Genomic DNA, 115,343 nt, shown 5'->3' with positions numbered 1-115,343 from the left:
GCTTACGCCAGTGTGGAGTTCTTGCAGACGAAGGTGGCATTCGGCCAAATCGTCCGCGGCATGCACCACTGGGGAGCAAGTTTGGTCATCGTAATGATGTTCCTACATACAATGCGTGTATTCTTCACAGGTTCGTATAAGGCGCCTCGTGAAATGAACTGGGTTGTTGGTATGCTGATCTTCTTCGTCATGTTGGGGCTTGGTCTTACAGGCTACCTCCTTCCTTGGGATAACAAAGCATACTTTGCCACCAAGGTTACATTGGAGATCGCGAACTCCGTCCCTTGGCTCGGACCGATTATTAAAGAACTGCTGCAGGGCGGTACCATTGTAGGTGCCGAAACGTTAACCCGTTTCTTCGCCATTCACGTGTTCTTCCTTCCGGCTGTACTGCTCACCCTATTGGTAGGGCACTTTATCATGATCCGCAAACAGGGTATTTCCGGACCACTATAAGAAGAAGGGAGGCATAATTATGGCACACGGTCACAAATCTGATGAAAAAGTAGTATATGTAGGCGATTCTCGAGTGCGCAAAGGTAACGGTTTTATCATACCGCCCGACTATACGGCATATCCGGGAAAGTCGGAAGCGTTCATTCCGAACTTCCTTTTGAAAGAATGGATGGTAGGGGTCGTAGTTCTGGTAGGATTTCTAGTGCTGACCATATCGGAGCCTGCGCCACTTGGCTATCCGGCTGATCCGAGCGCATCCGTTATCCCGATGCCGGACTGGTACTTCCTGTTCTTGTATGAGTACCTGAAGCTTCCGTATGCATCCGGTGATTATGTGGTTCTCGGTACACTGGGTGTTACCGGAGTAGCCTTTGGAGCTCTCCTGCTGGTACCTTTCCTGGATACAGGAAAAGAACGCCGCTTTTACAGACGTCCGATCACGTCGTCTTTGATGTTCCTTTCGATCCTCGCGATTATTTACCTGACCAACACGGCATGGACACATTACACGCACGAGCTGGAAGCTGCCGGACAAAAACCGGAACATATTCAGCGTGAAGAGGAAGCAAAAGAGAAGCATGCACAGGGACTTCCTACATCCAATGCGAAGCAGCCTGAATCCCAAGAGGTTGCTATCGTGGACAAGGATAATCCGGCTATGGAAACTTACAAGAAAGCAACGTGTATCACATGTCACGCTGCTGATATGAAAGGTCAAGGCAATGCACCTGCACTACGTGGTGTAGGTGATACTCTTGATAAAGAGGCGATCGCCGGTATTATCAAGAACGGTAAAGGTGGCATGCCTCCAATGCATGACAAGGCAATTGCTGCCGACGTTACTGAGCAAGAACTCGATCAATTGGCCGAGTGGCTTGCCAGCCAGAAAACTGCAGAGTAAAATAATGAATGAAACCTGATCGTAACCTACGGTCAGGTTTTTTGATGAAGAGATTGAAAATCTTTAACTCATCTTATTATAGAACAAACTGAATAGGAGGGCGCAGGTTGTCTGTTACATATTTGTGGAGTCGAGAGTTTTTATCGAAGAGACTTATCTTATGGATTTTATTGATCAGCAACGCTTTGGGAACGTTTTACGGTTATATCTGGTATGGGGGACAGCTCTATAACACAGCCATGGAGCATCCTTGGTGGCAGCTCGTCTTCGTGCCTGACAGCCCGACAGCGAGTCTGTTTTTCAGTCTTGCATTGATTATGCTGCTATATCCTCCCAAACAGTTAGCGGGAATGTTCTTTCAACAACTGATTGAAGCATTGGCTGTCGTTACATCGGTGAAATACGGAATATGGGCCGTTGCCATGATTTTTGCAGGGGCATCGCAAGGAAGTGAATTAGTATGGCAGGACTGGATGCTTGTTGCTTCACATACCGCCATGGCTGTTGAAGCACTGATCTTTGTGAAGTTGTTCCATATCCGCTGGACAGCTTTAACGGTAGCGATTGCATGGACGCTACTGAATGATACCGTTGATTATACGTATGGTGTATTTCCGTATCTTCCGGGTCCACTCTACGACCACCTGGGGGCGGTTGAAGGCTTTACGTATGGATTGACCTTATTTAGTGGGTTTCTGGCGTGGATTGCTGTCAAACGATCTCTTGTCAAACCTCTAGGTTAGACAAGTTGTTCTATGGTCATCCCTTCTGCCATACATTATGGGTAGGAGGGATGTCCCATGTTGCGGAGATTATTTCAATGGTCAGCGGGTGTGTCCGCTTTCTTCTTATTGTTCGGATTATGTTATGGAACAACAGCTTGGGGAAGTCCGGATCAAACCCAAGGCAAAACCTCTCCGGCTGCTTCCATTCAAGCGAAGGCGTTAAACCGTGAGGTGGAGACGTTATACAGGCTAGTGGAAGAAGGGAATTTGCAAGGTACTAACGAGTCCTTGAGGCGTGTGCAGAGCTTGTTCGAGTCCTCTTCATTTCAGGGATTGGTAAGTATAGAAGGGATTCATGTACTTGCGGAAAGTATTGTGGAAATGAAAGAGACAACGGCCATGGCGAAGCTGGAGCCGAAGCAGTGGATGATGTCTGCCGGCAAGCTTCGGCTTGCAGTCGATAGTCTCACGCATCCCAAAGATGGCATTTGGCTTCAATATTATAAGGTCATCCGTGAAGATCTTCAGATGATGGAGCAGAGTGCTGCCAAGTTGGACCGTGAGGGGATCAAAAAAGCATATGCCAGCCTGCAGGATCATTATGAGTTGATTCGTCCTTCGCTCGTTATTCAGCGCAAACCGGAGGAAGTATCGATGATTGAATCGTGGTTGTCCCATGCCGGAGGGGTGGTATCCACAGCAGATTCAGCGGAGGTAAGAAGGATCATACCTCAAGGCGAAGTGGTCGTAAATATGCTGTTCGGTAAGAAAAAAGACGAGCCGGCACTGGCACAATTGGGTGAAGTACAGGGGCCTTGGTTCGGACAACTGCTCGTTGCTGCTTTTATTCTTTCAGCACTGACCTTTGCTGCTTATCGTAAGTACAGAGGACAGAAGAACGGATATCATCCGTTGTTCCCCAAAAAATTATAAGGAATAGCCCGGGAAACCGGGCTATTCTTCTTTGAATCCTTCTCCGTGAACATCGCTGACATCATTAATAATGATGAAAGCGCGTGGATCCACGGATTTTGCTATTTCGCTCAATCGGCGTATTTCCTGCCTTGAGACGACGCAGTAGATCATATGTTTTGCCTGTTTGGAATAGACGCCGATTGCAGGTATCAGCGTAACGCCGCGTTCAAGCTCCACGGTGATGCGATCAGCCATTTCGGGTGCCATGTCGCTTATAATGGTAAACGCTTTGGCAGCATACGCACCTTCTTGAACGAAATCAATGACCTTGGAAGCGATGAATACAGCGACAAGCGTGTACAATATTTTCTCAAGAGGGATAAACAGCAACGATAGACCGAGAATAATGATGTCCAGCGCCAAAATTACCTGACCCATGCTGTAACCGAGTTTGCGGTTGAATATTCGTGCGATGATATCCGAACCACCGGTCGTCCCTCCGAATCGGAATACGATGCCTAAACCTGCTCCCAAGGTTACCCCTGCGTACAGTGAGGCGAGGATGTAATCATGCTCAGTCTGGAACGGAATAATCCAGCCCTGTTCAATAAGTTTCTCAAGGAGCCACAGAAATAAGGTTAAAGATCCGATTCCAATGCCCGTATAGATCGATTGGCGACCACCTAATATTTTTAATCCAATTAAAAACAATGGAATATTGATTATTAAGGTCGACAAAGACGGAGAAATATTAAATGCATAATTAAGCAGCACCGTAATACCAGTAACGCCGCCTTCCATCAGCTGGTTCGGAATAATGAAGTAAAGCAATCCGAAGGCATAAATAGCCGTGCCGATGATGATGGGGATGACCGTTTTAAGTTGGTTTATCAGTTTGGATGTTTTCATGATATCCCTCACTGTTATATCAAAATAGTTCTCTGACCATAAGGTTCGGTTCTTTTGCGAAGTATATACCTTTTTTTATAGGTAATAAAAAATATTTGTTTTCAAATCGGCTTTACGATAACATAGTTGTAAAACGTTACCGGTTAATTTTTAAAGAAATAATCGGTAGACTGTACAAGGGAAGGAGTGCCAATTATGGAAAAATCAATGGCCGAAATGCAACGTGAAGTCGACCGTTACATATCGCAATTTAAAGAAGGTTATTTCAGCCCGTTGTCCATGATGGCGCGGATGTCGGAGGAGGTGGGTGAGCTAGCCCGAGAAGTAAACCACCAGTTCGGAGAGAAGCCCAAGAAGCCGGATGAAGCCGATAATTCCATTGAGATGGAGCTTGGGGATATATTGTTTATTGCTATATGTTTCGCTAATTCGCTGGGGATTGATCTGGCGGAAGCTCATGATAAGGTCATGCTTAAATTCAACACAAGAGATGCAGATCGTTGGACGAAAGTAAACACGGAATAGGCTGTAAATACATATGCTGTACCAAAACCCGCTGCGGGGGAGGGACAGCCAGTGAAACCAAACGATAATATACAAAAAGCATATCATTGCATTTTGCAAAATGATTTTGAAGAAGCGCTTCGTTGGTTTGAGGCGGCAATAGCTGCTAGTCCGGGAGATGCAGAGGTGCATTACCGCTGCTCCATCACGTATGGCCGCAGCGGCAGGTTGGAACAAGCGATCCTTCATGCGGAGGAAGCCGTGCGTCTTCTGCCTGAGAAACCGGAATATCATCTGCATTTGCAGCATGTAAAGGCTTTGCAGCTCGTACAACAAGCCAAGAAGATGGTTGAGGGAAAGACTGGCGTTGTACCTGCTGAATTATATCAGGCAGTATCGCTTTTGAAATCTGCCATAGCCCTGGACCCATTATATCCGGAAGCTTACGTATGGCTCGCGCTGGTTTACAGTGAATTAAACGAGCATCCGCTGGCGATAGCCACTTTAAAGGAGGTTATCGGCTTATATCCTCAGGAGAGCGGACTTCAACATATAATGGAGGAATTGAAAAAGCGGTTGAAATCATACATGCTGGATGAAGCAACAGAATGAGAGTGGAGGAATGTTGAAATGTCGAAAGCTATTCGAGTTGCGGTCGTTGGAGCAGGTGGCCGCATGGGCAAAGAAGTAGTGAAGTTGGTATTGGAGGATCCTGATCTGGAACTGGTGGCTGCCGTAGGTCTCCAGGATAGTGGTATCGATGCAGGTACGCTTGTATCACTTCCGGCTTGTGGAATAACGGTAACTTCAGATCTCGAAATGGCACTCGTTGAACACAAGCCTGACGTGATGGTTGATTTTACAACGCCGCAATCGGCATACACGAATACTTCATTAGCCGTTAAACATGGGGTTCGTCCAGTCATCGGAACAACAGGCTTCACTCTCGAACAAATCGAAGAGTTGGACAAGCAGTGTCAGATGCGCGCTATTGGCGGCCTGATTGCCCCTAACTTTTCGATCGGCGCGATCTTAATGATGAAATTTGCTGCACAGGCCGCGAAGTACTTGCCTCATGTAGAAATTATCGAGACACATGGAGAGCAGAAACTGGACGCTCCATCGGGGACGGCGATTAAGACAGCCGAAATGATTGCTGCCAACCGTGAAGAGCTTCGCCAAGGGAATCCGAAGGAAGAAGAGCTGATTGAAGGAGCCCGGGGCGCTTACTATAACGGATTCCGGATTCACAGCGTTCGTCTTCCGGGGGTATTTGCACAGCAGGAAGTTATCTTTGGCGGTTATGGGCAAAGTTTAAAGATTCGACACGACTCCCATGAGCGGGCTGCGTATATGCCTGGTGTGAAAATGGCAGTCGAAAAAGTAATGGGTTATACAGGTATGATTTACGGCTTCGATCACTTCATCGACTAGAGAGAAAGAGGAGACGACATGATGAAAATTGCATTTATAGCACATGACCGCAAGAAAGAAGAGATGGTTAACTTTGTAATTGCTTATGAGCAGGTTTTTGAGGGATATGATCTTTACTCAACTGGAACGACAGGAACCCGGATCATGGATCAGACTGATCTACATATTCACCGTTTTATGTCTGGTCCGCTTGGGGGAGACCAGCAGATCGGTGCGCTTGTTGCTCAAAATGAAATGGATCTTATCATTTTTCTACGTGACCCGTTGATGGCTCAGCCTCACGAGCCGGATATTAACGCACTTCTCCGTCTTTGTGATGTTCAAGGGATACCACTTGCAACAAACATTGCTACAGCTGAAATTTTGGTTAAAGCGCTCGACAGAGGTGACTTGGGCTGGAGAGAACTTGTTGATAAATATAAACCTGGTACGGATCTATGAGCCAGAAGCTTGATATATTAATCTTTGGTGCACATGCGGATGATGCTGAGATCGGCATGGCAGGCACAATATATAAGCATACTTCAGCAGGCGCTTCGGTGGGGATATGTGATCTGACCGCAGCAGAAATGTCGTCCAACGGCACGGTTGAGCTGAGAAAGCAGGAAGCCGATAAAGCCGCTCAGGTTCTAGGGCTGTCGGTTCGCAGTAATCTGGGTCTACCTGACCGGGGGTTGTTTGTGACACCGGAAAATATTGAGAAAATAACGGAAGAGATACGAAAGTATTCTCCATCTATCGTGTTCGCTCCATATTGGGAAGACCGCCATCCTGATCATATTGCCTGCAGCAAGCTGGTCGAGGAAGCTGTCTTTAATGCGAAACTTCGACGCTATATGCCGGATCAACCAGCGGTAAAAGTGGACGAGCTCTATTATTATTTTATTAATGATCTTGGACAAACAGATCTCGTGGTTGATGTTTCAGCTAACTATGAGAAGAAGGAAGAGGCGCTTTCCTGTTATCGGTCTCAATTTGTAAAAACTGACCATAATTCAGTCTCAACTCCGTTAACAGAAGGGTACATCGAACGTGTGCGTGCCAGGGATTCGCTGCTTGGTCAGCGCAAGCTCATTTCCTATGCGGAAGGGTTTGCGACTAAAACTCCGTACATGGTTCATCTATTTATCTCTAAAGAGGCATAATATTAGACATAAGCAATCGTAAGGAGGCCTTATATGAAAAAACAGCATCCGCTAAAAATAGGCATTACCTGCTATCCCTCTCTGGGCGGCTCGGGCGTAGTCGCTACCGAACTCGGAAAGCTGCTTGCTGAACAAGGCCACCAGGTGCATTTTATAGCACATAGTATTCCATTTCGCTTAGGAAGCTTTCATAAAAACATTTATTATCATGAAGTCGAAGTAAACGATTATTATGTGTTCCGATATCCGCCGTATGATCTTTCACTCGCTACTAAAATGGCTCAGGTTGCCAAGATGCAGCAACTGGACGTCCTGCATGTCCATTATGCGGTTCCTCATGCCGTGTGTGCCTTTCTGGCGAAACAAATGGTAGGAGATCAATTGAAAGTGGTGACCACCTTGCATGGTACGGATATTACCGTACTGGCACAGGATGAATCTTTGAAAGATTTGATCAGGCTTGCAATTAACGAAAGTGATGCTGTGACAGCTGTATCACAGGATCTGATCCGGGAAACACGGGAAGTGCTCGATATCAGCCGTGATATCGATTTAACTTATAATTTCGTAGACCACCGTGTTTATTATCCGAGGGATTCCGCTTCACTTCGGCGTGATTTTGCGGATCCCGATGAACGGATCATCATGCATATATCTAATTTCCGGCCGGTCAAACGGGTAGGCGATGTTGTTGATATTTTCGCTCAGGTGAACAGCCATGTCCCTTCCAAGCTGCTGCTTGTAGGTGAAGGGCCTGAGCTTCCGAAGATCCAATGCCGCATCAATGAGTTGGGACTCAGCGAAAGGGTTCATTTCCTTGGAAAGCAGGATGAAATTGCGCATGTGATCTCAATGGCTGATGTCCTTCTGCTTCCTTCGGAGAAGGAAAGCTTCGGGCTTGTGGCTCTAGAGGCGATGGCTTGCGGAGTCCCTACCGTTGGTTCCATTGCCGGTGGTATTCCGGAGCTCGTTACCCATGGGGAAACAGGTTTCCTCGCACCTATTGGCGACAGTGGGCAGATGGCTGAGTACGTCATCGATATTTTTAAGGATGATAAGCTGAACGCCAACCTGAAGGAAGCATGTCTTCACAGATCAAGGACGCTCTTCTGTAACGAACGGATTCGCAGTAAATATGAAGAAATTTATTACCGAGTATTGGGGCGGGAGGTAAGTGAGCTGAATCCGGTTTGCGGATAGGCTCGCCTCACGTCCGTTTTTCGGATAGAAGGAACGGGAGATTGATGGCTGAACAGCACCAAAGTATTGTGTGGCAGTATGCCGACTCCGACATGGCAGTCGGTAGTGCTAAAGTGATTCGTACGCTAAATGATCATGGATATAAGGCGTATTGGGTCGGAGGCTGTGTTCGGGATGAGTATATGGGTCGGAAGGTAAGCGACATGGATATTACAACCTCCGCTCTCCCCGAGACGACAAGTGCGCTATTCCCCCGGGTAGTGCCTACCGGAATAAAACACGGAACGGTTACCGTTATTGAGAAGGGACAGTCCTTCGAGGTGACAACCTATCGTATTGAAAGCGGTTATGAAGACCATCGCCGACCTACCCAGGTTGTTTTTGTAAGTGAGGTAGAGGAGGATTTAAGGCGGCGAGATTTTACCATGAATGCGATGGCTCTTGGAATCGACGGGATATGGGTTGATCCGTTTGGCGGAAGAAAAGATATTGATCTGCGGATGATCCGCTGTGTCGGCGACGCGAGAGTTCGTTTTCGTGAAGATGCTTTGCGGATGATTCGCTGTATCCGTTTTGCGTCTGTTTTTGGTTTCTCCATAGCGAAGGATACTTGGAAGGGAATCTTGGCAGACCGGGAAACATTATCATGGATCGCAATGGAACGAATCCGCAGCGAGCTGGATAAAATGATGTCAGGGCCGGACCCTTTAAGGGGATTGGAACTGATCAAACAAAGCGGCCTATATACTTCAATGAAGGTTCCTTTTCCTTTTGAAAAGCATGACCCGAGTATAATAGATGCCATCCCTGAAGTTCAATCTTCCCACCTGGATATTCGCTGGGCGCTGCTTATTCACGGTTGCGGAATCTTGGCTAGTGAGGCGGACAAGCTGTTGCGAGAATGGACCTTTTCTAATAGACGGAGGGAAACGATTGTTGGATTGGTTAATTTTCAGGAACGCTGGGTTAATGATTTCAGAGGTGAACCAGATTCGGACCGCCTGTTATGGATAAATCTGGTACTCGAACTTGGTGTGGAAATCGCCGAGCAGTGGCTCTGTATGCAGGCGGCTGTACAAAGTGCCGGGCAACAGATCAACGCAGATGTATCTGTTGAACAAGCCCGCCATTGGCTGAATGTGATGAATGTTAGAAGCCTAAAGGATCTGCAAGTGACGGGTAGTGAGCTTCTCCAAGCATTAGAGCGTCGCGGTGGTCCATGGATGGGGATGGTGTTGCAGCAGCTGCTTGTAAAGACAGCTGCCGGTTTTCTTCCCAATGACAAAGACAATTTGATTGAAGAGGCAAAGCGGGTGATGAACCATGAAGAAGAATGAGACGTTGACGCTGCTTGATATATTTCTGGAGCAGCCCGGACAGTTTCTATCCGGTGAGGAAATCAGCAGGCGCTTAAACATCAGCCGGACAGCTGTGTGGAAACAGATTAATAAGCTCCGAAGTGCTGGTTATGAATTTGAGGCGTTGCCGCGTCTGGGATATCGAATGACAGAGAAGCCAGAACCACTTGATCCGGCTGTGTTGTCAGCATGTTTAAGCAACCGTTCATTTGGTCAACAAATCGAAGTTCTTCGGTCAAGTATGTCTACTCAAGAGGATGCGCGCCAATTGGCCGAAGAGGGTGCACCTGAGGGAACGCTGGTCATTGCTGAAGAACAGACCGGTGGACGAGGACGTATGGGGAAAAAGTTTTATTCACCATTCGGTAAAGGAATATGGATGAGCTTAATCTTGCGTCCGACACAGCCGCTCCATCTGACGCAGCAATTGACGCTACTGGCGGGTGTTGCTGTCCGTAGAGCGATCCAGAAGACAACCGGTGTGGAAGCAGGGATCAAGTGGCCGAATGACCTGCTCATTGACGGCAAGAAGATATGCGGAATTCTGCTGGAGTCCGCCACCGAGGATGACGTTGTCAGATACTGTATTGCAGGAATTGGCATCAGCGTAAATCTCAAGGAAGAGGATTACCCGGATGAGTTGAAGACGATTGCGACGTCGCTTCGTATGGTTTGTGGTCACAATATTAACCGAAATGAATTGATCTGTTCGATTCTGAATGAAATGGAGTCTCTATACGGATTATATAACGAGCAAGGCTTTGAGCCCATCGCATCGCTGTGGGAAGCATCTTCGGTTACGATGAACCGTGAAGTCAGCGTCCAATCTCCAAGGGGCGTAATGAATGGAACGGCTGTCGGTTTACATCCTTCTGGAGCTTTGCTCGTAAGAAATGGGGATGGAGAGCTTATTCCTGTTTTTTCAGGTGATATTACACTGCAACGGTAAATCGTACGTAAGAAAATTGTGCTTAGTTACTCGCGATGAAACAAGGTGAAAAAAATAAAAAGATTTGTTATACTGTGTTCAGAGGCGGTATCTTCTTATGGAAGAACTGCACTCTGGGGACAGAATTGAACTTTAAGGAACACCTTCATAACTGCTTTTGCCGGTTACGTTGGATTCTGCTCTGAGCCGAAAGGACCGAGACAGAAGGGACGATCGCGAGTGACTCTTTTTTGCCTTTCGGACTTTTTAGCGTATTTTTGCTAAAAGGTTTTTTTGTCGTTTTATACATTAAGTGAAAGGGGCTTGTGTCACATGCCAGGCAAACAACCATTAAACATTGTTAAAATGAAAAAAATGAAAAGTGAAGGTGTACCAATCAGTATGCTAACCGCATACGATTACCCTTCCGCTCAGCTCGCTGAAGAAGCTGGAGTTGATATGATTTTGGTCGGTGATTCCTTAGGCAATGTCGTCTTGGGATTTAACTCAACCATTCCCGTTACGATCGATGATATGGTCTATCATACTCGTGCGGTTGCACGCGGAGCAGAACATACGTTTATCGTTGCGGATCTGCCGTTTATGACCTACCATGGCAGTCTGGACGAGACACTTCGAAATGTTCGCCGATTAATGCAAGAGGGCCACGCCCATGCGGTTAAGATGGAAGGCGGTGCCGAGATTGCTGATACTGTCAAACGGATCGTACAGGCCGGTGTACCTGTTCTAGGACATATTGGACTTACCCCGCAGTCAGTAAATCAAATCGGGGGGTACCGGGTTCAGGGCAAGGACACTGCTGATGCCGAACGACTGATGAATGATGCCAAGGCGCTGGAAGCTGCTGGAGCTTTTGCCATAGTGCTCGAGTTGGTAACTGAAGAAGCGACTGCTGATATTAGTAAGGCGTTATCCATTCCAACTATAGGTATCGGAGCAGGGCGTTATTGTGATGGTCAGGTGCTTGTATACCATGATGTGCTTAAATATACTTCTTCCTATAGAGAAAAAAGATTTGTCAAAACATATGCAGATGTCGGCACACTGATTCGTGAAGGCATTTCTCAATATGTAAAGGAAGTGAAGGAGCGCTCTTTTCCTGCTGAGGAGCATGTTTTTTCAGCTCAGGGCACGCATAAGCCCTCCTCATCCCTTTATGGAAACGAAAAAGAAAAGGTGAGTTCAAGATGAAAGTAATTCGGACGATTGAGGAGCTGCGTGCAGAAATTGGACATCGCCGCAGCACGGTTTCAGGCCCGGTGGGGCTTGTTCCGACCATGGGATTTCTTCACGAGGGCCATGGCAGTCTGATGCAGCGGGCTCGTGAAATGACGGGTACCGTTGTGCTGAGTATTTTTGTTAACCCAATTCAGTTCGGGCCGGGGGAAGACTTTGAAACGTACCCGAGAGATGAGAAGAGAGATCTCGCTGTCGCGGAATCTAAAGGGGTAGATATCGTCTTTATTCCTGAGGTACAAGAAATGTACCCTCAGCCGACAAAAACGAAAGTGGCGGTATCTGAACTAACTTCTCTCTTGTGCGGGGCATCTCGCCCTGGACATTTTGATGGTGTTACAACCGTTGTGAATAAGCTATTTAATATCGTGAAACCTGATTTTTCCTTTTTCGGGATGAAGGATGCACAGCAGGTTGCAGTGCTTGAACAGATGGTCCGTGACTTGAATATGGACGTCACCATCGTACCGTGTCCGATAGTTCGGGAGGAGGATGGCCTCGCTCTCAGTTCCCGCAACGTGTATCTAAATGCAGAAGAAAGGGAACAGGCGCTGGTTTTATCCAGATCACTGAATATGGCTTTGGAACAACTGAAGAACGGAGTCACAGCTACTGCTGGTGAGGTACGCAGATTGCTTACGGAAGTTATTTCCGGTGCGCCGATGGCGAAGATCGATTATGCTGAGGTGCTTACATTTCCTGAACTGATGCCGATTGATAATGAGGTAAGGCTTGCTGAAACAGGTAATGACTGTATACTGGCGCTTGCTGTTCGTTTTGGCAAGACACGCTTAATCGATAATGCACTATTCCAAACGAAAGAGGGTAATCCTCATGTTTAGAACAATGATGAAATCTAAAATTCACCGTGCGACGGTAACTGAAGCTAATCTTAATTATGTTGGCAGCATTACCATTGACGAGGATTTAATGGAAGCCGCTGATCTGCTTGAGAATGAAAAAGTACAGATTGTGAACAATAATAATGGTGCGCGTCTTGAAACGTATGTTATTACAGGCCAACGCGGAAGTGGTGTGATCTGCCTAAACGGTGCGGCTGCCCGTCTGGTTCAACCAGGTGACAATGTCATTATTATTTCTTATGCGATGATGTCTAAAGAGGAATATGAGAACCATAAACCGACAGTTGTTATTGTAGACGGCTGCAACAAGCCGATTATAACCGAGCACCGTGAGATTCATGCAACGATTCGGTAAAGATGTTCACTCCAAAATGTAACGCTTGTTTCGGGAATGAAAACATCAGCTTTAACAAAAAATGAACTCAGGTCGACGCACTGATCTCATTTTTTCACTAAGGGTGGGATGCACTCCATGTTTCAACATGTATTCGACGAAATGAACGACATGTTAGATGAAATTGTGAAGCATTACCCTTCCGCACACGGTCCCAAGAAACAGGCGCTGATTCATAACTGGAATATGTTGAAGAGTATGAGCGAAGGTATCATTGATGAATGGCTTCGGTTTGAAGAGAAGATGGCTATTTTCCGTGAGAGTGCAGTTTCATCACCGGTTTTTCCGCCGACCGAATCACCGGAAATGCAGCTGGATGCTTTCATACGCGGCCAAGGATACTACAAACTCCTTATGTTCAGACCTGCTCTAGCCCAATTTTTGGCTGCTGCTGCCATATATCCGGAGAGCTTGCTGATTCGGCTCTATACGGCCATGGCTCATCTGCATTTGGGTGAGACGGTGGAGGCTTCAGGTTATCTGCTGTCGATTTTGCCGCTGGCGGACGACAAGAGATTGCAGGCCATGATTTATAACGCTCTAGGCTGCATACAGGTGATTAACGGACGGACAGACCAAGCTCGGGATTATTTCACGCTTGCGATACAGAGTGACCCGACTCTTCCGGATCCGCTGATTAATCTGGAGGTTTGCCACAAGAATCGCGGGGAACTGCAGTATGGAAGTCAATTGATTTCATTGTTATGAATAACAGTCTGTAGAAGCGATGCCCGCTCGAAGCGCCGAGTCTGTGGCATCGTCTTTTTTATGTCCATAATGTTCAAACAGCGTTACATCTGTTATGCTGTTATTTAGACTGGAATGAAAGGGATTTATACGAACATGAAATTTGCCGTATTGGATTTTGAAACTACGGGCAACCAGTCAGCCGATGAAATCATTCAAGTGGGGCTGGCCATCATCGATGAAGATCGCAGCATTTCCCGAGTGTACGGCTCTTATGTCAATCCCGGGATTCCGATTCCACCGTTTATTACAGGTTTGACAGGTATTTCGGATCAAGATGTAGCTGTTGCACCTTCCCTTGAGGAGATGATGATGGAACTGGTACCTATGCTCGACGATGTTGTACTTGTGGGGCATAATGTAGCCTTTGATTTTAATTTTTTGCAAAATGCACTCGACCGTTGTGGTTATTTACCTTTCAGCGGGCGGATACTCGATACGATACATTTTTTGAAAATATGCTTTCCATCACTGACATCGTATCAGCTGGGGATGGTGTCGTCTTATTTCGGCTTAGAGCATGACCGTCCGCACCAAGCGGACAGCGATGCGCTTGCTACCGCCTATGTGCTTCTGAAATGTCTGGAAGAGCTTGATCAGCTTCCACTGCTTACGATACAGCGTTTGAGCGACCTTTTTGCGGATGAGGACAGTGATTTGAGCTGGTTCTTCGATGGAATGCGGGCTGATAAGGAAAATCAGGCCATTCAGGATCCAGACAACTACACGTATTTCCGTCAATTTGCTCTGGCGATCGAGGACTGGACCGATATGGCACCTGCGCGAGATGAGGAAGAGGATAATCCGCTAGCCGAGCTATCCTTTGAGCAGTATATGAACCAGGTACGTAATAATTTACGTGAGACACTTCCTCAATATGAAAGTCGGGACGCTCAGGACATTATGTTTGAGGAAGTCATGAAGGCACTAGATGATGATAAGCATCTCCTGATTGAGGCTGGAACCGGTACGGGGAAATCACTTGGATATTTGCTTCCTTCCATATACCAAAGTGTAAAACAGGAGCAGAAGGTAATGGTTAGCACGCATACAATCAACCTTCAGGAACAGCTTCGTGAACGGGATATCCCGCTACTCACCAAGGTAGTCCCGTTTCCATTTAAAGCCGCCGTCTTCAAAGGGAGACAGCATTATTTGTGTTTGAGAAAATTTGAACATAAAATAAATAGAAGAGATTTCAACACACCTAAAGAGGATATTATCATTGCAGCCCAAATGATCATATGGCTGACCCAGACTGAAACCGGAGATGATGAGGAACTGAACCTTGGTGGTCGTGGTGGGGACTTCTGGGAAAGTGTATCTAGCGATTCTGATTCTTGTTTGGGACGGGCTTGCCCATGGTTCCGAAAGTGTTTCTACCACCGTGCGAAGCATGAAGCGGGTATTGCGGATGTGGTTATTACGAACCATTCCAAATTGTTTACCGATGTAAAAGCAAATCATCAGCTACTGCCGTCGTATGAGCGGTTGGTCATTGACGAGGCTCATCACTTGGAAGATGTGGCGGGTAAACATCTCGGGCTCCATATGAAATATTTTACGGTGGTACACACCCTTACACGTCTCTATAAGGATAGCCGCAATGGACAGTTGCCAGCACTCCGTCAACTGCTTCAAACGTCGGCGCACGAAAAGGCGGGGGAATGGACGGGCGTCATTGATCGGCTATACCCTGATCTAATTACTGTCAAGGAGAGCTGGGACCGGCTTAACGACCTTCTGTTCGGACTTCTTCCTGAACGCGGAGATGCTTCTGCGGGGGATGCAGGACAATTTACACTCCGACTGTCACCAACCAAGAAGCCAAAAGACTGGGAAAGCTTGACGGAGTTAGAGAATCAGATTCACGTCACCTTGGGAGACGTCGTTCGCAAAGGAGACATGCTAACATCTGAGGTTCGGGAAGAACTGAATGATTATGGTGCAGACAGTTTGATTACCGATATTAATGGCCTCTTTAAGGACTTGGCTGCGCACCGGGAGAATCTGAAATTTTTCATGACTCTGAACGATGAAGGCGTGGTCTATTGGATGGAGGCGAACGGTAATTTCCGTAGTAAATCGCTGCAGATGTTTGCCGTGCCAGTTGATGTGAGCGCGCAGTTGAAAGAGCTGTTCTTCGATAAAAAAAGTAGTATCATCCTCACTTCTGCAACTCTATCTGTAGATAAATCGTTTCAGTATATGATCGATAATCTTGGGCTGCAGGATGCTTCAGATCAGGGACAGCTGAATACCGTGCAGCTTCCGTCACCGTTTAATTACCGTGAGCAGGCACTGTTATTAATTCCAAGGGATTTCCCAAGTGTTAAGGGGTCCGTGGGGGATCAGAACTTTGTGAGTACACTCGTTCAATCACTTGCAGATGCCGCTAAGGCGACTCATGGACGGATGCTGGTATTGTTTACCTCGTACCGTATGCTGCGCCAGGTGTATGATCCGCTTAAGGAAGTTCTGTCATCCAGTGATATATCCGTACTCGGACAAGGGATGGATGGATCAAGCCGAACCAAGCTGATCCGAAGGTTTCAGGACAGCGGCGCATCGGTGCTGCTTGGGACAAGCTCATTCTGGGAAGGGGTCGATATTCCGGGTGAGGCGTTGACATGCCTGGCTATCGTAAGGCTACCGTTTCAACCGCCGAACCATCCCCTTGTTGAAGCGAAGAGCGAGCTACTGCAGCAGCAAAAGAAAAATCCGTTCATGAAACTATCCGTACCTCAGGCGGTTATTCGCTTTAAGCAGGGTTTCGGGCGTCTTGTGCGAACAGCTCAAGACAAAGGTATTGTAATTGTTTATGATACCCGTGTGATTGAATCTTATTATGGAAAATACTTTTTATATTCACTGCCTGGCCCGAAAATGGAACATATGCGGACTGAGCAGATGGTTCCCCGCATTGCGGAATGGCTTCATGGGGACGAGGCAATACAATAAGAATTGAAAATAATTACTTTGAGTTTATGATTAGGGGGAGCATGCATGAAATCGGATAAAATTTCGGAGGCCGTGGTTCGCAGACTGCCCGTATATTTGCGCTACCTGAACGAACTTCATCTTCGTGAGGTTGCAACGGTGTCCTCACAGGAGCTTGGACAGAAGCTCGACCTAAACCCGGCGCAAATCCGCAAGGATCTTGCCTATTTTGGCGATTTTGGCAGAAAAGGGATTGGTTATGACGTCTCATATTTGATCGAGAAAATCCGTCATATTCTTAAGCTGGACCAGCAGATTAATGTAGTGTTGGTGGGTGCTGGTAATCTTGGACACGCTCTGTCCAACTACAACGCTTTTTTGAAAGACAATATGAAGATTGTAGCTATATTCGATGCTTATACTCCAAAAGTCGGCACTAAAATCAACAATTTAGTCGTTCAGTCGATGGAAGAATTGACGGCAACTATTAAGGAGTTCGGAATCCGGATCGGGATTATTACCGTTCCTGATGTCGAAGCACAAGATGTAGCGGATAAACTGATCTCATCCGGTATTGAAGCGATTCTGAATTTTGCGCCAACGATCTTGAAAGCTCCTCCGCACATCCGGATTCATACAGCTGATTTCACGACGGATTTGCAGAGTCTGGCTTATTATTTAGATAACGGAAAGGAAGATGGCGATCATGACGAAGCGTAAATGGATGATTAAAAACGGTACCTTTGCTGTACTTCAGAATGAAAAGCCGGTTCTGCGCGGATATATGGTCATCGAAGACGATCTCATTACCTATATCGGTGAAGAACAGCCGAAGGTTGAGGAAGATACGGAGATTATCGACGGCACATATCTGTTTTTCATGCCTGGTCTAATGAATACGCATGGTCATACGGCGATGTCGCTTCTTCGTGGATACGGGGATGATCTGGCTCTTCAGGTATGGCTTCAGGAGAAAATGTGGCCGATGGAAGCGAAGTTTACGGCTGATGATGTATATTGGGGTACCTCGCTGTCTGTGATCGAAATGCTGAAAGGCGGTACAACGACCTTCCTTGATATGTATGATCATATGGATCAGGTAGCAGTCGTAACTGAGCAATCCGGTATGCGTGGTGTACTTACTCGCGGTGTAATCGGTTTGTGTCCTCCAGATGTTCAGAATCACAAGCTGGGGGAGGCTACAGCATTTGCTAAGGACTGGCACGGTAAAGCTGATGGACGTATCACGACGATGATTTCGCCGCATGCGCCTTACACATGTCCTCCGGATTACATCGAAAAATTTGTGCAGATTGCTCACGATCTGGACTTGCCGATTCACACCCATATGTCGGAAACAGTTACTGAAGTCGAGCAGAATGTTCGGGATTATGGGGTACGGCCAGTAGCCCATCTTCAAAAGCTCGGCGTCTTCTCACGTCCGGCGCTTGTTGCGCATGCAGTTCATTTAACGGATGAAGAGATTGAGATTTTGGCGGCTCATAAGGTAGCGATATCCCACAATCCGGGAAGCAACCTGAAGCTGGCAAGCGGTGTCGCCCGGGTACCGGAGCTGCTTAAAGCGGGAATTACCGTATCACTGGGAACGGATGGTCCTGCGAGCAACAACAATTTGGATATGTTTGAGGAAATGAGACTGGCTGCTCTTATTCATAAGGGTGTTAGTGGTGATCCGACAGCAGTTCCTGCTGTGGAAGCACTGCGTATGGGAACAGAATACGGAGCGAAATCATTATTCTTAGACGGTGTTGGGACGTTGGCTCCCGGCATGAAAGCGGACTTTATCGCGTTAAATACCGATCAGGCACATTTTCTGCCTCATACGGACTTTATCTCGCATGCGGTTTATTCAGCTAGTGCCAAGGACGTGGAGCATGTCTGGGTAGATGGTAAACAGGTCGTCAAAAACGGAGTTTGCCTTACATTGGATGAAGAAAAGATTCGCCGTGAAGCCCAAAGTGCGTTCGAGCGGCTGTTGACCCTCTAGGGAATAACAAGGGAGCGAGGAACGCAGATTGAAGAAAAAAACGAAGTGGATACTTCTTGGCATTTCCGGTTTTCTGCTCATATTGCTGTCTATTCAGATTTATTATTCAAATGTAATGTCTGGTAAATGGTCGGAAGAGAACGCGGCTATCAAGGCGGCTCAGCAATATGGCGGTTTGATGAAGAAAGACAAAACTTATAAATCGGTATGGGATAAAGAGAGCATTTACTGGGTTGTTACCGGTAAGGATACGGAAAACCAGGATATCGTCGTATGGGTGAAGTTTACGGAAGAGAAAAAACCACTGGATGGAGCCAAAGCTGTACACAGCGAACCTCTGAGCGGTGGAATGTCGGAAGCTCAAATGCGTAATCAGATTAAGAATGACCTGCCTGGTTCGGTAATTGAAAGGCTTGTTCTAGGTATGTATGAAGGAGAATACGCATGGCAACTGTTATACCAGCTGAACAATGAGACGAAATATAGGTTTTATCGGTTTCAGGATGGAAATCAGATCGGTGAAGACATTATTCTACCAAATCAATAGCAAAATTTAACACTCCATCAAAAGGCGGAGTGTTAAATAACAAGATTTTATGTAAGCGTTTACGTAAAATTTGGATAAAATAGTTTTAAATATTTTCACAGACTTAAATGAAAAAGGTATATAAGATGTGATATACTCTTATTTGTATTCCACAGGCAGGTTGAAAGTAGTGTTACTATACGCATAATTGTTATATCAAATATGATATACGAATTATACACATCATATAACAAGGAGGAAACTTCATTGAAATTACGCATTGTTCCTATCGTTCTGACGGTCGTAATATCGGCATCGGTGCTTTTTGGCGGTTGGTTTCTGTATCGACAAATGGCTCTTCAGAATCCACTGGCCAATGTGGTATCACAGTATGATGGAGTGAAAAACTCTCAAATAGATATTACACAGGATACAGTCACTTTTAAGCTTGATTTAGCACCCGAAACGAATTTACGGGGTCTAGTCGAACATATAAACAAGGAAGGCAAGTCGGTTGTCGGTAAACGCACATTGAAGCTTGAGGTGGAAGATCACTCGTCCGAGCAGCTGGACCAATGGTGGGAGAAGGCTATGCTGTCAGTAGCCCAAGCGATGGATAACAAGCAGTACACCGATATACAGATATCTTTGGATGAACTGGCAAAAAACTCACCTAATTTGAAAGCAAATGCTCAAATTGATGACCAGAACGTATATGTAAGTTTATCCGACGGCAAGTCAGGCAAGTTCATAATTTTGCCACGCCAACCCGGCAAAATGGAGGTGTGGAACCATGCCTAAGTGGTCCAAGGAAGTATTGATTGGCTTCATCCCTGTGCTGTTCGTATTCCTTGCATTCATTGGTATGAATGTTGTTCCAATCCTCATTGCAGCTATGCTTGTAGGATCTCTTTTCTTTATTGCCAAGATGAAGGGCGGAATAGCTGTAGGTGCAGGTAGTGAACGCAAACGGAAAAAGGGCAGTATGGCAAAGCTGACCTTTGAAGAAATCGGAGGGCAAGATAACGCGAAGCAGGAGCTGCGTGAGGCGCTTGATTTTCTAATTCGTCATGAAGAGATCAAAAAATTCGGAATTCGCCCATTGAAAGGCATTTTGCTGACAGGGCCTCCGGGGACAGGTAAGACACTGATGGCTAAAGCGGCAGCACATTACACAAACTCGGTATTTGCTGCTGCATCGGGCAGTGAATTTGTTGAAATGTATGTAGGTGTCGGTGCTGGCCGTATCAGGGACCTGTTTAAAGAGGCTCGCACCCGTGCAGCCAAGGAAAACAAGCAGAGCGCGATTATTTTTATCGATGAGATTGATGTGATCGGCGGCAAGCGTGAAGGCGGGCAGCAGCGGGAGTATGATCAGACACTGAACCAATTGTTAACTGAAATGGACGGTATCTTTACAACGGATGCACCGCGTATTCTCGTTATCGCAGCAACGAACCGGAAAGAGATGCTTGATAGCGCGCTTCTTCGCCCTGGACGGTTTGACCGCCATATTCAAGTCGATCTTCCGGACAAAAAAGGACGTGCACACATCTTAAATCTGCATGCGGGTAATAAACCACTAGATGCGGACGTTGATTTGGAGAAAATTGCGGAGGAAGCATACGGTTTTTCAGGTGCCCAGCTTGAAAGTGTCATGAATGAAGCTGCCATTTACACCATGCGTGAAAATGAGGAATTAATCTCTCAGCGGCACTTGTCTATGGCAATCGATAAAGTAATGATGGGTGAGCGTTCTGACCGTGAGTCCAACATCGAGGAGAAAAAGAGAGTGGCGATTCACGAGCTTGGACATGCCATTATGGCTGAGCGTGTTCGTCCTGGAAGTGTGAAGCAGGTTGCTCTCAGTCCGCGGGGGAAAGCGCTCGGTTATGTCCGCCACAACCCTCAGCAGGAGCAATATCTGTACACCAAATCGTTCCTAGAAGAGCAGATCATGATTGCTCTTGGAGGAGCAGCGGCCGAAGAAATTTATTACGGCGGACGCAGTACAGGCTCCAGTAATGACTTTGAGCAGTCTCTCAATATTGTTGAGACGATGATGAAGTCAGGATTGACATCTTTGGGTATTATTAACATGAATATGGTTACCACTGAAGAGCTGATGAGAGAGAATAATCTGATTTTGGAAGACTTAATGAACCGAACGAAACATCTGTTAGAACAAAGTCGTGCTATATTCGATAACTCTCTTGATATCCTGATGAGAGAGGAAATACTATCAGGCGAGCAATTCAGATGTCAATTTCGTGAAAATACCCTTTTACCAGCATAAATTGTTATGCTGGTTATTTTTTTTTACTTTTTCGTCGTGCTAAGATATTATTATACTTTGTGCCTTTCTAAATGTATTTTTCAACAAAGACGGGTACAATAGAGTATAGAGATAAGGAAAGGGTGGAGCACAACTATGTACTTCAAAAAAATCGGCGTCGTTGGCGGCGGGACGATGGGACAAGGCATTGCCGAAATGCTGGCAGCCAAAGGACTCGACGTTATGCTGGTAGAGAAAACCCCCGAGAAACTGGAATATTCATACGGAATGATTGAGACAAGTCTCGACAAGCAGCTCGAGAGATGGGGGATTACGAAAGCGGAGAAGAAACTTATTCTAGGCCGTATTCAAAAAGTAACTCATTTTGCTGAACTAAGTGCCTGCGATATGGTGATAGAGACAATTACGGAGGACTTGGAAGCCAAGAAGCAGGTGTTCGCGCAGCTTGACCAAGTATGTCCTAGCAATATTATATTAGCAAGTAACACCTCCTCGCTTAGCTTGACGGAGCTTGCAAGTTCCACGATGTACCCTGAGCGGGTTATTGGTATGCACTTTATTCATCCAGTTTCAAAAGTTGATCTGGTAGAAATTATCCGTGGTCTGAAAACTTCTGACAACACATTCAATGAGACAAAGCGTTTTGTAGAGGAAATTTCGGATAAAAAAGGAATCATGGTTTACGAATCTCCAGGTTTTGTATCAAGTCGTATGATTTGTCTTATGATCAACGAAGCGCTGCACCTCCTTCAAGAGGGTGTTGCTTCCGCAGAGGATATCGACGATGCAATGAGAATCGGATACAGCTTCCAGTATGGCCCGCTTGAAATGGCTGACCGTTTCGGACTTGATTCTGTATTGGCAGCTTTGGAGCGTATGTTCCGTGAATTTGGCGAGCTTAAATACCGTCCATCCATCGTGCTTAAAAAGATGGTTCGTGCCGGTCATCTCGGCGTGAAGACGGAAGAAGGCTTTTTCAAGTACGACAAGGATGGTGACCGGATATGAATATTCTCGTAATCAACGCGGGCAGTTCCTCGCTTAAATATCAGTTATATAACATGACGGATGAATCCGTTTTGGCAAAAGGTCTTGTAGAACGTATTGGTATGGATTCCTCCATACTGACTCACAAACCGACTGGCAAGCAGGAAGTGACGGAAGTGAGTGAAATTCTGGAGCACACAACGGCAATCCGGAAAGTGCTTGGTATGCTGACTCATAAGGAGCACGGTGTTGTTACATCGATTGACGAAATTCAGGCTGTAGGCCATCGCGTTGTACACGGTGGTGAAATCTTCAAGGAGTCGGCACTAGTTGACGGTCCGGCTAAGGCGGAAATTCGCCGCTTGTTCGATCTTGCACCACTTCATAACCCTGCATCCATGATGGGGATCAAAGCGGCTGAATCGAATATGCCAGGTGTTCCGCAAGTTGTCGTATTTGATACAGCATTCCATCAGACCATGCCCGAAAAATCTTATCTGTACCCTATTCCAAGAGTACTTTATAATAAATATAAAGTTCGCCGTTATGGCGCTCACGGAACGTCCCATGAGTACGTGAGCCATGCGGCTGCCGAGTTCCTGAACACTCCGATTGAAGATATGAAAATCATCACTTGCCATATTGGTAACGGTGCTTCCATCACTGCAGTTCAGAACGGCGAATCCTTGGATACATCGATGGGGATGACACCGCTTGAAGGATTGATGATGGGTACGCGTAGTGGTGACTTGGACCCTGCTATCGTGCCTTATGTGATGAATAAGGAAGAACTGACAGTCAATGAAGTGAATTCGATGCTGAATAAGCACAGTGGACTGCTTGCAATTTCCGGCATTAGCAGCGACATGCGGGAAATTACGGAAGGCATGGAAAAAGGCGAGCCGAACTCTACACTCGCTTTTGAGATGTATGAATACCGTGTGCGCAAGTATATTGGTTCTTACGCGGCAGCCATGAACGGAGTGGACGTCATTGTGTTTACTGCCGGTGTGGGTGAAAATTCTGCAGTGCTGCGCCAAAAAGTATTGGAACAGCTGACTTTCCTCGGTGTGGAGCTGGATGAGGAATTAAACAAGGTGCGTTCTGGAGATCCGCGCCGTATTTCCACGAAAAATTCTAAAGTGGAAGTACTCGTTATCCCAACCAACGAGGAATTAGTAATTGCACGGGATACTCACCGCATCGTACAAGCGGCAAACAGTAAAGAGTAGCTAAGGGAGAGATTAATGCATGACCACGAAATGTGTGATTCGTCAAGTCAGCCAGCACGTCGGGGAGACGGTAACCATTGGCGGCTGGATTAACAACAAACGTTCTAGCGGGAAAATTCAGTTTCTTCAGCTTCGCGACGGGACAGGCTATATTCAGGGCGTCGTGGTAAAAAGCGAAGTACCGGAGCAGGTATGGGATGATGCAAAGAGTCTGACGCAAGAAAGTTCTTTGTATGTAACGGGTATTATCCGTGAAGAGCCCCGTAGCCAATCCGGTTATGAAATGACGGTTACAGGTGTTGAAATCATCCATCTGACTGAAAATTATCCGATTACACCGAAAGAGCATGGTGTCGATTATTTGATGGATCACCGCCATTTATGGCTACGTACGCAGAAACAGCGTGCTATTATGGTCATTCGTGCGGAAATTATCCGGGCGATTCAGGATTTCTTCGACATGAACGGATTCACACTGGTTGATCCGCCGATTCTGACACCGACGTCTGCGGAAGGGACAACAAACCTTTTCCATACGAAATATTTCGAGGAGGACGCCTACCTGACCCAAAGCGGACAGCTTTACATGGAGGCTGCTGCTATGGCGCTCGGTAAGGTTTACTCTTTTGGACCGACCTTCCGTGCAGAAAAATCCAAAACCCGTCGTCACCTGATCGAGTTCTGGATGATTGAGCCGGAAATGGCGTTTACGGATCACGAGGAGAGTCTTCGTGTTCAAGAGCAGTTCATTAGCCATGTAGTGCAATCTGTCGTGAAGAACTGCCGTCAGGAGCTGGAAGCGGTGGGACGCGATATTTCCAAGCTGGAGGCTATTCAGGCGCCGTTCCCACGCATTACGTATGATGAGGCGATTGAATTCTTGCAATCCGAGGGCCATGATATCCCTTGGGGCGAAGATTTTGGTGCACCACATGAGACGGCCATCGCAGAGAAATACGAAAAACCTGTGTTTATTACACATTATCCTGCCAGCATTAAGGCATTTTACATGAAGCCGGATCCGAATCGTCCGGATGTGGTTCTATGTGCTGACATGATCGCACCTGAAGGCTATGGTGAGATTATTGGTGGCTCGCAGCGTATCGATGATCCACAGCTTCTGGAAGAACGCTTTAAAGAGCATAGTCTGTCCATGGATACGTATCAATGGTACATGGATCTCCGTAAATACGGAACGGTTCCTCATTCTGGCTTTGGTCTTGGACTGGAGCGTACGGTGGCTTGGATCTGCGGTCTGGATCATGTACGTGAAACCATTCCATTCCCTCGTACATTGTACCGGTTGTATCCGTAAGTGGTGAGAAAACCGATGAATCAAGCGAACGGTACCGGAGATTTTGTGTCCTGGGCAGCCGGTGCATCTGCAGGTATGAACCAGGGGATGACTGTAATCCCTTATGCACTACTTCGATATTACCGTACGATCGGCTTGAACAGCAGTGAATGCATGCTGCTGATCCATTTGCTCGGATTCCAGCAGGTGGAGCACAAAGGTTTCCCTTCTCTTGAAGAGCTGCAGCAGGTGACAGGGGCTACAACTGAAATGATAGCCATGATCTTGCAGAAGCTGATGAAAGAAGGACTGCTCGGTATAGATGAGCATGTCGACGAAGAACGGGGAATACAATACGAACGTTATAACCTGAGTGGTTTATACGCGAAGCTCGGTCATTACCTTGCCGAAGAGTGCAAAGGGGAGTCAGAAGGAGCGAAAGCTGCCGACAATTCCCGTAAAGGAAATAGCTCAGCGAGCTTGGACACCTTCCGTTTCAACAAACCTGCTCCTTCCAAGACTACTCCAGTGGAGGAAGAGCGAAATCTTTTTAGCATTTTTGAAAAAGAATTCGGCAGGCCGCTATCCCCAATGGAGCTGGAAACGATCTCCGGTTGGGTAGATCAGGACCGCTATCCTGATGAGCTCATTCTGTTGGCTCTGAAAGAGGCTGTGTTTGCGGGGAAGGTGCACTTCCGATACATTGACCGTATTCTGCTGGAATGGAGCAGAAACCGGGTACGTACTGCGCAGGACGCTAAAGCATATACACAGAAATTCAGGAATATTGGCAGATAATTCAAAGCACGTCCTTAATGGGCGTGCTTTTTTGTATGCAGTCAGTATGCTCGCTGTTAGAATGAAAAATATGAGTTAATGTCCCTTGGATAAGGATTAGATGCCTTTAGGTCTTTTTGCTATATATTGTTCCAAACTAATGAATTTGATATTATCAAAATTTCCTATGGAGACGAAGAATCAGTTAGGTTATGATTTGTTGAGGAAGGAGATGGTTACGGATGGATTATAAGGCAATTATTTTTGACTTGGACAACACACTGCTGGATTACGATCAGAGCGAGCGTATCTGCATGAAACAAGCGCTTGCTGATCATGGGCTGAATGATGACTTGGAGTGGGATGAGTTCTGGACCGTCTTTGGACCGATCAACTTTAAATACTGGATGGATCGAAATTTGAACAATCATAAGATTCATCAGGTGCTGGAACATTCCTTTACGGATACGTTTCAAGCGTTGAAGCGGAAAAATACCGAGCCAAAGGCTATTTCAAAAACATATTGGAATTCATTTTCCAGCACATGTCATTTGGAACCGAATGCAGATACAATTTTGGAGTCTCTCCACGGGCAGTATAAATTAGGTGTGATTTCAAACGGAATAGGGGACGCGCAGAGACAGCGGCTGAAAGTAGGGGAGCTTTATCAATATTTTGATGCGCTTACTATTTCGGACGAGGTCAACTTCTGGAAGCCGGATCACCGTATTTTTGAACATGCTCTTAAAGCGTTGGACGTCCGTGAGAACGAGGTATTATATATTGGTGATTCTTTGACCGACGATTATATGGGTGCGACCAATGCGGGAATAGATTTCTGTTTCTATAATGGACGGGGACTGACACTTCAAGGGGATCAGAACCCCAAGTACATGATTAACGATCTCATGGAAATTATGAAACTGCTGGAGAGTGGTATGAAAGTATGATGAGATATCAAAATGTATTGTTCGATCTCGATGGAACCCTGACCGACCCCAAGATCGGAATTACAAAATCCGTTCAGTATGCTCTTGCCAAGTTCGGTATTCTTGAACCTGACCTAGCCAAATTGGAGTTTTTTATTGGACCACCACTGCAGAACACTTTTATGGAGGCCTATTCCTTCTCTTCGGACAAAGCATGGGAAGCCGTAAAGTATTACAGGGAATATTTCAAGGATCATGGAATTTATGAAAATAAATTGTATGATGGAATGCTCGAAGTGCTTGAGCTTCTACGTTCCCAAGGTAGAACACTGTTTGTTGCTACGTCCAAGCCATCGGTATTTGCGAATAAGATTCTGTCTCACTTTCAAATGGATTCATTCTTTACCTATGTCAGCGGAGCTGAATTGGATGGAACACGTTCAGATAAGTCCGAGATCATTAAATACATAATAGATCATTATCGATTAGAGCCATCGGATACCGTAATGATTGGGGATCGGAAGCATGATTTAATCGGAGCTCACAATAACAACGTACATTCCATCGCCGTCGGCTTCGGATATGGATCGGAAGAAGAGCTTATTGCCGCTGATCCAACCTATCTTATACATACCGTGCAGGAACTTTTACAGTCATTTACCATGGTTGAGGTATAGTGAGATGAATAAAATTCCTGTTCGCATCATTACCAATACTGTGTACAAGTCGCCTGAGGAGTTGATCTAAAGTGTATTCATTATTTTTATACAATTGGCAGGTAAGGGATGAGTGGATTGACGTTCTACAGACACGATCCCATGAAGAGTTGACAGCGGAGCGGATCGGAGGAGTAGGATCTATCCTAAAAACATTGTTTCATATCGTGGATGTTGAGTACAGCTGGCTGCGTGGAATTGAAGGTTATAACGACCCAGAGCCTGTTTATGAGGAATATCCAACCTTGCAGTCTGTTAAGCTCCTATCGGATAAATATAGGGAAGATCTGAAGATCATCTTACAATCTTTTACTGATGAAAAGGAACAAAAAGTGGTTAAAGTACCTTGGGATGACGAATCCTTTTTGTATGGTGAAATATTACGCCATGCTGCAGCCCACGAAATTCATCATATGGGACAGCTCTCTGTTTGGGCGAAAGAGCTCGGTATGGAGCGAGTGTCAGCTAATTTTATTGGCAGAGGATTAGGGGCAAGTATATAAGGAAACTGAAAAATCAACAGCCATTCCTTCATTCTCGTTCGGAACACTGATATGATCGAAAATATGGTCCATGCGGGGCTTTTTGTTTTTTGTTACTATGAATGGTAAAGTGAAAGTTAGAGATTACAATTAAATGGAGGTCACACCATGTCAGGAATAGCCAAAAATCTAACGGATCTTATTGGAAATACTCCGTTACTTGAACTTTCCAACTTTAATGAAAGTCATCATCTTCAGGGCAAGGTGATTGCTAAATTAGAATATTTTAACCCGGCTGGTAGCGTGAAAGACCGGATTGGATACGCGATGATCAAGGATGCCGAGGAGAAGGGCTTATTGAAACCTGGTTCCGTCATTGTTGAACCGACGAGTGGAAATACGGGTGTCGGTCTCGCATTTGCCGCGGCTGCACTCGGATATAAGTTGATTATCACGCTTCCAGAAAGCTTTAGCATGGAACGCAGAAAATTGCTGGCTGCTCTTGGAGCAGAGCTCGTGTTAACCCCCGCTAATGAGGGAATGGCAGGTGCCATTAGCCGCGCGGAGGAGATTGCTGCTTCCACACCAGGCTCATTTATTCCCCAGCAGTTTAATAATCCGGCTAACCCAGCCGTTCACAGGAAGACTACAGCCGAAGAAATCTGGCGGGATACGAACGGCGAGGTGGATATTTTCGTAGCGGGGGTAGGTACTGGCGGAACGATATCAGGCGTAGGCGAAGTGCTGAAGCAAAAGAACAGCAATGTAAAGATTATTGCTGTAGAGCCAGCTGATTCACCGGTACTGTCCGGAGGACAGCGCGGTGCTCACCAGATTCAGGGCATAGGCGCGGGCTTTATCCCTGGTAACTTCAACAAGGAATTTGTTGATGAGATTGTAACGGTAAGTAACAACCACGCGATTGAAACGGCAAGAGAACTTGCTAAATCCGAAGGATTGCTCGTTGGAATATCGTCCGGGGCAGCTGCTTATGCGGCCATGCAGCTCGCGAGCAAACCTGAGAACAAAGATAAGAACATTGTTGTCCTCCTGCCAGACAGCGGAGAGCGTTACTTATCGACGAATCTTTATGAGGAAATATAGTTCATTACCACATGTTCTTAAGTTGAACAGAACGAGCAGCTTCCGGCAGTGAAGCTGTTCTTTATTTTTGTCTAGTCATCTGAACAATTCTGTCCGCAGTTATGTTATTCTAAGAAATATATTTATGGTCAAGAGAGGGAAACATTGATGGAAGCAATCATTAGGTCTACTTGCTTATAAATTATTGGACGGATTGCGGTAAATTTTTATAGTTACAAGTACAGACTTTCATTTATGCAGAACGTCGGAAGACGTTCTTTTTTCATTTTTTAATAATTATTTTTGAAAAAATGCAGGGGGCGGGCATGTGTCTTGCGTCTATTCATTACGGGAAGGAGGAGAGAGCTATTGAGACAGAAAGATTAATCACACGCATACTGCAGGGCGAGCAGGAAGCCTTTCGGGAGCTGGTAAACCTGTACAGCCAGCACGTGTTCCATACGGCATATTCGGTCCTGCGGGATGCCAAGGAAGCAGAAGATGCGTCACAGGAAGTGTTTATCCAGGTGTTCAAAGCTCTCCCCCAGTACCGTTCTGAAGGATTTAAGACATGGATCACCCGCATAACGCTTAACAAATCGATTGATTTGAAACGTAAAGTTACGCGCCGGTCCCCTGAACAGCAGGGAGAAGATGGTGAAGCACTTGAACGGATTCCTTCCCGGGACCCAGATACACTTGCATATTTGATAAACAAGGAAAAGAAAGAAGAGTTGAGACAAAAAGTAAACAGTCTTCCGAATAATCATCGTGAGGTTGTCACCGCTTTTTACCTGGAGGAAAAAAATTACGAACAAATTTCCGTTGAGCTCGGAGTCACCATTAAAACGGTTGAGTCTAAGCTTTACAGGGCCAGACAGTGGATCCGAAACACATGGAAGGAGGATGACTGGAAATGAATATGCAGAATTCCAATTGGAGATTACAGGCAGCCAGCTACATAAAGGGAGAATGCTCTCCCGAAGAAGCATCTTCATGGGAAGCATTAATACTTTCTGATGATGCTGCTTTGGATGTATATATGCAAATCATGTCTGAAATCGACAGTGAGCTTCCTGCGTTGGAGAATCCTGAAGGCTTTGCTGACGGAGTGTTGTCTAACAAGGAGATCATTCCTTACCAGAACCGGGTATCTACGATTTCATCCGACCGGCCGCGTCGATGGTATGAGCGTCCTTTGTTTCATTATACGGTGGCTGCTTCCATTACGCTGGTGTTGATGTTCTCAGGTGCGTTTGACCGATTGTTTCCAGAAGATACACACCATACAGCTCCTAAACTATCCCAATCTACATCTTATAGTAAACAATTGATGGAGAAAACGACAAGCTGGCTTGACCGGCTGAAACCTTAATAAAGTTGAGAATGACAAAATGTGAAAGGATGATGCATTGTGCAACCACAACGCAATAAAGGGCTGGCCTTTATCATGAATGTGATTCCCGGGTTGGGCCACTACTACTGGGGCAGAAGAGGACGGGCTCTTTTGTATCCGCTAATGTTTTTCGGTATTCTGATGGGCGGATTTATTCTGGCCGTCGGAACGGGTAGCGATAGTCCATTAATTCTCGGCATACTCGTTGCGTTATTGATATGGGGGATCAGCATGATCGATTTGTTGGTGGCCTTGTTGAGATATACACCGACCATAATCATTCACGATGAATATGGCCGTCCGATGACAGTACCTCTGGATAAAAGCGAAGACAGCGAACGTTTCTATACAATTTTGCTGTCGTTTATTCCTGGATTAGGGCATTTCCAGCTGGGCCTCATGCAGCGGGGATTATCCTTCCTCATCTCCTTTTTTGGTTTGGCAACGATCCTAATGTTTCTTACGGGGCTAACGAACGAATCCGTGTTTCTAGTGTTTTTCGGTATGCTGCCAATCATTTGGTTGTATTGCATGTTTGATGTCGTTCAGCTTGTTCATCGCAAGCAGGCAGGCGAATTGATCCAAGATCGGACATTGTTCGAGGAACTGGAATCAGGACGTGATGAAAGCCGGCGCAGTAAAATGTTCGCTACATTACTCTCTGCTTTTCCTGGAGCAGGCCAGATGTATCTTGGGCTTCAAAAACGTGGATTTCAGATGATGGTTATGTTTTTGGGCAGCATTTATGTAATGGACGTGTTAAGATTGTCGCTGTTTATGTTTCTTATCCCTTTGATCTGGTTTTATTGCTTCTTTGACGGGCTACAGCAGGTAAGCCGTTACGGTCGTGAACCTCTCCGTGATAAACCAGTAATTGAAGGTTTTTCCCATCAACAGAGATGGTTGGGATTAGGTTTGCTCGTGCTCGGTCTGTATTTTATCTTTTCAAGTGCTGTTCTACCTTATCTTGAGAGCATGTTCCCAGAATTGGAGATCGGCTACCATATTCGTAACTATGTGAAGACTGGGCTGGTAGCTCTTCTGCTCATCGGCGGCGGGATCAAACTGATGTACGGTTCGAAAACAGAAAAACTGAGAAAGGAGTATCCTTTCCGTGAATCAGATCATTAATCTGTCAGGAAATGAACCGGTGACGGTATCAGCTCCTTCTTCGTTAAAAGTTATAGTGCGTGACCGAAGCTGGAGTGTGCGATAGCACCAAACAAAAGCATACAAGGGAGAAATAAAAAAATGTAAAACGAGGCTTTGAGCCCGCTTTACATTTTTTTTAGTTTATTTTCGATCAAAATATTGATCAATACGAAGGAGATGATAGTACTAACGGCAGTTGTCGCAAAATGACCAGTTATTGCAGCAATACTCATAAGAATAATGCCAAATATCATCATCAATTGACTGAAGTATCGGTTCGCAGTTTTCCAACTCCATTCATTTTTCATCGAGGAGTGGGTCCGGTAGCCGTAAAAAGCATTTATCTCTTTAGGTGGGAATAAAAACAACACAGCGCCTGTAATGAATAAAATAGCGCCCAAGGTAAGACTTAAAAGCATAATTTCAAACCCTTTCTTGAACCGAAAGACAAGGCGTCAATTATGAAGGTAAGTTTCAATATTGACTGCCTTGAATGTTCTGGTTCTATAGGTGCAATAGTTATTACAATGTTGAAGGTGCAGCTTGAGCCCCATTCAGAAGCAGACGCCGATACGTGTACTCAAAAATAAATTCAAAGGCTTCCAGATGGCGTTTGGCTTCAAATGCATTTTGTCCCCACGCGTAAATGCCGTGATTCCGGAGCAGGATGCCAGGAATGGCAGGATCAAGCGCTTCGGGAACAAGCTCAGCGATTTTAGGAATATCCGCATAGTTCGGGAGGATTGGAATACGGATGGCCGCATCTTCTTCCCAAATATTAAAAGCTTTAATCAATTCGATCCCTTGAGCGGGGACGTAACCCTGCTCACCATACCAATCGCTGATCAAGTTATTATCGACCGTATGTACATGGAAAATAGCTCCGCATCCGGTTTTACGATAGATCTCACAGTGAATGAGTGTCTCAGCGCTCGGTTTCAAACCGGTTGTCTCACAAGGACGTCCGTCTTGATCAACGAACAGGTAATCCTCTGGTGTATGTATGGACTTGTCCTTGCCACTAGCTGTTACAGCAAAATGAAACTGTTCTGGTAAGTAATCCCCAACTCGAACGGAAAGATTGCCGCTTGTGCCAGGGAACCAGCCGCGAGACGCGAACAGCCCTTTAACGTCGCGAAGCTCGCTTAGCGCTGCTTGTTTTTGTTCTAATGTAATCTCTGAAAAGTTCATTTACAGCACCCCCTGGTCTTTTTTGAGCTTCATATCCTCAATGATTTCGGTGAAGGTTTCGAAAGGAACGTGTTTCACACCAAGCTCTTTACACCGCTCCGTTAGGGTTGATCTGGAGTATACAAGGTCAGCTTGCTTAGCTCCTTCAAAATCTGTAATGCTGTCCCCGATTAATATCCGGTTATATGTCTCGGCAGGGAAGTCGTTCATCACGGTCACCTTGCACATACCACAGTCATTAGTACAAGGCTCCTGACAAGGATGAGGCCATGTTATCTCGATATGCTCACCTTCAAAATCAGCGCCATTGCAATAGATATTCTCCTCTGGAATACCGAACGGCTCAAGCAGTGGATCAACAAAAAAATCGATGCCGCCGCTGGTAACATAAAACGGAATGTTCTCTGATTTCAGGTATTCTAGAAATTCGCTAAACCCTTCCCGAATGATCGCTTGTTCCAGTGCGTATGAGATAATTTCAGCTTTTCTAGAGGAGGGGAATAGAGCGAACATACGGCCAACGCCTTCCCGGATGGAAATACTCCGGTCCAGTACGGCTTCCATGACTGCTTCGTAGCCCTCAGGCTTAAAATACTTCATGATCGCAACGATATTGTCGTTGGCCGTTATCGTTCCGTCAAAATCGCAAAAAATGATCGGTTTTTTTCCTGATGTCATGCTTCTCCTCCCCATAATTCAAGTGCAGCTTTCAATTCTGGATGTGCTGCAGCATAATCGGTAAGCGGTGTCCGGTCTATTGCTGCTTGAATAGCTTGTACAAAAGCGCGGCCACCCGCCTCAGTCCCCATCGGATGACCGTGGATCCCTCCACCAGCGTTGACCACCACATCCAGACCGAAGTCACGGATGATCTTGGGAACAAGACCAGGGTGAATTCCGGCAGATGGGACTGGCATACTGCGTTTGACTCCCATATCAGCCTTGTGGAGCTCATTCCGGATTGCGAGGTTCTCATCACGGGGCATCGTCACAGATCCGTAAGGGGATGGGAAGAGTACCAAATCTGCTCCCGCAAGACGCATCAATTGGCCAAGCAATACGGGTGCGGATATTCCGTAGTGTGGTGATGGATAAAGGGCACCAGCCAGTGCAGGGTGAGCGGCGATCGGTACGTTGATCTCCGGATTTGAGCTGAGCTCCTGAAGAACATCGTAACCATAGGAGAGCACATTGAAGAGCAGTGCATTCGCACCTGCGTCAATCGCCCGCAGTGCCTGATCCCGGAGGCCGGAAGTGCGTCCGGTCAGATTGGCTGCATACAGAAGTTTCTTGCCAGTCTCCAGTTCTGTTTCGGCTGCAGCCTGCATACAGAGCTTCACGCGGGTGGTAATCGGCGTGAGTTCATTTTCAAACAAAATCTCATCGTCTTTGATCAGGTCTACGCCTCCGCGCGCTTGGCGAATAAACTGTTCTCTCAGCTCGTCCGCATTTAGTCCAATGACGGATTTAAAAATACTCATAAGCAGTGGGCGGTCAAATACACCGAGCTGTTGACGAATACCTTCGATACCGAACTTTGGACCCGGGAAGCCGGTAAGGAAATCGTCGGACAGATCAAGAGACATGAGCTTAATTCGCCCATCCATCGATATTTTGCCGAACACCGTTACCAATAGAGCGGGAATATCCCGGCTAAAGTTGATGTCAGGGTAAGCGATTCGGATATCAGCATATCTGCCTCCAGGCTGGCCGTCTGGAGATTCATGAATCTCAACCGTATAAACTTCGCCCAGATGTTTTTTCAGAGACTCTCGTTTGGCTTGTGGTAGCTCCGTCCAGCTGCCGACGGTCATACCGACGGCAATCGACTCGGCTTTTTTGCGGAAATCGGCATGGTCGTCATGGATACGGTAAGTTGCTATACATCGGCTCATGAGATTTGTCCTTTCAGCACAGCACCCATTTCGCGGGAGCGTTCGGCACAACGGTTAACAGCAGAGATGACCGTTTCGAAAAAGTCTCCTTGATCTAGTCTTTCAAGGGCTGCTTGCGTTGATCCGTTCGGTGATGTTATCTTGGCCCGCAAGGCAGAAGGATGTTCTCCGGTAACCTGCACCATGCGGGCAGCACCCATAATGGTCTGTAGCGTGAGCTCTCTGCTCTGATCGGCCGTGAGCCCACCCCGGATACCGGCGGCAGTCATCGCTTCCATCAAATAGTAGAAGTAAGCTGGACCGCTTCCGGAAATGCCGGTCAGAATATCCATCTTCTCCTCTTCAATAACCGTGACATCTCCGACTGCTTCGAACAAGGTCAATACAAGCTGCCGCATATGATCGTCCATTTCCTTGGAGAAGGAAATACCGGTAGAACCCATCCCAATGGAACTGGAGGTGTTCGGCATGGTACGTGCAATCGGCTGCTTTTTGCCGAGAAGATTTTGAGTGGTCTGAATGGATAGTCCTGCAATGACGGAGACGAGTAGTTGGTCGTCGGATAGAATTGGTCCGAGTTCTTTCAAAGCCTTACCTGCGTCTTTGGGTTTCATAGCAAGCACGATAACCGGGGAAGTTCTCAGTATCTCCAATTTCTCCTGATCATCATTGCTGATTTTCACACTATATCGATCCTGCAGCTCCTGCAAGCGTAAAGAGTTGCTTCGATTCAGCATGGTCATGTCCTCTGGACGCATCACTGAACGACTCACGAGACCGCGCACAATAGCTTCAGCCATGGAGCCTGCACCGTAGAAGGTGATTGCCTTTTCAATCAAAGGCCGATTCTGGGGAGATTGACACATAAGTTGTTCCTCCTTCTTGGATTTTATTGTCGGATTTGACCATTGCCATGAATGACATATTTGGTGGACGTGAGAGATGGGAGCCCCATAGGACCGCGGGCGTGAAGTTTTTGCGTGCTAATGCCGATTTCAGCTCCGAAACCGAATTCGAAACCGTCAGTAAAACGGGTTGAGGCATTGTGATACACGGCGGCAGCATCCACTTCCTGCAAAAAGCGCTCAGCATTGTCCTGTAACTCGGTAACGATACATTCCGAATGTTTCGTCCCGTAGGCAGCGATATGATCCATGGCATCATCCAGATCGTTTACAACCTTGACGTTAAGTATATAATCATTGTACTCCGTTGCATAATCCGCTGCCGAAGCCTGTATCACCCATGAAACTAGCTTTTTAGTTTCTTCACAGCCTCTAAGCTCCACACCCGATTCCCGGAGCTTCTCCGCAAGCTCTTCCAAATGTAATTCGGCATAAGTTTGATGGAGAAGCAATGTTTCCATCGAATTGCATACGGAAGGACGCTGTACTTTGGCGTTGATACAGATGGCTTCTGCCATAGCAGGATCAGCGGATGCATCGATAAACGTATGACAGATGCCTGCTCCTGTTTCAATGACCGGTACAGTCGCATTCATGACGACATTTTGAATGAGCGAGCTGCCACCACGAGGGATAATGACATCGAGCAATCCGTTCAATTTAAGCATCTCGTCAACGGAAGATCGGTTCGGATCCTCAATGAGCTGCAATGCATCTTTGGGAAGAGCGGTATGTGTCATAGCTTCATGAAGCACCTCAACGATTTTGCGGTTGGAGGAGAGGGCGGAGGAACCGCCGCGTAGAACAACGGCATTACCTGTTTTGAGGCACAAGCCAGCCGCATCAACGGTTACGTTGGGACGTGCTTCATATATGATACCAATTACACCGAGCGGGACGCGAATTTTGGTAATGTTTAATCCGTTTGGGCGTTCAATGACTTCAAGTGTATCTCCGACCGGGTCAGGCAGTTGAACGATCTGACGAAGCCCTTCGGCTATGTCCTCAATCCGGGATTCATTCAAGGCCAGACGGTCTAGCAGGGAAGGGGAAGTTCCTTGCTCTTTACCGCGACGGAGATCATCAGCGTTGGCTTCAATGATATCTGCCGATCGGCTAACAAGCGCATCAGCCATAGCTAACAAAGCCTCGTTCTTCTGGGTTGTGTTCAGTTTATTCAGTATGGAGGACACACTTTTGGCAAGTCCTGCTTTACTTCTTACTTCACTCATGGTTTCTTCCTCCTTCAATATTTCTATTTTAACGTAATCCATTCATCACGGTGAATAACCTCAAGCCGTTGTACCTCACCGATTGCGGAAATAACGGCTCCGCTTGGCAGACCGAGAATGGTCTGCAGCTGATCTTCGTCATAATTGACGATTCCTCGTCCAAGCCTTTCATTGCTGCTGTTAATGACTTCAACAACGTCTCCGGCATGGAAGCTGCCTTCCACACGCTTGACGCCAACGGGCAGCAGACTGTGGCCGCCGTGGAGCAGCGCCTCTTGTGCACCGTCGTCCACGACAATCCGTCCTATCGGGGACGACATAAATCCGAGCCATTGCTTCTTCATCGGCAGGGAAGAGAGGTGGGTGGAAAAATACGTGCCTTTACCTTTGCCATCTAATGCGGACATCAAATCTCCGGTATCGTTTGCTTTACCGATAAACACAGGAACTCCGCCTCGTGTGGCGATTTTGGCTGCATCAATCTTGGATCTCATGCCCCCTGTTCCCACACTTGATCCAGCACCACCAGCAAGAGCGTATATTTCATCTGTAATTTCCTCTACCTCTTCAAAACGCACGGCTTCAGGTGACTTACGCGGGTCGGCTGTGTACAGCCCATCCATGTCGGTCAAAATAATCAACTGACGCGCCCGGACTAGATTCGCAACAAGGGCAGACAGCGTATCGTTGTCGCCGAACTTGAGTTCGTCGATAGAAACGGTGTCGTTCTCGTTGATTACGGGAATGACACCTTGCTTCAGCAGTTCATCAATCGTCATGCTGGCATTATTCATCCGTTTTCGGTTGGCAAAATCGGTCCGGGTCAATAAGATTTGTGCTGCGATCAACCCCCGGGCTCCAAAAGCATTCTGATATGAACGCATAAGCAGGGACTGGCCGACAGCGGCAGCGGCTTGCTTCTCATGCAGCAACCGCGGGCGGAGCGAATAACCGATCTTACTGAAACCTGCGGCAACCGCTCCAGAAGTTACGAGCAGTACTTCGTGCCCTGCTTCGTGGAGGGCGGCTAGCTCCCCGGCAAAAAAGTTGATGGCTTCCAGATTTAAACCACCCTCGTCACTCGTCAATGAGCTGCTTCCGATTTTTACGACGATGCGTGACTGCATCGCTATCACTTCCTCTGTATTATGTTATAGATAAGTAGAAACGACTTCGGCGTCCTATTCAAAGGGCGATCGCTTTAAATAAAAAAACTTTCATCCTTTAATGTAAAGGACGAAAGTTTACTTCCGCGGTACCACCTTTATTGATGAAAAAATCTCATCCGGCTTAAGCCTTGTAACAGAAGGCGCTGTCCAGCCTGTTAGGGCAAGCCGCTCGGGGGTAGGATTCGGAAAGGTGCCACGGCAAATTCTCACAGCCTACGGAATTCGCTCTCTTATCGCGTCATTATCTTTCTTACTGGTCCCGTCATCACGTTTGTTTATCGAGTTCTTATACTACTTGCAAGAATACCACAAGCATCCATTGATTTCAAAGAAAAACCCTACCGGAACAATCCTAGCTTTCCGATTCGTTCCGCAGCTTCACGTAAGCGGTCTTCGCTGCTCAAGAGTCCGATCCGAACGTAACCTTCTCCATGCGTACCGAACCCGATTCCGGGGGCAACGGCGACATGCGCTTTTTCCAGCAGCAGATTGGAGAAAGAAACGGAAGTGAATCCTTCAGGTACGGGAAGCCAGCTGAAAAAGGAGCCCGCGGGTTTCTCTGCGTTCCAACCGATGCCAGAAAGAGCATCAAAGAATGCGTCCCGCCGTGACTGGTATTGATGAACTAGATCATCCACACAATTTTGAGGTGCTGTCAGTGCTTCCGCTGCCGCAGCTTGAATTCCGCCAAACAGACTTACGTAAATATGGTCCTGCAGCTGGTTAATCAGGGATATAAGCTTCGCGTTGCCGAGAGCAAACCCAACACGCCATCCAGCCATATTATACGTCTTGGACAAGGTATAGAATTCAAGACCAACTTCCTTCGCTCCGGGAGTTTGGAGGAAGCTGATCGGCCGCTTTCCGTCAAAGCCGATTGCACCATAGGCGAAGTCGCTTGCCACTACAATTCCATGCTCAGCCGCGAATTGAACGGTTTCTTCATAGAAAGAGAGTGGGGCTGTTGCCGAAGTAGGGTTATTCGGATAGTTTAGGAACATCAGCTTCGCTTTTTCCCTGTCTGACGGTGAGATTGAGTCGAAATCAGGCAAAAAGTTATTCTCTGCGGTAAGCGGCATAAAGCTCATTTTGGCTTGGGCCAGTGCGACGCCTGACCAATAATCCGGATATCCCGGGTCTGGAACGAGACAGAGATCACCGGGGTTAAGTAATATTTGAGGAAGCTGGACAAGACCGGTCTTCCCGCCGAATAAGATCGCAACTTCACTTTCCGGGTCTAGGTCCACGTTATAATCCTCTTTATACCGTTTAGCTATGGCTTCTTTCAAAAAAGAATAGCCGGTGAACGGAGAATATTTATGATACAGTGGATTTTCAGCGGATTCCTTCAATTTGTTGACGATATGAGAAGGTGTCGGCAGATCGGGGTTGCCTTGGCCCAAATTAATAACATCGTGGCCTAGTGCGACCTGCCGGTTGACGTTCGATACAAGGGTGGCGAAAAATTGTGTTGGCAGCTTGGACATAATAGAAGCAGGTTGTATTTGAAAAGGCTCTTTCGTCTTGGCCATGGTTAGATCACTCCGGTTCTGAAGATGTATGTGCTGGATGTGCATGAATAATAATCCGTTAGAATTTAGAAATAATTTAACATGATTTATCCGGGCTGTATAGAGGGAATTCGGCCTTTGATATTGAAATTGATAGCGCCCGAGGCTATGATGACTACAAATCGCAATGACAGCAGCAGTATAACATCATCTGAAAGGGGAAAAGTCATTATGAATATTGCGCTTATTCAGTCTTATATTGAATTGGGTGATCCCGCAGGTAACCAGAAACGGATATTTGATCTAATGGAAACAGCGGTGAGGGCTAATCCGAAACCTGACATTATCGTTCTTCCGGAAATGTGGAATACGGGTTATGCTCTCGATCGGATTCATGAGCTTGCCGATGAGGACGGGCGTGAAACGAAGGATAGTCTGAGCGCTTTTGCCCGTGAATATCAGGTTCAGATTGTCGGCGGTTCAGTTGCTGAAAAAATCGGTGAACGTATCTATAACACGATGTACATATTCAATCGCGAAGGGAAGCAAGTTGCGAGCTACTCCAAAATGCATCTGTTCCGTCTAATGGATGAAGAGAAGCATTTCCATGCAGGGGATCAGGCCGTTACGTTTGAACTGGAAGAGGGATTGATGGCGGGAGCTTCTATTTGCTATGATATCCGCTTTCCGGAGCTTGCCCGAGGTCTTGCCTTGGCGGGAGCTAAGGTGTTGTTCGTTCCAGCAGAGTGGCCACATCCACGTTTAAATCATTGGAGAACCCTTCTGACGGCCAGAGCTATTGAAAACCAGATGTATGTGGTTGCATGTAACCGAGTAGGCATTAGCGGAGATACATCCTTTTTCGGTCATTCGATGATTATCGATCCTTGGGGAGAGATTGTTGCCGAAGGAGGGGAAGAAGAAGCTATTATTACTGGAGCTCTCGACAGCTCACTTACGGATACAGTGCGGCAGCGGATTCCTGTTTTCGAAGATCGGAGACCCAATTTGTACGTAAAAAAATGATAAAATTTCGGTTTCATCTCCTGATGAGCGGGTATACTACTGGTAATTCCTTTAAAGGAGGTTGAAATATGGCAGATAATAACGAAACCAACAACAGAGACCAAGATCATTTGAAAGAGCAAAAAGATCAGTTTCGTAATTTTGTAGAGAGTGTGACGGGTGAAAACAACAAGTTTGATGCTGTGAATCAGGATACATCCTATAATACGGATCAGCAGAATCGGTTGATCGATCAGCATAACTTACGTAAATAATCGGTGTACGAAAAGGAGGCTGCTCCGCATGGGATATGCGAAGCAGCCTCCTTTGTTATGGTCAAATATGGTTCTTAATTGTTCACGTTAGAGCTTGTCTTTTGCTCCTTCAGATGCAAGCACATCCATAACCTCTTTGAAGGTTTGGATGAAGGCTTCGGCGGCTTTGGACAAATAACGTCCGTTGCGGTAGGCAACAACCAAAGTACGGCTCGGAACCGGCTCCGCAAGGGGCAAAAACACAGGAATAAACTCGCTTCGCTTTGCCCGCGCGATAAAGTGCGGAACAAGAGTAACACCCATGCCTGTCGCTACCAGAGATTGGATCGTTTCGATGTTGCTGCTCTCAAAAACAACGTTTGGTTCAAAACCGGCTTCCCGGCACAGGTCGAATGTAAGCTTGCGAAATCCTTGTCCTTTTTTCAAAACGATAAATGCCTCATCTCTCAGTTCCTGCAGAGAAATAGGTTCAGCAGGATGGTGTTGTGCGCGAAGTGCAAGGTGGTGCTGTGGAGGCACAGCCAAATCGATCCTCTCCTCACCCAAGGGAACCCAGGAAAGAGATGGTTCGACAAGCGGAAGGGACAACAGACTGAGATCGGCTTTACCGCTGGCCGTTAACTTCTCCAAATTTAAAGATGAATCTTCCATTAATGTAATCTCAATATCAGGATATGATTCTTTAAATGCCGGAAGGACCCTGGGTAGCAGGTGAGAACCGGTAATCGGCATACTGCCAACAACAACTTTACCTTTACGGAGCTGTGAAATATCGGACATCTCCTGACGGAGCTGCTCAACGGCATCCATAATTTTTTGTGCGTGCTCCACAAAGCTTGCACCTGCATGGGTGAGCTCGACCGTGCTTGTATTGCGCTGAAACAGCAGGACACCGAGCTCTTTTTCCAGCTTGGATAACTGTTGGCTGAGTGAGGGCTGGGCAATGTGCAGCTTCTCGGCGGCCCTTGAAAAGTTTTTATCTGCAGCGATCTGCAAAGTGTATTGTAGCTGTCTTAATTCCATTCGTATCACTCCATTTATAGGCGTTACCTATTATTATTACTGTATTATATAGGTTCACTCCCTTTTTTGAAAGATTAAGCACTTATAGTTGATACCTATTGCTTTTATAGATTTTATATCTTGGAACAATGAAGCGGGAGATGATATAGTACTATCAATCGAAAGGGAAGGTACTATCTTTCTTTTCACTTTGACCGAATGAATTAATGGGGTGATTATGATGAGTAAAAAGACGATGTTCGAAAAAATTTGGGATAACCACGTCATTCATCAGGAAGAGGGTAAGCCCGGTATATTGTATATCGACCTGCATTTGGTTCACGAAGTGACCTCGCCGCAGGCTTTTGAAGGGCTTCGTCTCAGTGGACGCAAGGTACGTCGTCCTGAATTGACGTTTGCGACGATGGACCATAACGTTCCGACGAAAGACCGTTACAACATTACTGATCCGATCTCCAAACAGCAGATTGATACACTGACACAGAACTGCCGTGATTTTGGTGTGACGTTGTATGATCTGGATACGATTGATCAAGGTGTAGTTCACGTAATGGGTCCTGAACTCGGCTTGACCCATCCTGGTAAAACGATTGTGTGCGGTGACAGCCATACCTCTACACACGGCGCGTTTGGCGCTCTCGCATTCGGTATTGGTACAAGTGAGGTTGAGCACGTCATGGCTACACAATGTTTACAGCAGGCCAAGGCGAAGACGATGGAAGTACGCTTTGTAGGCAAACGCAATCCTGGTGTCACGGCGAAGGATATGATTCTCGGTGTTATTGCTAAATATGGTACAGATTTCGCTACAGGATATGTAATTGAGTATACAGGTGAAGCAATTCGTGATTTAACGATGGAAGAACGTATGACGGTATGCAACATGTCTATCGAGGGCGGTGCTCGAGCGGGTATGATCGCACCGGACGAGACGACTTTTGATTATCTCAGTGGTCGTCAGCACGTGCCGCAGGGAGAAGACTTTGACCGCAGAGTGGAAGCATGGAAAGATCTTGTAACTGACGAAGGCGCTCAATTTGATACCGTTTTGGAATTTGATGTGGAATCTTTGATTCCGCAGGTAACTTGGGGAACGAGTCCGGGAATGGGTACGGACATTTCGTCTTCTGTACCAAACCCTGCTGATTTTGCAACAGAAAATGAACGTAAAGCTGCTGAAAAAGCACTTGAATATATGGCTCTCGTACCTGGAACGCCTATTTCAGAAATTCCAATCGATTACGTCTTTATCGGCTCCTGTACGAACGGACGTATTGAAGATCTTCGTGCAGCAGCGGCTGTAGCGAAAGGACATAAGGTGTCTGAGAAAGTAACGGCAATTGTGGTTCCTGGTTCCGGACGCGTTAAGATCCAGGCTGAGAAGGAAGGTTTGGATAAAATCTTTGTCGAAGCGGGATTTGAATGGCGTGAAGCAGGCTGCAGTATGTGTCTTGCGATGAACCCGGATGTGCTAAAACCTGGACAGCGCTGCGCATCCACTTCCAACCGTAACTTTGAAGGTCGACAGGGACGGGGAGGCAGAACTCATCTCGTATCGCCTGCCATGGCTGCTGCGGCAGCAGTTAAAGGCCAGTTTGTCGATGTACGTGACTGGAATTTTGTCAGCAAGGAAGCTGCAATCTAAGAAGGGACGGGGAGAAACCTATGCAAGCATTTACTAAATTAACCGGTATCGTTGGACCTGTGGATCGGGTAAACGTTGACACGGATGCAATCATTCCAAAGCAGTTTCTTAAGCGTATTGAACGGACAGGATTCGGACAGTTTCTGTTTTATGAATGGCGTTTTGATGAAGAGGGAGCTGTTATTGACAGCTTCCCATTAAATCAGCCGCGTTATCAGGGGTCTTCCGTACTGATCTCCAGAGCTAATTTTGGCTGCGGATCTTCGCGTGAACATGCTCCTTGGGCAATTATGGATTACGGATTTCGGGTTGTTATTGCACCATCGTTTGCTGATATTTTCTATAATAACTGTTTCAAAAACGGTATTCTGCCAATCAAACTTTCTGAAGAGCAGGTGGAAGATCTGTTCCAGCGCACCACTGCCAAGGAAGGATACCAGTTAACCGTGGATCTGGAGAATAAGAGCATTACTGATGAGCAAGGTCTGCGCATTGATTTTGATCTCGATGAGCATCGCCGTCAGTTTCTGCTTCAAGGATTGGATGATATTGGTCTGACGCTTCAGCATGAAAGCAAAATAGACGTTTACGAGAATAAGCATGGAGATCGTTTGTTCGCCTAATCTATCATTGCTTTCTACAAAAGATTACAAGATTATTAAACTTCCATTTCCGGTGTAGGAAATGGAAGTTTTTTCTGTTATTATGGATGTAATATACAGCTTCTAGATTAGGCAGATTTCATTACAATGTCGGTATATGTCCGAAAACGGCCTGCAGCGGAACGCTGAATTGCATTTGCGAAAACATAGGATAATAGAGGTGGATTCATGAAGAAGTTAGGTTTTCTGATGTTTTTAGTTGTCTTCTTGCTAGTTTTTCCGAAGGTGGGGGATGCATCCTCGAGTAGTGCCAAGATATTTTTGGACGGGGAGCAGTTGAATTTGACTTCCGATGTAAAGGTGGCCAATGTAAACAACAATATTTTAATACCGATCCGTGTGGTGTCTGAAAACTTAGGATTCAAGGTGGATTGGGAAAAATCAAGCCAATCCGTAACGGTACAAAACAGCATTACAACGGTAAAGATGGTCGTTGGAAGCAATACAGCAGAAATTGATGGATCACAAGTGAGCATGAACATTACGCCAGTGTTGAATGGCCAGACCACGCTAGTGCCGCTCCGTTTTGTGAGCAGCCAGATGGGGATGGACGTGAAATGGGACAACCAGATGAAGGCTGTATTCCTGTCTTCGAGTGGAAGTATGACTGATCCTGGGGAGGCGACACCATCCGAGCCGGATCCTGAGGTACCAGGTACACCGACCGATCCTAGCATTCCCTCCGTGCCAGGAACTCTAGCTACGGTGGATGGGATCAGCTTCAGTGAGGACCGGTTGATGATCGCAACAAGCGCCTCCGTTACGCCAAGCGTATTTAAATTGAGCGGACCAGATCGTATTGTCGTTGATTTACCCAATACGGCATTTTCAGAATCCTTTGGATATGAACATACGTTAAACAACCAAAATAGCGGGGAACTGAATGTAACGGGATACCCGGAAGTGACTCAGATCCGATATGCACTTTTTAGCGATTCTCCATCTACAGTACGGGTCGTTATTAATTTGACAGCGGCTACGAATTACACCGTTTCTACAGAAAATGCGGGCCTTATATTCATTGATCTTAACGCGACAGATTCGGAACCGGCACCTCCAATCGGTTCAAGCGGTAAAAAAGTTGTAGTTATCGATGCAGGCCACGGCGGTGGTCAACCAGGTGCACTCAGTGTTACCGGGAAATATGAGAAGACGATGAATCTTTCGATTGCTAAGAAAGTAGAAGCGCTCCTCAAGAATGAGAAGAGCATTGATGTCGTTATGACTCGAAGTGATGATTCTACCATGAGCCTTAGCGACCGGACGAAGCTAGCAAACAACCTGAAATCCGATATTTTTGTATCGATCCACGGTAACAGCAATACTTCCAGCACTCCGAATGGAACAGAAACATATTATACACGGGAGACAAGCATTGAGCTTGCCAATATCATTCATAAACATCTCGTCAAAGCGACGGGGCTAAAAGACCGTAAAGTTAAACCAGGAAACCTTCATGTTACTAGAGAGACAAAAATGCCTGCTGTTCTGCTAGAAATCGGATTTTTGAGCAACAGTAGCGATGAATCACAATTGTTTAACGAAGATTTCCAAAATCGTGTTGCACAAGGTATCGTAGATGGTATTAAAGAATATCTTAAAGTACAATGATGGATACAAGATTTAAACTACAGAGGGGGACAATCAATGAAAAGGAAGTATTTAGTCACAGGTCTGTTGGCACTTGTCCTGGCTGTTAGCACCGGATGTGGTCAGAAGCCAGCAGCGGCCCCTAGTGAGCCGAATGCGCAATCGTCCGGGGAAGTTGAAGCTCCAGAGACGGTTAATAAAGAGGTACCACCTAACGAAAATAATGAGAATGAGCAGCCTACAGGAAGTACTGGTGGGACTCAAGGAGAGCCGGCTGAGAAGCAAAATACCGGAACTCAAGAAGGCTCGACTGATACCGGAACTCAAGGAAATCCGGCGGGTAATAAAGAAACTGCCTCTCAGGAGAAGAAGGCTACGATTGAGCTCTATTATACGGATCCGGAGCTATTGGATCTGATAAAAGCTTCTCGCGAAATTACGTATACTGATGAAGAGAATAAATATGTTAAAGCATTTGAAGGGCTACAAAATAGCGGAGATGATCAGCTGGTGCCATTATGGCGTGATTCAATCAAGTTGACATCTGTAAAGTTTGATCAGGGAGCTTTGACGCTGGACATCGTGAAGCCAGATGAGGCAAATCTGGGATCTGGCGGAGAATCGTATGCTATTGAAGCCTTAAGAAATACGTTCTTCCAGTTTGAAGAGGTGAAATCGATTCAGCTGTTGGTTGATGGAAAGAAAGTCGAAAGTCTTATGGGACATGTATTGTTGGATCATCCTATGACTCGTAATTAACACTCTTGCATTAGGAATCATCAATAATTTCACATTTATGAAAGACTAAACTCCTATTTCTTTTTAAGAAATGGGAGTTTTTTTGGTAAAAAGGGTATATTTTCGCAACTTTCAGAAAAAGGGTGCGTCTATAGTTTGTCAGGTAATGTCGGACAGGCCGAGTTGCAGAAACGCCAATCTATGGCAAAACAATAGGATGGTAGGGGTGAAGGATGAAGAAGTTCGGTTTTTTATTGTTTCTGTTTGTCATTATGGTGGCTTTTCCTAAGGGGGCAGATGCGAGTTCATACAGCGCCAAGATCTATCTTGACGGTAATGAGTTGAGCTTGTCCTCAAACGTGAAAGTGGAAAATATCAGCGGAACGGTTATGGTACCGATCCGCGTGATTTCCGAGAACTTAGGTTACTCTGTAGGTTGGAATAAGGCGACTCAAACAGTTACCGTCAAAGAAGGCGGAAAAACGGTTGAGATGGTCATCGGCAGCAAGTATGCGATGATTAACGGTCAGCGTACAGAGATGGTTAAGGCTCCAATTCTGCGTGGGGGCACGACGATCGTACCCATCCGTTTTGTCAGTGAACAGATGGGCTTGAACGTCAAATGGGATAATCAAAAGAAAGCAGTATATCTTATTACCCCGACACCCGGTAAGTTATCCACCGTGAACGGTATCAGCTTTAGTAATAACCGTCTGATGGTAGCTGTATCTGGCAACGTGAAGCCTAAAGTCTCGAAGTTGAGCAGTCCTGATCGGATTGTGATTGACGTTGAAAATGCGGAATTTTCTGAATCGTTCAGTAGCAACAACAGTATCAATGCTAACTTGAACGGAGAACTAATCGTTACCGGTTATCCAGACGTAAAGAAGGTCAGATATTCGCTGTACAACAGTAATCCTTCCACGATACGGATTGTAATTGATCTCAACTATGCGAAAAATTATACCCTTTCTGGGACGGAGAGCGGTTCGAGCATGTTCATTGTGGATCTTAATACTTCCACAGAACCTGGGCCAGATCCAGGTACCGGAGGCAAGAAACTGGTAGTCATCGATGCTGGACACGGTGCTCATGACCCGGGAGCCATCGGTGTAACCCAAAAGAAAGAAAAAGACTTTACTCTGGCTCTTGCTTTGAAAGTAGGAAAGCTGCTGGAAAAAGAGAAGAACATCGATGTCGTATTGACACGTAGTGATGATACTTTCCTTGAATTGAAGGATCGGGTTAAAATCGCTAACGATTTGAAGGCGGATGCCTTTGTATCCATTCATGCGAACAGCGGGCCTGCTGCAGCAACAGGTACAGAGACTTATTACCAGAGAGAGGCTAGCAAAGCGCTGGCTAATGTCATACACAAATATTTAGTCCAAGCTACGGGGCTCAAGGACCGCGGTGTTAAAAACGGCAATTTCCATGTTATCCGTGAAACCAACATGCCGGCTGTCTTGCTCGAAGTTGGCTTTCTGAGCAACACAAATGATGAAAGCAAGCTGTTCAACACAACCTTTCAAAACCAGGTGGCTGAGTCTATCGTAGTCGGATTGAAGGACTATTTGAAAGTTAAATAATTGAGATGATTTCAGGAGGTGGGCATATGAACAAAAAAATATGGTCCGCTGGATTGCTAGCGGCGGTTATGGTGCTTGGGGCTGGTTGCGGACAAAAGCCAGGAGCTGCTCCCGGTAATACATCGGAACAAACGGGATCGACGAATGGAGCTGACGGCAGCAGCCAAACGCCGGGAGAAACAACAGAAACGATTAAGGTATATTATACCGATCCAGAGCTTCTGGAGCTGAAGGAAGGTTCTTCAAAAATCATGTTGAAGAAATCTAGCGAGAAGTATGAAGCCACATTTGAAGCGTTGAAAAAGAGCGACAGCGCTGAAATGGTTTCATTATGGGAAAAGGCTGAGCTGAACTCATCAACATTCGAAGACGGGAAACTGACGATTGATCTTCACATTCCGGATGAAGCCCGTTTAGGTGCTGGAGGAGAATTGTTCGCCGTTGATGCTCTCAAAAAAACTTATTTTCAATATGAAGAAGTAAAATCGCTTCAATTGCTCGTTGACGGTAAACAGGTAGAAAGCCTGATGGGGCATGTAGAATTAGAAAATCCTGAAATTCGGTGATGACGGTTAGAAGGAGATCACGATCTGCTGTCGAATAAAGTAATGTTAAGGAAACAGCAGTTAGGAGAGGGGAAACATAATGGTATCTAAACAAAACAAACAATATCATTCCAAAAAAGTGGTCTCCGCCGTCATGGCCGGACTTATGGTAATAGGAGCAGGAGCTTCCACGGTTGCAGCTGAACAGACAGTATCAGCAGTTTCGAGCACTACGGCTTCAGCAACCAAGATCTTTAATGACGTACCATCAGGTTTTTGGGCAGAAAAGTATATTTATCAATTGGCGGCACAAGGAATCGTTACGGGGAATAACGGCCAATTCCGTCCAAACGATTCGGTGACCCAACAAGAAGCGATTACGATGGCGATCCGCTTCTTAAATTTACAGGCAACTGACAGCACCGGCACGGCATTACCGACAAATATAAAAGTAAATGATTACGCAGTTAAGTACGTGCAATTGGCGCTTCAGCAAAACCTGCTCGACAAGAAAAAGGAATCCAGTTATTCGGACACTAAAGTAACCTGGGGCGCGAAAAAAGCGACCCGCGAATGGGTTCTGGAAGTGCTGGTACGCTCCATCGGAAAAACGTCCGAGGCGAATGCGGCCATGAACAAATCGACAGGCTTTGCGGATAACGCCAAAATTTCTCCAGATCGAATTGGCTATGTTAGTGTAGCCGTTGATCTCGGCCTGGCACAAGGGGTAAGTGGTAATAAATTTGATCCTCAGGGTGCGGTCACCCGTGCTCAGCTCGCAACTTTTTTAAGCCGTGCGCAAGCACACGTGAATGTCAAATATGACAATCAATATGAAGGTTATGTCTCAGCTGTAGACAGCGGAAAGCTTGAAATTTATATTGATGGAAAGCCAAGCACGTTTACTCTTGACGGATCAACAGCCTATTTTGAAAAAGATTCGGCTAAAAGGCTCTCTGTCTCTGATATCAAACCGTACACCAAGGTTATGGTTATCGGTAAAAACAACAAAGCGGAATATGTAGAAATTATAGATCCAACACAAAAAGTAGAATCCCTCGAACGGACTTACGCCCGTCTGTCACCGAACAACGTAATCTGGTTTGATTCTAACAACACATTTGAAGAATTGACATATGATTCCAATACGTTGTTCGTGGATCAGAATGGTAACAAAATCGATCCAAATACGATGGCTTCCGGTAGTGTAGTGACAGTTGAACGCGAAACTTTCAGTCCGGAAAAACGCGTTGTAGCTATTCGTGTGAAAAACGGACTCGTTAACAAAACAGCTGCAGGAGCTGTACAAGCTGTAGACACCGTCAACAAGACGATATCTATCAAAGACGGCTCTAGCAACGCTGTTGATACATTTAAGTACGATGACAGCACTTTGATTCAATATCAAAACCAATTGCTGACTCCTTCCGAGTTGAAGGCTGGTTCTGTTATAAGTTACACAGTGAAGAACAGCATTCTGCAGAAGGTAGAATTAAGTCAAAGTGTTGATCATACGGTTACGGGTATGCTTTATAACATAGAGAGCAATGGCAAAACCATTACTTATAAACGAAACAACAGCACACAGCTGGAAACGAAGTTTATGGTTGAAAAGCCTGAGATTGTAATCAACGGAGTTGCTAAGCCGACTCTTGATGATCTGGTCGCGGATGCAACCTCTGGTGATAAAATCGAGCTTACGATCAATGGGGAAGATAAGGTTAGCAAAATTCAAGTGGTGGGACGTCAAACGGAGCGCATTAATGCTGCAACCATCGTTTCTTATGAAGCCAAAAAGCGTTGGTTGACGGTTAGCGATGATAAGGGCTTGCCTAGAGTTATTGTTTTGGATGAAAAAACCAAGTTTGATTCCTCTGCCGGAGTCACATTAGCCTCCATTGAAAGACTTTTGGAACCAGGACGCAAAGTTGATGTAAGTTATATCGGTAATCGCGCTATATCGCTGGAAGTGGTCTACAAATACGAAGGTAAAGTTACGGCGATTAACGCTGCAACCAGAACACTGACGATTCAGGCTGAAAACGGTCAGAGCATCAACATTCCTTACAGCATACCAAGAGTGGAGCTGTATGGAAAACCAGTTGCTTCCATGTCCGATATTAAAATCGGTGATGAAGTCTCTGCACAACTAACTAACAGCCAGGATAGCTTGTCCAGCTTGAAGACGAAAATTTCAGTTCAGTTCGAGGTCGTATCTACCGATCCGTCTTATAACCGAATCCGGGTCAAAAGCGAAGGAATTACGAGCGAATTTTACGCAGATAAAGTCGTAATGACGGACGAGAACGGGCAAAGTATTCGTGTGAATGATCTTCGTCCAGGAACACTGATCAATGTCAACTTTGTCGGAACAACGCCAACAGCAGCTCAGATTGTAAAGTTGACACTCGGTCAAATTGTGAATGTGGATTTGGCTGGGTCTAAACTGACAGTTAAGGATTTCAACGGTGCCAACCATACGATTGATACAGTTGGTAAAGTGAAAATCGATCGCGGCGGCGTCATTTCCACCAATTTGAGCAGTCTTACAACGAATGATCGTGTTGAAGTCCGTAAAGATGTTGACGGGACAACGGTTGTAAAGGTTCTTGATTCTCTGAGTCGTTCTTTCTGGCGTTATGAAAACGGTGATGTCTTTGTAAAACGTAAGAATACTACGGAAAATTATCGTTTCCCTGCGACTCCGAATTTATATGTTCACGAGGGAGATCAGAACTTGTCCGTGCAATCCCTTAAAGAAAATGATAATATTGTACTGTATTTCAACAACGGAGCCGTTGTAGAGATCGTGAAACAATAGTTATCACTTTGGAAATACACGAGAAACACCGTCTTGATGCGGGGCTTTGTCGCATCAAGACTTTTTTTTTGCGGGAGGGACCTGAAATGAACTCGGCTACGGTACGGCATATACTTGATACGATGGAAAACATGTTTCCGGATGCGCACTGCGAATTGCTTCATGAGAATGCATTCGAACTGACGATAGCTGTTTTGTTGTCGGCTCAGTGCACGGATGCGACAGTTAACAAGGTGACGAAGGATCTGTTCCAAAAATATAAAACACCGCAGGATTATGTTTCGGTATCGATTGAGGAACTGGAACAAGATATCCGGCGGATTGGGTTATACCGTAACAAGGCGAAGCACATCCACAATCTGTGCCGGATATTGATTGAACAGTATGGTGGTGAAGTGCCTGAAGCCCATGATGAGTTGGTGAAGCTTCCAGGCGTCGGACGAAAAACCGCGAATGTGGTCGTATCAAACGCTTTTGGCGTACCTGCCATTGCAGTGGACACCCATGTAGAGCGCGTGTCTAAGCGTCTCGGCCTTGTCGGCTGGGATGACAGTGTACTTGAAGTGGAGAAGAAGCTGATGAAACGAATACCGCGTGAAGAGTGGACCTTAACTCATCACAGGCTTATTTTCTTCGGGAGATATCACTGCAAAGCCCAAAATCCGCAATGCGAGGTATGCCCGCTTCTCGACGTATGTCGTGAAGGGAAGAAGCGTATGAAAACGTCCAAGGTCAGGAAGAATAAGGAACAGACCGCAACAAGCAAGAAATAGACAAGAAGAAAGAGGATGGGATCAAACATGAAATGCATCTCGGTGTACACGGATAACTTCGAATTGTTTTCCGATATTTTTGAGCAAGTGGTAGAGAGCCAACTGGAAGAAGATGAAGAAAAAGAAGTGGAAGGCGTAACATTCAGCAACTCGGGAGAAGCTCCAGAGCATTATTTAGAGCGGATGTCCCAGAAACCTGAAGTTGTTGTTATGCGTGATAAATCAAGAGGTTTGACCATCCTGCAGCATGGCAATGTCTTTGAAATTCTAATTCCGGGGGCAGAGAGCGCAGCCTTGTAATAAACCATACGTAAGATATTAAGAAATCGGTCCCGAAAGGGGCCGTTTTTTTTGAGGTTGTTAAACGGAATGGTGATTTCTTTACGGGCCGGGTGGTGTTACAATAAAATAATCTGAGAATATGTGACATTCATTATAGTGCGAGTTCAAAAAGTCAGCTTTTCAGCACCGAAGCATATGCTTCCGATGTGCGTTTTTCAAAACGCTTGAGTTGGATGAAGCTAGGGATTGAGGAGCGGAGCGTAGGCAGAACCTACGTGAGCACCGGAAGGCCCGGCAGAATTCAAGATTCGACGCCGAGTTACTTCCCGAATCACTTCGTGATCAAAAGCGGACTTTTTGAACAACCTCTTAATAGATAAGATGGACAGGAGCGAGGATGACATTGAAGCTAATGACTGAACATGAAACCGGATACAGCACCAGCGGGTTAGAGGCTGTCCGAGATCGTTTTGTGGAATGGAATGACGAGTCGTCCGCGGCTCTAATTGAAGATTTGATGCGTAAACAAGTTGCTGGTGAACTGACACTTGCATTTTGTGGGCATTTTTCGGCGGGGAAATCAAGTATGATCAATGCACTGTGCGGTAAAAAAGTGCTTCCATCAGGCCCGGTTCCGACGAGTGCTAATGTGGTTACGATCCGAAATGGTGCTTCCAAGGCCGTCATTCATCGTCCGGACGGTGGTCTGGGTGAAACGCTGAATGTGAGTACGGAGGAGCTAGCAGCTTACTGTAAAGAAGGCGGGGAGTATTCCGCGATCGAAGTATGGGATGACATTTCAATTCTGGGCGATCATGGAGTACTGATGGATACACCTGGTGTTGATTCTACGGATGACGGACACCGGCAGGCGACACATTCGGCTCTTCATATGGCTGATGTTGTTTTTTATGTGATGGATTACAATCATGTGCAGTCCGAAAGTAATCTGTTGTTTGCGAAAAGTTTGTCGGATTGGGGCAAACCGTTGTATTTAATCGTGAATCAGATTGACAAACATCGCGATGAGGAACTATCTTTATCGTCTTATTTAGATGATGTAAAAAAGGCATTTGCCCAGTGGAAGGTCCGTTATAGCGGACTGATGTGCGTTTCTTTGAAAGTGTGGGACCATCCTTACAATCAGTGGAATGATTTGAAGACCGTTATAGGCAAGCTGCTGGGTAGCCGGGAAGCGCTACTGGATTATAGTGTGGCATGCTCCGCGCGTCATGCAGCAGATCATCATGCAGAAGCATATATTCGGAGTCATCAGGAAGAGAAAGAACAGCTGCTGGATGAAATGGGCGGAGAAGCAGTCGCTGCGGCTTTACATGCCCGAGTAAGAGAACTGGAACAAGAACAAAAAACGCTCAGCCAGCTTTCGGACGAGGTAAGCGCCGAACTCCGTCGTGAAGGAGATCATCTGCTTGCGAATGCCAATCTGACACCAGCAGATATTAGGGATTTGGCGCTCTCCTTTTTGGAGAGTCGCCAGCGCGGGTTTAAAAAAGGATTTCTGTTCACTTCTGCGAAAACGGAGGAGGAGCGGGCAAAAAGGCTTGAGATGTTCCATCAGCGGCTGTCTGAACAAGTAACAGCCCAAGTGGATTGGCACGCTCGAAATTTGTTCAGATCCTTTGTGGAACGATTTGAACCATGGAATAAGGAATGGGATGGGGTGGTGGATGACCTCCTTCCGACTCTCTCCCAGGATCGTATCACCAGCACAGTCAATCCAGAGGCAGTCATTTCTGGTGAGTACGTGCTCAATTACTGCAAGTTGCTGTCCGAGGAAATCAAGGGCAGCTACCGCCGAGCCGTGTCGGAGCTCGCTGACCGGTTACGGGCCTTGGTGGCGGACGACACCGCCGTCCGCCTGAAGGCGCTGGAGCGCCAGCACGCGGAGCTGCTGGCGCAATCGGCGGCTTCCGCCCGCTACGCTGCTTTGCAGCGGGCGGAAGAGGGCCGCGCCCTTGCTGCGGCACAGCTCGTGCCGCAGCTTACCTCCCTCACCCCCGGCCTCCTGCCGGAGGTGAGGGAGCCGGCTGCGCTGCCGCAGGCCGCAGCCAGCGCGGGTTCCCCTGCTGCGCAGCAGGGGAACGGCGGCCCTGCGCCCCAGCGCAGCGCACCGCAGGGCGCGGCCGGGGGCCGGCGCCAGCGGCTGGAAGCCGCGGCAGCGGAGCTGCGGGCCGCGGCGGCGCTAATGGCGCCGTATCCCGCGTTGGCCTCGCCCGCGCGGGATTTGACCGCTCGTGCGGATGCGCTTGCGGGCGGCTCGTTCACGTTGGCGCTGTTCGGGGCGTTCAGCGCCGGCAAGTCTTCATTCGCCAACGCGCTGCTCGGCGAATCGGTTCTGCCGGTGTCACCGCATCCAACGACAGCCGCGGTGAACCGGATTGTCGTTCCGATAGCAGAGCATCCTCACGGAACTGCCGCTGTGCGTATGAAGACGAGAGTGAGCTGGTGGGATGATCTCAAATATTCCTTCAGTGTGCTAGGTTTATCGGAACCGGATGAGGATAGCTGGAGAAAGACGGCGGAAGGACTGACGCCAGAAGGTGTCCATCCTGCTGGCCTGCCACATTACGGCTTCTTAAAAGCCGCGGCCGCCGGTTGGGAAGGCATGAATGGGAAATTGGGAACGACTGAGTCCGTCGGCATGGAGGAGTACCGCAGCTTTGTAGCTGACGAGACGAAATCATGTTATGTCGACGGTATTGATCTGTATTACAGCTGTCCACTCACAGAGCAAGGAATCGTGCTGGTCGATACACCGGGAGCAGATTCACTCCATGCCCGTCATACGGGGGTAACTTTCAGTTATATCAAGAATGCAGATGCGATTGTATATGTTACGTATTACAACCATGCCTTCTCTAAAGCCGATAGGCAGTTTCTGTCTCAGCTTGGACGGGTGAAGGACAGCTTTTCGCTAGATAAAATGTTTTTTGTGGTCAATGCCGCCGACTTGGCCTCTTCCCCTGAAGAGCTGGATGAAGTGGTCGCCCACGTCCGCAGCAATTTGGTTACTAGCGGTGTTAACAGTCCACATATTTTCCCTGTGTCCAGCCTGTTAGCTTTAAGAGGCAAGCTCAGCGAGAATGAAGAAGAACTGCATGCATCCGGTTTTATGCCATTTGAGAAATCGCTGGACCGATTCGCACTGGAGGATCTGCCTGGGTTATCGCTGCGGGCAGGTTATGACGAAATATCATCTGCAAGACGGCGGGCTGAAGCCTGGGCTGAGCTTGCCGAGCAGGATGAAGATACGCGCAGCCGCCGAATCAAAGGTCTTGAATTAGTAGGTGTAAAGGCGCTGGAATATTTCAACGCCTTAAAATCAATAGATATGTCGCGAGAAATCGCTCAGGAATGCGGAGAGCTGCTCTTTCATGTCCGTCAGCGGCTGGATTATGCGATGGGGAGATTTTTTCAAGAAGCATTTCATCCTTCTGTACTCAGGGAGGATGCCGGAAACCTGAAATCTGCATTTGCCGCATGCGGCCGGGATCTGCAGCGTACACTGTCTGTAGAGCTTGATCAAGAGTTTTGGGCGACCACCCTGCGACTGGAGCAAAAGGGCCGTGTATTAGCGGAAGAAGCTGCCCGGCACACACTGCATGAAATCAGCAGTCTTACAGAAGGTTTGGAACTCTCCTTGCGTCAAGACAGGGAATGGGCAACTCCTGAGTTGGAAGAGACCGAGCTGATTGTGGAAGGAAGCTGGATTTCCTACTGGTCTCACTTCAAGAATCCGAAACATTTTTTCGAAGGACACGGAAGCCAGAAACTACGTGAAGCGGCTGAGCCGAAAGTCAAGGAGGCGGCAGCTGCCGTAGTCAAACAGCGTGAAATCCTTCTTGCAGCCTACTACGCGGAGGAGATTAAGCAGTCACTTGAAATGCATTCTAATGTGCTACAGGAACAACTGGAGGAATCCGTCAAAGCGATGGTTGTATCCTTGCAGGACGGACAATCATCTGATATGTGGCGTAAGCTTTCTGAACGTCTTTTGGAGTTGGAACAGAGGTTGCCAAGAGTCGATAAATAGAAAAACAATGTGAAGAGGGAATCCGGATTTATATCCGGGTTCCCTTTTAATGTATGAGATTGCAGATGGTAGTGGTGAACCAAGGTGGTCACCACTCTCTTATTAACATTAATAGTAAGAAATATGAGCTGCAAAAAACGAAAAAATGACTGTTCTTTCGTGTTCTGATATGTAAAAAAGAAGCCGTTTCCATATCGTCAGGATTAACGAGAATTACTGACTATTTAATTATGAACGTATGAAAAGTTGCACTAAATGACTAGTTAAGGACGCATTGGCTCATTTATGACGGTTTATTCTCTTTGCCGCTTTAACAGGTCGATGATAAACTTCATAAATGCTACATAACTGATCGTAAATTTGAGGGAGGAAAAACATGAATGTTCTCAGGCAACTGCAGGGCTTCTTCTGGGAGAAACGAAGCTATCTCTTTCTTTCCATACTGTGTTTGGCGATGGCGACCGCACTTGGCCTCGTGTACCCGCACCTGCTGCAGCGGCTGATTGATGATGCAATCAAGCCGAAAAATTTCAGTCTCGTACCACAGCTAGCCCTAACGGTCGTAGGGGTAGTAACACTCAAAGCTATCTTACAGTTTTTACACGGATTTTTCGGAGGACGACTCGGTAACTTTTTGGCTTATAAAATGCGGAATGCCTGCTATGAAAAGCTACAGTTTCTGTCTTTCCGATACTATGACACCGCCCGTACAGGCGATTTAATGTCCCGTTTAACGGGTGACCTCGAAGCGATCCGGCAATTTATCGGCTTCGGCTTTGCCCAGATTTTGAACGTTGTACTGATGGTTGTCTTCGGTTCGGCAATGATGCTCTCCATCAGCTGGAAGCTGACGCTGATCACACTAGTATGTATGCCGTTTCTCGTAGTAACAGCGCTAAAGTTCGAATCTAAAATCCATCCGGCTTTCCAGGAAATGAGGCTCGCGTTGAGCTCGCTCACAACGTCGGTTCAGGAGAATATTACAGGCGTCCGTACCGTCAAATCGTTCGCCCGCGAACCGCATGAAGTAGAGAAATTTTCGGGACGAAACGAGCGTTATAAATCCAACCAGATTTTTGCCGCGACTCTATGGGCACGCTTCTTCCCGTTGATGGAGTTGTTTGCCAACATTAGCGTTGTTATCCTGCTGCTAGCAGGCGGGATTATGGTTATTAATAATGAGCTTACATTAGGTCAACTGGTCGCTTTTTTCAGCTTGATCTGGTACATTATCGGGCCGATGTGGAGTATCGGATTCCATATCAACAACTACACACAATCGAAGGCATCCGGTGAGCGCGTATTGGAACTGCTGAACCAACCGATTGATGTCGAGGATCGGGAAGATGCCGTCACATTAGACCCGTCTCAAGTGAAGGGGCATGTCGTTTTTGATAGTGTAACATTTGCTTACGGCAACAAGATGGCTGCTGTTAAAAACATTAATTTGAACGCGCCACCGGGTTCGGTTATCGGTCTGCTGGGCGGTACAGGTTCCGGTAAATCGACGATTATACAGCTGCTGATGCATGCTTATAATGTGAATTCCGGCAATATCACGCTGGATGGCGTCAATATTAAGGATATTAAAATCCGCAGCCTGCGCAGCCAGATTGCCACCGTGTTCCAGGAGACGTTTCTGTTCTCCTCGAGCATTCGCAACAACATTGCATACGGTAAGAATGTGTCGATGGACGACATTATCCGGGCAGCAAAATTGGCAAAAGCTCATGATTTCATTATGGAAATGGAGCATGGTTACGATACGATTGTCGGTGAACGCGGTATGGGGCTTTCCGGCGGTCAAAAGCAGCGGATCGCCATCGCACGGGCGCTGCTGGTAGACCCGAAAATACTAATTTTGGACGATGCGACCAGTGCGGTCGACATGGAAACTGAGCACGAAATCCAGTCCGGCTTTCAGGAGGTAATGAACGGTAGAACGACGTTTATTATCGCTCACCGGATCTCGTCTCTAAGGCATGCGGACGAAATTCTTGTCCTCGATGAAGGCCGTGTTGTGCAGCGCGGTAAACATGATGAATTGATCATGGAAGAAGGTCCTTATCAGGATGTTTACAAAATTCAATACGCGGACCTGATTGCCCGCCGTGCTGCTTCGGGCAATGGGGAAGGGCAGGTGCAGGCATGAGTGCGGAATTAAATATGGAGCGAAAACCGAAACAGAAGGCTCCACAGGGTGGAAAAGCCAATGGAGTAACGGGCGAACGATTTGTGTACCAGGATGACGATGCGATTGAAAAGCAGTTTAACTGGAAACAGCTGACGCGGCTCATATCCTATATGAAGCCGTATGCCAAACAAATGGTGCCGCTGATCATCGTGCTTATGATCATCGGTACCGTAACGAAGCTGACTGTACCATATTTAACGGGTACGGCGATAGACAAGGCGATTTCGCCAGAGTCCGGCAGCCCGAACCTCAATCTGCTGTATAAGATTACGATTGCTGTCTTGATGCTCTATATCATCCAGTACATCACGGGTATTTTCCGGATAAAATACACAAACATTATTGGCCAGCGGGTTATTTATGACCTGCGGACAGATCTGTTCCAACACATTCAGCGCTTGTCCTTTAACTTTTTTGACAAACGTCCGGCAGGCTCCGTTCTGGTACGGGTAACCAATGACGTCAATTCCCTACAGGATCTGTTCACGAACGGTGTGGTCAACCTGCTAATTGACTGCGTTCAGCTCGTCGGGATCGTCATTATCCTGCTTGCGATTAACTGGAAGCTAGGTCTTGCTGTTATCGTGACGGTACCGGTCATGTTCTTCATCTCTACGACCCTACGGGTCCGAATCCGCCGGGCGTGGCAGGATGTCCGCACGAAAAACTCGCGGATCAACTCCCACTTGAACGAGTCGATCCAAGGAATTCGGGTAACCCAAGCTTACACACAGGAAGAAGAAAACATGAAATTCTTCGACGAAATGAACATGGACAGTAAAAAATCGTGGGATAAAGCGTCCGCGATGAACCAGGCCTTCGGTCCGTTGATTGAAATTACGGGCGGTGTTGGTACGTTGATCTTGTTCTGGCTGGGTGCAAGCTTGATTCAGAGCGGGGAGCTGACGATAGGTCTGCTTATTGCGTTCTCCAACTACGTCGGAAACTTTTGGGAGCCGATCAACCGTCTGGGAATGATGTATAACCAGCTTCTGGTGGCGATGGCTTCCTCAGAACGAATTTTTGAGTTTATTGACGAGAAGCCTAGCATTGATGACGAACCAGGTGCGCAAAAGCTGCCAAAAATTAAAGGTGACATCAAACTGCAAAACGTTGTGTTTGAGTACGAAAAGGGCCGTCAGGCGTTAAAAGGGATCAATCTGGACGTTAAAGCCGGACAGTCTATTGCGTTGGTCGGTCATACTGGCTCCGGTAAGAGTACTATTATCAACTTGCTTAGCCGGTTCTATGATATAACCGATGGCGATATTACGATCGATGGCCATGATATTCGCAAGGTGACAGTAGAAAGTCTCCGCAACCAGATTGGCGTAGTCCTTCAGGATACGTTCATCTTCTCGGGAACGATTCGGGATAATATTCGTTTTGGGCGGCTGGATGCAACGGACGAAGAAATTGAAGCGGTAGCCAAAGCCGTAGATGCCCACGATTTTATCGTGAATATGCCGGGCGGATACGATACTGAAGTTGAAGAGCGTGGTAATATGTTGTCCATGGGGCAACGACAGCTGCTCTCATTCGCCAGAGCACTTCTTGCAGATCCCCGGATTCTCATTCTGGACGAAGCGACCGCATCCATCGATACGGAGACGGAACTTAAAATCCAGGATGCGCTGAAGGTGCTTTTGAAAGACCGAACATCCTTTATTGTCGCACACCGACTGTCCACGATTCGTCATGCCGATCATATCGTTGTTTTGGACCATGGGCGCGTGATTGAAGAAGGGGATCATAACCATCTTATGAAAATTAAGGGAACTTATTATGGGCTGATTGAAGCTCAATACAAGTTTTTGTAAAATTCGGGAGAAGAAACCTGACTGATTAAGGAGAATTTTGTCGTTCAACTCTTGCAATCTTCTTCAGAAACTACGAAAATAGATAAAGTGGAGTTGAAATCATAGAAGAAGGGAAGCATGAGGGTATAATGAGCATGGAAAGCGTCTTATCTGCGCCTGCACTGCTGGTTCGAACGTTTGAGAAGAAAGATTTGGAATCTGTCACGTCTCTGTTGCGTGAATTAAATTATCCGACTACGCTGAATGTTATGCGTGAACGGATGGAGACGATGGCATGCAACCCGCTGCACTGTAACATGATTGCAGAGCTTGACGGCAAGGTAGTTGGTATGATGATGCTTCGTCAAGTCAAATCTTTCGCAAGGACCGAACCGGTCACTCAAATCACTTCGTTGATTGTAACCTCAAGCTGCCGCAGCCAAGGAATCGGCAAACGATTGGTACGCGGAGCAGAGACATGGGGAAAACAGCAAGGAAGCGACCTCTTGTTTCTCACAAGCGGCAACCGGGAAGGCTTAGCCCCGGCACATGCATTTTTTGAACATATCGGATTTGAAAAAGCGGGTTATCAGTTCGTTAAACAGCTGTAGACGCCCCTTTTTCTCCAGCCCGCTCCTGACCTATGGGATCGGGCTTCTCTTTTTTCACAAAATACACAGTCCTCGCAGGAACGGTTTGCTCTTCAACAATTGAAGACAAGTCGTTTTTTTAATGTGAAGAATTTCAAACATTATAATGTTTTGATTTACAATACGTTACTACCATGCTATCGTAAACATTATAACGTTATATCATACAAAAGGTGAGGACAGTGAATGAAAAATTAGTACTACGTCACGTAAAACACGTGAACGGAGAAGAGATCGATATTGAGATCGAGAATGGCAAGATTGTCGGAATCACTTCTGCCGGAGAGGGATGCGGATCGCATGTTGTGGATGGTTGTGGTGCCTATGTGTCCAGCGGTTGGATTGATATGCACGTTCATGCTTTTCCTGAATTTGATCCCTACGGCGATGAGATGGATGAGATTGGAGTTAAGCAGGGTGTCACGACGATTGTGGATGCTGGAAGCTGTGGCGCGGACCGGATTTCTGATCTGGCTGCCCATAGAGAACAAGCAAAGACCCAAGTTTATGCATTTTTGAACATTTCGCACATCGGATTAGCTAGAATCGATGAATTATCAAATCTCGAATGGATTGCTCGGGAAATGGTTAAACAGTCGGTCGAAGCGTACAGTGATTTCATCGTAGGTTTAAAGGCGCGGATCAGCAGAAGCGTGGTCGGCACAAGCGGTGTGGAGCCGCTCCGGATTGCTCGGGAGCTTTCCTGCGATACAGGGCTGCCGATAATGGTCCACATCGGATCAGGACCTCCAGATATACGGGAGGTAATTGCTCTTTTACAGCGAAATGATGTAATTACACATTACCTTAACGGAAAGAAGAATAATCTGTTCGATGCTGAAGGCAGACCCCTTCAGGAATTCAGCGATGCGATTGGCAGAGGGGTTCACCTTGATGTTGGTCACGGTACAGCCAGCTTTTCCTTTAAAGTGGCTGAAGCAGCTAAACAGCACGGTATTGGATTGCATACGATCAGCACGGACATTTACAGGGGAAATCGACTGAATGGTCCAGTGTTCAGTATGGGAAAAGTTCTTTCCAAATTTTTGTACTTAGGGTACTCCCTTGAAGAAACCATTGCTGCTGTCACCACACACGCGGCGGCTTGGCTAGGTAAACCGGAGCTTGGGCGAATTCAGGTAGGTGACCGTGCAAATCTGACACTGTTTACGCTGGACAATAAAACAGTCGAGCTCATCGATTCCGAAGGGGAACGCAGAGTTGCGAATCAAGTCATTGAAGCTAAGGGAGTGATTGTCGATGGGGAATTCATTGAATGCGAAGTACGGTCTTAAACGAGTCATTAATGCCAGTGGACGCATGAGTATACTGGGGGTGTCTGCTCCGACGAATACCGTGATGGAGGCGATGAAGCAGGGCGGACAAAGCTATGTGGAAATCGCAGATTTAGTTGATAAAGCAGGCGATTACATAGCACGTATTCTCGGTTCAGAGGCAGCTGTCGTTGTAAACTCGGCTTCCAGCGGTATCGCCCTTTCTGTAGCTGCTATCGTTACACGTGGAAACCGCCGCCTAAGCGAACGTCTTCACCAAGAGGATATTTACAGAAATGAGATCATCATTCTTAAAGGCCATAACGTGCAATATGGTGCTCCTGTGGAAACGATGGTGTATCTGGGTGGTGGAAAGCTGGTTGAAGTGGGTTATGCTAATGAAGGCCGGGCAGAGCATATCGAAGACGCCATAACGGACAAAACTGCGGCTGTTCTTTATGTGAAATCGCACCACGCTGTCCAAAAAAACATGATCTCTGTAGAAGAGGCATGGGAAGTTGCCCAGCGCAAAGGCGTTCCACTGATTGTTGATGCGGCAGCAGAAGAGGATATTCAGAAATATGTGAAATACGCTGATCTTGCGATTTACAGCGGGTCCAAAGCGATCGAAGGTCCAACATCAGGGATTGTCGGCGGGAAGCGGACTTATATTGAATGGTTAAAGGTACAGCTTCACGGAATCGGACGCAGTATGAAGGTCGGTAAGGAGTCAACGTTTGGGCTGCTTCAGGCAATCGATGAATATATCGTCAAAAAAGATAACAGTGAGCAGGAAAAAGATGAGCTTCAGAAGCTGATGCCACTAAATGAAGTTCCAGGTGTGCAAGTATCGGTTGTCCAGGACGAAGCCGGCCGGGCTATTTATCGCGCAAGAGTGAAGATTGATCCAGCTCAGGCAGGAACAACGGCGAAGGAAGTCGCCGGAGGACTGCAAAATGGTGAGATTGCGATCTACACGCGGGATTACGGTGTAAGGCAAGGTTATTTCGATATTGATCCACGTTCGCTTATGGGCGACGATATTCTCGTTATACAATCCAAAATACGTGAATTAGCAGGGGGAAAGTAATATGTCACAAATATCAAAGCGTTTTTATAGAGACCGTGTTGCATTGAATGTATTAACTAAAGGTGTTGAGAACGCTAAAGACATATTTGAAGCGGCAGAGGGATATGTACTGGTCGGTGTATTATCCAAAGATTACGCTTCTGTTGAAGAAGCCGTAACTGCAATGAAAATATACGGAAAGGAAATAGATGATGCTGTATCCATCGGACTTGGCGGTGGCGACAATCGTCAGGCGGCAATGGTAGCTGAAATTGCTAAACATTATCCTGGCAGTCATATTAATCAGGTGTTCCCAGCTGTAGGAGCGACACGGGCCAATCTGGGTGATCAGGATAGCTGGATTAACAGCTTGGTGTCTCCTTCCGGACGACCTGGGTTTGTAAATATCTCGACGGGTCCGATTAGTTCCGCACATAGCGAACATGCCGTGGTACCGATCAAGTCGGCGATAGCTCTAGTACGTGATATGGGCGGTAATGCATTGAAATATTTCCCAATGCAGGGATTAAGCCGTGAAGATGAATTCCGTGCTATCGCGAAAGCTTGTGCTGAAGAAGGATTTGCCTTGGAGCCTACCGGTGGTATTGATAAGGAAAATTTTGAACCTATCCTCCGAATTGCTCTGGAAGCCGGCGTACATAAGGTCATTCCGCATGTGTATACTTCAATTATGGACTCGGAAACAGGTAAAACCAATATTGAAGATGTTCGTGAACTGGTTGGAATTATGAAAAAGTTGGCGGATGATTATGCCTAAGAGAATTGCAGCTTTCGGAGAGGTTATGATGCGGCTCCAAGTGCCCGGATATGATCTGTTGTCACAGAGCAACATATTGAACTATACATTCTCCGGCACCGGCGTAAACGTTGTTTCCGCTTTGGCGCGCTTTGGGCATACAGGGCACCTCGTTTCCCGTTTGCCTGGAAATTCGTTAGGGGACGCAGCAGCAGCATATTTAAGAAAATTGGGCATTGCCTCATCTTTAATTCATCGTGGCGGCAATTATTTGGGAATGTATTTTTTGGAGAACGGTTTTGGCGTTCGGCCGAGCCGAGTAACGTATAGTAACCGCTTGGAGAGCAGCTTTAATACAGCTCTGGTCGGAGAGTATGATTATGACGATATTGCAGCCCAGATTGATGCAGTACATTTCTGCGGAATCTCACTGGCGATGAATGATGGTGTCCGTTATCATATAAAGTCTCTGGCCCGAGCTGTTAAGCAGCGTGGCGGAAGTGTAATCTTTGATTGCAACTACCGTCCCTCCCTTTGGGGGGATGATGGGTATGTGAAGGCCAAACCGCATTATGAGGAAATGCTTCACCTCTCTGATATTGTCATTATGAATGAAAAAGATGCTATTTATACGCTTGGAATGGTTACAGAGAAAACGGATCGTACAGAGCAGCTAATGGAGCTGATTCCTGCCGTTGCGAAGCAGTACCAGGTTCAAGTCATTGCAGGAACACACCGGTCCATCAACAACGATAATACGCATACACTGCGCGGATATCTATTCAAGAATGAATGCTTCAGCTTCTCTGATCAACTTACGTTTTCCGTCTATGATAGAATAGGTGCTGGAGATGCCTTTGCGAGCGGAATTATTCATGGTGAGATGGAAGGATTCCCACCGGAAAAGACTGTACGGTTTGCAGCGGCAGCCAGCATGCTGGCGCACACCGTGTCCGGGGATACTCCCATGGCATCGGATATGGAGATCGTTCGGGCAATGACCGAATCTGTAGGCGATGTAGAAAGGTAGTGGAAAGTTGTGAGCTTATCCCGTAAAGATAGGCCCTTATATTTGCAAATCAAAAATATATTAAAGGATCGTATCCTATACGGCGTTTATCCGCTCGGAACCCATATTCCTTCCGAACCTCAGTTGGAGAAGGAATTCGGTGTGAGCAAAATTACGGTCAGGGGTGCCATTCAAGAACTCGTTCAGGAAGGTTATCTGGAGAAGGGGAGTGGAAAAGGGACAAAAGTAATCCGTATTACGTCCACATCCAAACTATCCAGATGGAAACGTTTTACAGAGATTTTGGTTGAACAAGGACATCAGATTCAAAAACAATGGCTACGTGCAGAAATAGAGCAAAACGAAGCGGGTACCGAGCCCTATCGTTTGTTTGGTGAGAGCTGCCTGAGGCTAGAGCGCGTTTATTTTTTGGATGACGTGCCTTACATTTATTACACACACTATTTGACAAATACGATCGATGATTTGGATTTGTCGGATTTAAATGCCCAGTCACTGTACGGCTTGCTGGAGGATCAGAACATCTCACTGGATAAACTGCGAGATGAATTTGATGTGGCTGCTCCTCCGGAGCACATAGCGACAATGCTTCAGATCAGTACAGGAAAGCCGTTGTTGAAAAGATCGCGTTATTCCTATGATGAGCAGGGAAATGTGAGAGAATACAGTATTGGCTATTACAATACGGAGCTTCAAAACTATGTAGTAAATTACGAGGTGTAATCTAGTTCAAGCCGCAGTTAAGGTTATCTTCCAACGTTTTTTGTTGGTGGTTAGCCTTTTTTGCGTTGCCCGCAGATTCATTTCCAAGATTTGAAGGATGGCTTGAGGTTTCAAACATGTTACACTGTGTCTGCGGTTGATTACAAAAATGTAACTAATTTTTTACTAAAGGAGATGTAAATTCATGAAAAAACCAATGATAAAAAAGATAGTTAGTACTGGTTTCGTAGCCGTTTTGTCCGTAGGTATTATGCTTCCTGCATCTGCGTCTGCAGCAACACCGACAGAAAGTGCACAGAGCTGGCAGCAAAAGATCCAACAACTCTTGGAAAGTCAAGGCTGGGGTGGGAACTTAAATTGCGTTGTTCAAAAACCGGATTTCAAACCGCAACCGGAAAAACCGTCAACTCCAGAAGTGGAAAAACCATCAACCCCAGAAGTGGATAAACCGTCAACTTCTACACCATCGACCAGTAAGCCTGCTGAGCCAGAACAACCGTCAACGCCTGCTAATACGACAGATAAATCTACTTTTGCAAGCCAAGTAGTAGATCTTGTGAATAAAGAACGTGCAAAAGCCGGTCTAAAAGCTTTGACTGTTAATGAAAAACTAACAGGTATGGCTGTAGACAAGGCTAAAGATATGAATAATAACAATTATTTTGATCATAATTCCCCAACCTATGGTTCTCCACTTGATATGATGAAGCAATACGGTATCTCTTACAGTTATGCTGGTGAGAATATCGCTAAGGGTCAGCCTACGCCGGAGAAAGTGATGGATTCTTGGATGAATAGTGAGGGTCACCGTAAAAACATCATGTCTCCTAACTTTACGATGATCGGTGTTGGGTACTACAACGGTTACTGGGTTCAGGAATTCATTAGTCAGTAATCGTTCAGAAGCAGTATAAGAGCAGGGATTCCCTTATTATGATCTAATCACAAAAAATCTGATAAAAGAAAGGGTTTAACATATTAGCTATTTCTATTATGTTAAACCCTTTTGTTTTCTCTTTTTGTGCTCCTATGTAACACTCCATCTTAGATATTAATTAGGAGTGCAAATTCTTGCATATAACTTTGATTATCGCTATTATTAAATAAGAGATGCCAGCTAAAGGAGAACAGAACATATATGTGTACTCTTTAATAGTAAGGTTTAGCCAGAGGGAATACCACAAATAGTGTTTATACACTATTTAATTCGGTGTTCGTATCTTTAACCTTACAGGGTATGCAGGGATGTGTGTATCATAAACCCGTCGTACGGATACCTAAATAGGTATCTTTTTTAGTTTTCGGGGAGTTTGCATCTCTTTTGATCTTTACCTGCGTATCCTCCAAAAATGAATGGAGGAATACTTAAATGATCTCTTTAAAAACAAAATTGCAATTGTTACAGGAGCAAGCAGATCAACAGGAATCGGAACAGCTATCTGTCGTTCGCTTGCAAAATTAGGAGCAGATATATTCTTTACTCATTGGTGTATTTTCGATGAAACAGACGGAAATGGCGGAGAACCGGAATGGCCAGAACATTTATTAAAAGAACTGGTAGGACTCGGTGTCAGAGCAAGTCATATGGAAGTTGACTTTGCAAACCCGGAGATGCCTGCTCTTATAATGGATCAGGTAGAAACAACTTTAGGGGTGCCATCTATTTTGATTAACAATGCAACCTATGAATCCCCAACAAACTATAGGAATCTAAATAGAAAGATGATAGATCAACACTTCGATGTTAACAATCGTGGAACGATATTACTGACTACAGAGTTTGCAAAGAGATTTGAAGATAATAAACTCTTTAAGGAAACTCCAGGAAGAATTATATTTATGATTTCAGGGGGACCGAACCCAAATAACTTAGCTTATATTGCAACAAAGGGCGCACTTATTGCTTTAGTTGAACCTTTATCGGTTGGTTTAGCTCCATTGAATATAACAGTTAATGGTTTTAATCCTGGTCCCACTGATTCAGGTTGGATAAGCGAAGAAATGAAGGAACAATATCTTCCATTGTTTCCTATGGGACGTATTGGAACGCCAGAAGATGCTGCTAGGGGAATTAGCTTTTTGGCGAGTGATGAATCACAGTGGATTACTGGACAAATAATAAAATCTGAAGGCGGCTTTCAGGGGAGGTAATGATTTAACCCCTTATGGATAATTTCTATATAGCATAAGGGGTTATACATTATTTTCTTTACTGCTCTTTTGCTTTTTTTGCCGGAATACGCTGTTTGTTTGCAAATTTCACATAGAAGTTTTATGTTAATGTACATATAGTCACGGAGTTGTCCGAAATACTATAGTAGATCTTGAACATCAATTATTTAACACCGGGGGGATCCTCTTGAACTCTTCAAAATGGATATGGCGGATTACCGCATCGGTTTCCGTTATTGTTACTATTGTTCTTCTTGTTGGTTTCATTTATGCCATTCAAGATATTAATTCGCCTCAGGCGGCTCCGTCTTCCGCTACACCATCGGCTCCCGCTCAGGATGAGGGTGATACAGTTGTGAATACGCCCGAATCTGCACCAGAAAAGGACGCTGAAGCCAGAGTGCTGCCTCCATTGCCGGAACAAATAAAGGTCACTGCCATTGGAGATTCCCTGGCAAAAGGTACGGGCGACAATACGGGAAGTGGTTTTGTGCGCCGAAGCATTCAAATACTGAATGACAACGGACGCCAAGGTGAACTTCTTAACAATCTTGCTATTAACGGCTTGACCACAGAGGCACTTTTGCCGAAGCTAGAAGAAAAGGGTATACAATATGCTCTGCAGCAGGCAGACCTCATTCTTCTGTCTATTGGAGGTAATGATTTATTCCGGGGAAGCGGTGTTATGGAGAACGCCTTAGCTGGTAAGGACGAGCTGGATCCGAAGGAGTTAATGAAGGCGGTGCCCCAGGCAACGGAACGCTTGAAACAAATTTTAGAGCAAATCCGGGTGATTAATCCAAAGGCGAGAGTGGTATATGTTGGTCTCTATCATCCTTTTGAAGACCTAAAGGAACTGCTTCTGCCTGGGAATATCGCTGTCTCAACTTGGAACCATGCGGCACAGCAAGTTGTGAATAGTGATCCTAATATGATGATGGTTCCAACTTTTGATCTGTTTCAAGGAAAACTGGATGTTTATTTATCCTCTGATCATTTTCATCCGAACGGCAATGGCTATCAGGCGATTGCGGAACGGATTGCGCAAGGCATCCTCTAGTGTGATGTGAAAGGAGAAGAAGGGATGGTAACAGATCAACAGCAGGACATTGTACTGTCAGTAGAGCGTGTGAAAAAGAAAATCGGACGAAAATGGATTATTCAGGACGTCACCTTTAATGTTAGGGCGGGAGAGATTTTCGGTTTTCTCGGACCGAATGGCGCGGGAAAGACAACGACAATCCGCATGCTGGTCGATCTCATAAAGCCTACAGAGGGAATCATCAAAGTGTGTGGCTTTGATGTAAACCGGCAGCAAGAGCAGGCGCTTCGCTATGTCGGCTCTATTGTTGAGAATCCTGAGGTCTACACCTATTTAACCGGATGGGAAAATCTCGAACATTTCGCCCGCATGCAGCCGGGTATTGATGAGGATCGTATCCGCGAAGTTGTTGATATTGTCCGGATGGACAAACGGATACATGACAAGGTCCGTACATATTCGCTCGGTATGCGCCAGCGTCTTGGTATTGCACAGGCACTCTTGGGCAGACCGAAGCTCCTGATTCTGGACGAGCCGACAAACGGTCTGGACCCGAAAGGAATCAAGGAAATGCGGGAGTTTATTCAGAGGCTTGCCGGGGAAGGCTTGGCAGTATTCGTATCCAGTCATCTGCTCAGTGAGATTCAGTTATTGTGCGACCGGGTAGCGATTATAAGCCGGGGCAGAGTGTTAGCTGTTGGCGGTGTGGAGGAACTCATTTCTGGCAGCACGGGATATGTGGTGTGGGATTTGCATCCTTCAGATGCGGGGTTGTCGGTTCTTCAGAAGCTGCAGCGGTGTGAAGTGATGGATAACCCGGGGGTTTTGCTGGATGATTCGATTCTAGCGGGAATGCCGCAGGGCGCAGTGGTTACTCGGATAGAGGAAGAAGACACGGCTTCTGCAGTAAAAGAGCTGGTTTCAGCAGGAGTGGAAGTTCGGGGTGTGAGCCGCATTAATCCAACACTGGAACAGCTGTTCCTTCAGATGACGGAAGGTGAGAGCATTGAGTAACATACTGCCACTTGTAAAGAACGAAACGATTAAAATCGTTAAAAAGAAACGTTTTTACGTAATTTTGTTGGTGCTGCTTGTTCTGGTGCCGATGTTTACATACGCGCAGATGAAATCAGCAGAACGCAGTCAGGGTAAATTTAACGGAGACTGGCGTCTGGAGCTGCAGCAGCGGATTACGGATAACGAGAACTCTCTGGGGAGCGACAGGGTACCGGAAGAGTGGAAGAGGTATCGACAAATATTTATTCAGCAGATGAAATATTATTTGGAGCATGATATCAATCCGAATGAGCCGAACGCTGTTAATTTTACTCGGGAATTTATGAACAACGCTGTGTCTTTGTTTATTCCGCTGCTTATTATGGCTATAGCTTCTGATATTGTGTCAGGGGAGCGGACAACCGGTACGATCAAAATGCTGCTGACCCGCCCTGTGAAGAGGTGGAAAGTGCTGCTCAGCAAGCTGATCGCCTTGGTTATGTTCGTCTCGCTGATCGTTATGGCGACATTTATTATCGCTTACTTGATATCTGGTCTAGCTTTCGGTTATAAAGGATTTGAGCTGCCGGTGTTTACCGGGTTCAAAATTGTAGGCTCAGACGTCGATATGTCAGCTGTTCATGCAGTTCCCCAGTGGAAGTATTTACTCATGCAGGGTGGACTGATATGGTTTGTTAGTCTGACTGTGGCGATGCTGGCATTTATGGTGTCTGTTCTCGTTCGCAGTACAGCGGCAAGTATTGTCGTCATGATGGCTACGCTGATTGCAGGTACGATATTAACGAATATGGCATCCGCTTGGAATAGCGCCAAATATTTATTTATGGTTAATCTGAAGCTCACAGATTATTTATCTGGAACTTTGCCTCCGATTGAAGGAATGACACTTAATTTTTCCCTTGGCGTTCTGGCGGTTTGGGCTGCTGTGGCAGTAATCATTTCATTCACCGTCTTTACGAAACGGGACATTTTGAATTAAAATGGACGAGGCATACAAAACATTTGTTTGCATTTTGGGGAGAATCAGCCCCGTTATAAGCGAAATATGAAGGAGGAGCATGAATGGTCGAACAGATCGATAGGTTTGCAGAGTCATCACAGAACGGCCCAGATGGCCGCTCGGGATACGATGCTGACGACATTCAAGTGCTCGAGGGCCTCGTTGCGGTACGCAAACGGCCAGGCATGTACATAGGCAGCACAAGCTCGTCAGGTCTGCATCATCTGGTATGGGAAATCATAGATAATGCGGTCGATGAGCATCTTGCGAAGTACTGCTCGAGAATAGACATCACTTTACACAAAGACAGTTCCATTACAGTATATGACAACGGTCGGGGGATCCCTACGGGGATGCATAAAACCGGTATTCCGACACCACAGGTCGTGTTTACGATTTTGCATGCCGGCGGTAAATTCGGCGGATCGGGATACAAAAAATCCGGTGGTCTTCACGGCGTCGGTGCTTCGGTAACGAACGCGCTGTCTGAATGGCTTGAGGTGGAAATATACCGTGATGGTAAAATTCACCGTCAGCGTTTTGAATATTGGCAGGATAAAAAAGGTATTGAGCATGTTGGAGAGCCGGTAAGAGGGCTCGAAATCATAGGCAATACGAACAAGACAGGCACGAAGGTAACGTTTAAACCGGACGCTCGCGTCTTCCCTTCAGGAATTCAATTGAATTATGACACGCTTGCGGAGCGACTTCAGGAGATTGCATTTCTGAACTCGGGTCTGCGGATCGTGCTGAAGGATGAGCGCAGCGGCAACAACGATGAATTCTTCTATGAGGGTGGAGCCAGCCAATTCGTTGAATTTTTGAACGAAGGTAAAGACGTCCTGCATGAAGTGATTCATTTTTATGCGGAAAAGGAAGAAGTTGAAGTAGAGATTGCCCTGCAGTATAACGCAGGATATACCGAAACGTTGGCTTCGTTCGTAAACTCGATTCCGACACGGGGAGGGGGTACTCACGAAACAGGCTTCAAGACGGCCTATACTCGTGTCATGAACGATTATGCCCGTAAGAACAACCTCCTGAAGGAAAAAGATAAGAATCTGGAAGGTAATGATCTTCGTGAAGGCATGATGGCTGTAATCAGCGTCAAGATGTCCGAGGTGGAGTTTGTCGGTCAGACCAAGGACCAGCTCGGCAGTGCTTCGGCCCGCAGCACAGTAGACAGTATCGTTACCGATAAAATGCAGATTTTTCTGGAGGAGAACCCGCAGATCGCGCAGACTCTCTTAAAAAAAGCGATACAAGCTTCTAAAGCCCGTGAGGCAGCTCGTAAAGCCCGGGATGAAATGCGTACCGGCAAAAAGCGCAGCGAAAGCTCCAACCTGGGAGGAAAGCTGACACCGGCCCAATCGAAGGATTTCACTCGTACCGAGTTGTTCATCGTGGAAGGTGATTCCGCTGGCGGTTCGGCGAAGCAGGGACGTGACTCCAAGCTGCAGGCGATTTTGCCGCTGAAGGGAAAACCGCTGAATCCGGAGAAATCCAAGCTTGCGGATATATTGAAAAATGATGAATACCGTGCAATAGTAGCTGCAATCGGTGCCGGAATTGGTACTGAATTTACGGCTTCAGACAGCAATTATTCAAAAATTATTATCATGACGGATGCGGATACTGACGGAGCGCATATTCAAGTGCTGCTCCTTACGTTCTTCTACCGGTACATGAAACCTTTGATAGATGCCGGCCGTGTCTACATCGCGCAGCCGCCGCTTTACAAAATTTCAAGTAAGTCAGGCAAGCTTCAGACGGTGAGATATGCCTGGAACGAAGAGCAGCTGGCAAATTACTTGAAAGAGTTCAAAACGTATGAATTGCAGCGCTATAAAGGTCTTGGTGAAATGAACCCTGACCAATTATGGGAAACGACGATGAATCCGGAATCCCGGACGCTGCTGCAGGTTCAGATTGAAGATGCAGCGAAAGCGGAACGGCGGGTATCGACACTGATGGGGGATAAGGTTGATCCCCGGAAGCGCTGGATCGTTGAAAATGTCAACTTTGCAGAGTTTGAGGAATAGAAGGTGAGAGCATGAGTTTATCAGAACAATTTTTGCCGGCTTTTCTGGAAGAGATTGTGGGTGACCGTTTCGGCCGGTACTCTAAATATATTATTCAGGATCGTGCGATACCGGATGTCCGTGACGGCTTGAAGCCAGTACAGCGGCGTATACTTTACGCCATGTATGATTCCGGTAATACGCCGGACAAGCCATATCGAAAGTCCGCTAAAACCGTCGGGGATGTTATGGGTAATTATCATCCTCACGGTGACTCGTCCATTTATGAGGGTATGGTCCGTATGGCACAACCATGGAAAATGGGACATGTTCTCGTGGATGGACACGGCAACTGGGGTTCTCAGGATGATGACCCTGCAGCAGCGATGCGTTATACTGAAGCGCGTCTGTCACCCATTTCGATGGAATTGCTGCGGGATATCGAGAAACGGACTGTATTGTTTAAGGATAACTTTGACAATACAGCAAAGGAACCGGTTGTACTTCCTTCACGCTACCCGAATCTGCTTGTTAACGGAACGAGTGGAATATCAGCTGGTTTTGCAACGGAAATTCCACCTCATAATTTGCGTGAGGTGATTGACGCTTGTATTGCAGTCATGCAAAAGCCGGACATCGAGCTAAATGAAATTATGACCTTTATTAAAGGCCCTGATTTTCCGACAGGCGGCATCATTATGGGCGGAAGCGGAATTCAGGACGCTTATCAAACAGGTAAAGGCCGTGTTTACCTGCGTTCAAAGACCGAGATTGAGTCATTGCGGGGCGGTAAGCAGCAGATCGTTATTACCGAAATTCCTTATCAGGTTGTTAAAGCCCGTCTTGTAACAGCTATGGAGAACATTCGCCTTGAGAAAAAGGTGGACGGAATCGCTGAGGTAAGGGACGAAAGTGGACGTGAGGGTCTGCGAATCGTTGTGGAGCTGAAGAAGGATGCAGATGCCAACGGTATACTCGCTTATCTGTTCAAAAAAACAGACCTGCAAATCACATATAACTTTAACATGGTTGCCATTGTAAATAAGACACCTCAGCAGCTTGGACTAAAGGCCATTATAGAGGCTTATATCGCTCATCAGCGTGAAGTTGTCACCTTCCGGACCCAATATGAGCTGGAACGTGCGGAAGACCGTGCTCATGTGCTGGAAGGGCTCGTGAAGGCTCTCAACATTTTGGACGAGGTCATTGCGGCGATCAAGGCATCCAAGAACCGTCAAGATGCACAAAATAACTTACAATGGATGTTTGGATTTACCGAACGCCAAGCAGATTCGATCCTTACACTCCAGCTCTATCGGCTGACGAACCTGGAAATTCATTCGCTCCAGAAGGAACTGGATGACCTGATGAAGAAAATTGAGGGTCTGCGTGCTATTTTGGACAATGATAAGAAGCTGATCTCCGTCATCCGTAAAGAGCTGATGGAAATCCGCGAGAAGTACGGAATCGACCGTCGTTCACTGATCCAGGAAGAAGTGGAAGAAATCAAGGTGAATCTTGAGGTAATGGTTGCCGCTGAGGATGTTCTGGTGACACTTTCCAAGGACGGTTACATCAAGCGGACAAGCATGCTGTCATTTACACGCTCAGGCGGCGAGCCTGATAGCTCGGGAGTCAAGGAAGGCGATTACGTAACCCGTCTGCTCGAGGTTAATACCCTCGATAACCTGCTGATCTTCACGCAGAGGGGACAATACTTCCTGCTGCCGGTTCACCAAATTCCGGAATACAAATGGAAGGACGCCGGTACTGCGATTGTGAATGTGATTCAGCTTCCGAAAGAAGATGAGATCGTCTCAGTCATTCCGGTATCCAGCTTCGAAGAGGAAGGCAAGACTCTTGTGTTTGTTACCCGGCATGGTCAAGTGAAGCGGACGGAACTGAAGGATTACGCAACTAAACGGGCAGGCGCTGTAGCGGCCGTGAAGGTATCCGCTGATGACAGTGTACTTACGGTAGAGTTAAGCGATGGCAGTAAGGACATTATGTTAATCTCTAAAGAAGGCATGAGCATTCGCTTCCGTGAGCAAGAGGTTAATGCGATGGGCCGCGTTTCCGGCGGTGTAAGAGGCATTCAGCTTCGTGATGGAGATGAAGTGATGGCCGCTCTGTGGGTCATGGAGGATGAAGGTGAGATCCTGACCATAACCGATCTTGGATACGGGAAACGTACCTTGCTACTCGACTATCCGACTCAAAGCAGAGGCGGAAAAGGAATCGTCACATTTGAATTTAAGGAAGGCAAGCGGGTAAAACCGAACGGAAGCCGTATAGCCGGAGCCTTCTATTGCCGTGAACCGCTGCACATTATTGCATACAGCCACGAAGGGACTGCTCTTGCCTTCGACTCAGAGAAAGCACCGATTAGCGAACGCAAGTCGATTGGGAAGCTGCTTGCCGACGTGGGTAAAAAAGGTGAGATCACAGATATCATTCTGTCACCAGAACTAAAGCAAACTTCGACGGAATAACAGTAATTGAATAATGGCAACTTTATGATCGTAGTATTCAAAAGGCTACCCCACAAGCGGTAACCTGACTTTGAGAGTTATCTACGATGAAGTCAAAATGATTCAAAAAGATGACGAAATGGCGGTGCAGGGAGTTTTTCCTGTACCGCCATTTTATGATTACAAAGAATATAATATTTTGCCTTAACTTCTTCGACTTGAGCTTCAAGGCTGTACCCCTGCAATGCTGCTCCTCAGTGCTCACTCTGATGTAGATGACAGCTCATGGCTGCGCTAACCTGCCCGTTAGTTCAATAAAATGAGCAGACTGCGGTAGCCTGCTTAACAATATGTGCTATTCAACTATCGCGAACTTTACCATAAGTAACGGCAAGTTTTACGACGATTAAACATAAAAACAGCCCCTCCATCTTGCCTAGGAGGTCTGTTGATTGAACTTATAAGTGTGATCCGCCCGTGGCATCGACCATCTGTCCGGTAATCCAACGACCGTCCGATGACGAGAGGAAAGCCACGATGTCCGCAATATCCGTAGGTTCACCGACCCTGCCAAGGGCAGACATTTCTGCTGCATGTTGTTGGCCTTCCGGCGTATGCAGCCATTCCGCATTCACGTCCGTGTCGACGATGCCAGGGAGCACGGCATTAACTGTAATCCCACGGGGCCCTAATAATTTTGCAAGATGCAGGGTAAATGTATTTATGGCACCTTTCGTCAAGTTGTACGCCATGATATGGGGATACGCAATTCGTGTAACGCCTGAAGAGATGTTGATAACTCGTCCTCCGTCATGCAGAAGCTGCAAAGTTTGCTGGACGAGAAAAAACGGTGCTTTTACATTCACTGCAAAAATCGCGTCGAATTCTTCCTCCGTAGTTTCCTCTAATGTTTTGGAAGTTCCTATACCGGCATTATTAACGAGAATATCGATCCGGTTCTGACCAGTTAGGCGAAGGAGCGTTTCCTTTATAGTTTGAACCAAATCCGTTACCCCGGCAACGGTTTCGAGATTTGCTCCTATAGCCAAAGCTTGTCCTCCATGCGCTCCAATGGCCCGGACAACTTCTTCTGCAGCAGCACGGCGGTTGCCATAATGAACGATAACCAGAGCGCCCTCTTGCGCCAGTCGAAGCGCAATTCCTTTTCCGATACCTCGACTTCCGCCTGTGACTAGTGCAATTTTTCCTTCCAATCGTTTCATTGAACTCACTCCCTTATGATGTAATGCTACTGTACACCTTCCCGTAAAGGGGAGAGTCAAGAGGGGATTACAAAACTATTTTCAGAGAAAAAATGAACTCCGGAAGATGGCATGGAGATACCAATGATCTTAACCAAGCTCAAGGGGAAAGAGCAATTCGGCCAAGCGCATATTTCCGTAAATATCTTTGTCCGAAGTTAAATATGTTTCACGGATCGGATCTTTATAGGAACAGACATAGCCTTGAGACGAGATCCATGATGCTAACTGATCTTCAGCAGGGCAAGAGTCATCGTAAGGACTACACAGGTGTACAAGGGAAGCGGCCGCTTTTAACTCGGGCAGTAAGCGGACATTCACTCTTTCGTTGCTTGGAATAACCTTTGTCAGCGGTACTGCAACCTCTAGATCGGCTTGATCCGTGTACGTGCCGCCATGATCATACCATAAAATCGTCAGATCTCGTCCTTCGCCCTCCCCATATGAATTGACGTACTTTGTGAGTTCGTCAAGCAGTAGACATAGGTGCGCACGCGGAACGATATCACGAATCGAAGCCGTAAGTTGAGGCTGTACGTTACGAACGGTTATCGGTGTTTCATGTTGGCGCTTATCCGCTTCTTCGACGTGAGCAATCCTGTTATCGATTTCTTTCAACTGCTGCTGCGCTTCCAGGATGGAACGCTCAAGTTCTTTCTTCTTATCGGTTAACTTTAGTTTTACTTCAGGTAATGGATGCTCTTCCAGAAAGGTTTTTATCTGATCCAGTGTGAAACCGTGTTCCTTAAAGGCGATAATGCGCTTAACGGTCAGAAGCTGCTCCTGGGTGTAGTACCGATAGCCATTATTAGGATCTATAGCGGCGGGCTCCAGTAACTTCACGCTATCGTAAAATCTTAACGCCTTGACGGAAACACCGCTCAACTTGGAAAAAGCACTGATCTTTAGCATTTCACAACTGACTCCTTTATCAAACGCAATTTATCCAATACTATACGATAACGAAAATCATAAAGAAATAAGCGGGAAAAATTTGCCGTTACAGATAGCGCGATGATCCGTATTATCGATACCATTATTCTGCTCGTTAACTTAATCTACCGTTGAAAAGCGAAAAGCTCGCGCCGAGTATACCCATCCACCATGATGATTAAGAAAGCAAAGAGAGAGTTGACTGACTTTTTTTCGTCTGAATATACCTTGATTACTTACTTTAAAGTGCTTATGTCACTTTAAAGTGCGTACTTCCTATGTATGGTTAGTTGATGCAAAATAATGTTGCACAAAGAATTGTACAGAAGGAGCTGGAACACTATGAATAATGAATCTACAACAACACGTAAAGTCGCCTTGGTCGTGGGTGCAAATGGTGTTATAGGTCGCAACCTCATCGATCACCTCATCACTCTCCCTGATTGGGACGTAATCGGCGTATCGCGTCGCGGTGGAGAATCTAACAACCATGTTCGATATGTGGCTGCGGATCTACTCAATATAGACGAGCTTCACAAGAAGTTAAGCCATTTAACTGAGGTAACACATATTTTTTATGCTGCTTACCAAGAGCGTCCAACTTGGGCTGAACTTGTTCCACCGAATCTCGCCATGTTAGTGAACATCGTAGATGTAATCGAATCAATCGCGTCGGGCTTGGAACATGTCAGTCTGATGCAGGGATACAAGGTATACGGCGCACATCTCGGACCATTCAAAACTCCTGCTCGTGAGACAGACGCCAACCACATGCCTCCTGAGTTCAATATTGATCAGCAAGATTTCTTAGAACAACGGCAAAAAGGTAAGGCTTGGACTTGGTCGGCACTCCGTCCTTCTGTAGTCTGCGGCTTCTCACTTGGGAATCCGATGAACCTCGCAATGGTCATAGCGATTTACGCTTCAATTTCGAAGGAACTTGGAATACCTTTGCGGTTTCCAGGTAAGTCGGGAGCATACAACAGCCTCTTGGAAATGACAGACGCGGGACTTCTCGCAAAGGCAACAGTATGGGCGGCTACTGACGAGCGCTGTGTGAATCAGGCATTCAACATTACTAACGGCGATCTATTCCGATGGAATGAGTTATGGCCGAAGATCGCTCAATACTTCGGCATGGAAATGGCGCCACCGTTGCAGATGTCATTGGACGTTGTCATGGCGGACAAGGAGCAGCTTTGGAACAAAATGGTCGAGAAGCATGGACTTGCTCAACATTCCTATCAAGACGTATCGTCATGGCCATTCGGCGATTTCGTATTCTCTTGGGATTATGATTTCTTTGCCGACGGAACTAAGGCACGTCGCTTAGGCTTTCACGAATTTGTCGATACCGAAGCAATGTTTATGAACATCTTCGACGACTTCCGCAAGCGTAAAGTCATCCCGTAAACTACCGTATAAAATAAGAAAGCCGACCTTGTATATGGGGGCGGTTTCTTAACTGTTATTTTCGTCTGTAAGCATTGGATTAACCAGAACGGTAGCCTTTCCCTCGTACTTTCTCTCTATATGCGAATCCCCCCAACGGCACATCAGATGTAAGAGTTCCTTTAGACTCCAGCCGTAGTCTGTCAACTCATACTCAACTCTCGGTGGTACCTGATTATAGGAAGTACGTAAGATGACGCCCTCTTCTTCAAGCTCCCGAAGGTGCTGCGTTAACATCTTCTGAGTAATTGCGGGAATCAAGCTCTTAAATTCATTATTGCGTTTCTTACCAAATGTCAGATGAAAGAGAATAACAGGTTTCCATTTCCCACCAATTACCTCTAAAGTTGCCTCTACTGCAGTGTTGTAAATTTTTTCAGTCTTTTGCACACAACTTGCCCCTTTTCGAATATTTCGACACAGGTCATTGGTAACTCCTGATGAATTGGAACAATGAAATGGCCCTATTAAACATTATAACCACAACCCAAATATTACGCTATCCAGCCCGTTCGCGGGGAAAAGGCAGCCGAGAATATTGGCTATCTTTTCCTAATGGCTATTACGGTATAGTTACCCGTTAATTGAATTGACCAAATGGATTTTAGTTTTTTTCAAATCCATAATCCCGTTCGACTTTACAGACTCTCGTTTTATATCTGAGATACCAATCAGACATACCTCGTCTTTGAGCAATCAAATGTCGTTCGTTCTGCTTCCATTTTTGTATAGCTTCGAGAGATTCCCAATATGATATTGTAATACCTAAGCCATCTCTAGCATTTTCTACTCCTAAAAATCCAGGTTGGACAGATGCAAGTTTCTCCATTTCCTCTGCCATTTCCGCATATGCTTTATCCCCATCAGTTCTTTCAGATGTAAAAATCACCGCATAATAAGGCGGTTGTGGCGTTTTTGCAATTCCGCTCATAAGTCCCTCCTAATAAAAGAAATGTAACAAAGATATTGAATTAATTCGAGTATACAAATAAAATTAAAATAAATAAAACGAATATTTGTTTTATAATCAATTAATATTTTTCATGAAAACAGGTGTTAATTATGAACCTGAATAAAATGTGAGCTTCTGGATAGCGAATTCTTCTTCGAAAAAATTGATACGGATGCATATGATGGCTAATATTGTAAAATGGAGTGGTTTGCACCTATCAGAGTGAAGTACACTTAAAATGATCAAAAAAGTCCATTGAGCGTGCCGCTAATGTGGTACGTTCTTATTGTATAGTAACAAAAAATAGATGTTTGTGCGAAAGGGAGAATGTATGAATTATGATGAGGTTGTTTCAATCGGAGATACCTATTTACTTACGGTAGCATCGGAGTTGTTCGGATTAGAAGGCTGTGAAATCCAGCTGATTCCGCCACATGAAGGAGGGCGGAATGTCGTATATACCTGTGAGAAAGAGGGGAGCAATTCAAAAATACTCAGAATCGCTTTCTTACCTGACAGAAGCCGAGATGATTTTCTGGGTGAATTGGAATATATTCGGTATCTATTTGAGCATGGAGGCAGTGTCTCAAATGTAATCAGCTCCCGGAAGGGGAGTCTGCTCGAGGAGATCACCTACAATAACCACACCTTTTTTGTCTGCCTGTTTGAAAAGGCTAAGGGAAAAATGCTTGTAGAAAATAATTATCGGTACCGGGAAGGAGTTCCGATTACCGAATATTATTATAATTGCGGTAAAACCCTGGGGAAACTGCACCAATTGTCGAAAGAGTATACTCCTGTCCATCGACGGTATAGTTTTTTTGATAAATATAATGCCGAATATATCGATAAACTGATACCCGACTCATTATCTCTGCTTAAGGAGAAGCTGGTAGAGCTCCTTAAATCCTTAGAAGGATTGGACAGGAACCAGGAGACTTTCGGTATGATCCATTTTGATTACAACGATGGGAATTATTCGATCAATTTTGATACCGGGCAAATAACCGTATATGATTTCGATAATTCATGTTTCGGTTGGTATATGTATGACCTAGCAGATCTCTGGACAAACGGGGTGGGCTGGATACAATTCCAACCAGACGCGGACAAACGCAAAAAGTTTATGGAGGATTATTTCAATACAGTCCTCGCGGGATACAGATCCGAGACCGAGGTGGAAAAATCGATGTTGGATCAATTGTCCTTATTTATCAACGTAACCATCATGGAAAATATTTTAGGTTATTTTGAGGATATGCAGAACGATGGTGAAGAGACTGAGTGTGACGAGGTGCTGTCGTATCTCATAAAATGCCTGGAAGACGATATCCCGTATAAGGGATTTTTCCATGAAATTTACTCTTGTGAAGAACCCTTTGAGTATGAGAAACGAAATATTTAGTCTTTTTTGAGCAGTTATGGTCAAAACTCAAGGCCTATCTACGCACCGTTAAGGTTCGTTACGCCACGTGACGCCCTTGCCAGGTTTTCTTCTACTGGAAACTGACGTATTTATTTCTTCATTTAGTATTTCATATATGTCACCATTCCAGACAACAAAATTATATGCCCAATCGGCTGCACTTCCCCAGAGCTTGGACTTTCTTGAGAACTACATCCTGAAATCAGAATAAATAGAAGGCGCGCCAGCGCCGGGCCCGACGGGCTTAGCCTCGCAGGGTTGTCTGTCTGAAATCGCTTTCTATAATTCATCTGGCAGACCAAGGAGTGTCAGCCACGAAGCGTGAAAATGTTGTTATACGCAGTTACTGCCTTCCTCGCTCAGCCTCCAATATAATCCTATTTATAAAATCTGTTTTTGAATCAGCATAGGCAAACTTATTTGTTGAGTTTTCCTTTGTCAATTTTTCTTTTAGTTCTTGATATTTTTTTCTAGCGTTTTCATTGGTTCTTAAATAATCTCTCAACGTCAGTTGCTTATAAAGATATTCGCTTCCGGTCTGATACATATGGATTTGATGTGTTCTTGGTTCTCCTTTATTAAAATAATGGCGATCAGGTAATACATCAGTTCCTTTGTAAGAGTATCCAATCTTCTCTAATCCAGGTACACAACTAATTCCCTCTTCAAATGATTTTATTTCTATTGCGATATCTATTATGGGTTTTGCACTTAAACCCTTTATCGCGGTACTCCCAATGTGATGAATAGCCAAGATGCTGTCATTTAATTCGAACCTTATTTTTTTCTCTTCTTCTATAAATTCATTTTCCCATTGTTCAGTCCAAGGAACGAGAAAAACCTGACCTTTAGGTAACCCGAGCACTCGTATCATCCTTTGTTCATTTTAGGTTATTGATGAATGCATTAATTTCGTATAACGTTCTTGTATTCACGACGCCCCCGTGTCATTGGTAAAAACCCTACAAGCTACTTTTTAAAAGAACAGCTAAAAGTTGCTTGTAGGGTTTGATAAACGGCCGCTCTAACAAAAGAGGACCGTTACTTACTTTAAGCTCCTACCTAAGTTTCAATTCGCTCCCAACTGCATTCTTCCTTCTTACCTCAGTAAAACATCCAATAATCTAAACCACTAAATTGCTCTTTCGCCTGCTGTGGAACGTCTTGGCTGTCTTTCATCACAACAATGCTCTGAGTCGTGTTCTCGTCTTGCCAAAAAATATATCCCTGACTCTCCAAACTTTGCAACCCCTGAATAATTTCAGCCCTCGTTCGTCCGAGATCATATGCTCGATCGAATGCAGTGTCGGCATCCCATCCTTTAACCCCACGGCCGCCGTCTTACAAGGACGGCAAAGCCATTTCTACTTGTTGGGTGGAGAGCGTTTATAGGCGGATTAGGCTCAGGAGATTAGTGAAGTAAAAACAATTGTTACCTAAACGCCCTAACCGTTCAATTTAATCATCATAAGATAAGGTGTAGTTTAAAACAAAGGAGGAATCATTCATGGGTGAAGGATGCGGATGCGGCGGAGGAGTCGTCGGAGGATTCGACGGATTCGGTAGAGGAATAGGATTTATTCTGGTATTGTTCATCTTGCTGGTTATTGTCTCATGTCATTGTGGTTTCATCTAATAAGACCTAGCATCCACAAAGCTGAAGAGAGGCCCTACCAGCATATAGGCCCTACCAGCATATAGGCCGGTAGGGTCTTCGTATTCTTTTAAGCGCTTGGCAATTTAGATTGGATCGTATTGTAGAAGCGCAAAACCGAAGAGAGTTGTTGGAGGAAGAACTAAACGAATTAATCTCGTTCAGAGCCAGACGGATATTGACGACCGGCTTATTAAAGATATCCTATTTTCTAAGCAGCAGGAATTATTATCCGAAGACGAGGATACCAAAAAAGCCGTATTCCAGGAATACATCGATAAGATCGTCATAAAAACAGGCGGAGATACTAATAGTTTTCAGCACATAAATAACGTACAGGGTTTTAGGTAATGGCGCAATTTAAATTCAGAAATTTCATGTCATTTTAGCTGAGGGAATTTACATATAAATCTGGATTATATTAAAAGAGAATAATAAATTAATCGGAACATGTTGCTTGGGAAGTTTTGATGAAGGAGCTAGAAGGGGAGAACTTGGTTATGACATTGCTCAAGCAGAATGGGGTAAAGGATATGCAACAGAAGCATTAGAAGCAGTTATTGATTATGGGTTTGATATTATGAATTTGAATAGGATTGAAGCTACAATCACACCTGGGAATGATGCATCTGTTAAAGTATTGAGCAAGCTAAATTTTATTCACGAGGGAGTAGTCAGGGAAAGGGATTTGATTAAAGGGAAACTAGAGGATGGAATAATGATGTCAATTCTCAAGAGAGACTATATAAAAAATGACAGATTGCTCGATTGAGCGATTTGTCTTTTTTTTGTGGTGTTCATGGTGAAGAGTCGCGGCTCTTGTCGAAAGCATGAGATGTCTGAAAAAGCTTGTCACTACAGGCTTGACGGCATTTGTCGCATGCTTGGAAATTATATTTTTTAACGAAAATAGCAGGAAAATCAGGCTGTGGGCACGAAAGTTAATCATATAAAATACCGGATTTTCAACGTGCTGAACCTGTCGCCTTTTAAGTAGTACATTAGTATTTTTCTTGGAGAGGAAGGGGTAAATAATGCATACGAACGAATTTGCAAAAGTATGGTCCAAGTTGGCCAAGGATTATAAACTTCATATGGAGAATGGACTTGCGCCTGCTTTGACCGAAGCCCAGCTCACAGTGCTCGAAGTGCTGGAGGAGCAAAAGAAAATGAAGCCGTCTGATTTTATACCTTATCTGGCAACGAGTCCTGCTGCGGTAACCATGCTGCTTGACCGGATGGAGAAGAATGGTCTGATCATCCGGGAACGTGATGAAAAGGACAGACGTATTGTATGGGTTACGATCTCGGATCGGGGACGCCAAGAGGTGTTAAGGGGGATACAGGTCAGAGAAGATTATTTGTCCCACGTATTAAACCGGATCTCGTCCCATAATCAGCAGCTTCTTGTATACCTACTCGGGAAAGTTAGTACTGCTCCCCAGGAAGCAGGTTAAACAAGAGTTATATATGCTAAAAATCTGTTCCTGCCTGTATAGGCAGGAAGTTAAAGGGGCGACCTCTAGCCCCATTTCCAACCTGGACCGTGACTCATCTTCGAGTATATAAGGAAATTAAGCCTAACAAATACGTACCTTTTGAAGATATACCACTTGCATAGCTTGTTGATACTGCGTTTAATCTATTGAGAATGATGTTTTAATAAACTGCCTTTTCAGTGGGCGGTTTTTTTGTTCGTCAAAATTTTTTTTCATGCTTCTCTAAAAAAAGCATTGTATTGAAAACGTTTTTATGCTAATTTAGGTTTATAAATAAAAACGTTTTTATAGTAAAGGACGAATTGATATGGGAAAGGTAACCATCAAAGATGTTGCCAGGGAGGCGGGGGTCTCCATTTCTACGGTTTCCAATGCACTGAATGATGTAGATGTATTGAATCCGGAGACAAAATCACATGTTCTAGACGTAGCGAAGCGATTAAACTATGTCCCGAACTTAAATGGAAAACTGTTAAAGTCGGGAAAGACCAAGATGCTAGGCTTCTTTACAACAAGCGTAACGGGGCCGTACTTCTATATATTGGTTGAATCCATGTCACGTGAATGTGACCGCCTTGGTTACGGATTGAATGTTTTTGTTACGAAAGATAAGCAGGTCATTATGAGTAATATTTTGGGCGGGCGTGTGGATGGTGTCATTATATTTGAAGAATTGAGAATCGATGAAAAAGAAATTGCAGCCATGGAAAAAAGTAAAATTAAAGCGGTTTTTCTGGATCGTGTTGTTCAGAACGAGACGATGGGAAGCATTATTTTTGATTCCTATATAGCTGGTTATGAAGCAACCAAATACCTGATCAGCCTTGGACATAAGAAAATTGCCTATATCTCTGGCGTCGATACGATGTTTGATAGTGTTCAGCGGAGGGAAGGATATCTAGCTGCACTACGCGAGTTTCAGTTGCCGATTGATGGAGACTATATCTTGCAGGGTTATTTTGAAGAAGAAGGTTCCTATAATGCTGTCAAATCGTTCCTTCACCTACACCCTGGGAAAGTGCCGGATGCTTTTTTAGCTGGTAATGACGTGAGTGCAATTGGATGTATACGGGCATTAAAATCCCATGGATATGAAGTCCCACAAGACATCAGCGTAGTAGGCTTCGATGATATTGATATCGCGCAGTATTTTACTCCACCTCTAACCACTGTAAGGAATCAGATTGCGAGACAGGGAATGCTGGTCGTTGAGCATCTGGTTCGTATGATTCAGAAGAAAGAACAAGGCAAGGTTCAGAAATTGGCAGGTGAGCTTGTTGTACGTGGTTCAAGTCATGTAAAGATCGACCGGAATGATCCAGTTTAATCAAGGAATATGATCATTCCGGATATGTTTTCTTAAAAAAATGAGATATTCACGGGATTATTTTGGCCCAAAATAAAAACGTTTTTATTGTTCGTTTAATTTCTTTAAGGAGGCGATGCAGGTGAGCAAAACAGCTACAGTTCAGCCAACCGGCACAGGAACGGTTCAGCCAACCGGAAAAAAGCCAAGGGGGCAAAGAGTGAGGGAATTCTTGGTTGATTATAGGCGGCAATGGGAGCTTCAATCGATGATCCTTCCTGGCATTATTTTTATGTTTATCTTTTGCTACGTACCGATTTACGGTTTAACGATTGCTTTTAAAAACTACACCGTCATTGATACGTTGGATTCCGCTCCATGGGTTGGCTTGGACAATTTCAAAATTATTTTATCCGACAAGTATTTTTGGGACTCTGTAGTCAATACGCTGGGAATCAGCTTTCTGAAATTAGCGATCGGATTTGTCATTCCGATTATTCTAGCGATTATGATTTACGAGGTAAGTATGGGACGGTTCAAAAAGTTCGTACAAACCATCTCGTATCTGCCGCACTTTTTATCCTGGATCGTTCTGGGCGGTATGCTGATTACCTGGTTCTCGACATCCGGATTGTTAAACGAAATTCTGCTCAGTTTAGGGTTAATCTCGCAGCCGCAAAATATTTTGCTGGATCCGAATAAGTATTGGTGGATTGCAACTTTATCGGATATTTGGAAAGAGGCTGGCTGGGGAACGATTTTGTACTTGGCGATTATGGCTAAAATTGATCCTACATACTACGAGGCCGCTAAAATAGATGGTGCAAGCCGGATCAGACAAATTTGGAATATTACCATTCCTAATATGAAGATGATTATCAGCTTAAATCTGATACTAACTGTAAGCGGTTTACTAGGCTCGAACCTAGACCAAACATTAGTCTTGATGAACTCGCAAAACCGGGAGAAAGCCGAGGTTATCAACTCCTACGTATATCGTATGGGGATGACACAGGGTGACTTCTCTTATGCTACTGCCGTTGGTTTGGGTGTCTCCATTGTGTCTGTGATTCTACTCGTTACAGCCAATAAAGTAACTAGCAAATTAAATGATGATCAATCCGTCTTATAGGTCATACAGAGAGGGGGTTTTACAGTGAATTTGAAAGCAGCTAAAGGGGATCTGGATAGTCGAATTTTTGATACCATCAATATTATTTTGCTGGCTATGTTCACAATTATCATCATTGTTCCATTATGGAATGTTGTCGTTTCATCCTTCAGTTCGGGCAGGTCTCTTGCAGAAGGCGGGTTTATATTTTGGCCTACTGAATTTTCTCTGGAGAATTACCAGGCCGTATTTAGGGATGCAAGCATATGGCAGGCTTTCTTTATCTCGGTTGCCAAAACCGTGATTGGGGTAGCGACACACGTCTTCTTCTGTGCCATGGTTGGTTACGGTTTAAGTAAGAAGTACGTACGCGGTCGCAAGTTCTATGTCACGATGGGTGTTATTACCATGTTCTTCTCGGGCGGTATGATACCGACTTATTTATTGATCAAATCACTAGGTCTGTTAAATAGCTTTTGGGTTTATATTATTCCGGCTCTCTTAAGTTTCTATGATGTAATTATTCTGATGAACTTCTTCCGAAATGTGCCGGATTCACTCGAAGAGTCAGCGAAGATCGATGGCGGGGGAGACTGGAGAATTTTCTTAAGTATATTCATACCTCTTTCCATGCCGGCCATGGCTACTATTGCATTATTTAATGGGGTCGGGCAATGGAATGACTTTATGACAACCAAATTATACATCACGGATCAATCGCTCTATCCTTTACAGATGATGCTGTATGAAATTATCGTACAGTCACAGACGCAAACCATGCAAAATATTGGCTCGGTTGCGATCCAGACGACCACAAAAGGGGTCCAACTAGCAACAATTGTCGTTACGACTTTGCCGATTGTTGTGATGTATCCAATACTTCAAAAGTACTTTATCTCTGGAATGATGCTGGGGGCGGTCAAAGAGTAAAAATTTCTAGCAAACATTTATGCAGGGTCATTAAGTAAGCGCTTTTATTAAAAGGAGGGTTATAGGATGATTATGATGAACAAAGCTTTTGGCAAAAAGGGATTCACACTTTTCACTGCATTGATGGCTGTTGTATTGATTGTTAGTGGTTGTGGATCGGGCGGCGATTCCGGCTCGAAGAAGGAAAACTGGATTTCAATAGAAGATCGATATACACCGGATCCAGAAAAACCGGCTTGGCAGCTGGATAAAAAAGAAGAGGCGACAGACCTGACTTGGTACGTGAATGCAGATTGGTGGAACACGGATTTTGGTAAGGATGTTGTAACCAAAAAAATCAAAGAAGATTTGAACATCAATATTAAATTCATTACGGGTGACGACACCAAATTGAATACGTTTTTTGCCGGCGGCGAAATGCCGGATTTGATCACGACATTTGATTCCAATTCCCCGGTTGTGCAAAAAGCGGCTACATGGGCGCTGTCGTTAAATGATCTTGCTGAGAAATATGATCCTTATTTCAATAAGGTTGCAGCACAAGATACGATAAACTGGTTCCAGTTGAAGGACGGCAAGACTTACGGATATCCGAACTATTCCAATACTCAACAAGACTATGATAGCGGCAATATCCCTGCGAAAACTGCGTTTATCATTCGCAAGGATGTCTACGAAGCTTTAGGTAAGCCGACCATGGGAACGCCGGAACAATTTCAGGCTGTTCTTGGCGACATCAAGAAACAATTCCCTGCGCTGATTCCTTTCGGATTTAACTCCATCGGTCAAGGCACCGGATCGCTCGGCGATGCGTTACAGGATTTCATTGGGGTACCGTTTGAAGATGAGAACGGCGAATTTTACAATCGCAACCTGGATGAAGATTATTTAGCTTGGGTGAAGACATTAAATAGCGTATACAGAAACGGAGCTATTAGTGATGATAGCTTTGCGGATGACGGAACGGCTTTTGAAGAAAAAGTGAAAGCAGGCAAATATGCAACGATGCTGTTAGACGGAACCCCGCAACAAGGCGGTAATCTTCAAAGCTTCTTTAGTGGGAATCCGGGCAAGGAATACATCGCTATTGATGGGCCTCAAAGCACGGTTGGAACTGCGCCGACCCTGAATCAATCTGGTATCACAGGTTGGATGATTAGCTTTATTACTAAAAACAATGCAGATCCTGCTAAATCCATTCAGCTATTTACGTACTTGATAAGCGAAGAAGGCCAAATGCTGATGAACTATGGTATTGAAGGCGAGACATATCAAGTAAGCGCAGATGGTACAGTTGAGTTCTTGCCTGCGGTGAAGGATCTTCAATTGAATAATCCGGATACCTTTAAAAAAGATTACCGTATGGGCGAATTCATGTTCTTTGGTCATGACCGTCATAAAGCGCTGAGTGGTGATGCATTCCCAGATGCGATCAAGCAAATGCAAGATTGGGGTAAAGGGAAACTAAAACCGCACTTCATTCTAGAGAATATTAAACCTGACCAAGGGACTCCTGAAGCCCGTGCCCTAAGCGCCATCGATACCAAATGGAATTCAACACTGGTAAGTATGATTCGTGCCAAGGATGATGCTGGGTTCGAGAGCGTTCTGAATGAATATAAGACATTCCTGAAAGATAACAACTGGGATAAAATCGTGGAAATTCGCAATGAGAAGATGAAGACAAACAAAGAAAAGCTGGGGCTGAAATAAAGATACGCTTCATCATGGAAGAGCCCCTTTCCTATGTGAAGGGGGCTCTTCCTAATCTAAATCATGGGATAGGAAGTTAAAAAGAAACCTTGGAGGGAAACAGCATGCTGAACATCACAATCTATCAGTCAAATGGCGAAGAAGAGTTATTCGTAAAGAAAACGGTGCAACAATTATCCTCTGTATCTCCGAAAGCAAAGATGAATACGATCACCATTGATGAGGACCAGACTTATCAGGAGATGGACGGTTTTGGCGCATCTTTTACGGATTCCTCAGCTTTCTTGATTCATCAAATCTTGGAACCGGAACAGAGAGCGGAGCTCATGACCAGATTATTCGATCCGAAGGATGGGATCGGCTTGTCGGTATTGCGCAACCCGATGGGCGCATCTGATTATGCGCGGGACTTTTATAGTTATAATGATTTGCCGGCAGGTGAAACCGATGTGGAGTTAGAGCGGTTTTCGATTGCACACGACGAAGAAGATATCATTCCACTTCTGCAAGAAGCTATACGTTTAAACCCTGAAATCAAGCTGATGGGTTCACCTTGGAGTCCACCGGGCTGGATGAAAACAAGCGGGTCTATGATTGGTGGGGAACTAAAACAACCATATTATTCGGTCTATGCGAGCTATTTCGTACGTTATATTCAGGCGTATGCTGCGAGTGGTCTGCCGATATATGCCGTCACTCCACAAAATGAGGCGCTGTATTCTCCAGGTCATTATCCCGGCATGATCATGCTACCCGAGGCGCAAAGTGGTTTTATTAAAAATCATCTGAAGCCGCAATTCATCAAGCACAATATTGATACCAAAATTTTCTGCTATGACCATAACTGGGATGAGCCAGACTATCCACGGACGGTGCTGAAGCAAGCGAATGCGGAGGTAGATGGTGTTGCATGGCACTGGTATGGCGGAATGCCATCAGCTCAATCGGAGGTTTTTGATGCGTTTCCTTATAAGGAGGTTCATTTCACGGAAGGATCAGGCGGGGAATGGATTCCACCGTTTGAACAAGCCTTTTCCAATGTTATTCGAACAGGGATTGAGATTCTTAGGAATTACAGCAAGTCCTTTGTTTTGTGGAATATGGCACTGGATGAGAAGAATGGTCCAACCGTACCTGGATTTGGAAACAGCACCTGTCGCGGTATAGTTACAATTAATCAGCAGACGAAGGAGCTTACGTATACGCTGGATTATTATGCGCTGGCGCATTTTAGCAAATTTATTCGTCCTAAAGCATTGCACATTGCATCTTCCTCAAGTAATGACCTCATTCGTTCAGTAGCTTTTAAAAATACAGATGGATCGATGGCAATCGTTTTGTTTAACAATGGTGAGGAGTCAGAGAATGTGGCTTTGAAGCTGCAAGGAGCAGATATTTTAAGCTTTCAACTAGAGTCTAAAAGTGTAATATCTATTATGATACCGGCTGATTACACAGCATAAAAAAGGACATCACCACAGCATAGAAATGCACCGATAAGGGGCTGTTCCAATGCAGTTTTAACTGCGAGGGTAGCTCCTTTTTTGTTATAATTATGATGCTAAAAAGCCCTCTGCTCCATCAGCTCTAAAATGGCTGAAGATCAGAGGGCTTCTGATTTAGATCATAGGTTTGTATAAGGTAGTGTCACAATCGGATTATTTCAAAGACCACAATGCGGTCACATTTGTTGGCTCCCATCCGACAAGTGAGGTATGTGGCTGAAGGCACTCGTAAGTGTTACCGTTGTAAGTGACCAACGCTCCTGTTTGATAAGCTGTATTGGCTGCCCATTCCGCTACGCCAGGATTGGGATTGGTTGGACTGGAAGTAGTCGTGGCGCTTACACTATTGCTAGCTGCAGACACGTTACCGGCTGCGTCTTTTGCTTTTACCGTGAAGGTATAAGGTGTATTTGCAGTTAATCCAGTGACTGTATAGCTAAGTGTAGAGCCAGATACGCTACCAACCAGCGCAGTCCCGCTGTAAATGTCATAGCCGGTGACGCCTACATTATCATTCGCTGCATTCCAAGCCAGCGACACGCTGAAAGTTGTTGTACCCGTAACACTCAGACTTGTAGGAGCTGTTGGTGCCTGTGTATCGCTGCCACCTCCGGAATTATTCAAATTTGCGTCAATCACTTGGTAGAAAGCGTTGCCTGTGTCGGCAATTTCCCATACGCCGAGGATCAGGTTGTAACCACTGCGATCTGTCGGTACGTTGCATGTGTGCGATACTGTGACATCCGGTCTCTTGCCGCCGTCATCGAAGTAACAGAACAGCTCCAGATCAGCGCGGGCGAGAGGTTTGCTTGGATCCCAACCTTTTTTCGTAATGTAATATTTCCATTCCTTAGTCGCATGTGGTGCAGTTAAATGCCAGGTGAATGTGTTGGCTCCGCCATTCATGTCTACTTTTGCCCAGCGGGTTGGTGTTTGTTCGTACAACTCCTTAAAAAGGTCAAGGCCTGCACCTGTGATTTGTCCGTCAGCCGGGCCAGCAGCTGGGAAGTTCCCCGGGGCTTCCAGCGAGTTAGCGTTATACTTAGTATACTCGCAATTTGTATTATCACCGCTCTTGCACAGAACAGCACGGCTTGCAGGAGATTCGATATATCCGTGGGCCGAGGCGCTGCTCGAAAAAATCATCATAACAGCAATAAACATGAATGAGAAACCAAGAACCATGTACAGTGGCTTCAAATGAAAGCGCTTGTAATTTTGACCAGACGTAAATGTCATTAACAAAACCTCCTTGGATTATAAAAATATGCTTCAAGTGAACATCATCTTACTAATATGTATACAGTTGTGATATCACCTCCTAGAAATCTATGAGTTGTAATCATGCTATATAAACTCTGCTGGAGTCTATACCATACCAACTATGGATTCATTTGGTATTTATAATTACTATTTTTAGATAATCACTAAAAAATGTAAAGGGTAAATTTGTCTTCTTGGGGGAGACAATCTTGTAGTATTTAATGTGGAGAGAAATGTGTTAACACATAAATCTGCATGTCAAAAAAGCCGAGATCCATGAAACAGATCTCGGCTCTTGAATTGATTTATCAATAGTTTTTAATCTCTCTGATCAAACGGCCAGAAGGGAAGAGATTCCACGGATGCAACGTCGGTGGCATGGATTCAATCCTAATTTCTTCCTTGCTCACAGGATGCGGGAAACCGACAAATACCGACCATAGTGCAATCTGTTGACCTACCTTATTAAGACCGTTACCATATCTCTGATCACCATACAATGGCCAGCCTGCATGGCTTAACTGAACCCGAATCTGATGAGGTCTCCCTGTATGAAGCTCCACTAGAACGAGACTCATACCGTTTTCAGTCGCAAGCACCGTATAATCGAGTATCGCTTCCTTGGAGCCTTCTGTTCCTTTAGGGACAACGCGAACCGTGTTGCTGCGGCTGTCTTTGTACAGCGTATCTACCAGTCTGCCGGAAGGCTGCTTGGGCTTGCCATGCACTACCGCTGCGTATAGTTTGCGGAAGCTTCTGCTGCGGACAGACTCCGATAAGCGGGAGGCCGCTTTGGAGGTTTTGGCAAATACCATAGCACCGCCGACTGGGCGATCCAGTCGGTGAACGAGACCAAGGTACACGTTACCTGGCTTGTTGTACCGGACCTTGATGTCATCTTTGAGTATCGTAAGCATGTCTGCATCACCGGAGGCATCCTCCTGTGAAGGGATATTTACGGGCTTGCTGACTCCAAGCACGTGGTTATCCTCATAGACAATCGGTACCTCAGGATAATTGGCTTTCTGATCATTCATACTCTACGACTCCCAGCGTCCCAGAATTCCACAAGGCAGATTAAGTCCGGAGTTGGTGATCGGCAGGCCGATCTCGCCAGCGCTGATGCTGCCGCCGTATCTTGGCTGCATGGTCATGGACAGCATATTTTTAAGCACGGTAGGTGAAATACCCGTTGTATAGGAGTTAATCAGCATGAAGAGCGGATTATCTGACAGGATATCGAGGCAGCTTTCCAAGAATGGATACAAGCTTTGCTCGAGCTTCCAAGTTTCTCCGCTTGGACCCCGGCCGTAGGATGGGGGATCCATAATGATAGCTTCATACTTGTTCCCGCGGCGCTGCTCACGTTGTACGAATTTGAATACGTCATCCGTGATGAAGCGGACAGGGCGGTCTGATAGACCGGACAAAGCCACGTTTTCCTTCGCCCATTGTACCATGCCTTTTGCTGCATCTACATGAACTACCTGTGCGCCAGCATAAGCTGCAGCAACGGTTGCTCCTCCAGTGTATGCGAACAGATTGAGCACACGGATTGGACGACCGGCGTCCGAAATTTTGTTCATCATCCAGCGCCAGTTAGCAGCCTGCTCAGGGAACAGACCGGTATGCTTAAAGCTCGTCGGACGGATGTGAAATTTAAGCTGGTCATAGGAGATGTTCCAACGCTCAGGAAGCTGCTTCTTCATATCCCAGCTTCCGCCGCCCGATGAGCTCCGGTGATAATGGCCGTGAACGTTTCTCCATACACTACTGTCATTGTTGAGCGGCCAAATAATTTGCGGATCCGGGCGGCGCAGAATAACATCGCCCCAACGTTCGAGCTTTTCTCCGCCTCCGGTATCTATAACTTCATAATCTTTCCAATCATCAGCTAAATACATGTTGAAAACCATCCTTCAAATTGTCATTTAAGCTTTATTGTACAACATTTACCGCCGACATTGCCACAAATCTGGTTATGGCGCTGATTGATGAAGGATTGTTGTTTTTATTTATTGAAGCGATTCATTCCATTTCCAAAAAGGCGTCGGAATAGCAGAGCTCGCCCTTGAAACGGTGTAGAGCACCTTCCTCGATTTCGTAAACCATAAAGACCTCTTCCGGAACCTCGAACTGTTTCAATTGAAAGCCATAATCACCTGCCTTAACAAATCCAAATTGCGGATAATACGAAGGATGACCGATCAGAAATACTAACGGGATGTTGAATTGCCGGCATCTGTTCAGACCTTCTCGAATTAACGCCCCGCCAATCCCCTTACGCTGTAAGGTCGGCTCAACGGCGAGAGGGGCGAGACAACCTACTTGATATGATTGATCATCATCTAATACTTCAGTTAAGCTGAACATGATGTGCCCGGTAATTTGTCCATCTGCCTCGGCTACGATGGACAAATCCGGAATAAAGTCTTCGGTGTCACGGATACGTTCAACAAGTCGAGGCTCAGCCTCATTCTTAAACGCGTTTTTCAGCAGTTGTTCTACTTGGGTGTAATCCTGGATTTTTTCTGTTCTTATCATAGTTATGTCCTCCTTTAGGATTCAGGTTTTATTTCAATGGTTAGTCCCTCGACATGCTTTCGGTTCATCAACTTCCGTTTCTTGCGGTTCTCTTTACTCTCAAAAACGATATCCATGTCATAGTCTTCAGGATACAGATCTTTACCTGCAATATGCAGTGTGAGGCGTTTGTGGTTGATTTTGATCTTTTGTTTTTGGATCATCACGCCAACCATACCGCGCGAATCTTGAGTTTCACAGACGATACCCGTCCTGTTCAAGGACGATACGTACACGCTGTCTCCGAGCTCATAATTAGTGGATTTCGAGCTATGATCTTTCTCATGAATTCGACCTTCGCTGTGAGGCGTTTCCTCGGATCGTTTTTCTACATCGTGACTTGATTGATCAGAGAAATCATCCTCATCAGGACTGTGACTTTCCTCAATAGATACATCTTCCGGATTGTCTTCATTAGCAGGCACATGAATCTCATCTGTATGGGATTCATTCGTGGAGACGTTGTAACTTGGGAACATCGTATTGTCATGTCCTACACCAGCTTCAGAAATTTCTCGGGAACGTGCAATGATTGCTGAAGGAATCCCCAATTTCTCAGCAATGACAAAAGCATAGCTTTGTCCGGCCTCTCCGATTTTCAACCGGTATTTCGGTTCAAGTGTCTCTGTGTCAAACTCCATTCGTGCGTTTTCGAACCCAGGAGTTATACGTGCAAAATTTTTGATTTCTGTAAAGTGAGTCGTAACGACAACCGTAGCCCTGCGGCGATGCAGCTCTTCCAGCACGGCGATCGAGAGGCCGATACCTTCTCCAGGATCCGTGCCTGAAGCCATTTCATCCAGTAATATCAGCGTTTTGTCATTGGCGGTTTGTAAAATATGATTGACGTTTCTTATATGAGCCGAAAAGGTGCTAAGCGCATGTTCAATGCTTTGACCATCTCCGATATCGACTGAAATCTGTTCATATATGCTGCATTGACTGCCTTCCTGAACAGGGATGAGCAGACCCGACTGAACCATCATGGTTAATAGACCAACGGTTTTGAGTGTTAATGTCTTACCGCCTGTATTTGGACCTGTTATGATCAGGGACTTGTAGTTACGACCGATTGCAAAATCCAGTGGGACCATACCTGGCCCCAACAGAGGATGGGTGGCCTGCTTGAGCGCAATGATCCCCTGATCATTAAGTTCCACGTTTCGTCCGCTGATGGACAGGGCGTATTTACCCCTCGCGATAATAAAATCGTACATTCCGACAGTATCTGCATTCAGCTTCAATTCGTGACTGTATCTCTCAGCCGTTTCGGTCAATGCACTGAGCACTTTGGTCTCTTCACGGGTTTCTTCGGATTGCAAAAAGCTCAGCTCATGTTGGAGGCTTGCGACATCACTAGGCTCGATATAAACCGTTTGTCCGCTTGCCGATTCATCCAGCACGACCCCGTTAACTTGCTTGCGGTGTTCTTTCTTGATGGGCAGAACATACCTGCCGTTACGTTTGCTGACCAGACTTTCCTGCATGATGGCTCGGTGTTTGCTGAGTAAACTGTCGAGTTTTCGCTTGACTCGCTCTTCAGATACAGCGATTTTTTTGCGGACTCTCGCAAGCTCCTTACTTGCACCATCAACAACACGGCCGCTATAAATACAGCGTTCGATTTCTGAGAGCAATGAAGCGAGTTCATACATTGAAGTGGCGTATGAGGCTATCTTTGGAGCAATTTCGCTCTTGGTGGCCATATAACGTATGAGCTGCCTGCAGCTGCGTAGGAATTGTTGGATATGGCCGAAGTCGCGTTCACTAAGCACATAACCGGTCCCCAGCAGCTGTTGAACAGGTTCTATTCCCTCCAAGGAAGGGATGGGTATACTTGCCCCAGCACGGAGTAGTGTACTGGCTTCAGAAGTTTCATCCAGCCTATGCCGGATTACCTTGAGCTGGGTGAGAGGGGTCATTTCACGAATGTGATTTTTCCCGAGATATGAGACGGCAAAGCGTTCCAGTTCGGTTTGGACCTTGTCGAATTGCAGTAATTTCATTGTAGCTAAATTCATTTGTGATCAAACTCCTTTGTATTGGTGTATATTTGCCTGAAAGAGCCCGTGAAAAACAAAAAAAGGCAGAGAATGAACGTAGGTTCACTCTCTGCCTTTAGTCAGTCCGCCTTGAAATTGATCGTCTCCATAGGAAATAGAGCTGCCAGCACTTACTGTACGCAGTCCTATTTACCAAAAAATCCGTGCTGAACTCAGCACGGATGAAAAGACGCCAAAACAGGATAGACCTCCCGGGCTTCAATTGATATCCGTTGTTCTTAACTAATTACACAGATGGAAAAAACCATAAGAAAATAAACATAGCCTTTTCAGGCCATGAAAAAAAGGGTTTTTCCAATCATATGAAATTTGGTTAGTTAAGAACGACCACCGACATCAAAATCTCTCCTTATTAAGAGGGTATGACATTAATATACGGTTTCTTTTTGGAAAAAGTCAAGCGAGGTTTTCATTATATATGTATATGGTGAAGTCCGAATTGTTATAAGAGGTTGTTCAAAAAGTCCGCTTTTGATCACGAAGTGAATCAGGAAGTGGGCTCGGCATCGAATCTTGAATTCAGCCGGTCCTAAGTGGATGCTTACGAAGTATGTTTCCTCCGGAAACATTTTAGGTGCTCACGTACCCAAAACAGCTGATGCTTCCGAAGACGTTTTCTACGAAAACGTGCAGCTCCGCTCCTCAGTCCCTAGCTTCATCCAACTCAAGCGTTTTGAAAAAACGCACATCGGAAGCATATGCTTCGGTGCTGAAAACCGACCTTTTTGAACACGTACTATAAGTATCGAAAAAGTATCAATTTCGCTCTAAAAGTTACAATCTGTTCATAATTTCATAAAATGGACACAATTTCGACCTATATCAAAGAGCTGGGTATGTTACTTTATAATGGTTAACTTGGTTTATTAAGTGCTGAATCCAGACGAGCATAACGTTTGGTACGGGGGAGCTTTATTTGGGGTGAATGTTTATTTGAAAATATAAACTAGGAAATACCTCTTTCCGAATCCGTCAACTAACCTCGGAAGCAACAGGGAGGAAAACATCATGAATAACTTACTGAAATCGGTTTTACTTTCAGGGGCCATTGTCGCCTCGACTCTCGTACTTAGCTCTGATCCAGCGAGCGCTGCTACTTCTTCCATTAAGGTACAAATTAACGATTCCTTAGTTTCTTTTCCGGACGAGCAGCCGTTTATTGACAGTAAAGGATTCACTCAGGTGCCTATTCGAATGATCGTAGAAAAAATGGGCTCCACCGTAAACTATGAAAAGATTAGTTCTACGAGCTCTAAAGTAACGATTAAAAAGGGAAACACCACCATCGTACTAAAATCCGGTTCCAATATTGCTTTAGTCGGTTCTAAACAAGTTGTCATGGACACGAGCATGCGGATCGTCGATGGCCGTTCTTTTGTTCCCGTTCGGTTTGTATCAGAAACGTTTGGCTATTCTTTGAAGTGGGACTCTAAAAACAAAATTGCTATCATCAGTACGGATGGAAAAAATTATCCTCCTGCCTGGACAGCTCCAAGCACTTCCCAAGGAAATCAGGCTGTATCACTAGCTAAACAATACCTTGGGACCAAATACGTTTGGGGAGGTGCCTCGCCATCCACCGGATTTGATTGCTCGGGTTATGTGAAGTATGTGTATGGTAAAATGGGTGTCAGCTTGCCTCATAGCTCCGTGTCGATGCATGACAATTACGGAACTTCGGTGTCAAAGAGCAATTTAAAACAAGGGGATCTCGTATTTTTCATTACTAACAAAGTTTCAACATCTCATGTAGGCATTTATATCGGTGATAATAAATTTATTTCTGCCACTAGCAGCGGAGTAACAATTGACAGCATAAACAGCTCCTATTGGGGACCTAAATATAATGGCGCAAATCGGATTTTAAAATGATTTTTATATAACAAAAAAAGGGGTTGTCTTCTGGTCATCTGTGATGACTTGGGGACAACCCCTTCTTTATGTTAATAATAGGCATACACCCTGTATTGGGCGTATGCATACAATGAGGGTAAGGACGATAAAAGGAGTGAACATATGACAACAACATACCCGAGTCATCATGTCGTTTACCAATGCGACCAACATACCGCGCATTTAATGAAACAACACAAGGAAAAAGTACATCATGCGATGAATAACATGGTCAATCGAAAAGTGCAAGTCCACACGGTGCATAATGAGATTATTGTGGGTGTGGTAGTAGGGGTGGATGTGGATTTTGTGTATTTGAGCATGGATCCACTTGACGACATGCGTGGTTTCTTTCCGGGATTTTCCCCTGGTTTCAACCCTCCGGGACCTATTGCCCCTTTCAATCCTATTCTGCCGCTGGCCTTGTTTAATCTGCTGACAATAAGCCTGCTGTTATAAAAAAGATCCGCAGGAAGGAGGAAATTACAACCAAAACCTGCGGAATTCTCGCAGGTTTTTTGGTTATAGAAATAAATTGGCGTATAAAAAAACAACATATTCCGGATTTGTCCACATAACCATTTACAGAATGGATTAGAGCGAGTGTACATCCATTCGTCATTCAATCCGGATCTCAATCTAGAGAGGAGGAGGGGCTGTTTGTCATCCACCCCAGAAGGGAAATACCTATCCAATCAAAGGACTATGTCCAAGAGGAAGTTCAGATTTACACGTAATGATTGGATGGGTTACTTGTTTAGTGCTCCTTTGATTGTCGGTGTGCTTGCTTTTGCCATTTATCCGATGTTTGCTGCACTGTTTATGAGTTTTCACCAGACATCAGGCCTTGCTTTGAATGGAAAATGGGTAGGTATGAGCAATTACAGTTATGCTTTAGAAGACTCCTTATTTTGGCAAGCGCTTACAAACACCTTTGTGATGGGCATCTGGTCCGTACTGCTTGGCATTGCCCTGTCGTTCATTCTCGCAAGTCTGATCAACAATTTGAAATGGCATCTGGGAAAAAATTTTTTTAAAGCGGTCTACTTTCTGCCTAACGTAGTATCTGGAGTCGCAACAAGCCTGTTATTCTCATTCTTGTTCTTTCCTTCAAAGGAAGGGTTGATCAATTTCGTGATCAGTTTTATCGGTCTTGAGCCGGTTGGCTGGTTTACGAATCCGGAGGTTTCCCGGTACAGCATTGTATTGATGAGCCTATGGGGTGCGCTTGGCTATAACACGATCATTTTTTTGGCTGGATTGCAAAGTGTTCCCCGTGATCTATACGAAGCTGCAGAAGTGGATGGAGCGGGAACGTACCGTAAGTGGCTCTATATTACCATTCCCTACTTGCGGCCAATATTTGTCTTTATGCTCATTATGGGAACCATCGGTGGTATGAAAAGATTTACAGACGTTTGGTTGATCGGAGGTACAGCCGGTAATCCTGGAGGCAGTCTGATGACGGTCGTGCTGTATATTTACCGCAATGCATTTCTGGCTTCACAGATGGGGCTTGCCACGGCAGTGTCTTATCTGCTGTTCCTAATAATCCTCGTGCTGACGGTATTTCTCATGCTGCTTAACCGACGTAAAGACAGTCTGGATTAACACAAGGACCGTATTTGAACAAGTGAGAAACCGTCAGTAAAAAGGATAGGAGGGAAATCATGGCCGATACAGTAATACCCAAAGTAACCGTTCGCCGCAAAAGGATATCTTTAAGTCAGCTTATACTGACCATTGTTCTGTTTTTAGGCTCGTTTTTAATGATTGTGCCGTTTCTCTGGATGCTTGTAACGAGCTTCGATTGGGGAGCGCGGCTTAATATATCGTTTCCGCCCAAGATTTGGCCCGAGGAACCGTCGATCAGGACATTCGAAGCGGCTTTTACCAATATTAAAATGTTCAAATATATCGGTAACTCAGTCATTGTCAGCGGTGGGGTCATTATCATTAGTTCGCTTTCGGCCTTGTTGTCGGGCTATGCCTTATCCAAGCTCCGCTTCAAAGGGGCGAACCTAGTGCTCTTACTCGCACTGAGCACGATGATGATTCCATTCGAGATGACGATGATTCCACAGTATTTGCTCTTCAGCAAGTTAGGTCTTGTTGATAATTATCTGGCATTTTATCTTCCTGCGATGAACTATGCATTTGGAACATTTTTGGCCAAAGCGTTCTTTGACCAGCTGCCGAGCAGTTTAAGGGAAGCAGCCGTGCTGGATGGAGCCAAGGAAATCACCGTGTTCAGCCGGGTCTACCTGCCGCTGTGTACACCGATTATCGCAACCATGGTCATATTGCTGTTTCTTGGTGTCTGGAATGATATGCTGTGGCCGCTGCTTATTTTGAAGACTGCTGCTAAATACACCATACAAATCGGTTTGGCCATGTTCACGTATAACAATGGTATTAATCAGCAGCCTGCTATCATTATGGCCGCGACGACGATAAGTCTTATTCCGGTCGTTGTCGTATATTTATTCCTTCAGCGTTATATCATCGAGAGCATTGCTTTATCCGGTATCAAGCAGTAAAGAGCAAATAGAAAGTCTATTACTTTTGGAGGTGTTAAGGTTATGAAAAAGGCATTGTTGCTCATTATGTCCTTCATGCTCGTGTTTACAATGGCCGCATGCTCGGGTAGCTCAGGGAAGGATGTAACTGGCGGCGTCAAAATTGAAAAAGTGTCAGATATGTCTGGCATGGTTCGCGTTGCATTGGCCGGCTGGCAGCTCGAAAACGGGATTGATGCATTGACAGGAAATCCGACGATTGGCCTGAATGAATATCTGGATAAAACGTTCAAAATCATGTACCCGAACATTAAGCTCGAGATTTACCAGATTCCGTGGGAGAACGTGAAGGCGAAACAATCGGCGATGCTGCTCTCTGGAGATGCAGATATACTCTACACAGGCGGAGCTTTTGCCTCCCAATGGTACCAGGAAGGACTGCTGCGTGACCTGGATGACTTGATCGAGAAAGATAAATCATTTGACCCGAAGATTTATTTGGAAGGCATTATGAACAACTCCTATAGTACCAAATCACCTGATGGAGCTAAACAATTCGGTATTCCTGCAGTTCTCGGGCGGAGAATGACGATCTACGACAAAAAACTGTTTGAAGATTGGGGAGTCGAAGTGTTATCTGCGAAGGCGACTCCAGAAGAAATATTGGATAAGGCTAAAAAAATGACCGGTAAAAATCCAAAAACGGGAGAAGACAATTTTGGAGTGTACTGGAGTGGTAACTCGCTCAATGGATCGACATTCGTAGCTCTTACCTTGGCTTTTGGCGCAAAAGGTGCAGAAGGTTCCCTGAAGGACACCAAGAATATCAAGTGGCATTTGAATACACCTGAGATGGTAAAAGTGATGGAATGGCTCAAAGAAGCGGCAGCACTTCCGCCGGCAGGTTTTGTGAATGCTCAAGGTGCTGAGAACTTTGGTCTGGAAAAGAACAATATCGCCATCGCCCTGGATTCTACGGGTGGCTCTTCGATGAGTGAATACCGTTCCAAGCAGAATAAAGAGCTGTTAGACCGTTTTGAACCGGTATTGAACATGGGGCCAAAGGGTGAAGGCTGGGTTGCTGTGGATCCGTTTGTCATGGCGAAAAATGCAAAGGATGTGGATGCTTCATGGGAAGTGTTGAAATTCCTTTCTGGTCATATGACTCAAAAATATATGTATGAGACTTTCTCTTATACGCCTACACTGAAAAATGCTGATTTTGTGACAGCCGAAGATAAATTTGTGAAAAAGGCACTTGAGATTGCAGAAGTCGGTCACTCTGAATTGATGGATGAGGCCAATCCATTCTATATGAGTGATATCGCACCAGCAGTGAACGGGTTTATTAGCCAGGCAGCATCAGGTAATGCACCGGATATCCAGAAGTTCCTGGATGACTTGCAAGCACGTGCAGAAAAATGGTCGGCCAATCTGAAATAACCAAGGGGGACTGTCAATGATTCGCATAGGCGTTGTCGGTGCAGGGGTTATCGCTGCAGAACATTTTAAACATATTCATGCAAATGAAAAAGCAGAGTTGGTTGCCATATGTGATATCGTACCGAATCTGGCTGAAACGGCTGCCAATCAATATGGAGCCGCGGCTTACACTCAGGTGAGCAGCATGTTGGAGAAGGAGAACTTGGATGCGCTGTTTATATGTGTACCTCCATTTGCGCACAACGATATCGAAGAACAGGCTGCACAAAAGGGCATCCATCTCCTTGTGGAAAAGCCGCTTGGTCTAAACATGGCACAGGTGAGACAGAAAGCAGCAGTCATATCGGAAGCGGGAATACTGACAAGCACAGGATATTGTCTGAGATACATGGAAACAGTGCAGCGTGCGAAACAGTATCTAGCTGGAAAAGAAATCGGTATGGTACGTGCACACCGTTTCGGCGGCTTACCTCCTTCAGCTTGGTGGATCAACCATGCCAAATCGGGCGGTCAGCTTGTCGAGCAGACGACGCATAATGTAGATCTGATGGTGTACTTGGCTGGTGGAGTTCGAAAAGTGTATGCAGATATGGCCTTGCTGCTGAATCGCGATGTTCCGGGTATTACCACGCCGGATGCCGCCTCCGTTAATCTCGTCTTCACATCCGGAGCGCTTGGACATATCGATACTGGTTTTCTACCGCAGCCGGATGACCGGTCGTCCTTCGAGATTATGGGCCGGGATTTCCGCCTCTCCATTGACGGCATGAAGCTTACGATAACCGAACCGGGAAGAACGACAACGTGGGAGGGAACAGGAAATTTTTATAAGCAACAGGATGATGCATTTATCCGCGCTATTGAGACTGGGGATGACAGTCTGATCCTTGCTCCATACGAAGAAGCTATGCGAACACTTGAAGTAACTCTGGCTGCCAATGAATCAGTGGAGACTGGCTTACCAGTGATGATTATATGAGCTACTTTGCATAATATTCCATTAATAAGAAAAAGTGACGCAGATATTTCTTATTTCCGGCCTTTAACGGCCGGTTTTTTTGTGCATACCGATAAGTTTTGAAACAATGTATAATCGAAGGCGAAAGGAAAACAAAGCTGGGTATTCGCATCTTTATTAGCAATTCCATGGGAGGTATATGTGATGAAATGTTATCAAGCTGTATTTATCGATCGAGATGGTACGATTGGTGGAACGGGGCATTTTATTCATCCGAGAGATTTTACACTGTACCAAGGTGCTCAAGAAGCGATTCACGAACTGAAAGAAGCAGGGTTAAAGGTATTTGCTTTTACGAATCAGCATAGGATCTCACGAGGACAAGCTACCATAGAGGAATTTAAACGACAGTTTGATGAATACGGTTTTGATGATGCTTTTATATGCCCACATGGAAGTAGCGAAAAATGTGATTGTAAAAAGCCGGGAACAGGGATGTTACGAACAGCAGCTGAAAAGTATGGATTGGATTTGTCCAGATGTGTTGTCATAGGTGATGTGGGAGACACGGATATGATGGCTGCACATGCTGTTGGAGCTAAGAAAATACTTGTAAAGACCGGCTGGGGGGAAGAATCACTGAATACGTATAGAGACAGATGGATTGATGTTGAACCCGATTATATTGCAGATCATATTCAAGATGCGGTTAAATGGATTCTTGGGAGCGATACATAATTTAGTAATCACGACAGTTAAATTGAAATGATAGATTTTCGAGAATATCACGGGGATACCTGTTTCATCTAACAACGCATTAACAATGAATATATACTTTGTGAAATTTTTCGATGGCAGAAATATAAAGGAGGTAAACACAATTGCCTTGGCCAATGGTTCATTTTGCAATTGCTATACGACTGTCTCTATCCAATCCTTCTCCTCATTTTCTATTGGGCAGTATTGCACCAGACGCGATACATATGAGAGAACATGTGACCAGAAAAGAAAAAGGAGTTACTCATTTTGTGAGTGAAGACATACTTCCAGATGTCGAGATTATAAAAAAGAACTGTTTGCGTTATTTGAGTGTTAACACGGAACAAAATTGGAAGGATTTTATCCTGGGTTACTTTGCTCATATTTACGCAGATTTAAGGTGGACTGAGAGTGTTTATGTTGAATTTGAAAGAGAATACCGCGGAGATAGAAAAGACATTAGGAAAACATATAATCGTGAAATGAGCCAATTAGAGTTTAATTTGCTGAGATCTGAGAATGGAGCTCACAACGCGATTCATAGATTGCAGCAGTCAGAAGCATATTTAGTAGAACCATTAGTCACAGAGGATGAAGTAAATCAATACAGAGATTTAAAGATAGGATGGCTTCAGGACGTTAGGAATGAGCCTAAGATTAAGCCGATCTATTTTTCGGAAGAAGTAGTAGAGAAGTTTATTGCCAACACAACCAATGAATTAATAACATTATTTCATGATTGGGGTATACAGTTTCCCCGGAAAGAAACCAAAATGAATTGCTAATTTCATGGAGGAGGTTACTTATGGGAATTTATAATTCGGAAATTTAATATATATGCATTAAATCATGGTTTTGATATAATAGTTAAAATATTACTTTTTAATCTGACCACATACCTTTTCCCTACTGATACTTCATAACAAGAAGGGAGGTGAATTTAATGAAAAAAGTAGTGATGATCTTATTACTAGCGTGCTTCTCTTTCTCTACTAGCGCATTTGCTGCCTATACTGCAACATCACATGATTTGACAGTTAGCCAATCTGCTCAATATAAATTAAGTGTTGGACTTTGGAGCTCTACGAATGAAACCGTTGAGTTATCGCTTTATTCCAAAGGGCCCTCCGGTCAACTTAATAAAGTCTTCTCGATTACCGCAAATATTGGGCCAACCTCTTCAAGTCCTGTCGAGTATTCAGTAGGTTATCTTAGTCCAGGAACTTATGTACTTAAAGGAGAATTCCAAGGATCTTATGGTAGTCTAGGACCTATTAGTTTGAATCAAGTCTATTAGTAAAATGCATAGAAATTAAAACGGCCAAGCGTATTGTTTCAATCGTTTGGCTGTTTTAATTTCTTAGTAAATAGCCATGGTCACTTATTTTCATGAAAGGATCATTTTATCTTAAAGGCTTAAATTATTTCATAAAAGGGCTAGTTTAATGTCCATCAAGGTGATGGAACGTATGACTTTCTTTTTAAGAATGAAGAACTTTTTCCAAGTGTTTCACAGTTGGTGTCAAATTGGCAAAGAAATATGCTTCGCGAAGTCTGCGTGAGGGTGCGCTGTCTCTTAAATATCCTGCACTACCATTGTGAAGCATACTGGCTTGAACAGCTTCAAGTGTAAGATATACGGTTTCAAGGCGAATTTGAGCAACCTCTTTCCAATTCAGCGTTTCATTACTGAACAAGTCTTTAACCTTTTCCTGTAATTGACGTTCGGCCTCTTGCAAGTCACATGATTGTTTTTTTAGGAAACGATTACAGCCGTTTTGCTTTTGCCCCACTCTTTCAATTGAAGAGATTGAAGCTTGTGTCACACCGAGGCCAAGTGGAATTTGATATGAAATGAAGGCGGGCCGAATCTGTTCCACAAACGCAGATGCATTTTCAGACAAAACCAATTCATTAGGCACAAATACTTCATTAAAGGAGCAAGCATATGTTGCACTACCATTGACGCCAAGATACTCGACTTTTTCTTTCAGCTTTAATCCTTCTGCATCACAAGGGATGAAACACATAATGAGTTTGTTCTCATCTACACCCGCAATGACACCAAACCAATGCGACTTCTCGCCAAGATTGGAAACAGAGGGGAGAACACCGGAAACAATATAACCACCCTCTGTCGGTTTCGCATTTAAGTGCAGTTTTTCAAGTCCAGCATAATATTTCATCGGGTTGGACAGGCCTGTTCCGCCTAAAATATCCCCACTCTCGAGTGATGACAGAAACTTATTTTTCAATGTTTCATTACTTGTATGGCGTACATAAGTTAGAGCAGCGAGGTGGCACCAGAGGCAAAAAGCAGTGGTCATGCATATTTTTGCGGTTTCTTCTACCACACGCATCTCACTCAATAAAATTTCCTGTTGAGACTTATTCGTGGATGACAGCAATCCAGCTTCACCAAGTTTTCTTAGAAAGCGATCTGCGTAATAAGCCTCAACATCTATTTTTTTTACATAAGGTTTTAATTCTTCTTCAATTACCCTTTCGAGCGTGTGTTTCTTTTCGACAACGTCCCTAAACATAATTACCACTCCTGTTGTGGTCAAAATAGTTATTTCCCATCAATTTAGTTGGTTTTAAGTTATTTTATTATACTGTATAGAAAAAAACAACCATCAATCCATGTTTTGACATTGAATTTTTCGAAGGAATAGCAACATTGTTGAAAATAGAGGCAGTAAATCAGATATCTGATTTACTGCCTCTATTTGGACTGCTTATGCGCTCAACGCTCATCTGTAAGAATTTCTGTAATCGAATCAATTGGTGTTTGGACAGCTTCGCGTGCTCGCTTAACAGCTGCTTCATCAGGTGCATCGTAGAAGCAGAGGCATTTTGTCATATCTTCACACACGTAGGTTCTTGCAAACGCTACTTCTGGAACTTCTTGATAATGTACAGAGTTCTTTTTCTTTCTGGCCAAATATTGATCCATCGTTATGTTTTCCGGTATATTCCATTCAACCAAATAGTTTACCACATCGTTGTTCTGCTTCACATCTCCAAGCTCTTTCCCCACAAGACGAACCTCTTTTACAAGTTGTACTGAAATACCAGCTGCATTCAATATGTCAGTCGCCGTATTTTGATCTTCCGCTTCAACAATGAAGAAAGAACGAGAGAAATCTTTCGATACTTGTAGTTCGATTAAAGATGAATTTTGTTCATTTAGTTTCGCTTGAAGTGCAGAAGCCTTTTGATTCAAATCTTCTTTAGTTGACACAATTTCTTTTAAAGATGATTCAATTAAGAAAAGTCCCATAGTAAACCCCTCGCTTTTATATGATTTAGATTACTTAAAGTTATATTATTATACTCAGTTCAAAAATACAACTTTGTTTTAATAATTAATTTTATGATAAAATGAACGAAATAATGGAGGGATTACCTAATGAAAACGAGATATAATATTCCGTGCAACATTGCTCAGTCACTCAATATTATCGGAGATCGGTGGACCTTATTGGTTGCTCATGAAATTTTGAACGGACATACAATGTTTAATGAAATAAAAAAGGAGCTGGATGGAATTTCCTCAAATCTCTTATCTGAGCGACTGAAATATCTAGAAGAAGAAGGACTTATTAAAGCAGAACTATATTCGCAACATCCACCTCGGTACCGTTATACGTTAACAAAAAGCGGCGAAGAGTTAGAGGACGTCTTCAATTCCCTTATTATTTGGGGTAGCAGTCATTTGAAAAAATGTTATAAAAAGCTGGTTGATTCCACTACGGAAGAAGAGGTGGGAATCGCTTATTACAATAAAAAAACAGGGGAACGCGTTGAACATATCAAAGTGGTTCCCATTGAAGATAATTTTCAAAAAGCCGGAGAGCATTAGCTCCCGGCTTTTTTAGCATTTTTAAAAATAGTTTCTCGATATGATTGAAAAAATGAACAAAGTATAATAAAATGACTTACATCAATTAAATCACACTATTCTTATAGGGATTAAAAAGTTTTGTAAAGGTTGTTTATCGGATCTGGTTTTTATAGATGACTACATAGCTCGATTATCAGGGGAGGTAGAAAGAGTGGAGTTACAAAAACCGGAGATTATTAAAATTGAAAATTTGAGCAAGAGCTTTAGAAATAAGAATCAAGAAATTCCTGTTCTAGCGGACATTTCGCTTGAAGTAAAACAAGGTGAAATCATATCTATTTTAGGGGAAAGCGGCTGCGGTAAGAGTACTCTTCTCAATATCATTGGAGGGTTTGAAAAAGCCGATAAAGGCCAAGTGTTGCTCGACGGAAAGCTAGTGGATCAGGCAAATCGTAAATGTATCATGTTGTTTCAAGATTATGGCCTACTCCCCTGGCGATCTGTTCTTAAAAATGTTGAATTAGGTCTGGAAGGTTTGAAACTTCATTCTGCAGAACGAAAGGAAAAGGCACTTCATTACTTGGAGTTGGTGGGATTACAAGGGAAAGAAAACCTGTTTCCCCATGAGCTGTCTGGAGGAATGAAACAGAGGGTGGGCATTGCCAGAGCACTTGCACTACAACCCGAGGTGATTCTGATGGATGAACCATTTGCGGCGTTGGATACGTTCAATCGCTACTATTTACAAAATGAGCTTCTCCGTATCCAGCGTCAGGAAAAAACAACGACCATTCTGGTTACCCATGATATTGATGAAGCCATTTATTTGTCAGATCGGATTTTTCTTATGCATCCCAATCCGGGGCACATTCATAAAGAAATAAACATCTCTCTCTCGAAGCCTCGAGACCGCAGCGACAGTGATTTTCAGCATTATCGGAATATTATTTTTGAGGAATTCCATTTCAGCCGACCTGACAAACCAATCGAGTTTAATATTTAATCGAAAAGGAGAACTTCGATGAAAAGGATCATTAGATCAGGAGCATTTTTCTTTCTATCTGCAGTTTTGCTATTTACGCTGGCTGCTTGTGGGGCGGGAGGAAACGACAAATCCTCTGGAAGTGCCCAAGGTGAACAACGAACGATTAAAATCGGATATTTGCCGATTACCCATGCAGTACCTTTGTATATTGAAAAGGAACAGGAAAAGTATAGCGGTTTTAATCTTGAACTCGTGAAGTTTGGTTCGTGGCCTGAACTTGTAGATGCCCTAAACACAGGTAATATTGACGGAGCTTCCATGCTTGTTACCTTGGCCATGAAGGCGAAAGAGCAAGGGATTGATCTAAAGGCAGTCGCCTTAGGCCATCGGGATGGGAACGTACTTGTAACCGCAAAAGATATTAACAGTGTCGCAGATTTAAAAGGCAAAAATTTCGCGATTCCTCATAAATTCTCAACCCATAATATTTTGTTATACCAAATGCTTAAACAAAATGGACTGCAGTACAGCGAAGTAAATCCAGTTGAGATTCCGCCAGCTGAAATGCCGGCGGCCCTAGCTGAGGGCAGAATTGCAGGATATGTAGTTGCAGAACCTTTTGGAGCGGCTTCAGTGGCGATTGATAAAGGGAAGGTGCTTTTTCAGGATAATGAGATATGGCAGAACTCCATTGATTGTGCACTAGTGCTGCGCGGTGAATTTATTGACAAAGAAAATAAGATTGCTCAAGAGTTGGTTGATTATTATGTGAAAGCTGGTGAGGCAGCTGAGCTAAAGGATGCACAAACACATGAAATGTCAGCACATTATATGAAAGTGAATAAAGACGTTATGGATTTATCCTTTCAATGGATTGCTTATGATGATTTAAGAATCCATGAAGAAGATTACGAGGAGTTAACAAAAAATCTTGTTGAGATGGGTTTACAGAATAATCCGCCATCTTATGCAGACTTTGTAGATAATTCCTTGTTTGATAAAGTGAAATAACCATAAAAGGGATTTACTGTCCGTTAATCTGCGATAAAGCGATGTGAAAAGGATGCTAAAAACAAAAAATGTGATGAATGTAATCATTGGCTTCTTTATTATGATAGCCGTATGGCAAGCGATTATTATGATTGGAAAATACAATTCGGCACTTTTTCCGACACCTCTACAAGTTTGGGAGGGAATCCTATCGCTTGTTAAAGATGGCACCCTGTTTGTTCATTTTCAAGTGAGTATAATGCGGTTTTTGACAGGGTATCTGTCGGCGGTTGTGTCCGCCATTATTTTAGGTCTTATTTTTGGGAGAATCCCAGCATTATGGGGAGTGATCGACCCGATTGTTCAGGTGCTAAGGCCGGTTTCTCCGATTGCATGGTCACCTTTTATAGTTCTATGGTTTGGTATTGGCAATATGCCGGCCATCGTCATTATTTTTATCGCCGCCTTTTTTCCAGTATTGCTATCAACGGTGGCGGCCGTAAGAAAAGTTGATACAACGTATTTGAAAGTTGCTCAAAATTTCGAGATTAAGAAGTTTGAGCTTTTACGAAAAATCATTTTTCCAGCTGCGTTCCCTTACATTGCGAATGGGCTGCATATTGCTGTAGGAACAGCGTGGATTTTTCTTGTCGCAGGTGAGATGATCGGGACGCAGTCAGGTCTTGGTTATTTAATCGTTGATGCAAGAAATTCCTTGAGACTTGATTTGGTGATGGCAGGTATTCTGTTTATTGGAGTAGCTGGGCTACTTCTGGATAAAGTCGTAGGACTTTTTGAAAATTGGATTAATCGTATTTGGGGAAGGGCTAGCAGTTGATGAGCTTGTAAGATAAACGGAGAACTACATTTATAGAAAAGGCCTCAAACTAAGCACTCAAAAGATGACTACTGAATTCAGAAGTCATCTTTTTTTTCTGTCCATTAATGACGTGTTGAGTTGTATAATAAGAAATATATTACATCACTTGATTTTTTAGATGGAGGCTGTATGTAATGCGTAATAAGTATGAAATGATTGGGACGAACGCTTCAGAAATCCGCGGTAGTTACATGGAAAGTCTCTATACCTGTGATAACCGCAGACTGTACAGTAAATATACACGAAAAAGTACACCAACCGTCATCTTCATCGCCGGATTAGGTGATAGCCATGAGACATGGAATGTGGTTCAAGACCGCATATCGCAGGAAACGTCAACCTTTTCCTATGACAGAGCTGGTGTTGGCAGGAGCCAAGCGGCGTCCGTACCACGAACTTGTCATGATCTGGTCGAGGAGCTCTCCGAACTGTTGCTGGCACTTGACGTGGAACCACCCTATATTTTGGTGGGACATTCTTTTGGCGGTTTAGTCGCCAGGTTATATGCAAGCCTTTATCCGCAGCTTATTTCCGGCATAGTTCTTGTTGATGCGGCGCCTGAATATAAAGAACTCGCGTATGAAAAGGTTTTGCCAGAAAAGCTGGCTGCTGAAAATAGGGAATACTTCGAGAATCCTATGCTAAATAGTGAGAAAATCGATAAGCCACAGAGCTATAAACAAATCGTTGATTATTTCCGGCACAGCGATATTCCGCTCTCAATTATTACACGAGGCCTGCCGGATATAGGTGACGGGGAATGGCCCGCTGAGGAAATATTGGAAGTTGAGCAAAGGCTGCAGAGTGATTTCCTGCGGCTGTCAACGTCAAGTAAGCACCGGATTGCTGGTCGTAGCGGGCATTATATTCATCACGATGAACCGGAAATTGTGATAGAAGAAATTTTAATCATGTTGAACGGGATGAGGCAGAAATAGCAACTGCTTTATCCTGTTTTTTATGTTGAGCCGACATATGGTAAAAAGAATAATTAGGTGTGCAAAACTGCAAAGATGATTCATCTATGTTACATTGATGGAAGTGGTATCAGATATCCAGTGATATGAGGGTAGAAGCTGATCATTTTACATTGGGAGAAGGTTTCTATGGCTAACATTAACGAAATTGCTAAGCGAGCAGGTGTGTCTGTATCGACTGTATCCAGAGTGCTTAATAATCATCCGTATGTATCTGAGGATAAACGAGCAGCTGTTCAGAAAGTGATTGATGAATTGGATTATACGCCTAATCGGGCCGCTATCGATTTAATACGCAGGGAAACGAGAACGATTGGTGTCATCATACCCTACAATAATAATCAGGCGTTCGATCAGCTGTTACATGGAATTCTCAATATGTCTATTGAGCAGGATTATTCGGTTACGGTTCTGCCAACCAAATACAATAAAGATAAAGAAATCAGTTATTTGAACATGCTTAAAAATAAACAGCTAGACGGCATTATCATCACTTCACGAAGTAATGATTGGGAATCGATTGTTCCTTATACGAAATATGGAATGATCGTTGCATGCGAGTATACCGATCATCCCGAAATAGGATGTTCATATCTTGATCGTTATTCATCTTATCTAGATGTATTTCAACTGCTCAAAGAGAAGGGGCATACAACGGTAGCCTTTACAACTGCAAGAGGGCTTGAGAGCAAAAGCACACAACAAACGATTGCAGCTTACAAGAACGTGTTTGGTGAATTACGACCGGAGCTTCACATTTCGGATTGTTATAGTATGGAGGATGGGAGTAACGCAGCAAAGAAGCTGCTAAGCATGCACCCTAGACCAACGGCCGTTTATGCTAATGGAGACGAGGTAGCAGGAGGCTTCTACCAGTATGCTCTTTCAATTCAGCTAAAAGTACCTGATGATCTAGCGATTATTGGACAAGAGAATCAGCCCATTGGAATCGCATTAGGTCTTTCTACTGTAGATCATCAATTAGTCAAAGTGGGTGAGCAAGCTTTCAACCTCATTATAAATAAATCTAGAGAGAAGCAAAAAATACCATATCGAGTTATTCACCGCTTATCAATTTAGCTGTTGACCTGAAATGGATATCATACTTTAGCATACATATAGGCTTTCAAACCGCTTATACGATGTTAAGGAGGAATCGATTCATGTACAACACATTTATATTTGATATTGACGGAACCTTGATTGACACAGAGCAAGCCGTGTTGAGTTCATTGCAAAAATTGTTGAAGGTGGATTATGACAGGGATATCGATCTGAAAGACCTAAATTTCGCACTTGGGATTCCTGGGGTGTATGCATTGCAACAGTTAGGGATTGACGATATGAATCAAGCTTTAGACCGCTGGGACAGCTATATGAAAGAATATTATTCTACGATAGATGTTTTTAGTGGGATTAAGGAATTGCTCGACGAGTTGAAGAAACAGTCAGTAATAATGGGCGTTGTAACGTCTAAGACAGATCAAGAATTTTTACATGATTTTGTACCGTTTGGTTTAACTGGACACTTTCCGCATGTTGTTTGTGCTGACGATACCGAACTGCATAAACCGCATCCAGAACCACTATTCAAGTTTCTAGAGATTTCCGGTGCTGATGCGATGTCTTCTATTTATATTGGAGATACGATTTATGATTATGAGTGTGCTAGAGATGCGGGTATCGACTTTGGATTGGCATTATGGGGTTGCAAAAATCATGAAGCGATACCTGCAAAATATAAATTTGAGAAACCGCTGGATATCCTTTCACTGCTCCATGAAAAAGGAACTGTAACTAGGTAACCACTAATGGATGAGTCATCAATGATAAATACCCTCTCATTATGAAGAGACAGATATATTTCAGAGGTCTTCGTTGAAAAGAGTAAAAAAGAGCTGCGATCAGCTCTTTTTTGTTGTCATATAGTCACAAAAACAATCTAATTGGCCGGGTTTCATTGAAAATAAAAACTGCTCAACTTCAGAGCTTAAGGAAAAGAGGATGATTATGGATATCGAACTACACTCTCAAAGATTAATACTAAAATCTATTGACGAATCTAAAGCGATGCAAGTCTTAGATTATGTCGTGAGGAATAAGGAGTTTTTAGAGAGGTGGGAAGTTGTCAGAAACGCTGATTATTACACCGCTCAAACACAAAAAGAATTAATTTTAAGTGATAGATTAAATATGGAAAAGGGACAACTGGTTAAAGTTTGGATGTACAAAATAGATGAACCGGACAAAATTATTGGATCCATTGCACTGAGCAATATTGTTAAGGGAGCATTTTTATCTTGTCACCTAGGCTATCGCTTGGATCAGGAAGAGAACAACAAAGGTTATATGACAGAGGGGATCAGATGCATGATCAATTATGCGTTTGATGTATTACAACTTCATCGGATTGAAGCTAACATCATGCCAAGGAACGAAGCTTCCTTGAAAGTGGTGCAACAGCTAGGGTTTTATCATGAAGGTCTTGCTCAAAAATATTTAAAAATTAATGGGATATGGGAAGATCATATACATATGGTATTGCGAAATCATAAAATGGAGTAAGAATTTCAAAAAAACTATGTCCTGGATATGGAATTTATAGTAGAATGGTGGGGATTCTAATAAACCCTAATGCATAGGGTAAGTAGAGGGAGAAACCATGAAAAAGATCATAATGCTATTTATAGCACTAGCCGTACTTGTCGGAACTTCATCTGCTGCTTACGCACATTCAGGAAGAACCGACAAAAATGGAGGGC

General features: G+C 45.0%; 111 protein-coding genes, 1 riboswitch and 1 other annotated feature (2 of these 113 only partly in view). Of the genes, 88 read left to right on the top strand and 23 right to left on the bottom strand.

What is annotated here, in order from left to right; translation table 11 throughout:
- The 4 genes from qcrB to AC2TF5_RS17445 all read left to right on the top strand — a co-directional run.
- Positions 1–456, top strand: the 3' portion of a protein-coding gene (qcrB, locus tag AC2TF5_RS17460; protein WP_208914528.1) for a menaquinol-cytochrome c reductase cytochrome b subunit. The gene continues 216 nt to the left of window position 1, outside the view; 456 of the gene's 672 nt are visible here — the last part of the coding sequence; its start codon lies off the left edge, out of view; its stop codon occupies positions 454–456.
- 19 nt (positions 457–475) lie between these two features.
- Positions 476–1,357: a c-type cytochrome gene (locus AC2TF5_RS17455; protein WP_491298410.1), complete on the top strand. Its 882-nt coding sequence runs from the start codon at positions 476–478 to the stop codon at positions 1,355–1,357.
- Positions 1,358–1,464: 107 nt separating this feature from the next.
- A complete protein-coding gene (locus AC2TF5_RS17450) occupies positions 1,465–2,100 on the top strand; it encodes a DUF1405 domain-containing protein (protein WP_491298409.1) in 636 nt (211 codons plus the stop codon).
- A 57-nt stretch (positions 2,101–2,157) separates the two neighbouring features.
- Positions 2,158–3,015, top strand: coding sequence for a sporulation protein YpjB (locus tag AC2TF5_RS17445; protein ID WP_491298407.1), 858 nt, complete (start codon positions 2,158–2,160; stop codon positions 3,013–3,015).
- A gap of 21 nt (positions 3,016–3,036) precedes the next feature.
- On the opposite strand, the gene AC2TF5_RS17440 is transcribed toward AC2TF5_RS17445, so the two are convergent.
- Positions 3,037–3,906, bottom strand: a complete 870-nt coding sequence (locus AC2TF5_RS17440) for a YitT family protein (protein WP_491298406.1) — start codon at positions 3,904–3,906, stop codon at positions 3,037–3,039.
- 195 nt (positions 3,907–4,101) lie between these two features.
- Between AC2TF5_RS17440 and AC2TF5_RS17435 the strand changes: the two genes are divergently transcribed.
- The 29 genes from AC2TF5_RS17435 (at position 4,102) to AC2TF5_RS17295 (ending at position 31,533) form a co-directional block, all read left to right on the top strand.
- Entirely contained in the window at positions 4,102–4,431 is a 330-nt protein-coding gene (locus AC2TF5_RS17435) for a nucleotide pyrophosphohydrolase (RefSeq protein WP_491298404.1), read from the top strand.
- Between the two features lie 51 nt (positions 4,432–4,482).
- Positions 4,483–5,022 (top strand): tetratricopeptide repeat protein, encoded by a 540-nt coding sequence (locus tag AC2TF5_RS17430; protein ID WP_491298402.1) that lies wholly within the window; start codon positions 4,483–4,485, stop codon positions 5,020–5,022.
- Between the two features lie 18 nt (positions 5,023–5,040).
- Complete coding sequence (gene dapB, locus AC2TF5_RS17425; RefSeq protein WP_491298400.1) at positions 5,041–5,844, top strand: 4-hydroxy-tetrahydrodipicolinate reductase; 804 nt, start codon at positions 5,041–5,043, stop codon at positions 5,842–5,844.
- Positions 5,845–5,862: 18 nt separating this feature from the next.
- Complete coding sequence (gene mgsA / locus AC2TF5_RS17420) at positions 5,863–6,285, top strand: methylglyoxal synthase (protein WP_491298399.1); 423 nt, start codon at positions 5,863–5,865, stop codon at positions 6,283–6,285.
- The gene (bshB1, locus tag AC2TF5_RS17415; RefSeq protein WP_491298398.1) at positions 6,282–6,989 is read left to right on the top strand and encodes a bacillithiol biosynthesis deacetylase BshB1; all 708 of its coding nucleotides are present in this window, start codon (positions 6,282–6,284) and stop codon (positions 6,987–6,989) included. Before mgsA ends, bshB1 begins: the two co-directional genes overlap by 4 nt.
- 33 nt (positions 6,990–7,022) lie before the next feature.
- Positions 7,023–8,189 carry an N-acetyl-alpha-D-glucosaminyl L-malate synthase BshA gene (gene bshA / locus AC2TF5_RS17410; RefSeq protein WP_491298396.1) on the top strand — a complete coding sequence of 389 codons (1,167 nt, stop codon included), beginning with the start codon at positions 7,023–7,025 and terminating at the stop codon, positions 8,187–8,189.
- A gap of 44 nt (positions 8,190–8,233) precedes the next feature.
- Positions 8,234–9,526: a CCA tRNA nucleotidyltransferase gene (locus AC2TF5_RS17405; protein ID WP_491298394.1), complete on the top strand. Its 1,293-nt coding sequence runs from the start codon at positions 8,234–8,236 to the stop codon at positions 9,524–9,526.
- Positions 9,513–10,496, top strand: coding sequence for a biotin--[acetyl-CoA-carboxylase] ligase (locus tag AC2TF5_RS17400; protein WP_491298393.1), 984 nt, complete (start codon positions 9,513–9,515; stop codon positions 10,494–10,496). The genes AC2TF5_RS17405 and AC2TF5_RS17400 overlap by 14 nt, the downstream gene beginning before the upstream one ends.
- Before the next feature lie 312 nt (positions 10,497–10,808).
- Positions 10,809–11,687: a 3-methyl-2-oxobutanoate hydroxymethyltransferase gene (panB, locus tag AC2TF5_RS17395; RefSeq protein ID WP_491298391.1), complete on the top strand. Its 879-nt coding sequence runs from the start codon at positions 10,809–10,811 to the stop codon at positions 11,685–11,687.
- A complete protein-coding gene (panC, locus tag AC2TF5_RS17390; RefSeq protein ID WP_491298390.1) occupies positions 11,684–12,574 on the top strand; it encodes a pantoate--beta-alanine ligase in 891 nt (296 codons plus the stop codon). Before panB ends, panC begins: the two co-directional genes overlap by 4 nt.
- Complete coding sequence (gene panD / locus AC2TF5_RS17385; protein WP_491298389.1) at positions 12,567–12,950, top strand: aspartate 1-decarboxylase; 384 nt, start codon at positions 12,567–12,569, stop codon at positions 12,948–12,950. The genes panC and panD overlap by 8 nt, the downstream gene beginning before the upstream one ends.
- A gap of 117 nt (positions 12,951–13,067) precedes the next feature.
- Positions 13,068–13,697: a tetratricopeptide repeat protein gene (locus AC2TF5_RS17380; RefSeq protein ID WP_491298388.1), complete on the top strand. Its 630-nt coding sequence runs from the start codon at positions 13,068–13,070 to the stop codon at positions 13,695–13,697.
- A 135-nt stretch (positions 13,698–13,832) separates the two neighbouring features.
- Positions 13,833–16,697 (top strand): ATP-dependent DNA helicase DinG, encoded by a 2,865-nt coding sequence (dinG, locus tag AC2TF5_RS17375; protein WP_491298386.1) that lies wholly within the window; start codon positions 13,833–13,835, stop codon positions 16,695–16,697.
- A gap of 45 nt (positions 16,698–16,742) precedes the next feature.
- Positions 16,743–17,396, top strand: a complete 654-nt coding sequence (locus AC2TF5_RS17370) for a redox-sensing transcriptional repressor Rex (protein WP_491298385.1) — start codon at positions 16,743–16,745, stop codon at positions 17,394–17,396.
- Complete coding sequence (locus AC2TF5_RS17365; RefSeq protein ID WP_491298384.1) at positions 17,383–18,684, top strand: amidohydrolase; 1,302 nt, start codon at positions 17,383–17,385, stop codon at positions 18,682–18,684. The genes AC2TF5_RS17370 and AC2TF5_RS17365 overlap by 14 nt, the downstream gene beginning before the upstream one ends.
- Before the next feature lie 28 nt (positions 18,685–18,712).
- The gene (locus AC2TF5_RS17360) at positions 18,713–19,231 is read left to right on the top strand and encodes a cell wall elongation regulator TseB-like domain-containing protein (protein WP_491298382.1); all 519 of its coding nucleotides are present in this window, start codon (positions 18,713–18,715) and stop codon (positions 19,229–19,231) included.
- A gap of 246 nt (positions 19,232–19,477) precedes the next feature.
- Entirely contained in the window at positions 19,478–20,011 is a 534-nt protein-coding gene (locus tag AC2TF5_RS17355; RefSeq protein WP_491298381.1) for a hypothetical protein, read from the top strand.
- Positions 20,004–21,506, top strand: a complete 1,503-nt coding sequence (locus AC2TF5_RS17350) for an AAA family ATPase (RefSeq protein WP_491298379.1) — start codon at positions 20,004–20,006, stop codon at positions 21,504–21,506. The genes AC2TF5_RS17355 and AC2TF5_RS17350 overlap by 8 nt, the downstream gene beginning before the upstream one ends.
- A 135-nt stretch (positions 21,507–21,641) precedes the next feature.
- A complete protein-coding gene (locus AC2TF5_RS17345) occupies positions 21,642–22,514 on the top strand; it encodes a 3-hydroxyacyl-CoA dehydrogenase family protein (RefSeq protein ID WP_208914507.1) in 873 nt (290 codons plus the stop codon).
- Positions 22,511–23,725, top strand: coding sequence for an acetate/propionate family kinase (locus AC2TF5_RS17340; protein ID WP_491298377.1), 1,215 nt, complete (start codon positions 22,511–22,513; stop codon positions 23,723–23,725). Before AC2TF5_RS17345 ends, AC2TF5_RS17340 begins: the two co-directional genes overlap by 4 nt.
- A gap of 19 nt (positions 23,726–23,744) precedes the next feature.
- Positions 23,745–25,040 carry an asparagine--tRNA ligase gene (gene asnS, locus AC2TF5_RS17335; protein ID WP_491298375.1) on the top strand — a complete coding sequence of 432 codons (1,296 nt, stop codon included), beginning with the start codon at positions 23,745–23,747 and terminating at the stop codon, positions 25,038–25,040.
- Between the two features lie 15 nt (positions 25,041–25,055).
- Positions 25,056–25,817 carry a DnaD domain-containing protein gene (locus tag AC2TF5_RS17330; protein WP_491298374.1) on the top strand — a complete coding sequence of 254 codons (762 nt, stop codon included), beginning with the start codon at positions 25,056–25,058 and terminating at the stop codon, positions 25,815–25,817.
- Positions 25,818–26,038: 221 nt separating this feature from the next.
- Positions 26,039–26,746 (top strand): YjjG family noncanonical pyrimidine nucleotidase, encoded by a 708-nt coding sequence (locus AC2TF5_RS17325; RefSeq protein ID WP_491298372.1) that lies wholly within the window; start codon positions 26,039–26,041, stop codon positions 26,744–26,746.
- Positions 26,743–27,402 (top strand): HAD family hydrolase, encoded by a 660-nt coding sequence (locus AC2TF5_RS17320; protein ID WP_491298370.1) that lies wholly within the window; start codon positions 26,743–26,745, stop codon positions 27,400–27,402. The genes AC2TF5_RS17325 and AC2TF5_RS17320 overlap by 4 nt, the downstream gene beginning before the upstream one ends.
- 71 nt (positions 27,403–27,473) lie before the next feature.
- Complete coding sequence (locus AC2TF5_RS17315) at positions 27,474–27,944, top strand: DinB family protein (RefSeq protein WP_491298368.1); 471 nt, start codon at positions 27,474–27,476, stop codon at positions 27,942–27,944.
- A 147-nt stretch (positions 27,945–28,091) separates the two neighbouring features.
- A complete protein-coding gene (gene cysK, locus AC2TF5_RS17310) occupies positions 28,092–29,027 on the top strand; it encodes a cysteine synthase A (RefSeq protein WP_491298366.1) in 936 nt (311 codons plus the stop codon).
- Positions 29,028–29,332: 305 nt separating this feature from the next.
- Positions 29,333–29,926: an RNA polymerase sigma factor gene (locus AC2TF5_RS17305; protein ID WP_491298364.1), complete on the top strand. Its 594-nt coding sequence runs from the start codon at positions 29,333–29,335 to the stop codon at positions 29,924–29,926.
- Positions 29,923–30,381, top strand: coding sequence for a hypothetical protein (locus tag AC2TF5_RS17300; protein ID WP_491298363.1), 459 nt, complete (start codon positions 29,923–29,925; stop codon positions 30,379–30,381). Before AC2TF5_RS17305 ends, AC2TF5_RS17300 begins: the two co-directional genes overlap by 4 nt.
- A gap of 39 nt (positions 30,382–30,420) precedes the next feature.
- Entirely contained in the window at positions 30,421–31,533 is a 1,113-nt protein-coding gene (locus tag AC2TF5_RS17295) for a hypothetical protein (RefSeq protein WP_491298361.1), read from the top strand.
- Positions 31,534–31,679: 146 nt separating this feature from the next.
- Here the strand turns inward: AC2TF5_RS17295 and AC2TF5_RS17290 are convergent, their stop codons facing one another.
- From AC2TF5_RS17290 to AC2TF5_RS17255, 8 genes are all read right to left on the bottom strand, one after another.
- Positions 31,680–31,973 carry an SdpI family protein gene (locus tag AC2TF5_RS17290; protein WP_491298360.1) on the bottom strand — a complete coding sequence of 98 codons (294 nt, stop codon included), beginning with the start codon at positions 31,971–31,973 and terminating at the stop codon, positions 31,680–31,682.
- 103 nt (positions 31,974–32,076) lie between these two features.
- Positions 32,077–32,745 carry a methylthioribulose 1-phosphate dehydratase gene (locus tag AC2TF5_RS17285; protein ID WP_491298358.1) on the bottom strand — a complete coding sequence of 223 codons (669 nt, stop codon included), beginning with the start codon at positions 32,743–32,745 and terminating at the stop codon, positions 32,077–32,079.
- A complete protein-coding gene (locus AC2TF5_RS17280; RefSeq protein WP_491298357.1) occupies positions 32,746–33,423 on the bottom strand; it encodes a 2-hydroxy-3-keto-5-methylthiopentenyl-1-phosphate phosphatase in 678 nt (225 codons plus the stop codon).
- Positions 33,420–34,640 (bottom strand): 2,3-diketo-5-methylthiopentyl-1-phosphate enolase, encoded by a 1,221-nt coding sequence (locus AC2TF5_RS17275; protein ID WP_491298356.1) that lies wholly within the window; start codon positions 34,638–34,640, stop codon positions 33,420–33,422. Before AC2TF5_RS17275 ends, AC2TF5_RS17280 begins: the two co-directional genes overlap by 4 nt.
- Positions 34,637–35,506 (bottom strand): pyrroline-5-carboxylate reductase, encoded by an 870-nt coding sequence (proC, locus tag AC2TF5_RS17270; RefSeq protein ID WP_491298355.1) that lies wholly within the window; start codon positions 35,504–35,506, stop codon positions 34,637–34,639. The genes AC2TF5_RS17275 and proC overlap by 4 nt, the downstream gene beginning before the upstream one ends.
- Positions 35,507–35,529: 23 nt before the next feature.
- A complete protein-coding gene (locus AC2TF5_RS17265) occupies positions 35,530–36,777 on the bottom strand; it encodes a glutamate-5-semialdehyde dehydrogenase (RefSeq protein ID WP_491298354.1) in 1,248 nt (415 codons plus the stop codon).
- Between the two features lie 23 nt (positions 36,778–36,800).
- Positions 36,801–37,904, bottom strand: a complete 1,104-nt coding sequence (gene proB / locus AC2TF5_RS17260) for a glutamate 5-kinase (protein ID WP_491298353.1) — start codon at positions 37,902–37,904, stop codon at positions 36,801–36,803.
- Positions 37,905–38,006: 102 nt separating this feature from the next.
- Positions 38,007–38,221 (bottom strand) — a binding site (T-box leader).
- A gap of 63 nt (positions 38,222–38,284) precedes the next feature.
- The gene (locus AC2TF5_RS17255; protein WP_491298351.1) at positions 38,285–39,478 is read right to left on the bottom strand and encodes a pyridoxal phosphate-dependent aminotransferase; all 1,194 of its coding nucleotides are present in this window, start codon (positions 39,476–39,478) and stop codon (positions 38,285–38,287) included.
- 210 nt (positions 39,479–39,688) lie between these two features.
- On the opposite strand from AC2TF5_RS17255, the gene AC2TF5_RS17250 reads away from it, so the two are divergent.
- A complete protein-coding gene (locus tag AC2TF5_RS17250; RefSeq protein WP_491298349.1) occupies positions 39,689–40,483 on the top strand; it encodes a carbon-nitrogen family hydrolase in 795 nt (264 codons plus the stop codon).
- Positions 40,484–40,551: 68 nt separating this feature from the next.
- Positions 40,552–40,737, top strand: a complete 186-nt coding sequence (locus AC2TF5_RS17245) for a hypothetical protein (RefSeq protein ID WP_491298347.1) — start codon at positions 40,552–40,554, stop codon at positions 40,735–40,737.
- Between the two features lie 87 nt (positions 40,738–40,824).
- On the opposite strand, the gene AC2TF5_RS17240 is transcribed toward AC2TF5_RS17245, so the two are convergent.
- The gene (locus AC2TF5_RS17240; RefSeq protein WP_491298345.1) at positions 40,825–41,760 is read right to left on the bottom strand and encodes a LysR family transcriptional regulator; all 936 of its coding nucleotides are present in this window, start codon (positions 41,758–41,760) and stop codon (positions 40,825–40,827) included.
- Between the two features lie 220 nt (positions 41,761–41,980).
- Between AC2TF5_RS17240 and leuC the strand changes: the two genes are divergently transcribed.
- From leuC to gyrA, 25 genes are all read left to right on the top strand, one after another.
- Positions 41,981–43,405 (top strand): 3-isopropylmalate dehydratase large subunit, encoded by a 1,425-nt coding sequence (gene leuC, locus AC2TF5_RS17235; protein WP_491302925.1) that lies wholly within the window; start codon positions 41,981–41,983, stop codon positions 43,403–43,405.
- A gap of 20 nt (positions 43,406–43,425) precedes the next feature.
- Entirely contained in the window at positions 43,426–44,028 is a 603-nt protein-coding gene (gene leuD / locus AC2TF5_RS17230; protein WP_491298344.1) for a 3-isopropylmalate dehydratase small subunit, read from the top strand.
- A 207-nt stretch (positions 44,029–44,235) separates the two neighbouring features.
- Positions 44,236–45,678 (top strand): N-acetylmuramoyl-L-alanine amidase family protein, encoded by a 1,443-nt coding sequence (locus AC2TF5_RS17225; RefSeq protein WP_491298342.1) that lies wholly within the window; start codon positions 44,236–44,238, stop codon positions 45,676–45,678.
- A gap of 36 nt (positions 45,679–45,714) precedes the next feature.
- Positions 45,715–46,416 carry a GerMN domain-containing protein gene (locus AC2TF5_RS17220; RefSeq protein ID WP_491298341.1) on the top strand — a complete coding sequence of 234 codons (702 nt, stop codon included), beginning with the start codon at positions 45,715–45,717 and terminating at the stop codon, positions 46,414–46,416.
- A 212-nt stretch (positions 46,417–46,628) separates the two neighbouring features.
- A complete protein-coding gene (locus AC2TF5_RS17215) occupies positions 46,629–47,984 on the top strand; it encodes an N-acetylmuramoyl-L-alanine amidase family protein (protein WP_491298340.1) in 1,356 nt (451 codons plus the stop codon).
- Between the two features lie 26 nt (positions 47,985–48,010).
- Positions 48,011–48,550, top strand: coding sequence for a GerMN domain-containing protein (locus AC2TF5_RS17210; protein WP_491298339.1), 540 nt, complete (start codon positions 48,011–48,013; stop codon positions 48,548–48,550).
- A gap of 79 nt (positions 48,551–48,629) precedes the next feature.
- Positions 48,630–51,350 carry an S-layer homology domain-containing protein gene (locus AC2TF5_RS17205; protein ID WP_491298338.1) on the top strand — a complete coding sequence of 907 codons (2,721 nt, stop codon included), beginning with the start codon at positions 48,630–48,632 and terminating at the stop codon, positions 51,348–51,350.
- Between the two features lie 86 nt (positions 51,351–51,436).
- Positions 51,437–52,123 (top strand): endonuclease III, encoded by a 687-nt coding sequence (nth, locus tag AC2TF5_RS17200; RefSeq protein ID WP_491298337.1) that lies wholly within the window; start codon positions 51,437–51,439, stop codon positions 52,121–52,123.
- Positions 52,124–52,150: 27 nt separating this feature from the next.
- The gene (locus AC2TF5_RS17195) at positions 52,151–52,423 is read left to right on the top strand and encodes an NAD/NADP transhydrogenase alpha subunit (RefSeq protein WP_491298336.1); all 273 of its coding nucleotides are present in this window, start codon (positions 52,151–52,153) and stop codon (positions 52,421–52,423) included.
- Between the two features lie 394 nt (positions 52,424–52,817).
- On the top strand, positions 52,818–56,459 hold the full coding sequence (locus AC2TF5_RS17190; protein ID WP_491298335.1) for a dynamin family protein: 3,642 nt from the start codon (positions 52,818–52,820) through the stop codon (positions 56,457–56,459).
- A 376-nt stretch (positions 56,460–56,835) separates the two neighbouring features.
- The gene (locus tag AC2TF5_RS17185) at positions 56,836–58,611 is read left to right on the top strand and encodes an ABC transporter ATP-binding protein (RefSeq protein WP_491298334.1); all 1,776 of its coding nucleotides are present in this window, start codon (positions 56,836–56,838) and stop codon (positions 58,609–58,611) included.
- Positions 58,612–58,625: 14 nt separating this feature from the next.
- The gene (locus AC2TF5_RS17180) at positions 58,626–60,473 is read left to right on the top strand and encodes an ABC transporter ATP-binding protein (protein WP_491302924.1); all 1,848 of its coding nucleotides are present in this window, start codon (positions 58,626–58,628) and stop codon (positions 60,471–60,473) included.
- A gap of 134 nt (positions 60,474–60,607) precedes the next feature.
- Positions 60,608–61,063 (top strand): GNAT family N-acetyltransferase, encoded by a 456-nt coding sequence (locus AC2TF5_RS17175; protein ID WP_491298332.1) that lies wholly within the window; start codon positions 60,608–60,610, stop codon positions 61,061–61,063.
- A 221-nt stretch (positions 61,064–61,284) separates the two neighbouring features.
- Complete coding sequence (locus AC2TF5_RS17170; RefSeq protein WP_491298331.1) at positions 61,285–62,397, top strand: amidohydrolase/deacetylase family metallohydrolase; 1,113 nt, start codon at positions 61,285–61,287, stop codon at positions 62,395–62,397.
- A complete protein-coding gene (locus AC2TF5_RS17165) occupies positions 62,363–63,466 on the top strand; it encodes a DgaE family pyridoxal phosphate-dependent ammonia lyase (protein WP_491298330.1) in 1,104 nt (367 codons plus the stop codon). The genes AC2TF5_RS17170 and AC2TF5_RS17165 overlap by 35 nt, the downstream gene beginning before the upstream one ends.
- A gap of 1 nt (position 63,467) precedes the next feature.
- A complete protein-coding gene (dagF, locus tag AC2TF5_RS17160; protein ID WP_491298329.1) occupies positions 63,468–64,223 on the top strand; it encodes a 2-dehydro-3-deoxy-phosphogluconate aldolase in 756 nt (251 codons plus the stop codon).
- Positions 64,216–65,232: a sugar kinase gene (locus AC2TF5_RS17155; protein ID WP_491298327.1), complete on the top strand. Its 1,017-nt coding sequence runs from the start codon at positions 64,216–64,218 to the stop codon at positions 65,230–65,232. Before dagF ends, AC2TF5_RS17155 begins: the two co-directional genes overlap by 8 nt.
- Positions 65,233–65,241: 9 nt before the next feature.
- Entirely contained in the window at positions 65,242–65,955 is a 714-nt protein-coding gene (locus AC2TF5_RS17150; protein WP_491298326.1) for a GntR family transcriptional regulator, read from the top strand.
- 184 nt (positions 65,956–66,139) lie between these two features.
- The gene (locus AC2TF5_RS17145; RefSeq protein ID WP_491298325.1) at positions 66,140–66,850 is read left to right on the top strand and encodes a CAP domain-containing protein; all 711 of its coding nucleotides are present in this window, start codon (positions 66,140–66,142) and stop codon (positions 66,848–66,850) included.
- A gap of 458 nt (positions 66,851–67,308) precedes the next feature.
- The gene (locus AC2TF5_RS17140; RefSeq protein WP_491298323.1) at positions 67,309–68,106 is read left to right on the top strand and encodes an SDR family oxidoreductase; all 798 of its coding nucleotides are present in this window, start codon (positions 67,309–67,311) and stop codon (positions 68,104–68,106) included.
- Positions 68,107–68,314: 208 nt separating this feature from the next.
- Positions 68,315–69,187 (top strand): GDSL-type esterase/lipase family protein, encoded by an 873-nt coding sequence (locus AC2TF5_RS17135; RefSeq protein WP_491298322.1) that lies wholly within the window; start codon positions 68,315–68,317, stop codon positions 69,185–69,187.
- 24 nt (positions 69,188–69,211) lie between these two features.
- Positions 69,212–70,183 carry an ABC transporter ATP-binding protein gene (locus AC2TF5_RS17130; RefSeq protein WP_491298320.1) on the top strand — a complete coding sequence of 324 codons (972 nt, stop codon included), beginning with the start codon at positions 69,212–69,214 and terminating at the stop codon, positions 70,181–70,183.
- On the top strand, positions 70,176–71,165 hold the full coding sequence (locus AC2TF5_RS17125; RefSeq protein ID WP_491298318.1) for an ABC transporter permease: 990 nt from the start codon (positions 70,176–70,178) through the stop codon (positions 71,163–71,165). The genes AC2TF5_RS17130 and AC2TF5_RS17125 overlap by 8 nt, the downstream gene beginning before the upstream one ends.
- Before the next feature lie 83 nt (positions 71,166–71,248).
- The gene (gene parE, locus AC2TF5_RS17120) at positions 71,249–73,228 is read left to right on the top strand and encodes a DNA topoisomerase IV subunit B (RefSeq protein ID WP_491298317.1); all 1,980 of its coding nucleotides are present in this window, start codon (positions 71,249–71,251) and stop codon (positions 73,226–73,228) included.
- A gap of 11 nt (positions 73,229–73,239) precedes the next feature.
- Positions 73,240–75,699, top strand: coding sequence for a DNA gyrase subunit A (gene gyrA, locus AC2TF5_RS17115; protein WP_491298316.1), 2,460 nt, complete (start codon positions 73,240–73,242; stop codon positions 75,697–75,699).
- A 437-nt stretch (positions 75,700–76,136) separates the two neighbouring features.
- Here gyrA and AC2TF5_RS17110 read toward each other — a convergent pair whose 3' ends face one another.
- Positions 76,137–76,901 (bottom strand): SDR family oxidoreductase, encoded by a 765-nt coding sequence (locus AC2TF5_RS17110; protein ID WP_491298315.1) that lies wholly within the window; start codon positions 76,899–76,901, stop codon positions 76,137–76,139.
- Between the two features lie 129 nt (positions 76,902–77,030).
- The gene (locus AC2TF5_RS17105) at positions 77,031–77,852 is read right to left on the bottom strand and encodes a MerR family transcriptional regulator (RefSeq protein ID WP_491298314.1); all 822 of its coding nucleotides are present in this window, start codon (positions 77,850–77,852) and stop codon (positions 77,031–77,033) included.
- 363 nt (positions 77,853–78,215) lie between these two features.
- Between AC2TF5_RS17105 and AC2TF5_RS17100 the strand changes: the two genes are divergently transcribed.
- Positions 78,216–79,286 carry an SDR family oxidoreductase gene (locus tag AC2TF5_RS17100; protein ID WP_491298313.1) on the top strand — a complete coding sequence of 357 codons (1,071 nt, stop codon included), beginning with the start codon at positions 78,216–78,218 and terminating at the stop codon, positions 79,284–79,286.
- A 48-nt stretch (positions 79,287–79,334) separates the two neighbouring features.
- On the opposite strand, the gene AC2TF5_RS17095 is transcribed toward AC2TF5_RS17100, so the two are convergent.
- The gene (locus AC2TF5_RS17095) at positions 79,335–79,715 is read right to left on the bottom strand and encodes a winged helix-turn-helix transcriptional regulator (RefSeq protein ID WP_491298312.1); all 381 of its coding nucleotides are present in this window, start codon (positions 79,713–79,715) and stop codon (positions 79,335–79,337) included.
- A gap of 214 nt (positions 79,716–79,929) precedes the next feature.
- Positions 79,930–80,256, bottom strand: coding sequence for an antibiotic biosynthesis monooxygenase family protein (locus AC2TF5_RS17090; protein WP_491298310.1), 327 nt, complete (start codon positions 80,254–80,256; stop codon positions 79,930–79,932).
- 352 nt (positions 80,257–80,608) lie between these two features.
- Between AC2TF5_RS17090 and AC2TF5_RS17085 the strand changes: the two genes are divergently transcribed.
- Positions 80,609–81,682: a phosphotransferase enzyme family protein gene (locus AC2TF5_RS17085; RefSeq protein ID WP_491298309.1), complete on the top strand. Its 1,074-nt coding sequence runs from the start codon at positions 80,609–80,611 to the stop codon at positions 81,680–81,682.
- A gap of 364 nt (positions 81,683–82,046) precedes the next feature.
- Here the strand turns inward: AC2TF5_RS17085 and AC2TF5_RS17080 are convergent, their stop codons facing one another.
- Positions 82,047–82,568, bottom strand: coding sequence for a GrpB family protein (locus AC2TF5_RS17080; protein ID WP_491298308.1), 522 nt, complete (start codon positions 82,566–82,568; stop codon positions 82,047–82,049).
- A gap of 239 nt (positions 82,569–82,807) precedes the next feature.
- Complete coding sequence (locus tag AC2TF5_RS17075; protein WP_491298306.1) at positions 82,808–82,942, bottom strand: hypothetical protein; 135 nt, start codon at positions 82,940–82,942, stop codon at positions 82,808–82,810.
- 268 nt (positions 82,943–83,210) lie between these two features.
- Between AC2TF5_RS17075 and AC2TF5_RS17070 the strand changes: the two genes are divergently transcribed.
- The 8 genes from AC2TF5_RS17070 (at position 83,211) to AC2TF5_RS17035 (ending at position 91,379) form a co-directional block, all read left to right on the top strand.
- A complete protein-coding gene (locus AC2TF5_RS17070) occupies positions 83,211–83,339 on the top strand; it encodes a hypothetical protein (protein ID WP_491298304.1) in 129 nt (42 codons plus the stop codon).
- Positions 83,340–83,814: 475 nt separating this feature from the next.
- Positions 83,815–84,129 carry a GNAT family N-acetyltransferase gene (locus AC2TF5_RS17065; protein ID WP_491298303.1) on the top strand — a complete coding sequence of 105 codons (315 nt, stop codon included), beginning with the start codon at positions 83,815–83,817 and terminating at the stop codon, positions 84,127–84,129.
- Between the two features lie 262 nt (positions 84,130–84,391).
- Complete coding sequence (locus AC2TF5_RS17060; protein ID WP_491298302.1) at positions 84,392–84,814, top strand: MarR family winged helix-turn-helix transcriptional regulator; 423 nt, start codon at positions 84,392–84,394, stop codon at positions 84,812–84,814.
- A gap of 349 nt (positions 84,815–85,163) precedes the next feature.
- A complete protein-coding gene (locus tag AC2TF5_RS17055; protein ID WP_491298301.1) occupies positions 85,164–86,183 on the top strand; it encodes a LacI family DNA-binding transcriptional regulator in 1,020 nt (339 codons plus the stop codon).
- Between the two features lie 121 nt (positions 86,184–86,304).
- The gene (locus AC2TF5_RS17050) at positions 86,305–87,294 is read left to right on the top strand and encodes an ABC transporter permease (RefSeq protein ID WP_491298300.1); all 990 of its coding nucleotides are present in this window, start codon (positions 86,305–86,307) and stop codon (positions 87,292–87,294) included.
- A gap of 24 nt (positions 87,295–87,318) precedes the next feature.
- Positions 87,319–88,203 carry a carbohydrate ABC transporter permease gene (locus tag AC2TF5_RS17045; protein ID WP_491298298.1) on the top strand — a complete coding sequence of 295 codons (885 nt, stop codon included), beginning with the start codon at positions 87,319–87,321 and terminating at the stop codon, positions 88,201–88,203.
- A gap of 66 nt (positions 88,204–88,269) precedes the next feature.
- Positions 88,270–89,916, top strand: a complete 1,647-nt coding sequence (locus AC2TF5_RS17040) for a type 2 periplasmic-binding domain-containing protein (RefSeq protein ID WP_491298297.1) — start codon at positions 88,270–88,272, stop codon at positions 89,914–89,916.
- Between the two features lie 104 nt (positions 89,917–90,020).
- Entirely contained in the window at positions 90,021–91,379 is a 1,359-nt protein-coding gene (locus tag AC2TF5_RS17035; protein ID WP_491298295.1) for a glycoside hydrolase family 30 protein, read from the top strand.
- Between the two features lie 195 nt (positions 91,380–91,574).
- Here AC2TF5_RS17035 and AC2TF5_RS17030 read toward each other — a convergent pair whose 3' ends face one another.
- From AC2TF5_RS17030 to AC2TF5_RS17010, 5 genes are all read right to left on the bottom strand, one after another.
- Positions 91,575–92,660 carry a lytic polysaccharide monooxygenase gene (locus AC2TF5_RS17030; RefSeq protein ID WP_491298293.1) on the bottom strand — a complete coding sequence of 362 codons (1,086 nt, stop codon included), beginning with the start codon at positions 92,658–92,660 and terminating at the stop codon, positions 91,575–91,577.
- Between the two features lie 332 nt (positions 92,661–92,992).
- Entirely contained in the window at positions 92,993–93,721 is a 729-nt protein-coding gene (locus AC2TF5_RS17025) for an RluA family pseudouridine synthase (protein ID WP_491298292.1), read from the bottom strand.
- A 3-nt stretch (positions 93,722–93,724) separates the two neighbouring features.
- Entirely contained in the window at positions 93,725–94,588 is an 864-nt protein-coding gene (locus AC2TF5_RS17020; RefSeq protein ID WP_491298291.1) for a class I SAM-dependent methyltransferase, read from the bottom strand.
- Between the two features lie 124 nt (positions 94,589–94,712).
- Complete coding sequence (locus AC2TF5_RS17015) at positions 94,713–95,228, bottom strand: GNAT family N-acetyltransferase (RefSeq protein ID WP_491298290.1); 516 nt, start codon at positions 95,226–95,228, stop codon at positions 94,713–94,715.
- Between the two features lie 14 nt (positions 95,229–95,242).
- Complete coding sequence (locus AC2TF5_RS17010; RefSeq protein WP_491298289.1) at positions 95,243–97,288, bottom strand: endonuclease MutS2; 2,046 nt, start codon at positions 97,286–97,288, stop codon at positions 95,243–95,245.
- Between the two features lie 903 nt (positions 97,289–98,191).
- Positions 98,192–98,336: riboswitch (cyclic di-AMP (ydaO/yuaA leader) on the top strand.
- 2 nt (positions 98,337–98,338) lie between these two features.
- Between AC2TF5_RS17010 and AC2TF5_RS17005 the strand changes: the two genes are divergently transcribed.
- The 9 genes from AC2TF5_RS17005 (at position 98,339) to AC2TF5_RS16965 (ending at position 106,199) form a co-directional block, all read left to right on the top strand.
- Complete coding sequence (locus tag AC2TF5_RS17005; protein ID WP_491298288.1) at positions 98,339–99,202, top strand: C40 family peptidase; 864 nt, start codon at positions 98,339–98,341, stop codon at positions 99,200–99,202.
- 144 nt (positions 99,203–99,346) lie between these two features.
- Positions 99,347–99,682, top strand: coding sequence for a hypothetical protein (locus AC2TF5_RS17000; protein WP_491298287.1), 336 nt, complete (start codon positions 99,347–99,349; stop codon positions 99,680–99,682).
- A gap of 201 nt (positions 99,683–99,883) precedes the next feature.
- Positions 99,884–100,834, top strand: a complete 951-nt coding sequence (locus AC2TF5_RS16995) for a carbohydrate ABC transporter permease (protein ID WP_491298285.1) — start codon at positions 99,884–99,886, stop codon at positions 100,832–100,834.
- Between the two features lie 59 nt (positions 100,835–100,893).
- Positions 100,894–101,763, top strand: coding sequence for a carbohydrate ABC transporter permease (locus tag AC2TF5_RS16990; RefSeq protein WP_491298284.1), 870 nt, complete (start codon positions 100,894–100,896; stop codon positions 101,761–101,763).
- A 42-nt stretch (positions 101,764–101,805) separates the two neighbouring features.
- Positions 101,806–103,185: an extracellular solute-binding protein gene (locus AC2TF5_RS16985; RefSeq protein ID WP_491298282.1), complete on the top strand. Its 1,380-nt coding sequence runs from the start codon at positions 101,806–101,808 to the stop codon at positions 103,183–103,185.
- A 16-nt stretch (positions 103,186–103,201) separates the two neighbouring features.
- Entirely contained in the window at positions 103,202–104,164 is a 963-nt protein-coding gene (locus AC2TF5_RS16980; protein ID WP_491298281.1) for a Gfo/Idh/MocA family protein, read from the top strand.
- Between the two features lie 183 nt (positions 104,165–104,347).
- Positions 104,348–104,881 carry an HAD-IIIA family hydrolase gene (locus tag AC2TF5_RS16975; protein WP_491298280.1) on the top strand — a complete coding sequence of 178 codons (534 nt, stop codon included), beginning with the start codon at positions 104,348–104,350 and terminating at the stop codon, positions 104,879–104,881.
- A gap of 143 nt (positions 104,882–105,024) precedes the next feature.
- Entirely contained in the window at positions 105,025–105,687 is a 663-nt protein-coding gene (locus AC2TF5_RS16970) for a hypothetical protein (RefSeq protein ID WP_491298279.1), read from the top strand.
- A 158-nt stretch (positions 105,688–105,845) separates the two neighbouring features.
- Positions 105,846–106,199: a hypothetical protein gene (locus AC2TF5_RS16965; protein WP_241933324.1), complete on the top strand. Its 354-nt coding sequence runs from the start codon at positions 105,846–105,848 to the stop codon at positions 106,197–106,199.
- Positions 106,200–106,383: 184 nt separating this feature from the next.
- Here AC2TF5_RS16965 and AC2TF5_RS16960 read toward each other — a convergent pair whose 3' ends face one another.
- Together AC2TF5_RS16960 and AC2TF5_RS16955 are read right to left on the bottom strand one after the other, a co-directional pair.
- Positions 106,384–107,445, bottom strand: coding sequence for an acyl-CoA dehydrogenase family protein (locus tag AC2TF5_RS16960; RefSeq protein ID WP_491298278.1), 1,062 nt, complete (start codon positions 107,443–107,445; stop codon positions 106,384–106,386).
- A gap of 203 nt (positions 107,446–107,648) precedes the next feature.
- On the bottom strand, positions 107,649–108,185 hold the full coding sequence (locus AC2TF5_RS16955; protein WP_491298277.1) for a DUF4242 domain-containing protein: 537 nt from the start codon (positions 108,183–108,185) through the stop codon (positions 107,649–107,651).
- A 129-nt stretch (positions 108,186–108,314) separates the two neighbouring features.
- Here AC2TF5_RS16955 and AC2TF5_RS16950 point away from each other — a divergent pair, with 129 nt between their 5' ends.
- The 9 genes from AC2TF5_RS16950 to AC2TF5_RS16910 all read left to right on the top strand — a co-directional run.
- Complete coding sequence (locus AC2TF5_RS16950; RefSeq protein ID WP_491298276.1) at positions 108,315–108,767, top strand: winged helix-turn-helix transcriptional regulator; 453 nt, start codon at positions 108,315–108,317, stop codon at positions 108,765–108,767.
- Between the two features lie 193 nt (positions 108,768–108,960).
- Positions 108,961–109,752, top strand: coding sequence for an ABC transporter ATP-binding protein (locus tag AC2TF5_RS16945; RefSeq protein WP_491298275.1), 792 nt, complete (start codon positions 108,961–108,963; stop codon positions 109,750–109,752).
- Positions 109,753–109,770: 18 nt separating this feature from the next.
- Positions 109,771–110,745 carry an ABC transporter substrate-binding protein gene (locus AC2TF5_RS16940; RefSeq protein WP_491298274.1) on the top strand — a complete coding sequence of 325 codons (975 nt, stop codon included), beginning with the start codon at positions 109,771–109,773 and terminating at the stop codon, positions 110,743–110,745.
- Between the two features lie 52 nt (positions 110,746–110,797).
- A complete protein-coding gene (locus tag AC2TF5_RS16935; protein ID WP_491298272.1) occupies positions 110,798–111,562 on the top strand; it encodes an ABC transporter permease in 765 nt (254 codons plus the stop codon).
- Between the two features lie 233 nt (positions 111,563–111,795).
- Positions 111,796–112,542, top strand: a complete 747-nt coding sequence (locus tag AC2TF5_RS16930; RefSeq protein ID WP_491302923.1) for an alpha/beta fold hydrolase — start codon at positions 111,796–111,798, stop codon at positions 112,540–112,542.
- 168 nt (positions 112,543–112,710) lie between these two features.
- Positions 112,711–113,661, top strand: a complete 951-nt coding sequence (locus tag AC2TF5_RS16925; protein WP_491298271.1) for a LacI family DNA-binding transcriptional regulator — start codon at positions 112,711–112,713, stop codon at positions 113,659–113,661.
- 83 nt (positions 113,662–113,744) lie between these two features.
- Complete coding sequence (locus AC2TF5_RS16920; protein WP_491298270.1) at positions 113,745–114,386, top strand: HAD family hydrolase; 642 nt, start codon at positions 113,745–113,747, stop codon at positions 114,384–114,386.
- Positions 114,387–114,591: 205 nt separating this feature from the next.
- Positions 114,592–115,146, top strand: coding sequence for a GNAT family N-acetyltransferase (locus AC2TF5_RS16915; RefSeq protein ID WP_491298268.1), 555 nt, complete (start codon positions 114,592–114,594; stop codon positions 115,144–115,146).
- A gap of 97 nt (positions 115,147–115,243) precedes the next feature.
- A protein-coding gene (locus AC2TF5_RS16910) for a YHYH domain-containing protein (protein ID WP_208914414.1) crosses the window boundary here: on the top strand, positions 115,244–115,343 show its 5' portion. 71 nt of this gene lie beyond the right edge of the window; the window shows 100 of its 171 coding nt (coding positions 1–100); its start codon is at positions 115,244–115,246; its stop codon lies beyond the right edge, outside the window.

The organism is Paenibacillus sp. JNUCC 34, from assembly GCF_058269055.1.
This window is presented reverse-complemented; position numbering and strand designations above follow the sequence as displayed.

Excerpts from the sequence above, each read along its gene's own strand:
- AC2TF5_RS17455 (WP_491298410.1), top strand. The coding sequence starts at position 476 with ATGGCACACGGTCACAAATCTGATGAAAAAGTAGTATATGTAGGCGAT.
- AC2TF5_RS17445 (WP_491298407.1), top strand. The coding sequence starts at position 2,158 with ATGTTGCGGAGATTATTTCAATGGTCAGCGGGTGTGTCCGCTTTCTTC.
- AC2TF5_RS17440 (WP_491298406.1), bottom strand. The coding sequence starts at position 3,906 with ATGAAAACATCCAAACTGATAAACCAACTTAAAACGGTCATCCCCATC.
- AC2TF5_RS17435 (WP_491298404.1), top strand. The coding sequence starts at position 4,102 with ATGGAAAAATCAATGGCCGAAATGCAACGTGAAGTCGACCGTTACATA.
- dapB (WP_491298400.1), top strand. The coding sequence starts at position 5,041 with ATGTCGAAAGCTATTCGAGTTGCGGTCGTTGGAGCAGGTGGCCGCATG.
- mgsA (WP_491298399.1), top strand. The coding sequence starts at position 5,863 with ATGATGAAAATTGCATTTATAGCACATGACCGCAAGAAAGAAGAGATG.
- bshB1 (WP_491298398.1), top strand. The coding sequence starts at position 6,282 with ATGAGCCAGAAGCTTGATATATTAATCTTTGGTGCACATGCGGATGAT.
- bshA (WP_491298396.1), top strand. The coding sequence starts at position 7,023 with ATGAAAAAACAGCATCCGCTAAAAATAGGCATTACCTGCTATCCCTCT.
- AC2TF5_RS17405 (WP_491298394.1), top strand. The coding sequence starts at position 8,234 with ATGGCTGAACAGCACCAAAGTATTGTGTGGCAGTATGCCGACTCCGAC.
- AC2TF5_RS17400 (WP_491298393.1), top strand. The coding sequence starts at position 9,513 with ATGAAGAAGAATGAGACGTTGACGCTGCTTGATATATTTCTGGAGCAG.
- panB (WP_491298391.1), top strand. The coding sequence starts at position 10,809 with ATGCCAGGCAAACAACCATTAAACATTGTTAAAATGAAAAAAATGAAA.
- panC (WP_491298390.1), top strand. The coding sequence starts at position 11,684 with ATGAAAGTAATTCGGACGATTGAGGAGCTGCGTGCAGAAATTGGACAT.
- panD (WP_491298389.1), top strand. The coding sequence starts at position 12,567 with ATGTTTAGAACAATGATGAAATCTAAAATTCACCGTGCGACGGTAACT.
- AC2TF5_RS17380 (WP_491298388.1), top strand. The coding sequence starts at position 13,068 with ATGTTTCAACATGTATTCGACGAAATGAACGACATGTTAGATGAAATT.
- dinG (WP_491298386.1), top strand. The coding sequence starts at position 13,833 with ATGAAATTTGCCGTATTGGATTTTGAAACTACGGGCAACCAGTCAGCC.
- AC2TF5_RS17370 (WP_491298385.1), top strand. The coding sequence starts at position 16,743 with ATGAAATCGGATAAAATTTCGGAGGCCGTGGTTCGCAGACTGCCCGTA.
- AC2TF5_RS17365 (WP_491298384.1), top strand. The coding sequence starts at position 17,383 with ATGACGAAGCGTAAATGGATGATTAAAAACGGTACCTTTGCTGTACTT.
- AC2TF5_RS17350 (WP_491298379.1), top strand. The coding sequence starts at position 20,004 with ATGCCTAAGTGGTCCAAGGAAGTATTGATTGGCTTCATCCCTGTGCTG.
- AC2TF5_RS17345 (WP_208914507.1), top strand. The coding sequence starts at position 21,642 with ATGTACTTCAAAAAAATCGGCGTCGTTGGCGGCGGGACGATGGGACAA.
- AC2TF5_RS17340 (WP_491298377.1), top strand. The coding sequence starts at position 22,511 with ATGAATATTCTCGTAATCAACGCGGGCAGTTCCTCGCTTAAATATCAG.
- asnS (WP_491298375.1), top strand. The coding sequence starts at position 23,745 with ATGACCACGAAATGTGTGATTCGTCAAGTCAGCCAGCACGTCGGGGAG.
- AC2TF5_RS17330 (WP_491298374.1), top strand. The coding sequence starts at position 25,056 with ATGAATCAAGCGAACGGTACCGGAGATTTTGTGTCCTGGGCAGCCGGT.
- AC2TF5_RS17325 (WP_491298372.1), top strand. The coding sequence starts at position 26,039 with ATGGATTATAAGGCAATTATTTTTGACTTGGACAACACACTGCTGGAT.
- AC2TF5_RS17320 (WP_491298370.1), top strand. The coding sequence starts at position 26,743 with ATGATGAGATATCAAAATGTATTGTTCGATCTCGATGGAACCCTGACC.
- cysK (WP_491298366.1), top strand. The coding sequence starts at position 28,092 with ATGTCAGGAATAGCCAAAAATCTAACGGATCTTATTGGAAATACTCCG.
- AC2TF5_RS17305 (WP_491298364.1), top strand. The coding sequence starts at position 29,333 with ATGTGTCTTGCGTCTATTCATTACGGGAAGGAGGAGAGAGCTATTGAG.
- AC2TF5_RS17300 (WP_491298363.1), top strand. The coding sequence starts at position 29,923 with ATGAATATGCAGAATTCCAATTGGAGATTACAGGCAGCCAGCTACATA.
- AC2TF5_RS17290 (WP_491298360.1), bottom strand. The coding sequence starts at position 31,973 with ATGCTTTTAAGTCTTACCTTGGGCGCTATTTTATTCATTACAGGCGCT.
- AC2TF5_RS17285 (WP_491298358.1), bottom strand. The coding sequence starts at position 32,745 with ATGAACTTTTCAGAGATTACATTAGAACAAAAACAAGCAGCGCTAAGC.
- AC2TF5_RS17280 (WP_491298357.1), bottom strand. The coding sequence starts at position 33,423 with ATGACATCAGGAAAAAAACCGATCATTTTTTGCGATTTTGACGGAACG.
- AC2TF5_RS17275 (WP_491298356.1), bottom strand. The coding sequence starts at position 34,640 with ATGAGCCGATGTATAGCAACTTACCGTATCCATGACGACCATGCCGAT.
- proC (WP_491298355.1), bottom strand. The coding sequence starts at position 35,506 with ATGTGTCAATCTCCCCAGAATCGGCCTTTGATTGAAAAGGCAATCACC.
- AC2TF5_RS17265 (WP_491298354.1), bottom strand. The coding sequence starts at position 36,777 with ATGAGTGAAGTAAGAAGTAAAGCAGGACTTGCCAAAAGTGTGTCCTCC.
- proB (WP_491298353.1), bottom strand. The coding sequence starts at position 37,904 with ATGCAGTCACGCATCGTCGTAAAAATCGGAAGCAGCTCATTGACGAGT.
- AC2TF5_RS17255 (WP_491298351.1), bottom strand. The coding sequence starts at position 39,478 with ATGGCCAAGACGAAAGAGCCTTTTCAAATACAACCTGCTTCTATTATG.
- AC2TF5_RS17250 (WP_491298349.1), top strand. The coding sequence starts at position 39,689 with ATGAATATTGCGCTTATTCAGTCTTATATTGAATTGGGTGATCCCGCA.
- AC2TF5_RS17245 (WP_491298347.1), top strand. The coding sequence starts at position 40,552 with ATGGCAGATAATAACGAAACCAACAACAGAGACCAAGATCATTTGAAA.
- AC2TF5_RS17240 (WP_491298345.1), bottom strand. The coding sequence starts at position 41,760 with ATGGAATTAAGACAGCTACAATACACTTTGCAGATCGCTGCAGATAAA.
- leuC (WP_491302925.1), top strand. The coding sequence starts at position 41,981 with ATGAGTAAAAAGACGATGTTCGAAAAAATTTGGGATAACCACGTCATT.
- leuD (WP_491298344.1), top strand. The coding sequence starts at position 43,426 with ATGCAAGCATTTACTAAATTAACCGGTATCGTTGGACCTGTGGATCGG.
- AC2TF5_RS17225 (WP_491298342.1), top strand. The coding sequence starts at position 44,236 with ATGAAGAAGTTAGGTTTTCTGATGTTTTTAGTTGTCTTCTTGCTAGTT.
- AC2TF5_RS17220 (WP_491298341.1), top strand. The coding sequence starts at position 45,715 with ATGAAAAGGAAGTATTTAGTCACAGGTCTGTTGGCACTTGTCCTGGCT.
- AC2TF5_RS17215 (WP_491298340.1), top strand. The coding sequence starts at position 46,629 with ATGAAGAAGTTCGGTTTTTTATTGTTTCTGTTTGTCATTATGGTGGCT.
- AC2TF5_RS17210 (WP_491298339.1), top strand. The coding sequence starts at position 48,011 with ATGAACAAAAAAATATGGTCCGCTGGATTGCTAGCGGCGGTTATGGTG.
- AC2TF5_RS17205 (WP_491298338.1), top strand. The coding sequence starts at position 48,630 with ATGGTATCTAAACAAAACAAACAATATCATTCCAAAAAAGTGGTCTCC.
- nth (WP_491298337.1), top strand. The coding sequence starts at position 51,437 with ATGAACTCGGCTACGGTACGGCATATACTTGATACGATGGAAAACATG.
- AC2TF5_RS17195 (WP_491298336.1), top strand. The coding sequence starts at position 52,151 with ATGAAATGCATCTCGGTGTACACGGATAACTTCGAATTGTTTTCCGAT.
- AC2TF5_RS17190 (WP_491298335.1), top strand. The coding sequence starts at position 52,818 with ATGACTGAACATGAAACCGGATACAGCACCAGCGGGTTAGAGGCTGTC.
- AC2TF5_RS17185 (WP_491298334.1), top strand. The coding sequence starts at position 56,836 with ATGAATGTTCTCAGGCAACTGCAGGGCTTCTTCTGGGAGAAACGAAGC.
- AC2TF5_RS17180 (WP_491302924.1), top strand. The coding sequence starts at position 58,626 with ATGGAGCGAAAACCGAAACAGAAGGCTCCACAGGGTGGAAAAGCCAAT.
- AC2TF5_RS17175 (WP_491298332.1), top strand. The coding sequence starts at position 60,608 with ATGGAAAGCGTCTTATCTGCGCCTGCACTGCTGGTTCGAACGTTTGAG.
- AC2TF5_RS17165 (WP_491298330.1), top strand. The coding sequence starts at position 62,363 with ATGGGGAATTCATTGAATGCGAAGTACGGTCTTAAACGAGTCATTAAT.
- dagF (WP_491298329.1), top strand. The coding sequence starts at position 63,468 with ATGTCACAAATATCAAAGCGTTTTTATAGAGACCGTGTTGCATTGAAT.
- AC2TF5_RS17155 (WP_491298327.1), top strand. The coding sequence starts at position 64,216 with ATGCCTAAGAGAATTGCAGCTTTCGGAGAGGTTATGATGCGGCTCCAA.
- AC2TF5_RS17145 (WP_491298325.1), top strand. The coding sequence starts at position 66,140 with ATGAAAAAACCAATGATAAAAAAGATAGTTAGTACTGGTTTCGTAGCC.
- AC2TF5_RS17140 (WP_491298323.1), top strand. The coding sequence starts at position 67,309 with ATGGAGGAATACTTAAATGATCTCTTTAAAAACAAAATTGCAATTGTT.
- AC2TF5_RS17130 (WP_491298320.1), top strand. The coding sequence starts at position 69,212 with ATGGTAACAGATCAACAGCAGGACATTGTACTGTCAGTAGAGCGTGTG.
- parE (WP_491298317.1), top strand. The coding sequence starts at position 71,249 with ATGGTCGAACAGATCGATAGGTTTGCAGAGTCATCACAGAACGGCCCA.
- gyrA (WP_491298316.1), top strand. The coding sequence starts at position 73,240 with ATGAGTTTATCAGAACAATTTTTGCCGGCTTTTCTGGAAGAGATTGTG.
- AC2TF5_RS17110 (WP_491298315.1), bottom strand. The coding sequence starts at position 76,901 with ATGAAACGATTGGAAGGAAAAATTGCACTAGTCACAGGCGGAAGTCGA.
- AC2TF5_RS17105 (WP_491298314.1), bottom strand. The coding sequence starts at position 77,852 with ATGCTAAAGATCAGTGCTTTTTCCAAGTTGAGCGGTGTTTCCGTCAAG.
- AC2TF5_RS17100 (WP_491298313.1), top strand. The coding sequence starts at position 78,216 with ATGAATAATGAATCTACAACAACACGTAAAGTCGCCTTGGTCGTGGGT.
- AC2TF5_RS17090 (WP_491298310.1), bottom strand. The coding sequence starts at position 80,256 with ATGAGCGGAATTGCAAAAACGCCACAACCGCCTTATTATGCGGTGATT.
- AC2TF5_RS17085 (WP_491298309.1), top strand. The coding sequence starts at position 80,609 with ATGAATTATGATGAGGTTGTTTCAATCGGAGATACCTATTTACTTACG.
- AC2TF5_RS17070 (WP_491298304.1), top strand. The coding sequence starts at position 83,211 with ATGGGTGAAGGATGCGGATGCGGCGGAGGAGTCGTCGGAGGATTCGAC.
- AC2TF5_RS17060 (WP_491298302.1), top strand. The coding sequence starts at position 84,392 with ATGCATACGAACGAATTTGCAAAAGTATGGTCCAAGTTGGCCAAGGAT.
- AC2TF5_RS17055 (WP_491298301.1), top strand. The coding sequence starts at position 85,164 with ATGGGAAAGGTAACCATCAAAGATGTTGCCAGGGAGGCGGGGGTCTCC.
- AC2TF5_RS17040 (WP_491298297.1), top strand. The coding sequence starts at position 88,270 with ATGATTATGATGAACAAAGCTTTTGGCAAAAAGGGATTCACACTTTTC.
- AC2TF5_RS17035 (WP_491298295.1), top strand. The coding sequence starts at position 90,021 with ATGCTGAACATCACAATCTATCAGTCAAATGGCGAAGAAGAGTTATTC.
- AC2TF5_RS17030 (WP_491298293.1), bottom strand. The coding sequence starts at position 92,660 with ATGACATTTACGTCTGGTCAAAATTACAAGCGCTTTCATTTGAAGCCA.
- AC2TF5_RS17025 (WP_491298292.1), bottom strand. The coding sequence starts at position 93,721 with ATGAATGATCAGAAAGCCAATTATCCTGAGGTACCGATTGTCTATGAG.
- AC2TF5_RS17020 (WP_491298291.1), bottom strand. The coding sequence starts at position 94,588 with ATGTATTTAGCTGATGATTGGAAAGATTATGAAGTTATAGATACCGGA.
- AC2TF5_RS17015 (WP_491298290.1), bottom strand. The coding sequence starts at position 95,228 with ATGATAAGAACAGAAAAAATCCAGGATTACACCCAAGTAGAACAACTG.
- AC2TF5_RS17010 (WP_491298289.1), bottom strand. The coding sequence starts at position 97,288 with ATGAATTTAGCTACAATGAAATTACTGCAATTCGACAAGGTCCAAACC.
- AC2TF5_RS17005 (WP_491298288.1), top strand. The coding sequence starts at position 98,339 with ATGAATAACTTACTGAAATCGGTTTTACTTTCAGGGGCCATTGTCGCC.
- AC2TF5_RS17000 (WP_491298287.1), top strand. The coding sequence starts at position 99,347 with ATGACAACAACATACCCGAGTCATCATGTCGTTTACCAATGCGACCAA.
- AC2TF5_RS16990 (WP_491298284.1), top strand. The coding sequence starts at position 100,894 with ATGGCCGATACAGTAATACCCAAAGTAACCGTTCGCCGCAAAAGGATA.
- AC2TF5_RS16985 (WP_491298282.1), top strand. The coding sequence starts at position 101,806 with ATGAAAAAGGCATTGTTGCTCATTATGTCCTTCATGCTCGTGTTTACA.
- AC2TF5_RS16980 (WP_491298281.1), top strand. The coding sequence starts at position 103,202 with ATGATTCGCATAGGCGTTGTCGGTGCAGGGGTTATCGCTGCAGAACAT.
- AC2TF5_RS16975 (WP_491298280.1), top strand. The coding sequence starts at position 104,348 with ATGAAATGTTATCAAGCTGTATTTATCGATCGAGATGGTACGATTGGT.
- AC2TF5_RS16965 (WP_241933324.1), top strand. The coding sequence starts at position 105,846 with ATGAAAAAAGTAGTGATGATCTTATTACTAGCGTGCTTCTCTTTCTCT.
- AC2TF5_RS16960 (WP_491298278.1), bottom strand. The coding sequence starts at position 107,445 with ATGTTTAGGGACGTTGTCGAAAAGAAACACACGCTCGAAAGGGTAATT.
- AC2TF5_RS16955 (WP_491298277.1), bottom strand. The coding sequence starts at position 108,185 with ATGGGACTTTTCTTAATTGAATCATCTTTAAAAGAAATTGTGTCAACT.
- AC2TF5_RS16950 (WP_491298276.1), top strand. The coding sequence starts at position 108,315 with ATGAAAACGAGATATAATATTCCGTGCAACATTGCTCAGTCACTCAAT.
- AC2TF5_RS16940 (WP_491298274.1), top strand. The coding sequence starts at position 109,771 with ATGAAAAGGATCATTAGATCAGGAGCATTTTTCTTTCTATCTGCAGTT.
- AC2TF5_RS16935 (WP_491298272.1), top strand. The coding sequence starts at position 110,798 with ATGCTAAAAACAAAAAATGTGATGAATGTAATCATTGGCTTCTTTATT.
- AC2TF5_RS16930 (WP_491302923.1), top strand. The coding sequence starts at position 111,796 with ATGGAAAGTCTCTATACCTGTGATAACCGCAGACTGTACAGTAAATAT.
- AC2TF5_RS16925 (WP_491298271.1), top strand. The coding sequence starts at position 112,711 with ATGGCTAACATTAACGAAATTGCTAAGCGAGCAGGTGTGTCTGTATCG.
- AC2TF5_RS16920 (WP_491298270.1), top strand. The coding sequence starts at position 113,745 with ATGTACAACACATTTATATTTGATATTGACGGAACCTTGATTGACACA.
- AC2TF5_RS16915 (WP_491298268.1), top strand. The coding sequence starts at position 114,592 with ATGGATATCGAACTACACTCTCAAAGATTAATACTAAAATCTATTGAC.